The organism is Aquimarina sp. Aq78 (assembly GCF_900299525.1).
Classification (GTDB): Bacteria; Bacteroidota; Bacteroidia; order Flavobacteriales; family Flavobacteriaceae; genus Aquimarina.
In genome coordinates, this window is record NZ_OMKA01000007.1 from 57,672 (window position 1) to 172,197 (window position 114,526).

120 protein-coding genes and 2 pseudogenes (1 of these 122 running past the window's edge) are annotated in these 114,526 nt (G+C 32.3%); 91 read left to right on the forward strand and 31 right to left on the reverse strand.

Going from position 1 to position 114,526, the window contains the following annotated elements; genetic code table 11:
* Positions 1-1,455: the 3' portion of an AAA family ATPase gene (locus tag DG435_RS08485; RefSeq protein WP_106794311.1), read on the forward strand. The gene continues 528 nt to the left of window position 1, outside the view; 1,455 of the gene's 1,983 nt are visible here — the last part of the coding sequence; the start codon falls outside the window, past its left edge; it ends in the stop codon at positions 1,453-1,455.
* A 221-nt stretch (positions 1,456-1,676) separates the two neighbouring features.
* On the opposite strand, the gene DG435_RS08490 is transcribed toward DG435_RS08485, so the two are convergent.
* Entirely contained in the window at positions 1,677-1,892 is a 216-nt protein-coding gene (locus tag DG435_RS08490) for a helix-turn-helix domain-containing protein (protein ID WP_101450329.1), read from the reverse strand.
* 122 nt (positions 1,893-2,014) lie between these two features.
* On the opposite strand from DG435_RS08490, the gene DG435_RS08495 reads away from it, so the two are divergent.
* A complete protein-coding gene (locus DG435_RS08495) occupies positions 2,015-2,320 on the forward strand; it encodes a hypothetical protein (protein WP_106794310.1) in 306 nt (101 codons plus the stop codon).
* Positions 2,321-2,486: 166 nt separating this feature from the next.
* On the opposite strand, the gene DG435_RS08500 is transcribed toward DG435_RS08495, so the two are convergent.
* The gene (locus tag DG435_RS08500; RefSeq protein WP_106794309.1) at positions 2,487-2,774 is read right to left on the reverse strand and encodes a GIY-YIG nuclease family protein; all 288 of its coding nucleotides are present in this window, start codon (positions 2,772-2,774) and stop codon (positions 2,487-2,489) included.
* Between the two features lie 627 nt (positions 2,775-3,401).
* On the opposite strand from DG435_RS08500, the gene DG435_RS08505 reads away from it, so the two are divergent.
* The 44 genes from DG435_RS08505 to DG435_RS08715 all read left to right on the forward strand — a co-directional run bounded on the left by DG435_RS08505 (position 3,402) and on the right by DG435_RS08715 (position 44,080).
* The gene (locus DG435_RS08505) at positions 3,402-3,887 is read left to right on the forward strand and encodes a hypothetical protein (protein ID WP_024771871.1); all 486 of its coding nucleotides are present in this window, start codon (positions 3,402-3,404) and stop codon (positions 3,885-3,887) included.
* A gap of 472 nt (positions 3,888-4,359) precedes the next feature.
* Complete coding sequence (locus DG435_RS08515) at positions 4,360-4,842, forward strand: DUF4440 domain-containing protein (RefSeq protein WP_106794307.1); 483 nt, start codon at positions 4,360-4,362, stop codon at positions 4,840-4,842.
* 87 nt (positions 4,843-4,929) lie between these two features.
* Positions 4,930-5,802, forward strand: coding sequence for an RNA polymerase sigma factor (locus DG435_RS08520; RefSeq protein ID WP_106794306.1), 873 nt, complete (start codon positions 4,930-4,932; stop codon positions 5,800-5,802).
* 222 nt (positions 5,803-6,024) lie between these two features.
* Positions 6,025-7,380, forward strand: a complete 1,356-nt coding sequence (locus DG435_RS08525) for a serine hydrolase (protein ID WP_106794305.1) — start codon at positions 6,025-6,027, stop codon at positions 7,378-7,380.
* 226 nt (positions 7,381-7,606) lie between these two features.
* Positions 7,607-8,866: a hypothetical protein gene (locus tag DG435_RS08530; RefSeq protein WP_106794304.1), complete on the forward strand. Its 1,260-nt coding sequence runs from the start codon at positions 7,607-7,609 to the stop codon at positions 8,864-8,866.
* Positions 8,867-9,136: 270 nt separating this feature from the next.
* Positions 9,137-9,832, forward strand: coding sequence for a YafY family protein (locus tag DG435_RS08535; RefSeq protein ID WP_106794303.1), 696 nt, complete (start codon positions 9,137-9,139; stop codon positions 9,830-9,832).
* A gap of 75 nt (positions 9,833-9,907) precedes the next feature.
* Positions 9,908-10,291, forward strand: coding sequence for a DUF4345 family protein (locus DG435_RS08540; RefSeq protein WP_106794302.1), 384 nt, complete (start codon positions 9,908-9,910; stop codon positions 10,289-10,291).
* A gap of 251 nt (positions 10,292-10,542) precedes the next feature.
* Positions 10,543-10,896, forward strand: coding sequence for a hypothetical protein (locus DG435_RS08545; RefSeq protein WP_106794301.1), 354 nt, complete (start codon positions 10,543-10,545; stop codon positions 10,894-10,896).
* A 385-nt stretch (positions 10,897-11,281) separates the two neighbouring features.
* On the forward strand, positions 11,282-11,446 hold the full coding sequence (locus DG435_RS25495; protein ID WP_159025724.1) for a hypothetical protein: 165 nt from the start codon (positions 11,282-11,284) through the stop codon (positions 11,444-11,446).
* Positions 11,447-11,806: 360 nt separating this feature from the next.
* Complete coding sequence (locus tag DG435_RS08550; RefSeq protein WP_106794300.1) at positions 11,807-12,349, forward strand: DUF4287 domain-containing protein; 543 nt, start codon at positions 11,807-11,809, stop codon at positions 12,347-12,349.
* A 196-nt stretch (positions 12,350-12,545) separates the two neighbouring features.
* Positions 12,546-13,244, forward strand: a complete 699-nt coding sequence (locus DG435_RS08555) for a VOC family protein (protein ID WP_159025723.1) — start codon at positions 12,546-12,548, stop codon at positions 13,242-13,244.
* Between the two features lie 193 nt (positions 13,245-13,437).
* The gene (locus tag DG435_RS08560) at positions 13,438-14,196 is read left to right on the forward strand and encodes an NERD domain-containing protein (protein ID WP_106794298.1); all 759 of its coding nucleotides are present in this window, start codon (positions 13,438-13,440) and stop codon (positions 14,194-14,196) included.
* A 43-nt stretch (positions 14,197-14,239) separates the two neighbouring features.
* Positions 14,240-14,698 (forward strand): hypothetical protein, encoded by a 459-nt coding sequence (locus tag DG435_RS08565; RefSeq protein ID WP_106794297.1) that lies wholly within the window; start codon positions 14,240-14,242, stop codon positions 14,696-14,698.
* 211 nt (positions 14,699-14,909) lie between these two features.
* Positions 14,910-15,227, forward strand: a complete 318-nt coding sequence (locus DG435_RS08570; protein WP_106794296.1) for a hypothetical protein — start codon at positions 14,910-14,912, stop codon at positions 15,225-15,227.
* 11 nt (positions 15,228-15,238) lie between these two features.
* On the forward strand, positions 15,239-15,634 hold the full coding sequence (locus DG435_RS08575; protein WP_106794295.1) for a hypothetical protein: 396 nt from the start codon (positions 15,239-15,241) through the stop codon (positions 15,632-15,634).
* A 181-nt stretch (positions 15,635-15,815) separates the two neighbouring features.
* Positions 15,816-16,175: a hypothetical protein gene (locus DG435_RS08580; RefSeq protein WP_024771868.1), complete on the forward strand. Its 360-nt coding sequence runs from the start codon at positions 15,816-15,818 to the stop codon at positions 16,173-16,175.
* Positions 16,176-16,365: 190 nt separating this feature from the next.
* Positions 16,366-17,007 (forward strand): hypothetical protein, encoded by a 642-nt coding sequence (locus DG435_RS08585; RefSeq protein ID WP_106794294.1) that lies wholly within the window; start codon positions 16,366-16,368, stop codon positions 17,005-17,007.
* Positions 17,008-17,107: 100 nt separating this feature from the next.
* A complete protein-coding gene (locus DG435_RS08590; protein ID WP_159025722.1) occupies positions 17,108-17,596 on the forward strand; it encodes an OmpH family outer membrane protein in 489 nt (162 codons plus the stop codon).
* A gap of 113 nt (positions 17,597-17,709) precedes the next feature.
* Positions 17,710-18,153, forward strand: a complete 444-nt coding sequence (locus tag DG435_RS08595; RefSeq protein WP_106794292.1) for a hypothetical protein — start codon at positions 17,710-17,712, stop codon at positions 18,151-18,153.
* A 465-nt stretch (positions 18,154-18,618) separates the two neighbouring features.
* The gene (locus tag DG435_RS08600) at positions 18,619-20,172 is read left to right on the forward strand and encodes a prolyl oligopeptidase family serine peptidase (RefSeq protein ID WP_106794291.1); all 1,554 of its coding nucleotides are present in this window, start codon (positions 18,619-18,621) and stop codon (positions 20,170-20,172) included.
* A gap of 343 nt (positions 20,173-20,515) precedes the next feature.
* A complete protein-coding gene (locus DG435_RS08605; protein ID WP_106794290.1) occupies positions 20,516-23,014 on the forward strand; it encodes a zinc-dependent metalloprotease in 2,499 nt (832 codons plus the stop codon).
* A gap of 429 nt (positions 23,015-23,443) precedes the next feature.
* On the forward strand, positions 23,444-24,130 hold the full coding sequence (aqpZ, locus tag DG435_RS08610) for an aquaporin Z (protein ID WP_106794289.1): 687 nt from the start codon (positions 23,444-23,446) through the stop codon (positions 24,128-24,130).
* A gap of 270 nt (positions 24,131-24,400) precedes the next feature.
* Complete coding sequence (locus DG435_RS08615; protein ID WP_106794288.1) at positions 24,401-24,847, forward strand: hypothetical protein; 447 nt, start codon at positions 24,401-24,403, stop codon at positions 24,845-24,847.
* A gap of 90 nt (positions 24,848-24,937) precedes the next feature.
* The gene (locus tag DG435_RS08620; protein ID WP_106794287.1) at positions 24,938-26,365 is read left to right on the forward strand and encodes an SDR family oxidoreductase; all 1,428 of its coding nucleotides are present in this window, start codon (positions 24,938-24,940) and stop codon (positions 26,363-26,365) included.
* 244 nt (positions 26,366-26,609) lie between these two features.
* Positions 26,610-27,071 carry a hypothetical protein gene (locus DG435_RS08625; protein WP_106794286.1) on the forward strand — a complete coding sequence of 154 codons (462 nt, stop codon included), beginning with the start codon at positions 26,610-26,612 and terminating at the stop codon, positions 27,069-27,071.
* Between the two features lie 66 nt (positions 27,072-27,137).
* Positions 27,138-27,782, forward strand: coding sequence for a DinB family protein (locus DG435_RS08630; RefSeq protein ID WP_106794285.1), 645 nt, complete (start codon positions 27,138-27,140; stop codon positions 27,780-27,782).
* A gap of 6 nt (positions 27,783-27,788) precedes the next feature.
* A complete protein-coding gene (locus tag DG435_RS08635) occupies positions 27,789-28,226 on the forward strand; it encodes an SRPBCC family protein (protein ID WP_106794284.1) in 438 nt (145 codons plus the stop codon).
* A gap of 68 nt (positions 28,227-28,294) precedes the next feature.
* On the forward strand, positions 28,295-29,179 hold the full coding sequence (locus DG435_RS08640; protein ID WP_106794283.1) for an RNA polymerase sigma factor: 885 nt from the start codon (positions 28,295-28,297) through the stop codon (positions 29,177-29,179).
* Between the two features lie 429 nt (positions 29,180-29,608).
* Complete coding sequence (locus DG435_RS08645; RefSeq protein WP_106794282.1) at positions 29,609-30,736, forward strand: AraC family transcriptional regulator; 1,128 nt, start codon at positions 29,609-29,611, stop codon at positions 30,734-30,736.
* A gap of 93 nt (positions 30,737-30,829) precedes the next feature.
* On the forward strand, positions 30,830-32,257 hold the full coding sequence (locus tag DG435_RS08650) for an amidohydrolase family protein (protein WP_106794281.1): 1,428 nt from the start codon (positions 30,830-30,832) through the stop codon (positions 32,255-32,257).
* Positions 32,258-32,388: 131 nt separating this feature from the next.
* Positions 32,389-33,126 carry a hypothetical protein gene (locus DG435_RS08655; protein ID WP_159025721.1) on the forward strand — a complete coding sequence of 246 codons (738 nt, stop codon included), beginning with the start codon at positions 32,389-32,391 and terminating at the stop codon, positions 33,124-33,126.
* A 202-nt stretch (positions 33,127-33,328) separates the two neighbouring features.
* Entirely contained in the window at positions 33,329-33,595 is a 267-nt protein-coding gene (locus tag DG435_RS08660) for a hypothetical protein (RefSeq protein ID WP_106794317.1), read from the forward strand.
* Between the two features lie 295 nt (positions 33,596-33,890).
* Entirely contained in the window at positions 33,891-34,943 is a 1,053-nt protein-coding gene (locus tag DG435_RS08665; protein WP_106794279.1) for a serine hydrolase, read from the forward strand.
* A gap of 286 nt (positions 34,944-35,229) precedes the next feature.
* The gene (locus DG435_RS25500) at positions 35,230-35,394 is read left to right on the forward strand and encodes a hypothetical protein (protein ID WP_159025720.1); all 165 of its coding nucleotides are present in this window, start codon (positions 35,230-35,232) and stop codon (positions 35,392-35,394) included.
* Positions 35,395-35,525: 131 nt separating this feature from the next.
* Positions 35,526-36,512: a DUF2268 domain-containing putative Zn-dependent protease gene (locus DG435_RS08670; protein WP_159098250.1), complete on the forward strand. Its 987-nt coding sequence runs from the start codon at positions 35,526-35,528 to the stop codon at positions 36,510-36,512.
* A 242-nt stretch (positions 36,513-36,754) separates the two neighbouring features.
* Positions 36,755-37,996 carry a hypothetical protein gene (locus DG435_RS08675; protein ID WP_106794277.1) on the forward strand — a complete coding sequence of 414 codons (1,242 nt, stop codon included), beginning with the start codon at positions 36,755-36,757 and terminating at the stop codon, positions 37,994-37,996.
* A 118-nt stretch (positions 37,997-38,114) separates the two neighbouring features.
* Positions 38,115-38,813, forward strand: coding sequence for a hypothetical protein (locus tag DG435_RS08680; protein ID WP_106794276.1), 699 nt, complete (start codon positions 38,115-38,117; stop codon positions 38,811-38,813).
* 228 nt (positions 38,814-39,041) lie between these two features.
* The gene (locus DG435_RS08685; protein WP_106794275.1) at positions 39,042-39,452 is read left to right on the forward strand and encodes a hypothetical protein; all 411 of its coding nucleotides are present in this window, start codon (positions 39,042-39,044) and stop codon (positions 39,450-39,452) included.
* 47 nt (positions 39,453-39,499) lie between these two features.
* Positions 39,500-40,780 carry an RNA polymerase sigma factor gene (locus DG435_RS08690; RefSeq protein WP_106794274.1) on the forward strand — a complete coding sequence of 427 codons (1,281 nt, stop codon included), beginning with the start codon at positions 39,500-39,502 and terminating at the stop codon, positions 40,778-40,780.
* 89 nt (positions 40,781-40,869) lie between these two features.
* The gene (locus tag DG435_RS08695; RefSeq protein ID WP_106794273.1) at positions 40,870-41,226 is read left to right on the forward strand and encodes a YciI family protein; all 357 of its coding nucleotides are present in this window, start codon (positions 40,870-40,872) and stop codon (positions 41,224-41,226) included.
* 11 nt (positions 41,227-41,237) lie between these two features.
* Positions 41,238-41,438 (forward strand): hypothetical protein, encoded by a 201-nt coding sequence (locus DG435_RS08700; RefSeq protein WP_106794272.1) that lies wholly within the window; start codon positions 41,238-41,240, stop codon positions 41,436-41,438.
* A 2-nt stretch (positions 41,439-41,440) separates the two neighbouring features.
* Positions 41,441-41,974: an SRPBCC family protein gene (locus DG435_RS08705; RefSeq protein WP_106794271.1), complete on the forward strand. Its 534-nt coding sequence runs from the start codon at positions 41,441-41,443 to the stop codon at positions 41,972-41,974.
* Positions 41,975-42,281: 307 nt separating this feature from the next.
* Positions 42,282-43,286 (forward strand): serine hydrolase, encoded by a 1,005-nt coding sequence (locus DG435_RS08710; RefSeq protein WP_106793228.1) that lies wholly within the window; start codon positions 42,282-42,284, stop codon positions 43,284-43,286.
* 152 nt (positions 43,287-43,438) lie between these two features.
* Positions 43,439-44,080, forward strand: a complete 642-nt coding sequence (locus DG435_RS08715; protein ID WP_106793229.1) for a hypothetical protein — start codon at positions 43,439-43,441, stop codon at positions 44,078-44,080.
* 268 nt (positions 44,081-44,348) lie between these two features.
* Here DG435_RS08715 and DG435_RS08720 read toward each other — a convergent pair whose 3' ends face one another.
* Both DG435_RS08720 and DG435_RS08725 read right to left on the reverse strand, forming a co-directional pair.
* The gene (locus DG435_RS08720; RefSeq protein WP_106793230.1) at positions 44,349-45,086 is read right to left on the reverse strand and encodes a LytTR family DNA-binding domain-containing protein; all 738 of its coding nucleotides are present in this window, start codon (positions 45,084-45,086) and stop codon (positions 44,349-44,351) included.
* Complete coding sequence (locus DG435_RS08725; RefSeq protein WP_159025629.1) at positions 45,083-46,069, reverse strand: sensor histidine kinase; 987 nt, start codon at positions 46,067-46,069, stop codon at positions 45,083-45,085. Before DG435_RS08725 ends, DG435_RS08720 begins: the two co-directional genes overlap by 4 nt.
* 188 nt (positions 46,070-46,257) lie before the next feature.
* Between DG435_RS08725 and DG435_RS08730 the strand changes: the two genes are divergently transcribed.
* The 24 genes and pseudogenes from DG435_RS08730 to DG435_RS08850 all read left to right on the forward strand — a co-directional run bounded on the left by DG435_RS08730 (position 46,258) and on the right by DG435_RS08850 (position 70,910).
* Entirely contained in the window at positions 46,258-47,490 is a 1,233-nt protein-coding gene (locus DG435_RS08730) for a S41 family peptidase (RefSeq protein WP_106793232.1), read from the forward strand.
* A complete protein-coding gene (locus DG435_RS08735; RefSeq protein WP_106793233.1) occupies positions 47,483-48,241 on the forward strand; it encodes a type 1 glutamine amidotransferase domain-containing protein in 759 nt (252 codons plus the stop codon). Before DG435_RS08730 ends, DG435_RS08735 begins: the two co-directional genes overlap by 8 nt.
* A gap of 85 nt (positions 48,242-48,326) precedes the next feature.
* Entirely contained in the window at positions 48,327-48,794 is a 468-nt protein-coding gene (locus DG435_RS08740; protein WP_106793234.1) for a hypothetical protein, read from the forward strand.
* Between the two features lie 41 nt (positions 48,795-48,835).
* Positions 48,836-49,432, forward strand: coding sequence for a glycohydrolase toxin TNT-related protein (locus DG435_RS08745; protein WP_106793235.1), 597 nt, complete (start codon positions 48,836-48,838; stop codon positions 49,430-49,432).
* A 219-nt stretch (positions 49,433-49,651) separates the two neighbouring features.
* On the forward strand, positions 49,652-50,545 hold the full coding sequence (locus DG435_RS08750; protein ID WP_106793236.1) for a DUF5694 domain-containing protein: 894 nt from the start codon (positions 49,652-49,654) through the stop codon (positions 50,543-50,545).
* 283 nt (positions 50,546-50,828) lie between these two features.
* Positions 50,829-51,923, forward strand: coding sequence for a serine hydrolase (locus DG435_RS08755; RefSeq protein ID WP_106793237.1), 1,095 nt, complete (start codon positions 50,829-50,831; stop codon positions 51,921-51,923).
* Between the two features lie 287 nt (positions 51,924-52,210).
* Positions 52,211-52,465 (forward strand): VF530 family DNA-binding protein, encoded by a 255-nt coding sequence (locus DG435_RS08760; RefSeq protein ID WP_106793238.1) that lies wholly within the window; start codon positions 52,211-52,213, stop codon positions 52,463-52,465.
* A complete protein-coding gene (locus tag DG435_RS08765; RefSeq protein ID WP_106793239.1) occupies positions 52,455-53,372 on the forward strand; it encodes a pyridoxal-phosphate dependent enzyme in 918 nt (305 codons plus the stop codon). Before DG435_RS08760 ends, DG435_RS08765 begins: the two co-directional genes overlap by 11 nt.
* A gap of 183 nt (positions 53,373-53,555) precedes the next feature.
* Complete coding sequence (locus tag DG435_RS08770; RefSeq protein ID WP_106793240.1) at positions 53,556-54,347, forward strand: leucine-rich repeat domain-containing protein; 792 nt, start codon at positions 53,556-53,558, stop codon at positions 54,345-54,347.
* 180 nt (positions 54,348-54,527) lie between these two features.
* Entirely contained in the window at positions 54,528-55,040 is a 513-nt protein-coding gene (locus DG435_RS08775) for a GNAT family N-acetyltransferase (RefSeq protein WP_106793241.1), read from the forward strand.
* A gap of 110 nt (positions 55,041-55,150) precedes the next feature.
* Positions 55,151-56,053: pseudogene (locus DG435_RS25935) on the forward strand (DUF1963 domain-containing protein).
* 166 nt (positions 56,054-56,219) lie between these two features.
* A pseudogene (locus DG435_RS08790) lies at positions 56,220-56,598 on the forward strand (nuclear transport factor 2 family protein).
* A 305-nt stretch (positions 56,599-56,903) separates the two neighbouring features.
* Positions 56,904-57,410, forward strand: coding sequence for a flavodoxin family protein (locus DG435_RS08795; RefSeq protein WP_106793244.1), 507 nt, complete (start codon positions 56,904-56,906; stop codon positions 57,408-57,410).
* Positions 57,410-58,186 carry an arylamine N-acetyltransferase gene (locus tag DG435_RS08800; RefSeq protein WP_106793245.1) on the forward strand — a complete coding sequence of 259 codons (777 nt, stop codon included), beginning with the start codon at positions 57,410-57,412 and terminating at the stop codon, positions 58,184-58,186. The genes DG435_RS08795 and DG435_RS08800 overlap by 1 nt, the downstream gene beginning before the upstream one ends.
* A gap of 17 nt (positions 58,187-58,203) precedes the next feature.
* Positions 58,204-58,752: a GNAT family N-acetyltransferase gene (locus tag DG435_RS08805; RefSeq protein WP_106793246.1), complete on the forward strand. Its 549-nt coding sequence runs from the start codon at positions 58,204-58,206 to the stop codon at positions 58,750-58,752.
* Between the two features lie 90 nt (positions 58,753-58,842).
* Entirely contained in the window at positions 58,843-60,342 is a 1,500-nt protein-coding gene (mqo, locus tag DG435_RS08810; protein WP_106793247.1) for a malate dehydrogenase (quinone), read from the forward strand.
* Between the two features lie 121 nt (positions 60,343-60,463).
* The gene (locus tag DG435_RS08815; protein WP_106793248.1) at positions 60,464-61,591 is read left to right on the forward strand and encodes an AraC family transcriptional regulator; all 1,128 of its coding nucleotides are present in this window, start codon (positions 60,464-60,466) and stop codon (positions 61,589-61,591) included.
* 96 nt (positions 61,592-61,687) lie between these two features.
* Positions 61,688-62,095 carry a lipocalin family protein gene (locus tag DG435_RS08820; protein ID WP_106793249.1) on the forward strand — a complete coding sequence of 136 codons (408 nt, stop codon included), beginning with the start codon at positions 61,688-61,690 and terminating at the stop codon, positions 62,093-62,095.
* Between the two features lie 196 nt (positions 62,096-62,291).
* Entirely contained in the window at positions 62,292-62,852 is a 561-nt protein-coding gene (locus DG435_RS08825; protein WP_106793250.1) for a TIR domain-containing protein, read from the forward strand.
* A gap of 625 nt (positions 62,853-63,477) precedes the next feature.
* The gene (locus tag DG435_RS08830) at positions 63,478-66,705 is read left to right on the forward strand and encodes a SusC/RagA family TonB-linked outer membrane protein (RefSeq protein WP_106793251.1); all 3,228 of its coding nucleotides are present in this window, start codon (positions 63,478-63,480) and stop codon (positions 66,703-66,705) included.
* 11 nt (positions 66,706-66,716) lie between these two features.
* Positions 66,717-68,132, forward strand: a complete 1,416-nt coding sequence (locus DG435_RS08835; RefSeq protein ID WP_106793252.1) for a SusD/RagB family nutrient-binding outer membrane lipoprotein — start codon at positions 66,717-66,719, stop codon at positions 68,130-68,132.
* 282 nt (positions 68,133-68,414) lie between these two features.
* Positions 68,415-68,795 (forward strand): hypothetical protein, encoded by a 381-nt coding sequence (locus DG435_RS08840; RefSeq protein ID WP_106793253.1) that lies wholly within the window; start codon positions 68,415-68,417, stop codon positions 68,793-68,795.
* Between the two features lie 48 nt (positions 68,796-68,843).
* Entirely contained in the window at positions 68,844-69,428 is a 585-nt protein-coding gene (locus DG435_RS08845; RefSeq protein ID WP_106793254.1) for a penicillin-binding protein activator LpoB, read from the forward strand.
* 66 nt (positions 69,429-69,494) lie between these two features.
* Positions 69,495-70,910 carry a COG3014 family protein gene (locus DG435_RS08850; RefSeq protein ID WP_234387125.1) on the forward strand — a complete coding sequence of 472 codons (1,416 nt, stop codon included), beginning with the start codon at positions 69,495-69,497 and terminating at the stop codon, positions 70,908-70,910.
* A gap of 17 nt (positions 70,911-70,927) precedes the next feature.
* On the opposite strand, the gene hemL is transcribed toward DG435_RS08850, so the two are convergent.
* Genes hemL through DG435_RS08870 form a run of 4 tightly spaced genes read right to left on the reverse strand, consistent with a single transcriptional unit; the run spans position 70,928 to position 74,365 of the window.
* Positions 70,928-72,214 (reverse strand): glutamate-1-semialdehyde 2,1-aminomutase, encoded by a 1,287-nt coding sequence (hemL, locus tag DG435_RS08855; protein WP_106793256.1) that lies wholly within the window; start codon positions 72,212-72,214, stop codon positions 70,928-70,930.
* A gap of 2 nt (positions 72,215-72,216) precedes the next feature.
* A complete protein-coding gene (locus DG435_RS08860) occupies positions 72,217-73,089 on the reverse strand; it encodes a glucosaminidase domain-containing protein (protein WP_106793257.1) in 873 nt (290 codons plus the stop codon).
* Between the two features lies 1 nt (position 73,090).
* Entirely contained in the window at positions 73,091-74,038 is a 948-nt protein-coding gene (locus DG435_RS08865; protein ID WP_106793258.1) for a 1-aminocyclopropane-1-carboxylate deaminase/D-cysteine desulfhydrase, read from the reverse strand.
* Positions 74,039-74,365 (reverse strand): hypothetical protein, encoded by a 327-nt coding sequence (locus tag DG435_RS08870; RefSeq protein WP_106793259.1) that lies wholly within the window; start codon positions 74,363-74,365, stop codon positions 74,039-74,041.
* 28 nt (positions 74,366-74,393) lie between these two features.
* Between DG435_RS08870 and DG435_RS25505 the strand changes: the two genes are divergently transcribed.
* From DG435_RS25505 to DG435_RS08885, 3 genes are all read left to right on the forward strand, one after another.
* Positions 74,394-74,570 (forward strand): DUF5522 domain-containing protein, encoded by a 177-nt coding sequence (locus DG435_RS25505; protein WP_159025630.1) that lies wholly within the window; start codon positions 74,394-74,396, stop codon positions 74,568-74,570.
* Between the two features lie 155 nt (positions 74,571-74,725).
* Entirely contained in the window at positions 74,726-75,256 is a 531-nt protein-coding gene (locus DG435_RS08880; protein ID WP_024771828.1) for a DUF4136 domain-containing protein, read from the forward strand.
* Between the two features lie 94 nt (positions 75,257-75,350).
* The gene (locus DG435_RS08885) at positions 75,351-75,962 is read left to right on the forward strand and encodes a DUF4230 domain-containing protein (RefSeq protein ID WP_106793260.1); all 612 of its coding nucleotides are present in this window, start codon (positions 75,351-75,353) and stop codon (positions 75,960-75,962) included.
* 263 nt (positions 75,963-76,225) lie between these two features.
* Here the strand turns inward: DG435_RS08885 and DG435_RS08890 are convergent, their stop codons facing one another.
* Positions 76,226-76,696: a GNAT family N-acetyltransferase gene (locus tag DG435_RS08890; protein ID WP_159025631.1), complete on the reverse strand. Its 471-nt coding sequence runs from the start codon at positions 76,694-76,696 to the stop codon at positions 76,226-76,228.
* Positions 76,697-76,916: 220 nt separating this feature from the next.
* On the opposite strand from DG435_RS08890, the gene DG435_RS08895 reads away from it, so the two are divergent.
* Genes DG435_RS08895 through DG435_RS08915 form a run of 5 tightly spaced genes read left to right on the forward strand, consistent with a single transcriptional unit; the run spans position 76,917 to position 79,388 of the window.
* Positions 76,917-77,288 carry a hypothetical protein gene (locus DG435_RS08895; protein ID WP_106793262.1) on the forward strand — a complete coding sequence of 124 codons (372 nt, stop codon included), beginning with the start codon at positions 76,917-76,919 and terminating at the stop codon, positions 77,286-77,288.
* A 5-nt stretch (positions 77,289-77,293) separates the two neighbouring features.
* A complete protein-coding gene (locus DG435_RS08900) occupies positions 77,294-77,839 on the forward strand; it encodes a YceI family protein (protein WP_106793295.1) in 546 nt (181 codons plus the stop codon).
* Positions 77,836-78,228, forward strand: a complete 393-nt coding sequence (locus DG435_RS08905; RefSeq protein WP_106793263.1) for a hypothetical protein — start codon at positions 77,836-77,838, stop codon at positions 78,226-78,228. Before DG435_RS08900 ends, DG435_RS08905 begins: the two co-directional genes overlap by 4 nt.
* 10 nt (positions 78,229-78,238) lie before the next feature.
* The gene (locus DG435_RS08910) at positions 78,239-79,084 is read left to right on the forward strand and encodes a DUF5777 family beta-barrel protein (RefSeq protein WP_106793264.1); all 846 of its coding nucleotides are present in this window, start codon (positions 78,239-78,241) and stop codon (positions 79,082-79,084) included.
* Between the two features lie 10 nt (positions 79,085-79,094).
* On the forward strand, positions 79,095-79,388 hold the full coding sequence (locus DG435_RS08915; protein WP_159025632.1) for a hypothetical protein: 294 nt from the start codon (positions 79,095-79,097) through the stop codon (positions 79,386-79,388).
* A 77-nt stretch (positions 79,389-79,465) separates the two neighbouring features.
* Here the strand turns inward: DG435_RS08915 and DG435_RS08920 are convergent, their stop codons facing one another.
* From DG435_RS08920 to DG435_RS08985, 14 genes are all read right to left on the reverse strand, one after another.
* Complete coding sequence (locus DG435_RS08920) at positions 79,466-80,158, reverse strand: nitroreductase family protein (RefSeq protein ID WP_106793266.1); 693 nt, start codon at positions 80,156-80,158, stop codon at positions 79,466-79,468.
* Between the two features lie 71 nt (positions 80,159-80,229).
* Positions 80,230-81,372: an FAD-dependent monooxygenase gene (locus DG435_RS08925; RefSeq protein ID WP_106793267.1), complete on the reverse strand. Its 1,143-nt coding sequence runs from the start codon at positions 81,370-81,372 to the stop codon at positions 80,230-80,232.
* 302 nt (positions 81,373-81,674) lie between these two features.
* Entirely contained in the window at positions 81,675-83,663 is a 1,989-nt protein-coding gene (locus tag DG435_RS08930; RefSeq protein WP_106793268.1) for a glycoside hydrolase family 20 protein, read from the reverse strand.
* 118 nt (positions 83,664-83,781) lie between these two features.
* Positions 83,782-84,225, reverse strand: coding sequence for a GNAT family N-acetyltransferase (locus DG435_RS08935; protein WP_106793269.1), 444 nt, complete (start codon positions 84,223-84,225; stop codon positions 83,782-83,784).
* Positions 84,222-84,437, reverse strand: a complete 216-nt coding sequence (locus DG435_RS08940) for a hypothetical protein (RefSeq protein ID WP_106793270.1) — start codon at positions 84,435-84,437, stop codon at positions 84,222-84,224. Before DG435_RS08940 ends, DG435_RS08935 begins: the two co-directional genes overlap by 4 nt.
* A 68-nt stretch (positions 84,438-84,505) precedes the next feature.
* The gene (locus tag DG435_RS08945) at positions 84,506-85,930 is read right to left on the reverse strand and encodes a GyrI-like domain-containing protein (RefSeq protein WP_159025633.1); all 1,425 of its coding nucleotides are present in this window, start codon (positions 85,928-85,930) and stop codon (positions 84,506-84,508) included.
* 124 nt (positions 85,931-86,054) lie between these two features.
* Positions 86,055-87,521, reverse strand: a complete 1,467-nt coding sequence (locus tag DG435_RS08950) for a serine hydrolase domain-containing protein (RefSeq protein WP_106793272.1) — start codon at positions 87,519-87,521, stop codon at positions 86,055-86,057.
* Positions 87,522-87,610: 89 nt separating this feature from the next.
* Positions 87,611-88,729: a serine hydrolase gene (locus tag DG435_RS08955; RefSeq protein ID WP_106793273.1), complete on the reverse strand. Its 1,119-nt coding sequence runs from the start codon at positions 88,727-88,729 to the stop codon at positions 87,611-87,613.
* Positions 88,730-88,959: 230 nt separating this feature from the next.
* Positions 88,960-90,177: a serine hydrolase gene (locus DG435_RS08960; protein WP_106793274.1), complete on the reverse strand. Its 1,218-nt coding sequence runs from the start codon at positions 90,175-90,177 to the stop codon at positions 88,960-88,962.
* Positions 90,178-90,414: 237 nt separating this feature from the next.
* Positions 90,415-90,948, reverse strand: coding sequence for a hypothetical protein (locus DG435_RS08965; protein ID WP_106793275.1), 534 nt, complete (start codon positions 90,946-90,948; stop codon positions 90,415-90,417).
* Positions 90,949-91,097: 149 nt separating this feature from the next.
* Entirely contained in the window at positions 91,098-91,556 is a 459-nt protein-coding gene (locus DG435_RS08970; RefSeq protein ID WP_106793276.1) for a hypothetical protein, read from the reverse strand.
* Positions 91,557-91,726: 170 nt separating this feature from the next.
* Positions 91,727-92,341, reverse strand: coding sequence for a hypothetical protein (locus DG435_RS08975; RefSeq protein WP_159025634.1), 615 nt, complete (start codon positions 92,339-92,341; stop codon positions 91,727-91,729).
* Positions 92,342-92,468: 127 nt separating this feature from the next.
* Positions 92,469-93,803, reverse strand: a complete 1,335-nt coding sequence (locus DG435_RS08980) for a hypothetical protein (protein WP_106793278.1) — start codon at positions 93,801-93,803, stop codon at positions 92,469-92,471.
* Between the two features lie 184 nt (positions 93,804-93,987).
* A complete protein-coding gene (locus DG435_RS08985; protein WP_106793279.1) occupies positions 93,988-94,401 on the reverse strand; it encodes a hypothetical protein in 414 nt (137 codons plus the stop codon).
* A 349-nt stretch (positions 94,402-94,750) separates the two neighbouring features.
* On the opposite strand from DG435_RS08985, the gene DG435_RS08990 reads away from it, so the two are divergent.
* Positions 94,751-95,086 (forward strand): single-stranded DNA-binding protein, encoded by a 336-nt coding sequence (locus tag DG435_RS08990; RefSeq protein WP_106793280.1) that lies wholly within the window; start codon positions 94,751-94,753, stop codon positions 95,084-95,086.
* Positions 95,087-95,178: 92 nt separating this feature from the next.
* Here DG435_RS08990 and DG435_RS08995 read toward each other — a convergent pair whose 3' ends face one another.
* On the reverse strand, positions 95,179-95,832 hold the full coding sequence (locus DG435_RS08995) for an OmpW family protein (protein ID WP_106793281.1): 654 nt from the start codon (positions 95,830-95,832) through the stop codon (positions 95,179-95,181).
* A gap of 296 nt (positions 95,833-96,128) precedes the next feature.
* Here DG435_RS08995 and DG435_RS09000 point away from each other — a divergent pair, with 296 nt between their 5' ends.
* Both DG435_RS09000 and DG435_RS09005 read left to right on the forward strand, forming a co-directional pair.
* A complete protein-coding gene (locus DG435_RS09000) occupies positions 96,129-97,370 on the forward strand; it encodes a peptidase U32 family protein (protein ID WP_106793282.1) in 1,242 nt (413 codons plus the stop codon).
* Entirely contained in the window at positions 97,370-97,600 is a 231-nt protein-coding gene (locus tag DG435_RS09005) for a ferredoxin (RefSeq protein ID WP_024771809.1), read from the forward strand. Before DG435_RS09000 ends, DG435_RS09005 begins: the two co-directional genes overlap by 1 nt.
* A 64-nt stretch (positions 97,601-97,664) precedes the next feature.
* On the opposite strand, the gene hppD is transcribed toward DG435_RS09005, so the two are convergent.
* Together hppD and DG435_RS09015 are read right to left on the reverse strand one after the other, a co-directional pair.
* A complete protein-coding gene (hppD, locus tag DG435_RS09010) occupies positions 97,665-98,822 on the reverse strand; it encodes a 4-hydroxyphenylpyruvate dioxygenase (protein ID WP_106793283.1) in 1,158 nt (385 codons plus the stop codon).
* Between the two features lie 25 nt (positions 98,823-98,847).
* On the reverse strand, positions 98,848-100,008 hold the full coding sequence (locus DG435_RS09015; protein ID WP_024771807.1) for a homogentisate 1,2-dioxygenase: 1,161 nt from the start codon (positions 100,006-100,008) through the stop codon (positions 98,848-98,850).
* 400 nt (positions 100,009-100,408) lie between these two features.
* Between DG435_RS09015 and DG435_RS09020 the strand changes: the two genes are divergently transcribed.
* Positions 100,409-100,987: an XRE family transcriptional regulator gene (locus DG435_RS09020; RefSeq protein WP_106793284.1), complete on the forward strand. Its 579-nt coding sequence runs from the start codon at positions 100,409-100,411 to the stop codon at positions 100,985-100,987.
* A 48-nt stretch (positions 100,988-101,035) separates the two neighbouring features.
* Here DG435_RS09020 and DG435_RS09025 read toward each other — a convergent pair whose 3' ends face one another.
* Genes DG435_RS09025 through DG435_RS09035 form a run of 3 tightly spaced genes read right to left on the reverse strand, consistent with a single transcriptional unit; the run spans position 101,036 to position 104,158 of the window.
* The gene (locus tag DG435_RS09025) at positions 101,036-101,722 is read right to left on the reverse strand and encodes an HAD hydrolase-like protein (RefSeq protein ID WP_106793285.1); all 687 of its coding nucleotides are present in this window, start codon (positions 101,720-101,722) and stop codon (positions 101,036-101,038) included.
* Positions 101,723-101,724: 2 nt separating this feature from the next.
* A complete protein-coding gene (locus DG435_RS09030) occupies positions 101,725-102,882 on the reverse strand; it encodes a TIGR03364 family FAD-dependent oxidoreductase (RefSeq protein WP_106793286.1) in 1,158 nt (385 codons plus the stop codon).
* Positions 102,866-104,158: a DUF5690 family protein gene (locus DG435_RS09035; RefSeq protein WP_369871836.1), complete on the reverse strand. Its 1,293-nt coding sequence runs from the start codon at positions 104,156-104,158 to the stop codon at positions 102,866-102,868. The genes DG435_RS09030 and DG435_RS09035 overlap by 17 nt, the downstream gene beginning before the upstream one ends.
* 655 nt (positions 104,159-104,813) lie before the next feature.
* On the opposite strand from DG435_RS09035, the gene DG435_RS09040 reads away from it, so the two are divergent.
* From DG435_RS09040 to DG435_RS09080, 9 genes are all read left to right on the forward strand, one after another.
* Entirely contained in the window at positions 104,814-106,424 is a 1,611-nt protein-coding gene (locus DG435_RS09040) for a glutamate synthase-related protein (protein ID WP_106793287.1), read from the forward strand.
* A 122-nt stretch (positions 106,425-106,546) separates the two neighbouring features.
* A complete protein-coding gene (locus DG435_RS09045) occupies positions 106,547-107,293 on the forward strand; it encodes a hypothetical protein (RefSeq protein WP_106793288.1) in 747 nt (248 codons plus the stop codon).
* Between the two features lie 5 nt (positions 107,294-107,298).
* The gene (locus DG435_RS09050; RefSeq protein WP_101450393.1) at positions 107,299-107,682 is read left to right on the forward strand and encodes a DUF2721 domain-containing protein; all 384 of its coding nucleotides are present in this window, start codon (positions 107,299-107,301) and stop codon (positions 107,680-107,682) included.
* A 20-nt stretch (positions 107,683-107,702) separates the two neighbouring features.
* Positions 107,703-109,658 carry a thiamine pyrophosphate-binding protein gene (locus DG435_RS09055; RefSeq protein ID WP_106793289.1) on the forward strand — a complete coding sequence of 652 codons (1,956 nt, stop codon included), beginning with the start codon at positions 107,703-107,705 and terminating at the stop codon, positions 109,656-109,658.
* A gap of 2 nt (positions 109,659-109,660) precedes the next feature.
* Positions 109,661-109,879 (forward strand): hypothetical protein, encoded by a 219-nt coding sequence (locus DG435_RS09060; RefSeq protein WP_106793290.1) that lies wholly within the window; start codon positions 109,661-109,663, stop codon positions 109,877-109,879.
* Positions 109,876-110,283, forward strand: a complete 408-nt coding sequence (locus tag DG435_RS09065) for a hypothetical protein (RefSeq protein ID WP_106793291.1) — start codon at positions 109,876-109,878, stop codon at positions 110,281-110,283. The genes DG435_RS09060 and DG435_RS09065 overlap by 4 nt, the downstream gene beginning before the upstream one ends.
* Entirely contained in the window at positions 110,283-111,314 is a 1,032-nt protein-coding gene (locus DG435_RS09070; protein ID WP_106793292.1) for a Rieske 2Fe-2S domain-containing protein, read from the forward strand. The genes DG435_RS09065 and DG435_RS09070 overlap by 1 nt, the downstream gene beginning before the upstream one ends.
* Positions 111,315-111,325: 11 nt before the next feature.
* The gene (locus tag DG435_RS09075; RefSeq protein ID WP_106793293.1) at positions 111,326-112,123 is read left to right on the forward strand and encodes a hypothetical protein; all 798 of its coding nucleotides are present in this window, start codon (positions 111,326-111,328) and stop codon (positions 112,121-112,123) included.
* A gap of 18 nt (positions 112,124-112,141) precedes the next feature.
* The gene (locus tag DG435_RS09080) at positions 112,142-113,383 is read left to right on the forward strand and encodes a sodium:proton antiporter (RefSeq protein WP_106793294.1); all 1,242 of its coding nucleotides are present in this window, start codon (positions 112,142-112,144) and stop codon (positions 113,381-113,383) included.
* Between the two features lie 18 nt (positions 113,384-113,401).
* Here the strand turns inward: DG435_RS09080 and DG435_RS09085 are convergent, their stop codons facing one another.
* Together DG435_RS09085 and DG435_RS26080 are read right to left on the reverse strand one after the other, a co-directional pair.
* Positions 113,402-114,100 carry a Crp/Fnr family transcriptional regulator gene (locus DG435_RS09085; RefSeq protein ID WP_082994838.1) on the reverse strand — a complete coding sequence of 233 codons (699 nt, stop codon included), beginning with the start codon at positions 114,098-114,100 and terminating at the stop codon, positions 113,402-113,404.
* A 250-nt stretch (positions 114,101-114,350) separates the two neighbouring features.
* Positions 114,351-114,526 (reverse strand): carbonic anhydrase family protein (locus DG435_RS26080; RefSeq protein WP_199916869.1); only part of this gene is annotated, 176 nt, incomplete at its 5' end.

The following is a 114,526-nucleotide window of genomic DNA, read 5'->3' on the forward strand; positions in this document are numbered from 1 at the left end:
TTTATTAATGAACTTTGTAAATTAAAAAATAAAGCTGAAACAGAATTAACTGAAGCAGATTTCTATAGCTCTCCAATTCAAGAAAATCTTATTGATTCAGGTGATTTGTTTTCATCTCAAGTAGAGTTAATTTTTTATAATTACGCTAAAAGAAGAGATATTAACAGAAAAGACTTTTTTTATAAAAAAGAAGAGGGAGAAGATAATAATTCAATTTCAGATGTAGATTTCATAACTAAATTTACTCCTCCATGGGATTTGATTAATGAAATTTTTGCAAAGCATAATATTAATTTTCACTTTAAAGGAATAGACAAAAGGGACTTCACATTGGAAGCTCCTATTGATTTTAAACTTTATAAAAAAAGTACAGATACTTCTATACCATTTATAGATCTGTCTTCAGGAGAAAAAATAATAATTGGATTAATAATAAAATTATTTACAACTGAATATTATGGAAATTTGATGAAGTTTCCTGATTTATTAATTTTAGATGAACCAGATGCCCACTTACATCCCGAAATGTCAAAATTACTTTTAGATGTTTTGAAAGATACATTTGTAGAAAAATTTAATATAAATATTATATTAACAACACATTCACCATCAACTATAGCACTTTCCGAGGAGAGTAATATTTTTCAATTAAGGAATGAAAGTAATAGTGGATTAAAAAAAATCTCAAAAAACCAAGCACTCAAAATCCTTACAAACTTCATTCCCACATTAACTATTGATTATAAAAATCATAGACAAATTTTTGTTGAAAGTCCAACTGATGTTAATTATTTTCAAGGTCTTCAAGATAAACATTTACAATTTCAAAATTTACCATATAAGTTATATTTCATATCTAATTCAGCAGGTAAAAGTAACTGCTCCCAAGTTTATAAAATAGTAAAGGAAATTAGAGATTCCGGAAATCTAACTTCATTCGGGATTGTTGATTGGGATTTAAAAAACAAACCTACAGACTTTGTATTTGTTCATGGCTTAGGACAGAGATATAGCGTTGAAAATTTTATTCTTGACCCAATTTATATAATTAGTTTATTGATTGAAATGAAAAATGCACATAATATTTGCGATATAATTGGAGTAGATAATACTTATAATCAATATCTTATTGGTGATGAATCTTCTGAAAAGTTACAAGAATATTCTAATTGTTTTTTTGAAGAATTTGAAAAAAAATTTCCTGCTTATAAAGCCGATTCAGAAAAAACATCTATTGAATATTTAAATAAGCGAGAAATAAATATTCCAAATTGGTTTCTAAAAATGCAAGGTCATGAAATTGTAGAAAAAGTTAAATTAATATTTCCTGCTTTAAATAAATATTCAAATGAAGGAGATATACAAAATACTCTTTCATTTATCATGACAAAATGTTATCCATTTGTACCCAAAGATACGATTACTACTTTTGAAAATATAAATAACTGTGGCTAACACCGTGTATAATTCATTGCTAGTTATAGCTTACTTACGAAAGTCCTTGCGGACTTTCTATCTGTGATTCATTTGCTAACTTTAGTGATGAAACACGCAACTACTCATAGCCGAGATCGTTACCAACAATAATTAAATATAGAAAACTATCTATTCTTATCTAATATCAAAATAAAGGCGGATTTACAATCAGTGAATATCTAACAAGCTAGAAAAAACCCTTAAAAAGTAACCAGCTCCGGCAACGAAACTTCCAAAGCTTTTGAAATCTCCAAAAGTGAATAAATGGTAGGATTTACTTTTCCGTTTTCTAATTTCTCCAACGCTTGTCTGTCTTTATCGCAAGCTCTGGCCAAATCAGATTGACTCCAACCTTTTTGAGTTCTTAACTCAACGATTCTGTTTCCTATATTTTTCTTTAGCTCGTCTTTGGTCACATAACAAATGTCAATTAATCATATGACATTCTTGTCATATTAAAGTTTGACACTTTAAATTAATTCATTAAGTTTGTCGTATAATAATATGACAACTTAACCAAGATTAAATAGATACTACCATGCACCAAAACAATGAGCAGCTTATCATCGATTTGATACAACAAGATCTTAAACATTGCCAATTGGTATACGGCTTAGCGCAATTGGGATTAGAGGGATCAAATACACACCATCTAGAGATACTGGAGATCATATACCAGCTTATGCATATCCCCAATGATAAAAAAAACGACTACCTGGCCGAGACCTATGCTGCTTTTATGAGTATGGCTACCGAGTATAAGATCACCCCTCTGGTAGAATCCCTGCGCCCCCTTGCAAAAGAGTGTTACCATCGGTTAAAATACCTTATAGAATTGGTGTAGGAGGTTCTAAGTACTCTTCGAGAGCCCATCATATTATCGTTTTCAAATGCATCTCGATACACGCTCGTTCCTCACGCACTCGATGTGACGTAGCGTGTTAGCCCGTCTGTTCGAGTGGTTTTTCGTAATGTAATGGAGAAAAATTGTATCGAGAACCTTTTTAATATCAAAAACTCTTTTTAGCAAGGTTAGGAAGAGCATCATAATCATTGTTTATTAAAGCTTCTTTCTTAGCTCTTGACCATTTTTTAATCTGTTTTTCTGTATCTATTGCTATAGTGATATTTGTAAACTCACATTTAAAAACTAACTCAACGGGTCTTCTTTTATATGTATAACAATCTTTATAAAAACCTGACGAGTGTTGAAACAGTCGTTGATTTAAATTTGATGTAACTCCTGTATAATAGGAATCATCAGAGCATTTTAAGATATAGACATAAGATAATTTCATCGTCATAAATATATGGTTTTTCGTATAGCGTAGCATCTCGATAGCTCTGCTGAGCTTGCCGAAGTACATTTTTTATACGCTATGCTTCAAAAAAACACTCGATGTGACGTAGCGTTTGTGTTGTGACGTAGCGTGTTAGTCCGTCTGTTCGAGTGGTTTTTCGTAATGTAATGGAGAAAAATTGTATCGAGAACTCATCATATTATCGTTTTCAAATGCATCTCGATACACGCTCGTTCCTCACGCACTCGATCCCGAGGAAAATTCGGGACAAGTTATGACGTAGCGTGTTAGCTCGTCTGTTCGAGTGGTTTTTCGTAATGTAATGGAGAAAAATTGTATCGAGAACTCATCATATTATCGTTTTCAAATGCATCTCGATACACGCTCGTTCCTCACGCACTCGACGTGACGTAGGTAGCGTTTGTGTTATACGTACCCTGAGCACTTCGACAAGCTCAGTGTGACAAATTATGGTGTACCCTGAGCGTAGCCGAAGGGCACAATCCTAACAAAATCAAAAAGTTAGCTAAACCTTTCTTAAAAAAATCCCAGTTCCGAAAAATGAAACTGGCATCCTATATTCTTGTGTCATAAAAATTTATTAACTAAAAAAATATAGTAAGAATGGCATTAGAAAATCTAATTAGTGTAACGTTTACAGAAGACGAATTAAACAAATTAACCCAGGGGATAGACACGATAAAAGAGGTACTCTTGGGTAAAACGGTAAATCTTACTCCCGAGCAACGCACTCAGTACGGTCGAATTGCTAATCAAAACAAGCTTATTGTAGACAAAGCCAAAAACTACATGGAGCAACATCCCACCTGGATTCCTAATTTTTTGGACAAAGAAGAGTTTGATCGAGACTATACCACCCGTAAGCAAATAGAATCTCATGTGCAGAAGTTAGAATACCTGGCGCAACAATTAATAGACACCAAAACTTTACTAGATCATGATAACTACTCTAATGCATTAAGCTTTTATCGTATGATGCGGTATTTGGCTGGTGAAAATGAGCCGGGTGCCAAGCCTGTATACGAGGATATGAAAGTGCTTTTTAAGAGAAACGGAGTGACTCCTAAAGAAACTGATACAGAAGCATAATTCGAAGCGTTATCGAGGTGCTTGTAAGGATCACCAAGATACATCAACGTATTAAAATCATAGCTCGAACTACCATACAGGGTGACTCGAAGAGGTGCCGAGGTACTTCGAAGCATTAAAAAGGTAGTTCGAGCTACCTTTTTTTGGATCACCACCTATCGATGTATCGAAAAAAAGCCTTATCCTATCGCTTTTAGCCTGTAATCTATCGCTTCGAAGGATCAATGTACGGCTTCGAAGCGCTATTGTATCAACTCGAAGCATTAAAATATCAGCTCGAACTACCTTTTGATACATTCGACCCCATGTCGACAAGGGGATACCCCCTTGTTGACATGGGTTGTGTACCCTTTGGTTCGAGTGGGTTCTCATGATATCATAAAATAAAAAAGCATCTACTGTAACGGTCACCTTTCTAATGTGTCCAAATGATAAAGCAGATACTATTATTAACAAATAAAGAAACTTTATCATGTACAAAACACATTCAAAATTACTAATGATCATACTATTATGTATGACCTCGATGACTATTAACGCTCAAACAAAAAAGGAAAAAAAGATGACAACAGAACAGAAAAATGTATTAAGAACTATCGAAAAAATGACAGAAGCTTTTCAGAACAAAGATATCCAAGCTGTTATGACCAGTTATGAGCCAAATGCAGTCGTGGTATTTGAACCCGAGGCGCCCATATCTGATGCAAGGGTTTTACAAGAAATGTTTACCAAAATGTCTATGGTAAATCCCGTTTTTACGTATAGTGGACACGAGGTCTTTATCACAGGAAATATAGCAACACATATTGCACCATGGAAAATGACTGCAAAAGCACCAGACGGAACAGAAATCAAACAGAGTGGATTATCTGTTGCCGTTTTAAGAAAACAAAAAGATGGAAAATGGTTAATGATATTAGATAACCCGCACGGTCAATATCTAATGGAAAAATAGTATATTTCTAATAAAATGCTGTCCTTGTTAATCCAAGGACAGCATTTTATATTGGAAGTGGTGTAAACTTTTTTCAAAAAACACAAAATGACAAAAAAATCATATACTATAAAAACTTCGGATTCTGATTTAATAGCACAATCACTTGCTGGTCATAAGGCCGCACTCGAAAATCTAATTAAAAAACATCAGGATTGGATTTATAATGTTGCCTTATCATTTGTTGGAGATAAAGATGAAGCAGCAGATTTGACACAAGAAGTTTTAATAAAAATTGTGACAAAATTAGATTCATTTAAACAAAAGAGCCTTTTTAGAACATGGGTATATCGTATTGTAAAAAATCACTTCTTAAATATGAAAAGAGGAAAATACGAAATCAATTCCCCCACATTGGAAGAATTTGGGCAAGGACTTGATCAATTACCAAATGAGTCTCTTTCTGACTATTCGTTTGAGGTCGAAAACAAACTTTTGGTAAAAGAAGCAAAAATAAGTTGCATGAAAGGAATGCTATTATGTCTTGATCGCGAACAACGAATGATTTACATCATTGGAGAATTGTTTGAATTTACAGACACTATAGGTAGTGAAATAATGGAAATCTCTAAAGAAAATTTTAGAGTTAAACTACATAGAGCAAAAAAGAATCTATATAATTTTATGGATAACAAATGTGGGCTTATAAAAAAAAGTAATCCATGTCGTTGTGCGAAAAAAACGGCAGGGTTTATAAAAATGGGATTTGTTGATCCCGTACATTTACATTTTCAGAAAAACACCATTACTACTATCAATACTGTAATTGATAAAAAACTAGAAACTTATAATGAAGAAGTAATAACAGAATACAAGCAACTATTTCAAGAACATCCATTTTTACAAAGCCCCGACAAGCTAAAATCTATAAAGAATTTACTTTCTTCAAAAACCATAAAAGAAACCTTTAATCTCGAATAAGAACGTTTTACAGTATCAGAGAAGGTAGCACCCTTCGAGAACCCATCATAATTATCGTTTTCAAATGCATCTCGATAGCTCTGCTGAGCCTTTCGATAAACCTGTCCTGAGTGTATCGAAGGGCTCAGGGTACTGGTATGCATATATCATTGTTGGCAATTCATTATTTTCTAAGTAACCTCCACATTAGTTCTACCGTCTAAATCTAAAATTAGAAATCTTATGTACTATAACAAAATAAAAACGATATTACTTTTCAGTGTTTTCACAATTACCTTTTCATACTCTCAAAACCTTGAAAGCAAAATCAATGATATACTAAATAACGAATATTCGAATGGAAGCACTGGCTGTGTTGCTTTGGTATCAAAAGGAGGAAATATCATTTATCATAATGCTCTCGGTTTGGCAGATTTGGAGCTGAACACTCCAATGACAAAAGATATGGTGTTTGAAATTGGGTCATTAACCAAGCAGTTTACAGCAGTAGCCATATTGATGCTAAACGAGCAAGGAAAATTAAATTTGAACGATGATATAAAGAAATACATACCCGATTACCCTACACAAGAAAATATAATAACTATTCACCATCTCTTGAATCATACATCAGGCATAAAAAATTATGTTACTTTAAAGGATTGGTTTCCACAAATAAGAAAAGACTTTACTCCGGAAGCTTTTATTGAATTATTTAAAAATGAGCCTTTAAATTTTTCACCAGGTGAAAAATGGGAATATAATAATTCTGGCTATTATTTATTAGGGTACATTATCGAGAAAGTTTCAAAACAATATTACAAAGATTTCATAGAGTCAGAAATTTTCAAACCTTTAAAAATGAATAATTCATCCTACGGAATTCGCTCAGAGATAATTAAGAATAGGCCCTCAGGTTATTCAAAACGAAACAATGCATTTATTAATGCACCTTATTTAAGTTTTACCCATCTATATTCTGCAGGAGCACTAATGTCAACCGCAGAAGACTTATTCAAGTGGAATCAAGCTTTGGTAACTAATAAGCTAATAACAAATGAATCAAAAAAACTGATTTTCACAAATACAACCCTAAACAATAATAGTAAAACAAATTATAGCTACGGTTGGGCAATAAATAAAATCAATAATAGCAATACCATAGAACATTCTGGGGGTACTTTGGGTTATGCAACTTATGCCACTTATCTACAAGAAGAAGATATATTCGTAACTGTTTTATCAAACTGCGATTGTAAAGAACCGAGAGTCGTAACCACGAAAATAGCTGCCATTTGTATTGATAAACCAATGCCAAGTAACGAATCGGCTATTACATTGAACCCATCAGATTTAAACAAGCTAGTGGGAACATATACATTTGAAGATAATTCTACTAGAATAATTACCCTCAAAGGCAATCAGCTTTTTTTCAATTTTCCAGATGGAAATAAATCGAAATTATTTAGTTTGGATGGAATGACATTTTGGATTGACGGGACAACTGAAAACCTGAATTTTATGGAGTCGGCCAAAGGAATGGACTGTTTATTTAAGAATCGCATATATGAATCTAAAGGAAGTAGGCAGGATAAGTAAACAACTTTTTTTGAGTAACGAAATGTCAACAATGTGTATAGTGCATAGCACCCTACGGGATGCTACGACACCATATACGGAACGTTGGCAATAATTAAAGATTACGGTAATTAAAGGTTAATCATCTCTTTTTTAGCGTAGAAAAAGACAATGCATTAAATCTTAATTTTTTAAGTAAACTGTAACATTTGTCATATTATCCCATCTTGATAAAAACTACTATACTATGAAAAATATTAGAAAATTTTTATTTTTTGTTATTGTGTTGCTTGTTTGTTTTGCTTCAAGAAAGTCGTCTGCACAAAATGAGTATTCTATTGACTCGATTATTCAGTTAAATACATATACTTTCAAAATTGTAAACAATGAAATTATTGGAAATGGAAAAGATTTTCTTAAAAGAGAAGCTGAAAATTCTCAATTTTTTATGATTGGTGAGTTACACGGAAATAAAGAGACCCCCGAATTTACTTCTGCTATTCTTAACTTACTAAAGCCTAAGGGATACAACAACTTTGCTGTTGAGATTGGTCCTTTTAGTAAAAAAAAATTACTATCTATTATTAAGCAAAAAAATGGCATTGATTCTTTATCCAATTTTTATAAAAAGTATAATCCAGATGATTTAACAAATCCAATTCCCTTTTTTGATGGGGTTGATGAAGTTAGAATGCTAGAAATTGCTATAACTAATGGGTATAATATCTGGGGAATCGATCAAGAGTTTGTATATGCAGCTCCCTTTTTATTTGATGATATTTTTAATAAGACAAAAAAATTAAAAAACAATTCAAAAAGCTATGAAAAAATCTATAAAGAAGCTCGCGCATCTTTATTAAAGCATCTTACTACGAAATCAAAATCTAAATTTAATCTTTTATTGAAAGATAAACATATTCTTGAGTTTATTGCTGAATCAAAAGGAGTAGATAACGAGATTACTACGCTATTGACAGAGTTAGAAAAAAGTTGGAAAATATATGCTTACGGAAATGGTCCAACAAAACAATACTTCGAAAGTAATAACTCCAGAGCGATTATGATGAAACATTACTTTTTTGACTATTATAAAAAAGCTTTATTAAAGGAGCCTAATCCAAAAATGATCTTAAAAATGGGGAGTATGCATACTGTTTATGGAAAAAATCCTTTAGCTATTTATGATATTGGAAATACTTTATATGAATTATCAATATTAAATAATTCCAAAAGTTTTAATCTTGCCCTTGCTGGCAGATATTATATTAGAAGTAGTGGAGAAAAGATTGATCGCTTAAAATATGTTCCAGAATATAAGAAATTATTTGAGCATCAGGAAGAAAATCTTTGGACTCTCTTGGATTTAAGGCCTCTTAAAAAGGCTATTTACAATGGAAAAATTAAGGTAGACGATAAGAAATTCAAAAAGCTACTTTATAGATATGATTCTGTTCTCATGAAAACTCTTACAGCTGCTACAGAGGACATTAGAGATTATAAAAACTAAATTGAAACTTTTGGAATGGGTTATACAATTCAAACCCGACAGCATGGATTTATAATTCGATAACGATACTCAAATAAAAAAGTTTTTCCCTGCCATATACATTACTATTGCCATATCAAAAAGATAATAGTAGCTTTGGGTAATTAAAAGATTAAAAACCTTGACAGGATGAGGTTTATGATATATACAAACGCTTGTCAATACATATAAATAGATATATGTGTACTGGTACGTATATATCATTGTTGGCCACAAGCAGAACAGACGAAAATGGGAGAAACAGAAAAACCAAGACTTTCGAGGTTAACGGCTATTTTAACTCAACTACAATCTAAAAGAATTGTTACTGCAAAATACCTTTCTGAAAAACATAATGTAAGTGTAAGGACTATTTATCGAGATATTCGAACATTAGAAAATTCAGGAATACCAATCGTAACTGAAGAAGGTAAAGGGTATTCTATTATGGAAGGATACCACCTCCCGCCAGTTCTGTTTACAGAGGATGAAGCCAATGCCTTAATTACAGTAGAACAATTAGTCATAAATAATAAAGACCAATCATTAATCGATAATGTTTCAAGTGCATTAGAAAAAATTAAATCCATTTTAAAATATTCTCAAAAAGGAAATGCAGATTTATTAGCTGATAGAATTTACTTTGGAGGCAATCAGAATGAAGAGAAATCCAGTAATAACCTAATGCAAATTCAATCAGCAATTATACATTTTCAGGTAATAAAAATTGAATACCATTCTTCCAAAAACAAACAAACTTCTCGAACTATTGAACCATTTGCCATCTATAGCATCAACGGGAACTTTCTTCTCATTGCCTTTTGCAGATTAAGAAATGATTTTAGGAACTTTAGAATTGATTTCATCAACTCACTCATTCCACAAAATGAAACATTTACTCCGCACAATATGACAATGCAAAAGTATTTTGACGATTATATACAATAACAGAATCACCCCTGACACAAGGCTGTCATAACAACATTATACTTTTGTTTTATTATAAACAAAAAACAATTAAAAATGGAAACATTCAAAATCATTACTCTTTCTTTATCAAGTATTTTGCTACTCTTTGTTGGTTCTATGAGATTAAGCGCTCCTATAAAAACGTATTTAAAAAATTCAGGAATTAAACTTGAAAAAGAAATTAACTTGTTAAATGAAATAAGAGGCGTGAGTTCTGTTCAACTATTTGGTGGAATTATTATTCTATTGGGAATTTTTATACCTAAATTGACTTTCGCTTCATTTACTGTTGCAATTTTAATATTCATCGGTTTTGCAATAGGAAGAACTATAAGTATGAGTATTGATGGAAAGCCAAATAAGCTGTTAATTCAAGGGTTAATTTTTGAATTTGTATTAGGTTTTGCAAATATCTTGTGCCTTTTCAATATTCTATAGCATAGAAAAATAAAGCCAGTGGCTAACAATGTATAAAAAACATAGGGCCTTAGAGCTTAATCGAAATATCTGTGTTTATTAACAAAGTCCGCCAAATTTAAAATTTTGATTGAGGTAATAGATATTATTTAAAACCGTATACACATTAAAAGTCGACGTTTGATATTTAAAATTGGACACTTACTAATTTAGAATTTGAGACTACATAAGTAACCAATAGATTTGAGAAATAATCTAATCTAATTGAACATATGAAAACCAAAAAAATCCTTTCAACACTACTAACCTGGTTGCCTTCATTAATAATAGTATTATTTTTTATCCCGAACGCTTTAGATAAAATTCTTAATTCGAATCAAACAGGAAAAATTGTTTCGAATACTGCTGTAATGATAATTGCAGGAGTATATCTACTAATTGCGGTAGTCCTGTTTTTATATAATAAAACCGTTCTTATCGGCACTACCCTTTTAGCATTTTATATGACATTAATAGTATGTATTCATATGTATAAAGGGAAACCGTATGAAGTTACCATCCTAATTGTTATGGCGACAATATTTGCATCGTATATTAGAAAACCACAACTATTTCATCAAAAATAAAATAATGTAATAGATAAAAGCGAATGCTTTTAAAGTGCAGAATTGATAATTAAAAGCTAGCAAATCAGATACATAAAAAAAGCGTAGCACAATAACGTATTCTCATTGCTTTAATTTTCCTCACAGAAAATCATAGTGAGTGCATTATAGCTCTGTGAGTTTTTGCAAGTTTATTATCAAGTGGCAAAACCATATACAAATACCTTAGCCATAATTACCCAATTCAAGCCTGAAAGGCAAAAAACAAGAGTCCTTGATTTTCAGATAATTAAATCAAAACAAGCGTTAATTAAATCACAAAATTGCTTATTTTCTCTAAATACCAAGTAACACATCTAAAATTAATGACATCAATTATTAGTATTAATAATTTAAATCAAAAATTATGTTAAAAAACATTTCAAATTTAGGTGTAGTCCTAAAAAAGTCAGAACAACGATCTATCAGTGGTGGATTTGGAGGACCAGTATCTTGTAGTGCCACTCCAACTTTTTATGATGGACAATGCTGGCTATGTGGTATACGAACTAATCCCCGTGAATGTAATTAAACTTAATTTAAAAGCGGGCTTTGTTCCGCTTTTTATTTTTTATTACTCATCTAAAACTACAGCTAACAAGACGTAAAAATTATAAGAGCTACCCAACAACGTAGATTTGTAATCTGCATGAGGCAATACTCAGCCTCTAAATAAAAACCTTAAAACTTCACCAATTGCGGTAATGATATCACAAAAAAGTTCTTCCCCTGCCATATACATTACCATTGCTATATTAAAAAGATAATAGTAGCTTTGGGTAATTAAACAAATAAAGTGCTTGTAAACAATTGATAAACAAACACAAACGAGTATACATGTACTGGTATACACATACTATTTGTTGTAACTCATGTAACTAATAGATTAAAAATGGATAAAGCATTACAAACTATGATTGACAACATGCCTGAAAAAACAGGTAAGTCATTAGATGAATGGAAAGCAATTCTTAAAGAAAAATCCTTTACTAAACATTCTGAAGGAGTTAAGTTTTTAAAGACAGAATATAATGTGACGCATGGGTTTGCTAATACTATTGTAACTTTATCTAAAGAAGAAAATAACTCTCCTGATGATTTAGTGGGCGCCCAATATAAAGGGAAAGAAAATCTGATTCCGATTTATAAGAAACTAATTGACTATGTTACATCATTAGGTTCTGATATAACCATTACCCCGAAAAAAGGAAGTGTTAGTATTATTAGAAAAAGACAATTCGTTTTAATTAAGCCGGCTACCAAAACAAGAATTGACTTAGGGTTTAAACTAAAAGACAAACCAACTACAGATAGACTTGAAAACTCTGGGCCATTCGGAACAATGTGCACGCATAGGGTTCGGCTATCCGAAGAATCAGAAATTGACAAAGAATTAAAGGGTTGGATCTCTGAGGCTTATGAAAAATCAATATAAAACCAGATATAACTATTAAGCATAGACCTAACCCGACTGCGTAGATTTGCAATCTGTGCAATACAATAACACATCGTCTAGATAAAAATCTTGGGATGTGAATTTTATGATATACACAAACACTTAAAAACATCAACAAACCGATATATGTACGGGTGTTATACATATGTCATTGTTGTATATAATTATGATCAAAATGAAAAGAAAACATCCATATTTTGCTTTTTGCATTGTAGTATTGATAGTAGTAGGATGTGCAAGAAAAGAAGTAAACAATATGCAAATAGACCATATCATACTGGCCATAAACGACCTTGATTTGGGCATTAAGCAATTTGAGGAATTAACTGGGGTAAAAGCCATATATGGAGGAGGGCATCCAAACAGTTATACTCATAATGCTATAATACCTATGGACGATATGATTTATATTGAAATCCTGGCACCAAAGAATGAATTGGACACAATTCCTGAATTTTTTAAAAACATGAATGTTTTAAAACCTATTGGTTTTGCAATAGCTACCGATACCATAGAATTTCTGGAGAAAACAATCGTAGACTCTCAATTTGAAACCAAAGGAATTGAAAATTGGTCAAGAAATAAACCCAACGGAGAGGAATTGAAATGGAAGTTATTACGGATAACTAATCCAGGGCTAAACATTAATCCTTTCTTTATAAGTTGGTCTGATAAAACAACTCATCCTTCGGTTCAAAAGAACACGCTTTGTTCTTTGAAAGAATTTCAGATTAAAACTCCGCATAAGAAAGATATAACAGACATTTTATTGAAGAACAAATCAACGATTCAATTCATGAAGGTGGAAGATAGTGATACAATACAACTTAAATTCACCATTAAAACCCCAAAAGGAGAGGTAATATTTAAATAACTATACATAACAATACCCCACTGCGCGATTTACAATCTGTGCAATATAATAACACATCGTCTAGATAAAAACCTTGACAAGCGTGATTTTTATGATATACAAACGCTTGTAAACAGGTATATGCGTACTGGTATGCATATACTATTATTGGTAGCTATTGGTAAACAAAAACTCTTAACAACAATACATCAAAATGGAATTCTTAATTATCTTAATTATTTTAGTTTTTTATGGAATTTCTTACTACATAAAGAAACGAGTTGTTCCGAAAATTAAAGGAGCTCTTGGAGAGTATAAAGTATCTACTAAGCTAAAACGTCTCAAAAAAAAAGAATATCTAATTTTAAATAATGTCTTATTCAAAATCGGTAATTCGACTACTCAAATAGATCACATTGTAATTTGTAAAAGTGGAATTTTTGTTATTGAAACAAAAAATTATAAAGGTTGGATTCATGGACATGAAAACTCTGAATATTGGACACAAACGATATATAAATACAAAAAGAAACTTAGAAACCCAATAAAACAAAATTGGGTTCATGTATACGCGATAAAAAAAATACTTTCAGAATATAACTATGTTAAATATTTTCCAATAGTTGTTTTTGCCGGAAGCGGGAAATTAAAAAATATAACAACTACCCTACCTGTTATTTATACGAATAAACTTCTTAAAACAATAAAGAAATTAAATGAACAAGAAAATTTATCATACAATCAAATGAAATTGATTTCAGATAAGTTACATCAATTCAACATAATTGATAGAAAAGAAAATAGAAATCACGTTAAACAGGTAAGAAAACAGATTCGTGAGCGAAAGAAAAAGGAAAAACTAAAAATTTGTCCAAGGTGCGGAAATGGCCTAATCAAAAAAAAAGGAAAATATGGTAGATTTTATGGTTGTCAAAATTTTCCAAAATGTAGATATACATTAAGTATAAATTAATTCCCAAAATAAAATTAACTTTATCGACATCAATCAACATGTTATGAGAAACCAAATTATACTAGTAGCTTGTTCGTTTATTTTTATAACCTGCAACAAAAACGAAACCGCCCCAACCCTATCAAAACCTAAAGAGATCAAAAAAATAGAAGGAGCATGGAAAATGGTGTATGGAGAGATTAGAGAAGGAGATTCTGTAAAAATTAAAGATATGACCTCATCAGATTTTATAAAAATCATCGGTAAGGATCATTTTGCATTTTTTAATCAAGATCATACCAACCCAGATGGTTTTTATGGAGGCGGAGGAACATATACTCTAGAAGGGAATACGTATACAGAAACATTACAATATTGTGCGGTAGAAGCTGTAAGAGGTCACAAATTTCCATTTACAGTAGAAATAAAAGGAGATACTCTTATTCAATATGGGCTAGAGGAAGTAAAAGAAGCGAACATAAAAAGGTATGTTGTAGAAAAATATATTAGAAAGAATAAATAGTATATTTTTTTAGACCTGACAACGCGGATTTGAAATCCGTTAATGATACTCAAACAAAAAAGTTCTTCCGCGACCCTATACATTACCATTGCTATATCAAAAAGATAATGGTAGTTTTGGGTAGTTAAAAAACAAAACACTTGCAAACACCTATAAACTGATATATGTGTACTGGTACATATGTATTATTGTTACCTGCAAGCACAAAAAAATGAATGCTGAAGAATTTGTAAAAGCATTTTATAAAGAAAAACAAGAACTCTTAAAAGAGTATTTAAGTGACAATTCAAAGACTGAGGTTAGGACGTTGATCCAAACTCTTAGACTGACGGACGAGCAGAATGAAATAATGAAAAAAGTGTTGGATTCGTCATTTACGAATATATTTTATACAATTTTACTCGGATTAGATGGCTCTGCTTCAATTGGCGGAATTCAAAAAATGTACGATTTGAAAGATAAAAACGGAAATCAATTAAGTGGAGAAATAGAAGATTATGCTTATGAATATTTTCACGAATCGGATTAAAAAAATAAAACGTGAAATTATATAAACCACTTTTTTCTATAATTATAATCATTGTCCAACTGATATTATCTCTGGAAGACTATTATCAACTACAAGAATGGAAAAAAGAAAACCCCGAACTTGATTCATTGATAAATTTAGTTATACATTACGACACTTTATTTTTATTTGTTTTGATAATTGGAATCTATGAAATGCGAACCAAACCAAGTCTAATAAAAAAACTTATTCGGATACTTTTAGTTTGTATTGTTTTTGGATATTGCTTTTCTGGGATTATTCCAATCGAAGATTTTAAATTTGGTATTTACAACACCGCTTGGTTTTCAGCCGTAGTTGCAATTGTTCTGATTTTAATTCAAATGGGGAAATATGGAACTAAGAAAATAAATAAAGCCTGCAGGTAACAACATATATGTGATCATAGCAGCTAAGTGATCAATCGAATGGTTGTTGTATTTTTGGTAAAGCGCAATAATTGCAGAAAGGAAAAGTTAGCAACTAATGCGCAGAAAAATCGAAAAGCAAGGTAACATTTTACCCTGCTACGACACATATATTAAACGTTAGCAATAATTAAAAAAAATAATGAAAAGGATATTTATCTTACTATTCATTTTCTCCTCTTTAACATCTTGTAATCTTAAAGAGAAAATTCAGAAAATAAGTAAAATCAATGATGAATTAGAAACTGAATTCAAGCATGATCAAATCTTTAGCGCTTTCAACTTTGGAACAGATGAAGAAAGTAACTATTTCTTAATAAGCTTTTATGAATATGACTTAACAAACAAAACGCATTCTGAATTAGAAACAATTGCTAAAAAGGTTAAGACTTTTTTTAAGAAAAATAATCCGGAATATAATAATCTTGATTTTATTGAAATTAGATTTACGAAATCAGATCAGGAAACTGCAAACTCTTTTGTGAATTTTAGATTTGAATGAACTATTACTAACAATGCCTATGAGTTTATTGCGGCGAAATTCCTTGGCAGAATTTCATGCGGATTTGCAATCCGTGTAACACAATACTCATCGCCTACATAAAAATCTTGACAGGTGTGAGTTTTATGATATACATAAACGGATCAATTTTTGATAATAATTGCCAGTATAATTTGGCACTACTCGAGATATGAATAGAAATTTGATATTATTAATCATTTTTATCCCAATTATATCATTTTCACAATCAATTAAAAATTGGAATGAGAGAACTTATGATGCTTTAAATACAATTAAACCCGATTTAACAAAAGAGCAGTTTAACTATTTTAAATCTATAATTCTAAACAGACAAAAGTATCAAACACAAAAAAGAATAGATTCAACAAAAGGAGTTATCAAAATAGTAGAAGGCTATGATTTTGTAGATAATAAGTTTGGAATTATTGAAGAATATCGTTTTTCAAATGGAAGAATATTCACTTATTTGAATAATTTAAAAGAATGGGGAGTCAGTTTCGATGACTACAACAATTTTGTTGAAGCAAGTATTAGAAAGCACAAAATTGATACAATTCTTCCACGAAAATACACTGCTGTATTAGGTTGTATAGCAAATAAGCGCGCAATTAGAAAATCAAAAAGAATTGAGAAGATGGCTAAAAACCAAGGTGTCGTAATTGAAAATTATTTAAAAATAGAAACGTTAATTGACTCGGTAATTGATAAAATTTATATTTCATTTTTAATTCCAAAAAGTGGAGCTAGAGAAGTTGAAATATCTTATGGCCCATTTTATCTTGATGTTGAATTGGAATATTGGTTGAATTAACAACTGGTTACAACAAGGCATATGTGCTCATAGCTGCTAAATGACAAACAGATACTTCAACATAAAAACAGGAAATAACACTATGATACCTGATATGCTTATGAGATTAATAATTTCAATACTCCTTTTATTTATTTCAAGTTTTGGCTTTGGGCAAAATATCGGAGGGTATTTTAACTATGAAAAAGTCAAAAAATCTGTACCAGAATATGAAACTAATAAAGATTTAATAAAGGAACTGGAGACCAAATATAACGACTCACTTTTAGTAATTGTCAGCCCTTTTCAAAAAAGAATCTCAGATGCTCCTCATATTGACTATTCTCCTGAGGAATTAGAAAAAATTCAAGATTCAATTCAAAAATTAGAACAGAAAATAGAATCATTTCGTAAATCGGCTCTTGAGATTATTGAATCAAAAAGGAAAAAACTTGACAGGTCAATTAATAAAATAATTTTGGTATCAATCAATGATTTTTGCAAATCGAAAAATATTAGCTATTTAACCAAAAAAAATGATTTACTATTTTGTGTAGAATGTTTAGACTACACTAATGAATTGATTGAGTTTATGAAATTAAAAAAATGATGTATCACAACAACCCGTATAACTCATAGCTGTTAAATCCCTCAAAAGTAATTCATTACGATTTTATTACCTTAGTGATTCACTGTAGCTAATTTCAAACTTAATCTTAAATCATGAAGATAAACAGATTACAATTTTCAATTGATATTAAGGCAGAGAAAACCAAGATATGGAACGCACTATGGAGCGATAATCTCTATCGTGACTGGGCTAGCGTATTTTTTGAAGGTTCTTATGCCGTTACCGATAATTGGAAAGAAGGTAGTACAGTAGTATTCCTTTCTCCTGATCAAAGTGGTATCTATAGCATCATCGAAACACACATTCCTAATAAAATCATGAAGTTTAAACATATCGGAAATGTGGTAAAGGGAAAGGAACAACCTATTGATGATGAAACAAAAGCATGGTCGGGCGCCACAGAAATTTACACACTTACTGGTGAAACAGATAATAATACACTTCATGTTGAAATAGATGTCCTTGACGAGCACCTGGACTTTATGACAATCACATTTCCAAAAGCACTGGAAAAAGTAAAGAATAACTGCAGTTAACAACATGTATAATTCATCGCTTCTAATTTTCCTCTCAGAAAATCATAGTGAGTGAATTATGGTTCTACGAGCTTTTGCACGTTTATTTCCAAACAAAGAAACCATATACAACTCCGAAAGCACGGACTTGCAATCCGTGTAACACAATACTCAGCGCCTACATAAAAACTTTGACAAGTATGAGTTTTATGATATACATAAGTGGATCAATTTTTGATAATAATTGCCAATACAATTTGGCACTACTCGAGATATGAATAGAATTTTGTTCTTTCTGATTAATGCTTAAATATATTGAGAATCAAATTTAAGACATGTATAATCAATACTACTTCTCTACTCCAATACTGATTGCTACACTAGAGAATCCTATGAATTTTAAGTCGTATAAATCTTACATGAATACGTTAATGACAAGCTAAAAAGAAAACTGTAACAATCATTAAATTATTGCATCTTTTTAAGATGAAAACTAATTCAAAAATAATGCGATTAACAATTTTAGTAGCCTGCATAATTTTTCAAGTAAGTTTAATCTATGCACAGACTTCATTAAAGGAGATAAACCTGGAAAACGGAAAATACAATGTAGGTTTTCAGCACTACACAAGTATTGATAGCACAAGGACATATCAAATCAAAAATGAGTTCAATAATCAACTTATTTACAGACCCATCCCAATTAGCATATGGTATCCAGCCAAAATTGATACTAAAAATTCAAAGCAACTAATTGTTTTAAATTATTTAGAAATTTTAAAAGAAGAAGAAGAATGGAAAAACTTACCAAATGATTTTTTATTGGATTGGTTTCCCTACTTATGGAATACACCACAAAATAAGGCACATCTTAGTGAAAAAGCTAACGCATTTTCTAATGCGGCTATTTTAGAGGGAAAATATCCTGTAATTGTTTATGCTCCCAGTTATCAAGCGTCTTCGATCGAAAATTTTGCATTATTCGAATATTTAGCAAGTAATGGTTTTATTGTGATATCCAGTCCTTCTAGAGGGACAGATACAAGATGGTTAGAGGGAGGAACTGCTAAGGATATGGAAACACAATCTAGAGATATAGAATTCCTTTTGAAAGAAATTCTTAACTATAAAAATATTGATTCAAATAAAATAGCTCTTATGGGGTTTAGTTTTGGAGGAGTTTCAACTACTATTACTGCGATGAAAAAGCAAAATATAAAAGCTTTGGTAAGTTTAGATGGGACTGAAAGATATAACTATGCTGTTTTAGAAAAATCACCTTATTTTGATTTAGAAAAATTTGACATTCCGTATATTCATTTTGCCCAAAAAGATATTCCTAAAGAAGTTTTAATTGCAGAAAAAATCCCTGCTGAATTGAATTATAAATTTCAACTATACGATTCTTTAAAATATAGTAATGCTAATAGTTATAAATTCAATGACTTAACACATTCATATTTTAGTTCTTTTGGAGTTTTATTCGCAAATAGAGATAAGAGGCAAGATAAAAGTGATGATAAAATCATGAAATCTTATAACCTACTTTCTACACACACCTTACAGTTTTTAAAAGCCTTTTTAAAAGATGATGAAAAAGCAAAAGAGTTTATAGAAAAGAATCCTAAAGAAAATGGATTTTCGGAAAATCTGATTTCAAAAAAAATGAAAATGGCTCTTGAAAAAGAATTTGACTATAAAGACTTTAATGATGTAGCCCTCAATCAAACCTATCAAGATTTAATTTCTTTATACCAAAAACTAAAGGAAAAACATCCAAAACTTCATCTCGAAGAAGGAATGTTAAATACATTAGGTTTACGATTATCATTTAATCCCAAAAAAGCAGAACATGGTATTAATGTATTTTTATTAGCGTTACATATATATCCAAAATCAGCAAATCTATTTGATAGCCTGGCTGAAGCTTATTTATATAATAAAGATTATAAGAATGCCATATTTAATTTTAAAAAATCGTTAGAATTAAACCCTGGAAATCAAAACGCTATTGACAAAATAAAACAACTTAAAGAATAAAGCTAGTTACTAACAGCCTATATAATGAATTGCAGGTAGTGTTTAAAATACATTTGGATACAACGCTCGATGTAACGCACTCGATCCCTAGGAACACACCCTTCGACTACGCTCGGGGTCCGTGAAGGATACATTTGATTACCCATGTCGTACTCCGAGCCCTTCGATAAACTCAGGGCAGGTACGCCGAAGGGTACACATTTCTAAAAGCCTGAACGGCAACAAATTCATAATAAATTCACAATTAACAGCCGTTACGGTCTTTATCAATCTACCTTTAACCTTACTTTCACATATGTCGGTTTCTTATTTTATTACCTTCCGCCGATTAAAAATTCTTCACATGCTCAAAAATACATTTAGATTACTTCTATGCTTAGTAGTAATCACCACTAGTGGTTGTTCTGTTCTTCAACCTAAAAAAGAAAAAATCGCTACCGCCGAAGGCAAAAAACCAGGTAAAGACAAAGACACCATTAAACCTTATGACAAGGTCATTACCGAAAAGGCCAAAACCGACAAAGGTTTATTTACCGTTCATAATATAGGCGATAAATACTATTATGAGATTCCGGATTCATTGTTTAACCGGGAAATGCTTATGGTTACGCGTATTGCCAAAACCGCTACGGGGATTGGTTTTGGAGGAGGAAAACAAAACACCCAGGTATTACGCTGGCAACGAAAAAACAAACAGATATTACTTCGCGTCGTATCACATCAGATCTTCGCTTCGGATTCTTTACCGATTCATGAAGCTGTAGAGAATTCTAATTTCGAACCGGTGTTATATGCATTTCCGATTAAGGCATTTTATAAAGATTCTACCACTGCGGTAAAAAATGCAACAGTGATCGAGGTTACCGATCTGTTCAAAAAAGATGTAAAACCTTTAGGATTTCCTGATAGCAGACGAAAGCAATATAAGATTTCAAAATTAGATGTTGCCCGATCGTATATCGATACGATTAGAAGCTACCCATTAAATATAGAAACTCGCCATGTAAAAACGTATAGTGCTGCCGAGCCACCTTCTAATGCTAGTACAGGATCTATCTCATTAGAAATGAGCAATTCTATGATCCTGCTTCCTAAAACCCCTATGAGACGTCGATATTTTGACCAGCGAGTAGGATGGTTTGCCCGCGGACAAACGGATTATGGATTAGAAGCGCAAGAAAGTAAAACGGTACGTTACCTGGATCGCTGGAGATTAGAGGTAAAAGATGAAGATCTTGCAAAGTTTAAACGAGGAGAACTGGTAGTTCCCAAAAAGCAAATCGTATACTATATCGACCGTGCGACACCCAAAAAATGGAGAACATATATTAAGCAAGGGATCGAAGACTGGCAGGTTGCCTTCGAACAGGCTGGGTTTAAAGAGGCTATTATCGCCAAAGACCCTCCAACAGTAGAAGAAGATCCCGATTGGAGTCCAGAGGATGTGCGCTACTCTGTAGTGCGCTACCTGGCCTCTCCAATCCCTAATGCCAACGGACCACATGTAAGTGATCCCAGATCGGGAGAGATCCTGGAGAGTGATATCAACTGGTATCATAATGTAATGACCTTATTACGCAATTGGTTTTTTGTACAAACCGCAGCAATCAATCCACAGGCGCAGAGTGTTGCTTTTAAGGATGAAGTGATGGGAAGATTGATTCGATTTGTATCTGCTCACGAGGTAGGTCACACCTTGGGACTACCGCATAATATGGGAAGTAGTGTTGCCTACCCGGTAGAATCTCTAAGAGATCCTGTGTTTACCAAAAAATATGGTACAGCACCATCGATAATGGACTATGCAAGATTTAACTATGTTGCCCAACCGGGAGATGGTGATGTTGCCTTAATGCCTAATATTGGTATCTATGATAAGCATGCAATACAATGGGGATATCGACCGATACTTACACCAACTGCAGAAGAAGAGAAAAAGACATTGGATAGCTGGATACTGGAGCATCAAAATGATCCTATGTATAGATTTGGGAAACAACAGTTTGGAGTTATTGATCCAAGCTCGCAAACCGAAGATCTTGGTGATGATGCCGTACTGGCCAGTACCTACGGAATCAAAAACTTGAAGAGAATTGTACCCAACCTCATCACATGGACTGCCGAAGATGGTAAAAACTATGATGATCTGGGCACGATGTACAGACAGGTATTGGGGCAGTTTAATCGATATATGGGCCATGTATCTTCTAATATTGGTGGAGTATATGAATACTATAAAACCTATGATCAAAAAGGTGCTGTATACTCTCATGTGACCAAAGCAAATCAGAAACGTGCCATGAAATTTTTACACGAGCAATTGTTTAGCACTCCGGATTGGTTACTCGACAATACTATTTTTGATAAAATAGAATCTGCAGGAAATGTAGAACGCATTCGTAATTTCCAGGTGAGAACCTTAAACAACCTGTTAGATCATGGTCGTATGGCACGATTAATTGAGAATGAGGCCTTAAACAATAAAGAGGCCTATACCCTACTCGATATGATGACCGAACTACGATCGGGACTATGGAGCGAATTGCGAAGCGGTCGTACCATCGATGTATATCGTCGTAATTTACAGAGAGCTTATATCGATCGACTGGAGTTTTTAATGACCAAAGAGCAACCTAAGATCCCGGAGAATATAAGACGCTTTGTAGTACGAACTAATGTAAATGCTTCGCAAAGTGATATCAGAGCGGTAGTACGTGCAGAACTAAATACGCTACGTCGAGCAGTTAGAAATGCTACCGGCAGAACATCAGATAGGATGACGCAATATCACCTGCAAGATATCGCAGAACGTATCACCGCCATCCTCGATCCTAAAAAATAAGATAATACATCTGTACTATAACACCCCCCTGTTTGAATCATCAAGCAGGGGGTTTCTTTTAATAGGTACTTATCTGATCAAGTGGTTTGTTGTAATGCTAAAGGAAACTATAGTGCTTCGGCAGGCCTGTCCTGAGTGTATCGAAAAAGTCATCAGGACTATCGAGAATCAATAGTTGTTATCGTTTTCAAAAGCATCTCGATACATTTTTTCTACGCTATGCTCCAAAAAAACACTCGATGTGACGTAGTGTTTTCAATTATTAATATGCCCCCTCTGAGTGAGTGATCATACTATAGTTATCCTATTATTCTGCACTTAATCCGAAGTTAAAAGAAAAGATCATACGAGAATATAACCTATAATAGAAATATAAGTACCTTAGTAATTCATACCCTCATTATTAACATCAACACTAGAATAAACAACATGAAAAAATTAATTTCAGAATTTATTGGAACCTTATGGTTAGTATTAGGTGGGTGTGGAAGTGCTGTATTAGCAGCAGCATACCCAGAGTTAGGAATTGGATTTGCAGGAGTTGCCCTTGCATTTGGTTTAACCGTTGTAACGATGGCCTATGCCATTGGGCATATTTCGGGTTGCCATCTTAATCCTGCAGTATCTATCGGTTTATGGATAGGTGGTCGTTTTGATAAAAAAGAACTGCTACCTTACATTGTTGCCCAGGTATTGGGTGGTATTGCCGGTGCAGGAATTTTATACCTTATTGCTACAGGAAAATCTGGGTTCGAAATTGGTGGCTTTGCTGCTAATGGATATGAAGAGCATTCCCCAGGTGGCTATTCTATGCTTGCAGCTTTAATAACCGAAATAGTAATGACATTTATGTTTTTGATCATTATTCTGGGAGCTACTCATTCTAAAGCCCCTAAAGGTTTTGCAGGCCTTGCCATAGGATTAGGGTTAACTCTGATTCACCTTATAAGTATACCAGTAACCAACACTTCGGTAAATCCTGCCAGAAGTACGAGCCAGGCATTATTTGCAGGAGGTTGGGCAATAGAGCAATTATGGTTATTTTGGGTAGCTCCAATCATAGGAGCGATTTTAGCCGGATTGGTGTACAAATTTATTTCTCCAGAAGAAGCATAAAAAGCACAATAAACCTATAATACTAAACCCTTGCATGATGATTTATGCAAGGGTTTAGTATTCATGCTCATCAGTTCAAGTGATTTTTCGTAATGTAATGGAGAAAAATTGTATCGAGAACCAATCATCCCCTTACCATGAGGTTTCCCGTAACTTTATTAAAAAAGGTCGTCGTACTTTTATATAAGAGAGATAGATATTACCCAGGTAACATTATCTGGTCGTATTTAGAATATCATTATTTGGATCATTGTTAATACTAAATTTAAAATGGGCTACGAAAATAAAACAATAGAACGATTTGCTGGATATGATGCCGAAATCAATACTAAAGGGGTGTTTATTTTAATCCTTAATATATTGATTATCGTTAGCATCACAATAATCATAGGAGAGTTAACAACACTCGTTTCTCCCTTACACCTTTCTCCGTTTAAGGTGATCACCAGTTTAATAATCCTTTTTTCGTTTTTTTCGATACTGATTACCGTGTATACAATAACCCCCTATTTAAATTCGTATAAAAAATTCTTTTGGTTTTTTAATAGTATTGCGAATAGCAATAAAAAAGAGGAAGAAAAAAAAGATATCGATAGTCAAATTTATGATTTAGAAAAAGGATTAAAAAGAAAACATAAGGGCGTTAAAATGGCATTACTTATTAATTTTATTCAGCTACTTTTTCTAACCTATATCGCATATATTATTGTATTTTAGATAAAACTCTCTAGTTATTATTTTGATAGACATAAGTACAAACAAGTATAAAGGATATATATGCCCTATATATAAGTCATGTTTACACGAATGAAAATACTCCTAACAGGTGCTACAGGCTATATCGGCAAACGAATTCTCCCTTTATTAGTAAATAAGGGGCATCATGTGGTATGTTGCGTTAGGGATACCTCTAGATTTCATCCTCCCCAATCGTTAAGCGCAAGTATTTCTGTACTAGAAATTGATTTATTAGATGCTTCTTCTCTTTCAAAAATCCCAGATGATATTGATGTGGCGTACTATCTGGTACACTCTATGTCGACATCTGACGATTATAAATCATTAGAACAAAAATCTGCTATCAATTTTCGGAATACATTATCTAATACAACTGTTAAACAAGTGATATACTTAAGTGGTATAGTTAATGAATCTAACTTATCTAAACATCTGCTATCAAGAAAAACGGTTGAAGAAGAGCTAGGTAAAGGCAGCTACAACCTCACTTGCTTTAGGGCAGGAATCATTGTTGGATCGGGCAGTGCATCCTTTGAAATCATGCGCGACTTGGTAGAAAAGCTTCCTGTTATGATTACCCCAAAATGGCTTCTTACCAAATGTCAACCCATAGGGATAGCAGATGTGCAAAGCTTTTTAACCGAATGCATCCTTAAAGAGGAAACATACAACAGGAATTTTGATATTGGTTGTGATGATATTCTATCGTATAAAGAAATGCTACTTGATTTTGCTAAAGTTAGAAATTTAAAAAGGAGAATCTGGACCGTACCTGTAATGACCCCGAAGCTTTCTTCTTATTGGCTATATTTTGTAACCTCTACTTCTTACAAGTTGGCCAGATCCTTAGTCGATAGTATGAAGGTTGAAGTTGTATGTAGAAATAATGAAATCAATACCCTACTAAAAATCCAACCCATATCCTACAAGGAAGCCTTATTAAGAGCATTTGATAATATTAAAAACAATGAGATTGCTTCAAGCTGGAAAGATTCTTATTCTAGTAGTGAGATAACCAGCAACATATCAGAATTTATAGCGGTTCCAGAATTTGGATGTTTTAAAGACATGCGTGTTCGACAAACTGAAAACTATGCATCATCAATAGAGAAGATCTGGAGTATTGGAGGTGAGAACGGATGGTATTATGGGGATTGGTTATGGAAAATCCGTGGTTTTTTTGATAAGCTATTTGGTGGAGTCGGATTGCGAAGAGGTCGCACGAATCAATCCACTATATCTGTTGGAGACTCATTAGATTTCTGGCGGGTGCTCTATGCAAATAAACAAGAAGGAAGATTATTACTTTTTGCAGAAATGAAACTACCGGGAGAAGCCTGGCTTGAATTTAAAATAGTGGATAACGATGTGATCCAAACTGCCACATTTAGACCCTTAGGTTTGGCTGGCAGATTATACTGGTATGCTGTATACCCGTTTCATGGCTTTATTTTTAAAGGATTAATCAACCAAATAAGTACACATAACAAGGCCTAATTAATTCTGGTAAAGACATTTCTAAAACCCTTCACAATTCCCTACTCCTGCATCTCTTTTGTAGCCAAACAAAAAACTTTCTCTCCCTTGCTAAAATTATAGAGCATATTCTGAATCTTTTCTATCCTTCTTACAAAAAAAGTTTTCCTACTAAGACAACATATCATAATAGCTATAAATTTTATCTAAAAACCTGTCACACCCGACAGGTTTTGTTGTATAACTACTATACAAAAGAATAAAAATGAATAAAAAACAAACAAGAAAACTCATCAAAGCTGCTCTTGGTATTGCCGTAGGGTATACAGTTATAAGCTTTTTTATTAATGAAACAAACCTATTAGCTAATCAACAACAAATCATGAATGAAGTCATTAAGAAATCAAACATAGATCCATTTTTAAAAACTCCAACCAACTATTCTTTTTCCTGTACAGCTACAAGTAAGGGAAAAGTATTGGATGCTAAACTTTTACAAGATGGAACTTTAATTATCCATTATGAATCCTTTTGGGAAGGGGATGGAGATCATTCTGGTGTGTTAACTGGTAAATACAATGCCAGCAAAAACCGTTTTGATGGTTTTTATAAAACGAACGATAATCGGTTTTATGGAGAGCAGAATTTAATATTTAAAAATAATGGAGAAGCCCAAGGTACCTGGGATAATGGCTATGGCACAACCCATATCCGATTAAAAAAATAATAGCTAACTGTCACATATGGCATTTATGATTGTACAAACAGTATATATTAATTAAAATAAATAAAAATGAAGAATGTAACGGCAAAATTAAGGTTTTCAACTGCCCTAATACTACTTATCGGTTTGAGTATTGTGATGTACTCTTTTACTACCGTAAAAGAAAAAAATAATTCTTGCACTAAAGAAAATTGCTATTTCACCAAAGTAAATGAAAAAAAATCATCAGAAAGAAAAGAAAATTTTCTTGCTACATGGGAAGTTTCCAAAACCTACACCTTGCAAGTAATTGATGCTATGCCTGCTAGCAAATTTAACTACAAGTCTATAAAGGTAGACAGTGTAAGAACATTTGCACAACAGTTTAAACATCTAGGTGGTATTCTTCAAGGCATGAACAGTATTTTTTTAAATGATCAGCCACCGGTAGCACCACCATCTGATTTTGAAAAAACAGGATTGACTAAATCGGAGATAAAGGAGTTTGTTAGCGCATCTTTTGATGCCGTAACAAAAACTGTAAAAGGTATGTCTGATAATGATTTGAAAGAAAAGAGAACCATGATATTTATGCCAAACAAGCCCGATTATTCTAAATATGCATATTTGGATTTTATGAGAGAACATACAGCACATCATCGTGCTCAAGCATTAGTATATCTACGTCTAAATCATATTACACCCCCTGTTCAACAATATTTTCCGATAAAGTAAATAAAAATGAATTGTACAATAGAAATTAAACATAGATATAATACGTCAAGCAACAATATTTGGGACATTCTAAAAACTGGAAATAATGTGGACAAATGGTTTCCATTTATTGCTAGCTGTGACTTAATGGGAGAAGGTGTTGGTGCTAAAAGAATCTGTAAAACTCAAGAAGGACATACCATAGCAGAATCTATCATTACCATCGACGAAGATGATAAAATCTTTACATACATCATAGACCATCACAACTTAGAAACACCCACAAAAAATATATGGGGAAGAATGCAGGTTTTAAACGAAAACGATGAAACTTATGTGCATTGGAAACTAAATTTTGATCTTACACAAAAATTGGATGACCAACTCTATATAGAATTAGAAGATGGAATGAAAAGTCTGTTACAATCTGGATTAATACAACTAGAAATGGTTGCTGCATCATAAAATAACAGGTAAAAGGAGTGAGTTATTCTTGCTCCTTTTACCTATTTTTATACTCACACATACTACTTATGGAAAATCCTCTAAAACTTGCCAATTATGACGATTCGATTGATGAAAAATTAATAACTAACTCAAAAAAAGGAGACAAGAAAAGCTTAAATAAACTTTTAAACAGGCATCAAAATTATATTTTCAATATTGCATTAAAAATGTTGAACAATGTTACAGATGCCGAAGATGCCACCCAAGAAGTATTGATTAAATTGATTACAAATTTAGCAAAATACGATAGTTCAAAATCTCGTTTTAGAACATGGCTCTATAGAATTACATTTAACCACATTTTAAATTTAAAGAAAAGCGCTTCAGAAAAAAAAGAGCTAACCTTCACTAAGTTTTTTGGGTTTATGGATTCTGTCCCGGATATCTTTATTACAGAGGGAGAGAATACGAATGAAATTATGGGGCAATCCATTCAAGAAGCAAGAATTGCTTGTACTGCTGGTATGCTTATGTGCTTGGATAGAAGTCAACGATTAATATATATAGTAGGAGAAATTTTTAAAATAGACCATAATCTAGCTTCTGAAATTTTTGATATTACACCAGTTAATTTTAGAAAAAAACTTTCTAGAACACGTAAAGATTTACACCAATGGATGCATAAAAAATGTGGTTTAGTAAACGAAAATAATCCTTGTAGATGCAGAAATAAAACCAAAAAGTTTATTGAGTTAGGTATCGTTAACCCTGAAAATCCAAAATGGTTATCAAATTATAAAAATAAAATTTTTGAGCATGTCGAAAGTAAATTGGACGAAACCGCCATTAATACTGACGAAATATATTCAAAAATATATCAACAAGACCCATTTAAAACCAATATGAAAGCAAAGCAAGTATATGAAGAGATTCTAAATAATAAAAACTTTGCCAGATTCATGGATTTGTAGCTATTGTTACTAAAAAATAACCACCTCCAACAATATTTCCTATAAAAAATAGCGAATAAGGGCAAAAGACTAATCGTGTATTCTATCGATAAAAACCCTTAACACTTTACCAATCCTGGTAATAGCACTTTAAAACCCTCATACCTCACACCCAACTCCTTCTTCTATACAAAAAACGTTCTCCCCTACCATGTGGTTTCCTGTAACCCTATTAAAAAAGGTAATGGATGTTTTATAGGGGTTAAAAAACAAAAAGCATTGATAGGTGTGAGATTTTATGATTAAACAAATGTTTGTAAACGATTACAAATAATTATAAATTCGTCCAAACGCATATATGTGTAATGGTGCATATATTATTGTTAGGCACAATTTTCAGCAGGTCAACAAAATTCATATATTTTATAATCTAAAAACTTATTTATAATATTGGAACTATTTATTGATTTTATCTTAATTGTAGGTATTGTTTTAAATATAATTATTCTTTTAAAATTATTTAAAACAAATAACACTCAATTACCAAAGAAAATACTTATTGTATTTTGGTTTTTTATTCTCTTTACCATAATTCATTTTTATGGCTTACTTCACAATTTGAATTTTCTATTAATACCAACTTTTATATTAGAAAATGGCTCAAGATTTTTATTAGCTGTACTGATATACCTATACGTAAAATCACTTTTTGAAAACGAAAAGAATTTCATAATAAGACATTCTGCACATTTCATACCTTTTATCCTTTACCTACTTTTTTATATTATACCTTCTTCTATAAACTATGTAACTGATAAAAATATCTTTCCATATATACAAACAATAAATAAACATATAAATCTAGCTTTAATAAAAGACAGTTACGGTATTATTTACTTATTAATGTCATTAAATATTTTCTATAAATATAAGCCAAGGTTGAAACAATTTTTCTCAACTTTTAAGGAGCAAGATTTTGTATGGATTAAGAAATTTGTGATGTTATTCTTAATAGCCTTGAGTACTGATCTAATAATGACATTTTCTGAAATATATTTCGGATATAATGTTGAATGGGATGCTTATATTACAGTATTTTTGGTCATAACAGCTATGGGATATTTAGGATATTTTGGTTTATCTCAAACAACCATTTTTTTGACTGAAATTACTTCTGAGGATATTTTACTATTTAAAAATAGCAAAACCAAAAAAATAATTAAACAAGAAGAAGAAAATGAGTTAAAATCTAAATTGAACAAACTTTTCAATGAAGAAAAAATTCATCTCGAAAAAGACTTAAACTTGAATGATTTGTCTCAAAAAATGCAAATTAGCAGTAGAAAATTGTCAGCATTTTTGAATGATGTTTTAAAAACAAACTTTTATGATAAAGTGAACTACCATCGTGTTGAAGAGGCAAAAACTATGTTAGTAACAGATAAAGTAATTCAATATACTGTTACTGCCATAGGTGAACTATCAGGGTTCAACTCAAAAAGTAGTTTTTACCGTATTTTTAAAAAAACAACAGGCTATTCACCTTCAGAGTACAAAAATAGTTTTAATAACAAATAGTCTCATTGCGTGCATTGAGACTTATCCAATTAAGAATTAATGTAACGTTAGATTGATATTTGTGTCTAGTTAGAACAATCAAAAAATATAATTATGACAAAATTTCATCTATTAGTACTAATTATTATTTTCATTTCTTGCAGTGAAAATAAACCTACAGAAAAGGTTCAGCAATCATCATCTCATCAAGAAATGATTTATGCAATCAAAAATGTGAATATCATTCCAATGACCACAAAAAATACAGTCATTAAAAATGCAACTGTTGTTATAAAAAAACATAAAATTTATTCAATTAATAAGTCAATACCAAAAAATGCCACTATTATTGAAGGAAAAAATAAATGGTTAATTCCTGGACTTATTGATATGCACGTTCATACATTATCAGATGGAACTCCTTTTGTAATGTACCCAACAAAAGGCCCTTTAGTTAGTTTCAACACTCAATACAATATGACACCATATATTGCAAATGGAGTTACAACGGTTTTTGAATTGGCTGCAAGACCTGAACATATAGGACAACGTAATGAAATTATTAGAGGAGATATTATTGGACCACGAATAGCTTTGGCCAAAGTAATTGGCGGAAATAAATCTAACTTTACAGCAAAAAACCCTTCTGATGGAAGAAATGCAGTGCGTTTTGCTAAAGAAGAAGGCTATGAGTTTATAAAAGTTTATACTTGGCTAAATGAAGAAACCTTCAAAGCAGTTGTAGATGAAGCTGAAAAACAAAATATGAAAGTTGTTGGTCATATACCAGTAGCATTTAAAGGAAAACAAGCTAAAGATTTTTTTATCCCTAATTTCGGTTTAATTGCTCACGCCGAAGAATTATCAAAACAAACAGATGATTACAGCTACGAAAAAGCACAAGAATTCGCACGTTTAGCCAAAGAAAATGGCACTTGGTTAATACCCAACTTGTCCAATATGGTTGCTATTGAAAAACAAGCCAAATCACTACAAAATATTGAAAACTTACAAGGTTTTAAATATGTACATCCATTGATGCAGGATAAATGGCTAACATCTAATAGTTATTATGGAGCTTCAGATGACTTAATAACATATTATAAAGAATTGATTGACTTTCACATCCTTATTGTAAAAGCTTTTAAAGAAGCTAAAGTACCTATGGTTTCAGGAACCGATGCTGGAATTTCTGGTATTGTTTTGGGATTTTCACTTCACGATGAACTCAAATTGTTAGTAGAAGCTGGCTTTACTAATGAAGAAGCTTTAACTTCTGCAACAAGATTAGGTGCTGAATGGCTTGAAATTGATGATAAAATAGGAACTATTGAAACTGGTAAGTTTGCAGATTTAGTTTTACTTAATGAAAATCCTTTAGAAAAAATCAGTAATACAATCAAAATTTCAGGGGTATTCGTAAATGGTAAATGGATTGATAGAAATAAAATTGACATTATGTTATCTGATGTTGAGAATTGGAATAATGCTAATAAAGAAAAGTATGACTGGAAAGAGCTCTTGAATAGTTTAAAAAAATAAAAAAATTGTGCATAACAACGTATATGTCATAGCAGTTAGAGATTTTAATCCGATGGTTATTGTATTTTTGGTAAAGCGCAATGCTTTCTACGACACATATATTAAACGTTATCATCAATAAAAAAAGAAAAATGAAGCAACAAATTTACATCTTACTTATTCTAACCTTAGGAATAATTTCCTGTCAAGATGTAGATTCACTGGTAAATTCAATTGCACAAGAAAATAGAGTTGAATGTGAAGCAATAGGTTTTGGTGGAAGTTCAAGTAGTCTGTATAAGAAATTTAAAAAACTAAAAAGAAATGCATCAAAAGATGAACTAATAAAATTGACAAATCACGATAGTCTCGCTGTAATTGGATATTCATCTTATGCATTAATTGATAGAAAACTAATCCAGCCAAATAAACTGTTGCAACGATTTATTGATAATAAAGACGCTGTTTCAACTTTTTGTGGGTGCATTATGAGTAGCGAAACATTATCCTCACTAATTTATCATAGATATTGGAATAGTAGAGTTGAATATCCCGATAATGAAGATTATGAAAAATTTGTAATTAACGATTCAAGAGATTTACAAAAAATGGATAGTCTCATTTTATACTCGAAAAAGCCAGATTGGATTTTATTATCAAGAGCTTTTGAGAATAGAATTTACTCTAATAATTACAAAAGTAAAATTGAATATTGGGCATTCAAAAAAAATGATTTCTATGCTTTGGAATACGTTTTCAAAAACTTAAGAACTGGGAATGAAGAGAAAATAATTGAAAGTTTCGATGAATACGTAGCTAATGATGAGAATCACCAAGCACAAAAAGAAAAAATACTTCAAATGAAGAATGAAATGAACAATGAATACTGATGATAACACCAAGTATGATGTCATAGCAGTTAAAGGATAAACCAAGGGTTCTTGTATATTTGCTATGGCACAGAGATTTTATGATGAAAAAGTTATAAAATCTACGCAGAAAATGTCAATGGTTAGGTAACATTTTGCTCTGCTACGACACATGCTTATAACGTTGGCTTTAATGCCAAACCGTTATAAAAAAACACGAATAATGAAAAAAAAGAATCTATCTGAGTTAACTGATGAGCAACTATTAATTGAAAAAAAGGAACTAAAAAAATCCAAAATAATAAATGCCATATTGATTGGATTTCTTGCAGGTATTGTTATTGTGGGAATTGTTTCTTCGATTTTTGCCAAAAAATTCGTGGTACTTATACCCTTACTTTTTCCTATCTATTTTATTTACAAGTTGGTTAGTAATTCAAAAAAAAATAACGAACTAGAGGTGCTCTTGAATGAACGGAATCTGAATTGACTAAAATGAGTGAATTTCTATTCCAGAATATGACTGTAAATTGAACTGTATTTTAATAAATCTTATAAACAAAACTTAAATAAATAAATAAATGGAATAAAAAACGAATGCCCAACAATGTATAAGAAAACATAAGACTCCTGTACTTAATCTAGAGGTTTGGGTTTGTTTGCGAAGTTTCCAAATACAAAATATGGTGTTTAAAGAAAGATATTTATATTTGGCTTAGTACCAATCTGAAACGTATTGCTTATTAACCACCTTACGTTTCTTATACGAAACATTATCTGCAATTATGAAAACACAATATACCCTCATCATTTTATTATTACTCTTGAGTTTAAGTTGTATAGGTCAACAATCAACGAAAGATAAAACGACCGAACTTAAAGAGCTTATCGATTCTGATAAATATCCCAACATTGATGGAATTGTGGTTGCCAAAAATAACAAAATACTTATCGAAGAATATTTTAATGGTTTTGATAGGGACAGTTTACACGATACCCGTTCTTCATTTAAATCAGTAACCAGCCTGCTTACTGGAATAGCTATTGATCAAGGACTATTCACATTAGATGATAAAGTGCATACGTTTTTCACTGAATGGAAAAATGACCCAAGAGGAAAAATTACTGTTAAGAACCTGTTAGAGATGAAATCAGGATTAGCGTGCGAAGGCTTCTTTGGTATCGGACCTGACTGTGAGTCAGAGATGTGGGAAACAGATGACTGGTTAGGCTACATTCTCGATATTCCTCTTAGACATGACCCTGGGCTAAATTGGGCATATACGTCTATGGAACCTGAACTTGTTGGTATAATTATTTCACGAACAAGTAATATGACTATTATGGAATTTGCCAAAAAGCACTTATTTGAACCACTTGGTATTGAAAGCTACGAATGGTTTGTAACACCAAATGGTGGAGGCTATGCAGCTGGTTCCTTTTATATGAGACCCCTAGATATGCTGAAAATTGCGCAATTGGTTTTGAATGAGGGGAACTGGAAAGGTCGACAAATCGTCAGCAAAGAATGGATAAGCGAGTCAACTAACTGCCTGAATGATGTAGAGATGTCATTTGTACGCTTTGCTAGAACAAAGAACGCAAAATATACCACAGCTAATTACGGTTACTTGTGGTATCGTGAATTATTGCAATATAAAAACCTTAAAACGGAAGCAATATTCGCATCTGGAAATGGAGGACAATACATGATGGTGCTAAAAGATTACGATGCCGCGATTGCCTTTACTGGAAGTAACTTTGGAAACTGGAGAGGAAAGCTCCCTTTTGATATTCTATTAAAGTATTTAATTCCCATATTAGAAGGTGAAAAATAAAAGCGGATAGCACTTAACAAGTCACTATCCATACCATTATGAAATTCAAAATATCAAATAACAGAAAGGCTGGACTATTCCGGTTGACACAGTGGGAGACTTATGATAAATTAATAGAAGGTATTCCTACCTAAAGTTATAATGAACGAGAAATAGAAAGGATAAAAACAGATTTAAATAAAAAATGGAAAGAAATACCTGTTCATGTTATACCACCTAAACAGGAAATCAAATCAGAATGGGTAAGTAAAAAAAGAGAAAAACATCAAGAACTACCCAAAATCGTATGTATTGGCTGTTTCGATATGAAGAGATTGATGATTTAGAAAATAGTTCTACACTAGTGATTGTTTGGTTTCAGGATAATTATGCTTTACCTATTGACAAAGAAAACCTCCATGCAATTGCAAATCTCGATTGGGATAATTTATCTGTACCCTATTCATATTGATGATAACAACAAACTCAAAGACTAACCCACTCAAAAAACATATCCTCCTGAACTCTTCGATAAACTCAGGACAAGGCTATCAAACCCTAATATCACAACAAAAGGGTTAGAAGCGTAAAATATTTCTTATTTTGGTCACACACAAAATGGTTATGGTTAAATATATCCAAACAGTAGTTGTCCTTTTTTTGATAGTTTCCTGTAAACAAACAAAAGAAGAATCATTTGAAAAGCAATCTGACTCCTCAGAGTTTGCAGAGTATCCAAGTGATATAAAGTTAATCACAAGTGATATTGACCTTTTTTGGAAATCCTATGACAATCTACTCAAAGACACACTAAATAATGGTTTCGAGACATATTTAGAAAACGGAAGTATTGGACTTAAAGATTTTGTTCCCGACAGAATTGAGAGTGCCGAAAAATTAAAAGATCTTGTTTTATCAGAAAAACAATACTATAGCAATATCAGGCCATCATCTTACAAAATTCTTGATTTTAAAAAACAAATAATTGCTTCGTGCTATGCATTAGAATATTTGTACCCTGAGGCTGTGTTTCCTCCTGTATATTTTTTAATAGGCAGAACAACATCTGGTGGTACAGACAGTGAAAATGGTTTGATGATCGCTTTAGAAGTATATTCAGATGGTGACTTCACAACAGATTACGGAAGACCTTCATTGGACATAGAAATAATGCCAAACGTTGTTATTCATGAACTTATTCATTTTCTTCAAAAAGACGATATCGAAGATGAAACATTACTCAAATATTGTATCAGGGAAGGAAGCGCAGATTTCATTGCAGAACTTGTTTCAGGTGAAAAAACAAAGTTAGCCAATGGTGCTGATGTATATCCATATGGAGAAAAAAATGAACGTGAATTATGGATCGAATTCAATAATTCTCTTAATTCTAAAGACCTATCTCCTTGGCTATATAGTCAGACACCCGATGGAAGACCTCAGAATTTGGGATATTGGATGGGATATAAAATAGTAGAAGCATACTATCAAAAATCGAATGATAAGAAAAAAGCCTTACGAGATATATTGAATATTGATAATTATAGGCAATTTCTCGAACAATCAGAATATTCTAAAAAATTCGAATAAAACAACACGCTACAACATCTATAAAAAAACGTAACACTGCATCAATTCTGGTAACAATCTGACTCATAATTACATGCCTTAAAACGGATAGCAACCTCAATATTACAACAAAAGGGTTAGAAGCGTAAAATATTCCTTATTTTAGTTACGCATATAAAAGAAACATAGTTACTGTGGTAATTATATTTAATTGTAGGCAATACATATACACACACATTAATCAACTTAAAAATTATGTACTCATGAAAAAAATTCTACTCTTATTATTAATATTTTCGACAAAGGTATTTTGCCAAAATATCCCATGTGACTTTTCGTGGGCAAATGCTCCGACTACAAATGGTAGTCAAAATTTTGTAACAAGTCCAAGAGCTCAACCTTATCAAGGGCCGTGCTTAGCCTTTGCTTTTAACGCAGCTATTGAAACAACCTATGCTATTGAGAACAATGTATACGGTTCTAATTTATTTTCTCTTTCTGACGCATATCTTGATTATAAGGTATGGAATGCTCCTTATTACCTTCCTGATTTAAATTCGAATTTCAAAATCCCTTTGATAGCTGGTGGACAAATTAATTCGTTTGCACCTGCAACATGCCCTGTAAATAATCCTGATAGTAATGGATGTAGTATTAAAAGATCAGATGTATTAGATTACATAGAGCATCCAAATGGCCAAAGGTCATACAGGATTTTTTTAAACACTAACTTTTCTCCACCTATTTGGGATATTGAGGATGGAGGTTCTTTAGGTAATTATGTTACAGTAGGTAATGCTGCTCAACTAAGTCAGAATGATATTAACTCTGTTGATGATATCAAAATGAAGATCTTAAATAGCGGTCCTATAGTTGTAAAAGTATCAGGCAATCAAAATGGAGTTCATAATGCTAAAAAGTTTAGAAACTATAATATCCCTACCGCTGGGTTATCTTACCATGCTTTTTCAATTATAGGTTGGACAAATGATTCTCGTTGGGTTATTAAAGATAGTTGGCCTGGAATGTCTGGAATTGTGAATACAAAACAAAATGTTGATATAGTGAACTTAATGAATAACGGAAACGTAGAGTTTTATCAAGTATCAGGTATATCATACAATGGAAATAATGCATCTACAAATCCAACAAGTTTATCTGTTACTGTATGTAATCCAACAGTAAATTTAGAATTATCATCTATAAGCATTGATATTGATTATGCACATATTGGTGGTTATTTGTATCATAAATTTTGGGTTTCAAGTAATATACCTGTAGATAGATGGGTTTGGGGAATTGGATATCCTAATGGTTCATTAAAACGATCTCAAGTAAATAATTCTAATTCTAGCTCTGTATTATTGACTCCAACCACTAGTGGGTTAGTAACAATTTATGTTAGAGCGTACAAAAACGGTCAAACTGTTACTAAAGAAAGAAGGATACACTTGTCTAATGGTCAATCTACAGGAGGCGGAGGCGGATCTGGTAACGCATGGTAATATTACTATTGCCAATAATGTATCTAAAAAATAGCGGAGTAAATGCTAAAACAAAAAGTTAATGCATGAAAATCCGCTACTTTTTATATACGAGATCATTGTAGATAATTAGCGAAATATGGAAGATATATTACAAATTTTAGGAGCATCTGTCTTAAGTCTTGGGGGAGCGAGTGCAATAATTTTAGCGTTGTCTAAATGGTTTGGAAATTTATTTGCAAAAAAACTCTTAGCAAAAGACAGTGCAAGATATTCCCAAGAGCTAGAAACTCTTAAAAACAATTTTCAAACCGAATTAGAAACTCAAAAAGCCTTTCAGCATGAGAAATTAGAAATTTTAAGGCAGAAATATCAATCAGAGCTCGAATCCACAAAAATTGAATTAGAAAAATCTAAAGTCTTGTTTCTAAAGTATCGAGAAAACCAGTTTCAAATCTATAATGACCTATGGCAAAGCTTATGTGATTTAAAACTTAACGGGGTTGACTTATGGGAAGTAGCCTCTAAAGAAAGACTAAAAAACTTCTCGATTCAACTCAAATCTACAAGAGAATCGTTAGAAAAGAATGCGTTGCTAATTGAAGAAGGTCACTACAAAAATCTAATGAGTAGTCTTGATGATTTTGAGAATTTTGAAATTGGTAAACAAAGATTAATTGAACTTCGCAATACAGACTTCGATCATCTAAATGAAATTGGAGGAGGTGAAGATGAAATTAGATATAGGATTGGCCAGAACAGAGAAGTAAAAAATCGGTTTGAGAAAGAAATGAGTAAGATGGCAAAATATCTTAGAAAACAAATAAAAGGAGAGTAAACAACATACTACAACAAGGTCTATTGTGTACTAAAATATACCGTATACGAACCCAATAGTACCTAAATCAAAAGGTGAAAATTTATAAAACTCCACCAATTCTAGTAACCATACAACCAGAATTACATATCCAAAATGGATTGCAATCCCCTATCGCAATAAAAGGTGAAAAACATAGAATATTTTATTTATTATTTTAGAGTACTCATATAAAAGAAATATTAAAAAATGAAAATTGATAGTACGACTATTCCCAAATGTCAAATTGAAGAGAAAAGATTTTCCTGGGGAGAGCCTTACACTGAAATTACACCAATATTTGAAATGTCGATAGCACAAGAATTAAGTGACATTGAATTCTGTATTGAATTGTATATTAAAAATAACTTCAGAAATCAATTGCTTGAATTTTATAACGTTTTAACAAACTATGAAGAAAACGATAGAATTGAGAATTTTGATGGAACGATACCAGAACAACTCCGTGAGATTCTTTTGAAAAAAATTAAATTATTTCTTGATTCAACTCAAAAACTGACTCCTTGGGAAAAGTATAATGAACTTCTAAAAGAATTGGATTACCTATATTTATTTGAAGAGAAATTTGATAGAAAAATACTTTTTATAAAAATAAATTAAAACTGTATTAAAACGCGTTTTACATTTAAAATTGTAGTCACTATAAAATGACCAGAAGCAAAACAAATATAAAGAACAAAATAGATCATTTATTCAGACATGAATATGGTAAATTAGTTGCTGTACTCACTAAAACATTTGGAACTTCAAATATAGAACTTGCCGAAGACGTGGTACAGGAAGCTATGCTCGAAGCATTAAATAAATGGTCATATGAAGGAATCCCTGATAATCCTACAGGATGGATTTATAAAGTTGCTAAGTACAAGGCTGTAAATATTGTTAACAGAGAAAAATACAAGAGAGAACATGCATCTGAAGTTGCACATTATTTACAATCAGAATGGACTGTAGAGCCAGCTCTAAAACATATATTTACTGATAAAGAAATTGCAGACGACCAATTACGGATGATATTTACCTGCTGTCACCCTTCTATCTCGACCGATTCACAAATAGCACTGACTTTAAAAACGCTATGCGGGTTTAGTATACCCGAAATAGCAAAAGCATTTCTGACAACTAATGAAAATATCAACAAAAGATTAGTTAGAGCAAGAAAAACTATTAAGGAAACTAATATTCCTTTTGAAGTACCCATTGGAAAAAAATTAGAACACAGATTATCAAGTGTTTTGGAAACTATTTATCTTTTGTTTAACGAAGGCTACAATGCTACTTCTGGAGATACTCTAATTCGTTTTGAATTATGCGAAGAAGCCATAAGACTTGCAGAGATTATCGCCTCTAATTCTAATATAAATTCATCCCAAACATATGCTTTATTAGCCTTAATGTCTCTAAACACATCTCGTTTCGATTCTAGAATAGACGAATTTAACAATCTTCTAAATTTAGAACATCAAGATAGAAACAAATGGGATAAAGCTTTAATCAAAAAAGGGCTTTATTATTTAGAATTTTCGGCAAAACAAAACGAAATTTCCATTTATCATATACTTGCTACTATATCTGCTCATCATTGTACAGCCAAAACCTACTCATCTACAGACTGGAAAAGTATTTTGGCTCTTTATGATCTGCTTGTTGATATTGATAATTCGCCACTTGTTTTACTCAATAGGGTTATTGTTATTTCTAAATTAACCAATAGTCAGAAAGCGCTTGAGCAACTCGATAAAATAAAGGACGACTCTATCTTTCATTCTTATTTTCCGTATTACACTACAAAAGCAGAGCTTCATTTTAAAAATAATGAACCAAAAATTGCTATCGAATTATTAAATAATGCTTTAAAACTACCGCTCAACAAAAATACAAAAGCACTAATAAACAGTAAGTTAAAAGAATATTCTAAAAAAAATTAATTTTTTTTAGATTTCAATGTCCCTTTTACTTCTTGTCGTTTGACTTAAGGGTATAAGACACTATTATTAATTAGTCAAAAAATTAAACTATGCAAGAATTTATGATTTTTATCAAAACCAAAGGAGACCATTTAGAAGGGCTTTCGCCAGAACAACAACAAGCTCATGTGCAAAAAATAGGAGTGTACATTGGAGGACTAATGGAAGCTGGAAAATTAAAAGGAGCACAACCTTTAGACATGAAAGGTGCGATTATTCATGGAAACAAAGGTGCTTTTAAAGACGGTCCTTTTAATGAATCTAAGGAAGTAATTGTAGGGTATTTCCATATTGTAGCAAAAAATCTAAAAGAAGCTATCGAAATTGCAAAAGCAAATCCAATGTTTGAAGATGCAGAAGGTACTATTGAGGTAAGGGCTATTAAACAAATGGAAGGTATAAATTAAAATGTAAAGCAATGAAAAACCTAGAATATAACGGAAACTGTGCATTTGCTGTAAGCACAGGAAAAATAGCTACCAAGGCAAGTGGTAAATATGTTTTAACTAAAAATGGAAAACACTATGCTTTTTCAAATAGTATAGCTAAATTTTTATTCAAACTATTACCAAATCGAATCGAAAAGGCAAATACCGCCTGGAATTCTAAAGACGTATAGCAATGAAAATATTAAAAAAAATAGGCTTAGGAATAGTAATACTACTTCTTTTGATAGGTATTGTATCCTTATTCTTTTCTACACAAAAAGAAGTAAGTAGGTCTACTGTAATTCATGCGCCAATCGAAAATGTTTTTAAGAATGTAAATGCTATGGGGAACTGGAAAAAATGGGGCGGACCATGGCAAGAAGAAGGAATGGACTATTCTAAAGTAATCCAAAAAACACTAGGAACAACTACTGGTGTTGGTTCAAAATTGATTTATAATCAAGGAAAAGGAGATGGAAGTGTTGAAATAATTGAAAGCGATTTGAATAAGCGAATTAAAACACTAATTTCTTTTGAAGATGGTGGTTTTGCTAATGGCACCTGGTTGTTTAATGAAGATAATAACAAAACCATGGTTACGTGGACAGTCAAAGTAAATTTAGGATACAATCCTTTAAAAAGAATTATGGGCAACTTAATGATGGAAAGTAAAGTAGGCTCTGTTTTTGAAAAAGGTTTAGTAAATCTTAAAAAAATCTCTGAATAATACCGATTACAAAAATGTATATAAAAATAGCGGTTTGGGTTAGCGCCTATTCCGCTTTTGTTTTTAATTAAGGTCTTGTTTTGTAAAAAGTTAATGTTTATAAATCCATTACTTTTCATATACCAAACCGAACGATACAAAACATTACGAAACCAGAAAAAGGAATTATGATTTCAAAATCATAGAAGGTTTAATATTTTAATTGTTGTGTGTAAGTATAATAACCAAAATCTTAGAAACTTCTCTTTTGAAAGTGTAACAATTTCAAACTTTTCAAATCTCTATTAAAACCAAAAATAAGTTTTTAATGATGAAAAGGGTTTTATGTTTTTACATCATCTTTAGCACACTATTTTCATTTGGACAAAGCAATACCAATTGGGATAAAGAAAAGATTAAAGCTCTAGTTGATTACGCTAATGAAATTGGGACTTTTGCTTTAATTATTCAAACAGATGGAGAAATTATAGCTTCAGCAGGCAATATCGATAAAGTTAGTAGGGTTCATTCTGTGAGAAAAGCTATAATCAGTGCTTTAGTATTCCAAAACCTTGATAAAATTAGTCTGGATACTACTCTTGAAGATTTAAATATACAAGACTTTCCAATTCCGTTAACAAAATTACAAAGAAAGACAAAGGTTATTCATTTACTGAAAAGCACATCAGGAGTTAATCACCCAACCGGGTCTCAAATTGGATTGATGCAAGCTAACAGAGATACTTTACTTGGATATGAGCCAAATATTCCAGGAGAAAAGTGGGCTTATAATAATTGGGATTATAATGTACTTACAACAATATTGGAGCAAGAAACTGGTAAAAGTACTTCAGAACTATTTAAAGAAGGTATTGCAAAACCTTTAGGTATTAATGAATTTGAAGTAATTTATCGAAGAGATACAACATTATCAAAGCATGCTAAAGCAGGTTTTAGGCTATCCACTAGAGGTATGGCTAAGTTTGGTCAACTGTTTCTAAACAAAGGGATTTGGGAAGGACAACAATTAATTCCAGAAAAATTGATTCGGGGTATAACTACTGACTTTACCCTTACCATTAACCAGAGTAATGAACGATATGGACATGGATACCTATGGTGGATACAAGAGAAAAACTATGCAGAAGGATTACTTCCTAACGGGAGTTTTGTTGCCACTGGGGCTTGGGGACAAAGAATATTGGTAATTCCAGAATGGAACACTGTTATCGCTCATAAAACAATGACAGAAATTCCATCTAGTCAAAGAACACGAGTAACTAGAAAAGAATTCGAACAATTTGTTATTTTATTAGCGAATGCAAAAATTTAACTACACACAACAACAGGTATAATTAACAGCATAATTCTCTGTGCAATTAGAAAATCAGTTGGATTTCTCTCTGATTTATTTTCTTTTACTAATTTAGTTATTACCAATGTAACTAACCATACACAAACACGTTGTAGTACATCTAAATCAAAATGCGGAAATCACTAATCATTATTATACTTCTGATATTAAATCTGTCATTCGGGCAAGAAAAAGCTGATCCAACAGAATCACTAATTGCAGAATTTAAATCGGAGATGCAAAAAGATAATATTTCTGACTTTTTCATTCTCAAACAGATTAGGTATGGTACTATTCGAATAATTGATTTAAAAGACCCAAACATTTGTAATAAAAATGGACATTATTTTACGATGTACGGGTTTTGGAAAAGTGGAAATAATACATGGATAAAAAAGTATGATAATTGTGGCGGGTTCAATTCCATAAAACTATCAGAATCAAAAATTATGGATTTCTATAAATCTAATTTCACCAAATTAAAAAACCAAGAAGTTCAGGAATTTAAGATAAAACCTGATAGTATTGCAAACGGAAAAACATATTTGTTTTATTCTACAAAAAGCCACTCACCATTGAGATACTATTGGTTTTATCAAGGCCCAATTGAATTTGATAAAAACTTTGACAAATACAACTTAAAAACAAAACCTTATAGTAAAAACATGAATCATGAATCGAATAATAATCTTGTAATTGTTAAACTCAATGTAATGTGCGAAGAAATTATTGATAATTTTTACGAGAAAAAATTGTTTAATCGATCAAAATAAAAACCATACTACAACAATGTATAACAAATCCGATAACGAGGGTTTGTAACCCGCGTAATACAATACGTAACATCTAGAAAAACCTTAAAACCTTACCAATTTAGTTACGACACATCCCATAATCGCATACCGTAAAAATGGATAGCATATACATGTCGCAATAAAAAGGTTAAAATACTTATTAGTTTAGTTACTCATATAAAAGAAATATTGCTACAATCAATTAAGGGAACATAATTAATTAACTGAACTTAGAATATCATTGAGTTTATTCCCTAATAAACTTTTCCTTAAAATAACGAGAATAACTACTTCCTAATGGTAAGGTAATATCATTTATTTGTATTCTATTTGCATCGATTTTGCTAACGTGTTTTAGGTTTACCAAGTAACTTTTATGGATTCGACAAAATTCAAACATGGATAATTCTTTATCAATTTTAGAGATCGTATTTCTAATAATTTTTATTTCTCCATCAGTAAGGAATAGTTTTAAATAGTTGCCGTAAGATTGTATATATAGTAAAGATTCATACGTTATCTTATGAATAATTTTTCCCTCTTTTATACAAAAATAGGTGGAATTAGTACTAGAAGTATTAGTCTCAAAACTTTGAGAAGTTTCATTTTTTTCAAGTGTAATAACTTTTTTTACCCGCTCTAAAGCTTTGACAAAGCGTACGAATTTTATAGGTTTCAATAAATAATCTACCACTAAGTCGTAATTATAAGTTTCGATAGCAGAATCAGAATAAGCAGTAATCATAATCACTTTTATATCTTCTTTTTGAATAGTATCTAACAACTCTATTCCAGAGATTTCTGGCATTTGTATGTCCAAGAGAATAATATCTACCGGCTGCTTATTGAGTTCGTTGAGTGCTTCTAAGCCATTGTAGCAGTTTCCAATTATTTTTACGTAATCCAATTTATTACAATAGCTTTCCAACAAATTATGTGCATAAGGCTCGTCGTCAACGATAAGTATGTTATAGATAGCATTCATAAGTTAATATTTAGATGAACAAGATGCGTTTCGTCCTTTTCTTCAATCACTAGTTGATGTCTATCTGGATAAATAAGTTGCAAACGCTTTATGGTATTTTTTTGTCCAATGTTATTTTTAGAAACTTTTTGATTTTTAAACATACTATTCTCAATAATTAATTCAAGTCCAAATTGGTTATAAGACAACTTAATATTTATAAAACTAGGAAGTGAGGTGTGTGTCCCATGTTTAAATGCATTTTCGACAAAAGGTAAAAGAAGTAGCGGTGCTATAGAAGTTTCGATGTCGGCTTTTGGTCGTTCGAATTTTACAGAACAATTATTACGTAATCTTATCTTTTCTAATTCTATAAAAGCCTCTATCAATTGAATTTCTTTACGAACTGAAATTTTATGAACCGCTGAAAATTCTAAATGGTATCTAAGCAATTCAGCTAAGTTAATAAGCATCTCAGTACTTTTCTCTGAATCCACCTGATTAACACCACATATATTATTGATAGTATTAAAAAGAAAATGTGGGTTGAGTTGAGCTTTCAATAAATGAATTTCCATTTTCAACTTTTCTACCTGAAGTTTTTGGAGTTCTAATTGACTTATAATACCTCTCTTTGCTATTCGAGACACCACAACAATAAAAGAAATGATAAACATATTTTGGACCCATTGTCTAATATCTACTTCGGCTCCTTCACCATATAAATAAGCGCCAAAATATGGAGCACAGTATCCTATAATTGCAGTAATTGTAATGGCAACAATACCAAAATAGATATACTGTTTTTTAGGAAAAAAATAATCTTGAAAAAAGAACAAAAGATACGTTAGGATAATAGAAGGAATAATAATTGTAACCGTATCAATGATCTTTTCTGTTATGTTAGCATTTTCTGAAGACCAAAAAGCAAGAATCACTAGTATAGCGAATACCCAAATTAAACTGTGATAATACCACCGTTTTTTTAATATTTTTTCTACCATTTTCATCCAAATGTAAAAATAAGAATTCCTTTAATTACTAGCCATTTTTTGTGACCAACACGATTCATCCCACTTTTAGCAAATAATATCATTTATTGACTCAAGCCTATCACAATTATTTTAGTCTACCTTTTTTTGTATCCAATTTTGAGGTATGATAATATGTTTATCAATCAAAAATTAAAGATATGTTACATAAAAAAAAACATGCATTCCTCATTTTGAATTTGTTCATTGGCTTTATAGGATTAGGACAAACACAATTTAAACAACTATCAAAAGCTGAAAAAGTAGCCGATTTTAATTATTTATATCAGGAACTGGAACAGTCATATCCATACTTCGGGATAAATAAAAGAGCACATAATACCGATTGGCTTTCAAATAAAAGAAAATATATTAAACAGGTAAAAGAAACAAAGGACGACAAAGAGTTTTTTAAAATCTTTAGTGGAATCATGAATGATTTAAATAATGATCATACAGATTCTTATCCAACCATAATTTACAACTACTTTTATGAAGGATGTAAGCAAGCCGTAGTTCAACATCCCATTTTTCAGAATTATGTAACAGAGTTGGAAAAAACAGATTCTATTCGTTCTAAATACTGGAAAGAAATTAATCGTGAACTTTTTTTTCCTGAACTTAAAAATGAAAAGACTAATGCTGGTGAAACTAAAACAGAAGTACCTGAAAATGTTGAAACCAATTTTGCAGACTCATTATCAACCGCAATAATTCATGTAAAATCATTTGGATATGAATATGTAGAGAAAGATGCAGATACACTAAAACACTTTTTTAACAAAGCACAGAATTACAAAAATCTAATCATCGATATACAAGGCAATGACGGTGGTAGTACAGAGTATTGGATGTTAAACATGGTTCCGCACTTAATTAAAGACACCATTAGTACTCCCGTATTTTATGGATTTAAAAATTCTGACAGGCTCAAAAAATTTAAACCTTTCTATTTTAAAGACACTATTGCTTATAAAGAAATAGAATTACCTAATATGCCTAAAGAATTAAAAGATGGCAGTTATTTATTTAGAAAGGATGACATGGTAATAGCTCCAATTTCGGACAAAAGAAAATATACAGGAAATATTTACCTTTTAGTAGATCATGAAGTATTTTCTAGTTCGGAGGCATTAGCTTATTTTTGTAAAGCAACAAACTTTGCAACGGTTGTAGGAGAAAAAACAAATGGCGATGGTGTAGGTACAGATCCTTTATTATTAACACTTCCAAATAGCGGTATCGTTATTAGATTTACCGGAGAAATGGGATTAAACCCAGATGGAAGCGCAAATGATGAAACAAAAACAGTCCCAGATTTAATAATAAAAGCTTCTAATAAAAAAGAAAGACGTCAAAGACTTCTTAATCACATTAAACAGAAATATGAATAAACTTTTTGCATTAGTAGTAGTATTTTTAGTTATTTCCTGTAATAAGAAAAACGAAAAAACAAAAATCCTTTTTGTAACTACCAATATTAACGAAATGAAAAGTGAACCAAACGGAACTTATCTAATTGAATTAGCTGTTCCGTTTAATCAATTTTTAAAAAAGGGTTTTGAGATTGATATTGTATCACCAAAAGGTAAAGAAATTCCAATCTATCATAGTGGAGATACTACGATTGTAGTAAAATCTATTATCCAAAATGAAGTATTTAAAAACAAAACGGAAAATAGCTTAAAACCATCAGAAATCAATCCAAAAGAATATTTGGCCGTAATCATTCCTGGCGGATATGGACAATTTTGGGATACACATAAGAACAAAGACATTCTTCAGGTTATATCAGAAATATATGATTCTGGGGGTGTTATCGGAACAATTGGTCACGGAACTGCAACTCTTATAAATGTAAAATTAAAATCAGGAGAATACCTGGTAAAGGATAAAACAATGACAAGTTTCCCTACTTGGAATGAAAAAAACATAATGAAACAATCCAACTTTGGGAAATTATTACCTTATGATATGGAAACAGAATTGCAAAAAAGAGGTGCTAATTTGAAAGTATATAATCACGAAAAGAAAATAAATTACGAAATAGTAGATTCTAAAAACAGGTTAATAACCGCTTCTTTTTCAAATAGTGGAGAATTTGTAGCGGATGAAGTACTAAAATTGATTAACAAAAAAGAATAAAAAGACGACTCTGTGTGTATTCAAAAATGTAGTTTTTTAACGTTATGTTTCACACAAAAATCGTTTGCAAACACCATTCTAAACTATGAAATTATCTGATTTAATTGACAAAAAAATCTCAAAAATTCGATTCAACTACAAATTCGAAAATGAACATGGTATTCAAGAATTTCAATCTCAGATTAGATTGTCAAATGGCCAAATTGTATTGTTACCTAAACATTTGGATGATAATTATGATTTGATTGAACATTATTCAAACCATAGAAGTACACCATTTGAGAAAGCCCAAAGATGCGGATTAACATCGAGATTAATGTTCAGAAATAAACAGATAATAGACATACATTTTAAGTTTTTGGATAACAAGTATTTAATGAATTCGTGCGCAATACTCGAATTAGATAACGGAAAGTTTGTAACTGAAAGCAATTATGGTTCAAAAGGCATAACGAATATAGATTTAAAAATTATGAACAAAGCTCAATTCCAAAAGCTTGCCGATGATGAAATCCAAATACGATCGCTTCGAAAAGATATTTTGAATCGTTAACAGTAAACGTATCCTAACAACATCTATAATTAAAATAAAAAATGTTTAAAAAATTCTTTGGAAAAAAAACTAAAAGCATAAAAGAGGATAAATTAAACAGTCCTAAAATTGATTGGCACATTAACGAATCAATATTGACCTTTAATAATGGAGATGCTTATATGCATTACTACAATAAAGAAGCTGTAAAAAACTCTCAAGATCCAGCCTGGCAAAATCAAGGAGTATACTTTTGGAATAACGATGAAATATTTGAGAAGAAGTCTTTACCAGATGAATTTTTAGAATTTGAAAAGAAAATTTTCTTAATAAACGAAATTCCTGAATATATTACCATTGCTGGTGGTAAAGCAATGCCTTGGTTTGGAAAACCTGGAGGAGGGGATAAATACTTCTTTCGATATGAGAACAATCCAATTAGCATAGAGGAAGCCGAAAAATTAAAGATTCTTATTTATTTTGAATATGTTGAGATAACAGAAAATAATACTTCAATATTAAATGATAGAGATAATTATATATTTCAACTTGATAAATCAGTAGATTTCAAAGAAAAAGAGTTTTACCACGAAAATTTAAAAGTCTCCTTATCAGAACTATACCACAAAGGATTATTGAAAGTATTGAAAATAAAATAACGACACCCAATACGGTGTATAAAACGCTTATTTAAATAGAATTAGCTAAGTTCAACTCCAAAAGTTCAATTCTCTGAATTCCTGTACTAACCATCGTCGAGATGTTATAGTACTATAAGTCTATCCAAGAAAATAGATTCAGGCAACTATCTCAACAAAATTCGCGTCTATACTAATAGAGCCATTTAGCCTGATAAAAACAATGAATCTAAAAAACCAATGAAATATTTCTTCAAAGTATTATTAATTGTTCTTCTAACCTCATGTACTTCAAAAAACAAAGATAAAGCCCAGCAACATCATATGACCGATTTTCAGAAAGCACTCGCTGCATATCCGTCAATTGATAGTATCCCGAAACATCAGGTTTTAACCTTAGGAGTGTTTCATTTTGACAGATCAAGAGATGGTAGCGATGTGGTTGCCAATGAGCATATTGATATCTCAACAGATAGCAATCAAAAGGAGTTGGATAGCCTGATCAATTTATTAGAGCAATTTAACCCCGGAAAAATAGCTGTAGAATGGCGTACATCTAATCAAGAATGGATGGATTCACTGTATACCGAATATCAAAAAGGAAATTATAAACTAGGTAAACATGAAACATTTCAACTAGGTTTTAAGTTAGCCAATGCTCTTGGTCATAGTAGAGTGTATTGTATAGATAATAACCCTCCATTCCCTGAATATATAAACGCTATTGATGACTGGGGAGTATATGCGGATAGTCTTGGACATCTTAAATTATGGGAAGCTTATGATGATGAAAATAAAAGGTACAATACATTTATGGACACCATACAGAGGCATCTCAATGTATACGATTATATAAAATTGATCAACTCGAAGCAGCATTCAAAAAGGTCAAAACAACTTTGGACAACTGGACTTGTAAATGTTGATCATGGAGGCAACTACTTAGGAGCAGACGCTGTTGGTAGATGGTACAGAAGAAACGTACGGCTATTCGCTAATTCAAAAAACTTAGTATCAAAAGATGAAAATTTACTCATCATCTATGGAGGGGCTCATAAGTGGATTCTGGATGAACTATTTGAATCAGCGCCTGATTTTCAAGCAGTAACACTTAACGATTTGACAAAGCATTAACATTTACGTGACGAGTTACTAGGTTTGATTCCTAAAATAGCATTAAACTGTTTGACTTCGCGTTTATGAAATTGAAAGAATTTACGTAGAAAAAAAACGAATCTCTGGTTGGGTTGTTTCATGTGTATATAATTTTGGATATACCTTATTAGTAGTGCTACATATCAAAATATCACACTTTTTAGAAGAAATTTTTGAGATGCATACTTGTATGGATTAAGTTTTTAAAATAAATACAAGCAGGCATATACATACTGGTACATATATTGTGGTTATTTTTAATATGAAAAATATAGCAACCCTAACACTTTTTGTTCTCTTAATAAATACATTTTGCTACGGACAAAACCCATATAAGTATTCTAAGCCAAAAGATCTTAATGACGGATGGAAAACAGCCCATCTAAGTTTACAGAATGTCGACACCACAAAAATCTATCAGTTATTCAAACAAATACATAATGGCAAAAATAAGTTACACAGTGTTTTGTTAGTGAAAAATGATAAAATCATTATCGAAGAATATTTTAACGACCATTCTTCAAATAAGCAACACGACCTTCGTTCTGCAACAAAAAGCATAAGATCAATTTTATTGGGAATTGCAATTGATCAAGGATTTATTAATAGCATCGACGACCCCATATCAAAGTATCTCAAAAACCCTGTGCCAACCAAAAATCTAGACAAGAGAAAAGATAAAATAACAATCAGGCATCTATTAACAATGTCACCCGGATTTGATTGCAATGATTGGGATAAGAAATCAAAAGGGCAAGAGGATAAAGTTTATAAAAAAAGGGATTGGCTTCAATATACGCTTAATTTACCAATGGTTAATGAACCAGGAACTGTCTCAAATTATTGCTCGATGGGTGTAGTGTTACTAGCCGAAATAATAAGTCAAGCTTCGAAAATGACAATCGATAAATTTACTAAGCAATACCTATTCAATCCATTAGGTATTACTAATATAGGTTGGGAGCATACTTCAAATAAAAAGGTGATCCCTTCGGGAAAAAGGTTGTATATGACCTCACGTGACATGGCTAAAATCGGGCAATTGATACTCAATAATGGTAAGTGGAATGATAGACAAATTGTTTCTAAAAAATGGATTGAGGAAGCAACAACACCAAAAACAAAAATTACAGGAATTGATTACGGATATTTGTGGTGGAACATTCCGTTTAAAATAAACGAAAAAGTGATAATTTCTAAAACAGCAACTGGAAACGGAGGGCAATATATCATGATTTTCCCTAAATTGGATATGGTTGCGGTATTTACTGGAGGTGCATACAACTCGCAAGAAGACAAATTACCTTTTGCTATAATGAAAAACATCTTCCTGCCAACATTCATAAACGAAAAATAACAACGAGTACAATCCCAAAGATCATTTCAAAAACTGAAAGACACGACAAATCAATATCTTTGAAATCTAAAAAAACACATATAATAGCCAATAAATTTTTTCAAAATTTTAATACTGATGGGAAAAATTGGTCTACGAATAAATAAGCCTAAAGCTTACCGTATATTTGCTATAGTACAAAGATTTAGAGAGGAAAAATTATAAAACATACGAGGCCTACTCGTAACAAAGAGATTCTATAAATACCAATTAAATAAGGATTAATATTTTAATTAATCATCATAGTAATGGACGATAAAAGTAATTCTAACCAACAACAGCCCAACAATCCTTTGCATGGGGTAAAATTAATAAACATATTAGAGATATTAGTAGTGCATTATGGCTGGGAGCGATTAGCTATGAAAATTAATATCAATTGTTTTAAAAAGGACCCTTCGATTAAATCTAGTCTCAAGTTTTTAAGAAAAACACAATGGGCAAGAGATAAGGTTGAACAACTTTATCTTGAGTTACATAAAAAAATAACAGATGAATCATAAACTTCATATAGAAACACCAATTTATAGATCACACAAATTAAAAAGAGAACAACATAAAAATATATTTTATAAGTTAGAATGCTATCAACCTACCGGATCCTTCAAAATTAGAGGAATGGAAGAATTATGTCGCTTTCATTTCGAAAAAGGCAAAAAAAATTTTATTGCTTCTTCAGGCGGAAATGCTGGATATTCTTTAGCATACGTTGGGAAACACATAGGTGTAAAAGTTAAAGTGATCGTTCCTAAAACGACTTCTGAGTTTATGATTAACAAAATAGTAAACTTAGGGTCAGAAGTTGAAGTATATGGTAATGTTTGGGATGAAGCTCATCGATACGCCCAGAAAATTTCGAAAGAAACAGGTGCAGTCTATGTTTCCCCGTTTGACGACCCTCTACTTTGGAAAGGCCATTCGACTATTATTGATGAATGTGCAAGACAAATAAAGCAACCCGATAAGATTATAGTATCTGTTGGTGGCGGTGGCTTACTTTGCGGAATATTCGAAGGAATGAAAAAAAATGGATGGAAAAACACTCAAGTGATTACAACCGAAACTACGGGTGCAGCATCATTTTATAAAAGCTGGCAAGCAAAAAAAATTATAGAATTAGAAGAAATATCTTCTGTTGCAACCAGTTTAGGGGCCAAAAAAATTGCCGAAAAATCATTAGAATTAGCATCTCATTTCAATGTTAAACCAATCACAGTTAGTGATAAAGAAGCTATTGATGCTTCGTTTAATTTTTTAGATGAATATAATGTGAACGTTGAACCGGCATGTGGAGCAGCACTTTCTGTTCCCTATTTTCATCCTGAATTGATAAAAGAAAATGAAACGGTTTTAGTAATTGTATGTGGCGGGGTGAATACACAAATAAAAACATTACTCAACAAAAAATAAACCGATACACCGGTAATACTAAAATACTACAAATACCTATCAAAAACATCATATCCTATTTTGTAAAACCTTATTTTTGATATACGCTCATGTGTTTACCCGATGAGAGTTTAAAAATAAATACAAACGAGTACATGTCTACTCATATAGATCCCGTGATTACAAGTATCAAATCGAACCCCTATGAAAACAATGATAACTCTTCTTTTTACATTGATTGTTGGCTCCTCTATCCATGCCCAAAAATCTTCATATGTTCTGGTAAATGATAGAACAGAAAATCAAAGTGTTATTAAATTTTTAGAAGGATTAATCGATAAAAAAGAAAGTATTGAAGAACTGGATTTATCTCACGGAAAACTAGATAGTATTCCAAAAATTATCGGAAAATTTAAAAACTTAAAAGTATTAAGATTATATGGTAATAATTTATCCTATATAACAAAAGAAATATGTCAGCTCACCAATTTAGAGCGTCTGGATTTAAGACTAAATATGCTTGAAAAATTACCCAAATCCATAGAATGTCTAAAACAATTAAAAGACTTAGACTTACAAGAGAATTTATTAACCGAATTACCCGAGTCGCTTGGAAATTTATCCAGCTTAACCGATTTGTCTCTACAAAACAATCCGATAAGAAAATTACCAAATTCAATAGGAAATCTTAAACGATTAAAAAATATATTTTTAAGAAATAACGCAATCAAAGAGCTTCCTGATTCTTTTATCGACTTAGAAAATTTAGAAATTCTTTTTATCGTAAATAATCCTTTAGAACGACTTCCTGATTCAATAGGAAATATTAAAACATTACAAAGTATTTCTATCTATGACAACAAAATTTCGAGTTTACCTGGATCCATGGAGAATTTAACCAGATTAAGATATTTAGATATTCACGGAAATAAAATTAATCCTTCGGACATAGAGAACCTAAGGAAAAAATTAAAATATTGTGAGATTGAAAAGTAATGATCTGCTAATACTATGAAAATCAACTACCCTAGTTGATGGCAATGTTTTGCTTCAAAAAACAAAAATCACATAACAGAATAGTATCTAATCAAATTCACAAAACATTAGCAATTTTTGGGTTGTAGCACTCTAAAAATAGTTAGACATTTGAATACACATTTCCTAAATGAAAAGAGTATGAAAATTGAAAATTGTACAATAGATGATATCGATGAAATATACAGATTGTACCGAATAGCTTCGGCATATCAGAAATCAAAAGAAGGAGTTATTGTTTGGCCAGAATTTGAGCGAAAACTTGTAGAAGATAGTATTTCAGAAAACAGACAATTGAAACTCTCCATTGATAACAAAATTGCTTGTGTATGGACCATTACGTTTAGTGATGAGCAAATTTGGGAAGAAAAAAATGGCGATGCCGCTATCTATATTCATCGTATCGCAACGAATCCCGATTTTAGAGGTCAAAATTTTGTAGCAACTATTGTAAAATGGTCAAAAGAATATGCCAAAAAAAGTAATAAGGATTATATACGATTAGACACACTTGGTAATAATGTAAAACTTATCGAACATTATAAAAAGGCTGGGTTTGACTTTTTAGGGTTCTTTGATTTAAAAAATACCGAAGGATTACCTGATCATTATGGTAAGGCTCCTGCCAGTTTATTCGAAATAAAGCTTAAATAGTAACCTAAAGAAGAAAAAAAGCAACTCATCAATTTCACTGAAAACAGGGAACTAAAAAAGAGAAATGTAATCTATATTTGAGACAAAATAATAGTAATTCTACCTGGCACATGAGTGACTTAAAAAATTTAATTATAGAAGAGATTAAAGAGTATGAATGGGACAAAATCGATGGTGTTATAAAATCAATTATCCCTAATATTATTTTCTCGGTCGATGAGAACAAATCTACTCAAAATTTGTTAAATTCAAGATTTGGAGGGAAACCTGCAGCTCCTTCTGGTTTTACGTGGCCTGTACAATCTTTAGGGCAAAAGGCTCCGCTTGCTTTCTTTTTTCAGCTTAATTTTGAAGAAATAAAACCATTTGACGTAGAGAATATATTCCCCAAAAAAGGAATTCTTTTATGTTTTGCTTCTGTAACAGATGATATCATGTGAGAAGACGATTTGGAAGATGCTTTTAAAATCTATTTCTTTCCAGATACAGAAAATCTTGAGTTTGTTGATATTCCAAACAACATTCCAGATGATCAAAAACTAGCTACAAGAACGATAACTTTTAAAAATAGTTTTCAACTTCCTCGTTACCCTTTTAATTTTGCTTTACTAGAAGATGGTCATATTTCTGAAGATGATGCTGACGGAATTGATCAGGTTTCAGACGATATGATGAGTGAAGCTATCAATATCCAAATGCGAACAAAAATGGCTCTTGAGTCTGGTTTAAAACCACCAACTCCAAAAAATGATTTACACACGCTTTTTAGTCACAATATATTGTTAGGTGTTCCTTTTTCTGTTCAACATTATATTGCTGAAGAATGGGCCGAAAGACATCATGAAGATGATGATATGAGTCAAAATTACGTTAACCTAATTTCCTTTGAAATGAAAGGTCCTGAAGGATATGGATTTAGTTCAAACGGTGCTCATCTTTACCTTTGCATAGATAAAGAAGATCTAAAAAATAACGACTTTAGTAATGTTATTGCCTTAGTTCAGAACACATAAATCCTTGTCTTTATTTCCTATTATGCATAGTCTAAAATTGCTAATAAACACAAGAGGTTTTAGCATGTAAACAGGGATTAAACAATCACTACATCATAATATATCGAAGAAATAAAATTATCTTAGTAACGCTATATACAATTAGGGTAACATAAGACTAAAAATGATGAACTTAGAAGAAAATAAAAAGAATGCAATAGCATTCTACAAAACTGCCTATACCGGAAAGCCAAAAAAAAGCGGTAGAACTCTATGTTGGTGATCAATATATTCAACACAATCCAGATGTTGAAGATGGTACTCAGGGGTTTATTGATTACTTCGAAAAAATGCAAGTCGAGTATCCTGAGAAATCAATTGAATTTGTACGTTGTATTGCCGAAGATAATCTGGTAGCACTGCATACGCATCAAATCTGGCCCGGAAATGACGAATATATAACCATGGATTTTTTTAGATTTGATGAAAAAGGAAAAATTGTGGAACATTGGGACGCTATCCAGCAAATCCCTGAAAAACGAGCAAATAAGAATACCATGTATTAATTAAAAACTACTGTAGGTACCACACTAAAACCTAATTAAAGAATAGTGTATTCAGTACAATCAGAATGTAAAAATGATATACAAGGATTTATCAATTACTTCGAAAAAATGCAAATGGAGTATCTCGAGAAATTAATTGAGTTAACCAATACACAGAAAAACACGGATTACAAACTACGTACAGTTATCTACCAATACTGATCACGTTAGAATTTTCTATCTTAGTCTCAATATAACATATCGTCTCAGATAACTATATAAAAAATATAACCAAATCAACAGTATAAAAAAGAACATAATACCCGATGAAAAAAGGAATTATAATTCTCGGTAGTTCAAATAGTAATGGAGATACATATAAAGCAGCTTCATTCGTTAGTCAACAAATGAACTATTCTATAATAGATTTAAAAACAAAAAATATAGCTGAATTTGATTACGAATTCAAAAATAGAAATGATGATTTTCATCCTTTAATTAATGAGGTCGTAAGTCAATATGACCTTATCGTTTTTGCAACTCCCGTGTATTGGTATACCATGAGTGGAATTCTGAAAACTTTTTTAGATAGAATTTCTGATTGTTTAAAAATAGAAAAAGATGTAGGTAGAAAACTAAGAGGAATGGAAATGGCAGTACTAAGTTGTGGTTCGGATAAACAACTAAAAGATGGATTTCATATGCCATTTGTAGAAACATCAAAATATCTGGGCATGAACTACATTGGAGATGTACACTGCTGGATTGAAAACAATAACCTTCCTCACTTGGTAGAAACAAAATTAGGCGATTTTATAAATCAAATACAGTAATGGATATTCAACCCTATCTAGAACGAATAAAGTATAAGAAAGACATAAGTGTTAATGAAAAAGTTCTTTTCGAACTTCAGCAATCTCATTTAAAAAGTGTTCCTTTTGAGAATTTAGACATGCATTATAATAGAGAAATCACTCTCGACATTGATGCTATTTACAATAAAATAGTAGTTCAAAAAAGAGGAGGGTTTTGCTATGAACTAAATGGGTTATTCTATCATTTACTAAAAGAAATTGGGTTTGATGTCAAAATGATTTCAGGTAGAGTTTATAGCAAATCAGAGGATTATGGAAAAGAGTATGATCATTTAGCAATAATAGCCTCTATCCATAACAATGATTATCTGGTAGATGTAGGGTTTGGTAAGTTTTCATACACTCCGTTACCGATTAAAACCGGGGTTAAATTATCAGATGATTTTGGTTATTTTAAGTTCGATACATTTGATGATGATTATTTAAGGGTAAATGAATTGGTAGGTGAAGTATCGACTCCACAGTATATTTTTAAAACTATAGGTCGAAATTTTAATGAATTTCAAGAGATGTGTACTTTTCATCAAACAAGTAAGGATTCTCATTTTACACAAAAAAAAGTAATTTCTATGGTAACCGATACCGGAAGAATTACTCTAAATGACAAGCAATGTAAAATTACCAAAGGAACAGATACTGAAATAATAGAGTTTACAGAAGAAATAAAATTTAACGAGCTTCTAAAAGAGTATTTTGATATCGAAATAAAGAAGCATACATATATCAAACCATAATATCATAATAAAAATAAATGACAACTACATTTCCCATAATAGAAACAGAACGATTATTGCTAAGACAGTTTACAAATGATGATTTAGAGAATGTATATCTTGGCCTTTCAAATCCTGATGTAATCAAATACTATGGTGTTAGTTTTAATAGTCTTGAAGCTACCAAAGAGCAAATGACATGGTTTGCAGAATTAGAAAAAAATGAAACCGGGATATGGTGGGCCGTTTGCTCAAAAGATGGTGACACTTTCTATGGCGCAGGAGGGCTTAATGCTATAGAAAAAGAAAACAAAAAAGCAGAAATCGGATTCTGGCTTCTTCCTGAGTATTGGGGAAAAGGAATCATGAAAGAAGTAATGCCACTCATTTGTAAATTTGGATTCGAAAACCTAGGATTGCATAGAATTGAAGGATTTGTAGATGCAGAGAATACGAACTGCAAAAATGGATTGGCTAAATTCGATTTTAAATATGAAGGGACTATGGTCGACAGTGAAATCAAAGACGGAAAACATATTAGTGTAGCTATTTATGCTATGTTAAATAAGAATTCATCTTCTAAATAAGAAAAGTATTCCATTTACAGTTTAAATTTATTGTAAATAATATTAGATTGACTCTGGTTCTATTTCTCACTATATTAACTAATAAATATTATGCCTAATATAAATAACTTTACTCTTATCGGTGCCGGAATTATGAGTGCCACTTTAGGTGTACTCATAAAAGAATTAATTCCTGGTGCCCAGATAAACATCTACGAACGATTAGACAAAGTAGGTGCCGAAAGTTCTGATGCATGGAATAATGCAGGTACCGGGCATTCTGCCTTTTGTGAATTGAACTATACTCCCGAGCGAGAGAATGGAGCAATCGATATTTCTAAAGCACTAAGGATTAGTGCTAATTTTGAAGTTTCAAAACAGTTATGGGCATATTTACTAGAAAAAGGTTCTATACAAACAGAAAGTCCGTTTATTAATGATATCGACCATATGAGCTTTTTGTGGGGTGATCAAAACATTGCATTTCTAAAAAAGAGATATGAAGCATTGATTCAATACGACATGTTTAAGAACATGAAATATGCAGAAGATCATAAAGAAATCACCGAATGGATTCCCTTGATTATGACTGGTCGTGATCCTAAACAGAAGGTTGCTGCTACAAGAATGCCTATTGGCACAGATGTAAACTTTGGTGCTATTACACGTGGAATGATAAAATATCTCGAAACCTGTGATGGCGTAAACCTGCATCTTGGTCATGAAGTAGAAGATCTTAAAATGCAGGACAATGGTAATTGGCAAATTGATGTAACAGATTTACAAAGCTCTGAAGAAAAAACAGTTACTACTCAATTTGTTTTTGTTGGTGCTGGTGGCGGATCACTATTACTTCTTGAAAAATCAGATATCCCAGAAGAACGTGGATATGGTGGTTTCCCTGTGAGTGGTCAGTTCTTGCGTTGCAAGAATCCCGATGTTATCGTTAAACACGAAGCTAAAGTCTATGGCAAAGCCGAAACTGGATCCCCACCAATGTCTGTACCTCATCTCGACACCAGAATGTTAGATGGAGAACGTTCATTATTATTTGGGCCTTATGCTGGTTTCTCTACCAAGTTTTTAAAGAATGGCACATATATGGATCTCCCACTATCTATAGAGGCACATAACATTTGGCCCATGTTAGCTGCAGGAATTCACAATTTGTCATTAACAAAATATCTAATCGAACAAGTATATCAGTCTCCTGAAGAACGATTTGCTACATTACAAAAATACTACCCCGAAGCTAAGTTTGAAGATTGGGAGTTAATCACTGCCGGACAAAGAGTACAGATTATTAAAAAAGACAAAGAAGAGGGTGGAGTCCTCAAATTTGGAACCGAAATTGTTACCAACCAGAAAAAGACAATGGCAGTATTACTAGGTGCCTCACCTGGAGCCTCTACCTCTGTTTCTATAATGTTAGATGTTCTGTCAGAATGTTTCCCAGAAGAAATGAAATCAAAACCATGGAGTGATACCTTAAAACAAATGATTCCTAGTTTTGGTAAATCTTTAATTGAAGATGGTAAATTATGCCTTCAAACCAGAAATAGAACAACAGAAATATTAAAGTTACAATCGTCTAGACAGACTCCAACCTAGATCGCTAAACTTTAAAAACACATACATTATATCAATCCTATTGTAATCTAATTTGTTTCTTAAAGTATAAAAATGTTCTACCCGAGGTACACAATTAAGATAAAATAAACTTTTATTAAGTATGAATTTTGAAATATTAGACTTTTTGATTTTAATAGGAGTAACTCAGGGATTCATCTTTGCGATCATAATTCTATTTTCCAAATTCTTTAAAAACAAAGCAAATTTATATCTGGGGATAAGTCTTTTACTTGGAGTTTTTATCAATATTCAATATTGGGCTTTACATTATGACTGGTATAAGGAACATCAAAACTTTAGAATACTAGAGGATATTGAATTAGTATTAGTTTTTCCGGTAACCTTATATTTTTATTACTTAAAATTATTAAATCCATCATTAAAACTTAGAAATAAACAATGGGTATTATTTGTTCCCTTTATTATATCAATAGGGCTAAACTTATATATTGGCGGGCAGTTTTATTTTGATTTATACCCTATTCATAATAAAGCATGGATACCCTATTTTTATACGATAGAATATTATTTTTCAATCCTATTTAATTTAGCATTACTTGTAGTAGAATTTCGTTTGTTATTTAAAAATACAATCAAATATCAACCAGGTATCGGCTATGATCTAAAATGGATACGTTTATTTTATACTTTTCATGTTTTACTTATCTTTTTTTGGATTATAACAAGTGTAGTAGATTACTATTATAACAATGATTATTCTATTATCATATGGCTATTGCTTAATATTCTTTTTTATTGGATTGGTTATCAAGGCATATACAAGTTTACTTTGGCCAAAAACAGATTCGAAATAAGAGAAATTAACAAAAAGAAAGCAAATGAAAAACAGAAAGATGTTGTAAAATTTAAAGAAGGAGAAGACAACCCATATTTTAAAAAATTTATACAACTTTTAGAAACTGAAAAATTATATAGAAATCAACAATTGAGTAGAGATGATATTGCAGTCAGGTTAAATATAAGTATTGGTTACCTTTCTCAAATAATTAATAGTGTCACTCAAAAGAATTTTTCTGATTATCTAAACTTATATAGAGTGAAAGAAGCTAAAATCATGATTTTGGACTCTGAATTTGATAACTATGATATGGTAGCAATAGGACTTGAAGCTGGTTTTAATTCTAAATCTGCATTTTATAAATATTTCAAGAAAGAAACCGGTCATACACCAACTACATTTAAAAAAATATACAAAGAACAGCTATAATCATAAAAAGAGTCCATAATTGTTCAATTCTAACTTTTGGAGACTTCTAACTTTTAAAACCAAGCTAATTTTGCTCAAAACAAAAAAAGAAAAATTATGAGCAAAAAATTAATTGTATTCGTTTTAATAGGATTAAGTATTACTTTTTCATGCAGTACCGATGATGATATCGTCGGCACAATTAATGAAACATTTATTATCGGTCAATGGCAATTATCCAGTTCTACTAAAAATGGAACTAATGTTGATTTAGATGCCTGTGACCTTATGGAGACTTATGTATTTAACAATTCAAATAAAGTAAGTATTACTCTTCATACTTCTAATACAGAAAATATATGTGAAGAAGATTCTAAAACAACTTATGATTATACTGTTACTGGTGCTAATCTTACAATTAGTAATAATAGTATTTTTGTAGTTTCGACCCCAGAAAACGCCACACTTATTCTCACATCCAAAAGTTCATCAGATACTTTTATAAATACATATAAGAGGAAATAATCAAAAATATACTGTATAAAAAATGTTCAGATTTGATATGATATTAAATCTGGACATTTCTATATAATATTCTCTGAACATATAGCAAAGAAACCTTTTATTACATTTGGCATAATGAAGATTTAACAACATTCACAACAACAAAACCTAGGGTCAGTACGTTAAGATATTCACACACGACCATGTTAAAGAACTCATGAATATATTACCTAAGTACGGGTTACTGCAGTTTAGAAATGCAGCGAGAATATATAGTAAGTCTATTACTGAAAGTCTGCAACTCTTTAGAGAAGAAACAAAATTCCTTAAAACCTCTCTGTTTTTTTCTTATAAACACGATGAGCTTGAAGAACTTGACAGTGCAATTAATTTTTTAAAAGGGTTTGGTGTACTTATCTATGCGGATTACTTATTGTTAGATCAGAGTACTCCAGAAAAACCAAGTAAAATAACCGACAAACAAATCCAACAAAGGACAGAAGAAAAAATAAAGGATAATAAGAAATTTATTTTTCTGGCAACAGAAAATGCCATTAGTTCTAAACGCTGTAAGTGGGAATTACGATATGCCAATACACAAAAAACCAAAGATCATATTGCTATTTTTCCTATACGAGAGGATTATACAGACTATGGAGGATCCGAATACCTGCAAAAATTCCATTACATTCAAAAAAGTGAAACGAATCCAGAAGGATATGATGTTAAATCTCCTAATGGAAAAGTCATAGAACTAGGTGCCTGGCTAGCATCGTAATTAGTTATCTATAACCTTATACAGTAGCATATCGCAGTTAAGTATTTGTTATCCATAATTTTGTATTTCTCATCAAATTTACAAACGCCCGATGAGTCAGACCATTTTTTTTCTTCTTCAAATATTTTTTTAATTTTTTTTTCAATATCTTCATAGTAAATCATAAAAAACTAACAATTTACTGATTATCTGCATTTTTCATTAAAAAAAACGAACTCCAATTGGGGGGTAATGCCCAATAACACGTCTTATATAATAGGCACCATAGTCAATACAAGTAACAATTAATATAGTGCCCACGCTTAACCAATTTCTATTAGTTGTAGGTATACTTACCTATTTATAGTATATCTCTTTGGTATAAACCTTAGTAAAAACACAAAAATGCTTCTAAACAAACCATTTAGTTTACATATACTACATGTTTCATTAACTTCTATGTTAATAAGATACCTTCATATTTTGTATGTTCGATTACTCTTTATATCAAAGATGGTTTTCCTTTTTATTTCAGAATTTCATAAGATTTCACCTACTCTATATACTCCCCAGAATATTCAAAATTATAATTCACTAACTAAAATGTAGTATCATTTTAATTCATGTCTAATCAAATCACAATTATATGAGAAAACAACTCTTAATTTTAATGTGTGCAGTACTGCTATCTAGTATTGGCTATAGCCAAACTACAATAACAGGTACTGTACGGGACATAACAGGTCCCTTACCCGGGGCAACAATTCTAGTACAGGGAACTAGGACTGGAACGACGACAGATTTTGATGGTAAGTATACTATCGAAGCAAGTACTGATCAAACATTAGTCTTTTCGTATTTGGGATATGTCACGCGAGAAATACCGATTGCTAATCAAACCACAATCGATGTTATCTTACAGGAAGATGCAGAAGCCTTAGGCGAGGTTATTGTGACCTCTTTAGGGTTTGTAGAAAAAAGAGATAAACTATCTTCTACTTATTCTAAAATCGATGCAGATAAACTAGTGCAGCCTGTAGAAAATAAGATTATTGATGGTATAGCTGGTAAAGCTGCTGGTGTAAGTATCAATGCCACCTCTGGAGATCCCGGAGCTGGTTCTAATATTCAAATCAGGGGAACAAGTTCTCTGGGAGGCTCTAGTCAACCTCTAATTATTGTAGATGGAGTACCATTAAACAATGATACAATAGAAGGTTCTGGTAGTGGAGATACTTCTGCAGGAGTATCACAGCAATCCAGACTTAATGACCTTAATCCCGATGATATTGAATCTTTTCAGGTATTTAAAGGAGCTTCTGCCGGAGCATTGTATGGTACAAGAGCGCTTAACGGAGTAATTGTAATCACCACAAAAAAAGGTAAAAAAGGTAAAATGAGAATTACCTTTTCTTCTGGTGTTTCTATTGATGAAGTCTCTTACAAACATCCATTACAACAATCTTTTGGGCAAGGTACCAATGGTAATTATAGTCCAACATCTGCTTTCTCCTGGGGAGATAGAATCTCAGACAGAAGTGGAGCTCCAGACGGTGTAGATACTACCGGAGAGTTTTTTGAATCTTTGGTATCCAATAATACTATTTATCCAATTACTCAAAAAAACAGAAGAGAACAATATGTCGATAGTAATTTTGATAAAGTATTTGGTACCGGGGTCACACTCGATAATCGTTTCACCTTAAGTACAGGAAATGAAAAAGGAACCTATTTCTTAAGTGGAGGCCACGTAGATCAAGACGGAACGATTAAAAATAGTTTTTATAAGAAAACTAATTTTACCTTATCTACTTCTCAAAATTTTACAGATAGGCTTACTGCTAATATCAAAGGAAATTACATACATACTAGTTCTAACAGAATCCAACAAGGTTCTAATACTGCGGGGTTATATCTGGGATTACTACGTACCTCACCGGATTTTGATATCACAGACTATAAAGGAGATTACAATAATGGCTCCGGGACTATTGTACAATCACGTCATCGTTCCTACCGAAGATATCTTGGAAATAGTGACAACGCAATTTATAATAATCCCCTTTGGACCATCAATGAGCAAGGAAGTACTGCCAAAGTAAATCGTTTTATTGGTACAGCAGAATTAAAATATCAATGGAACGATAATATCAATTCTATCCTTAGAGGAGGTGCAGATTTTTATTCTGATAACAGGGTGTATTTCTTCCCATACTATACAGCAAGTTCTGCACGAAGGTTTGGTTTACTTAATGACGAAACCATAAATAATGAAGAATATACGATGGATATACTAACATCTTTTAGATATGCATTAACAGAACAACTAAACACCAATGTAATAGTAGGATATGGTATTAATGACAGGAGAAGGAAACGACATTTTATTGAGGCAGATAATTTTATTGCCAATTTCAGAAAACCGTTAGATCCTGTAGAAATCTCGGCAAAAGAAAATATCTCCTCAGAGATTACCAGAACCTCGAGAAGAAATATCCGCTTCTATGGCACTGTTAATTTTGATTATGCCGATCAATTGTTTTTAACCCTTGGTGGGGCTTATGAAAAACATTCTGTACTCCCTAAAAGTGATAATGCATTCTTTTACCCGAGTGCAGAATTAGGATGGACTTTTAGTCGTTTAATCAATGGTTTTGATCCTCTATCATTTGGTAAACTCAGGCTTGCTTTTGGTCAGGTAGGTAATGTCCCTCTGGCGCATAGAGAGGAGACTGTTTTTGAAGTAGGAACTTTTTCTACTTTTTCTGATGCGATAGCACTGGAAGATTTTGGAGGAGGATTTCAATTCGATGAACGCCTTGGGAATCCAAATCTAAAACCAGAAATCAAAACAGAATACGAGGTTGGATTAGACCTTCGTTTCTTTACCAATAGGCTTTCACTATCGACTACCTATTACAAAAACGAAACTAAAGATGTATTACTCAATATAGCAATACCTCCAACATTAGGGTTTTCTGAGATCTATGGAAATGGAGCTACGATAGAAAATGAAGGATTTGAAGCCGAATTGAAATATGATTTTATAAAAAACAGAGATTGGAAAGCTAGTGCTGCAATAAATTTTAGCACCAATAAAAATCTGGTTTCTAAGATTGAAGGAGGAGGAGTTGTTAGCTTTACCCCTGGTAGTTCTATCCAATCTGTAGCCATAGAAGGAGAACCATTAGGAGTTTTGTATACACAAGGCGCTCAACGTAATGCTGATGGAAGCCTGGTATTAGACGCCAATGGTTTTCCAATAGTAGATACCAGTGGTAACAAAGTGGTAGGAGACCCTAATCCAGATTGGTTAGGAGGTTTACAATTAAGTGTATCTTATAAAGATATATCGATATCGGCCTTGTTTGATACCAGCCAAGGTAATGATATGGCTCAAAGAACCCGTTTTATCACTTCATACTTCGGAACCCACGGAGATGTAGGAAATACCATCACTCTAAATGAAGATTTAGTAAATTTTAACGGTGATGTTGTCCCTTCTGGTACAAGCGTAAGAGCTAATATAGGTAACTTCGGAAATGGAAATGTATTACTAGATGAGAGTTATTATAGAAACCTATATGGTTTTGGAGATGGTAAATTAAATGAATTTGCTGTTGGGGATGCTAGCTGGACAAGGTTTAGAGAACTTTCATTATCCTATCAACTTAATTCTCAAGGGTTACAAAAAACAACAGGATTAAGCTCAATTGAATTTACAGCCTCTGGAAGAAACCTGGTTATCTGGACCGATGTAGTTGGTATAGATCCCGACATAAACCAATTTGGAGTTGGTAGAGGAAAAGGGCTGGATTATTTCTCGAATCCAGGAGTGAGAACCTATGCTTTTAGTATTAAGTTTAATTATTAAAAAACGAAATCATGAAGACTATATATAAAATAATAGTATCCTGTATCGTAATCACGATGTTCTCCTGCGAAGATTATCTGGATGTTAATGAAAATCCAAACCAGTTGGTTGAAGTTCCATCTGGAGACCTTCTATTAAAAGGAACACTCTTGGCCAATGCACAGGTACAACAAGGACAACTAGCCAGAACCTCTATGTATTATTCTGGTGGGCTTATTGGATTAAATCTGGTACAGCAAACGCTCTATAATTATGATTATACCCCGGGTGATTCTAATGCCGTATGGGAATTAATCTATAACGGAATATTAGTTCAAAATAATGAAATTAGAAGAATCTCTCCTAACCTCGATTTACTACAAGGGATCATCGATGTTAATGAGGCATTAGCTATTGGTACAGGAACATCTCTTTTTGGAGATATCCCCTATTCTAATGCAGTACCTGATAATGCCAGTTTAGAATCTCCTGATCCTACAATAGACTTGCAAACAGACATCTATAACAATTTGCAAACTTTACTGGACGGAGCAATATCCAAAATAAATAATGCCACTACTAATGTTGGTAGTGAAGATATTTATTTTTCTGGCAATGGTACTTCCTGGGTTGCCGCTGCATACACTCTAAAAGCCCGATATTATTTACAAACCAAACAGTACGATTTGGCATTAAACAATGTAGTAAATGGTATTAACAGTGCATCTGGAACCATGGCTTATAAACCTATTGGTACTGTCGACTCCAACAGTAATATTCTTTTTAATTTTGTAAACAGTAGTCGGGCAGGTGATATGACAGGCGATAATGCCTTTTACCGGGACCTTATAGATCCTGCTAATGCTTCTGGCAGAAATAATGCCAAGACAGATGAAACTGCACGCAGAAACTATTCTTACGTTAGCGGAGATGGAAATCAGGATGATGGTATCGATGGACCATCTACTCCTATGAAATTAGTAAGCTACGAAGAAAATCTATTGATTTGGGCAGAATGTATCTTACGTGTTAATAATGACAATCAAGGAGCTATTGATAAACTTAATGAATTAAGAACTTATCTGGATTCTGGAAATGCATTTAACCTTATCGATGCAGCTGATACATTTAATTATGACCCCTATGTTCTAGCAGATTTTCAAGCAGGAGGAATGGAAAATACTGATAATATAGTGGTAGACAGAGCAATTTTAAGAGAAATTATCGAAGAACGTTATGTAACAGGGTTTAGCACCTATATGCCATTTAACGATACTCGAAGGCTACTAAAATCCGATAGTGATGTTATTGTTCCTTTTCCATTAAACAATGCCACTACCACGATTAATCCTCAACGATTTTTATATCCGCAGGATGAATTAGATAGTAATGCTAACATACCAAACCCAATCCCCGATTTATTCGCTCCTACGCCAGTAAATCAATAGCCTAGTTATTCCATTTTCGGAAACAATTAAAAACCAACGAAGTTAGCTTCGTTGGTTTTTTTATGTAAAATTAGAAATACTATCGAATCTGTTTCCAATCAAATATGATTAGACAAATTTTAACATTTTTAGAATAGGGTAACATCAATACTAAATGTTGTGTATATAAATTGAAAAGTCAAAATAGCTTCATAAATATTAAGATTATTTTCTCACATGATGCAACCCTTTGATTTTTAAATTGTCATTTACTTTTAGTATGGAAACTAATCTATAAACATTATGAGAAACATATTTTCAGTATTCGTTTTTGTTATAATAGGATGTATTGGGTATGCACAAGAGGCACAACTCGAAGAAGATCAAAATCCTAATTATAAAATGGCTATGAATAGATTCTTAAAAAATAGTCAGGAATATACATTACAACAAGGCACTACAGCACAAGAAACCTATAAAGCTATTGATCCTCTCGAAGAAAAAAGAGAACTACGCTCATTACGAAGACAATACAGATCACAAAGAGCATACTGGAGGCATGAACGAAGGTTAGCACGCATCGAAAACACCAGATATTATGACTATGGATCTTATTATGGCCATAGATCGTATGGGTATAACTGGTTAACATTAGGAGTTTTAGGAGCATGCTTCCTTTGGTAATATTATTAAAAAAACACTAATTAAAGTACATTAAATAAAAATCACAAAATGAGAAAATTAATCGCTGCTATAGCAGTATTACTGGTAATATCTTTAACTTCTTCATGCGCAAGAAAAATTACACGTGTAGCTCCGGATACACAAATTGATATTAGCGGACGATGGAATGATACTGATTCACGCTTTGCAGCAGAAGAACTAACACAAGAAGTACTTACAGCAAACTGGATAACCGATCATGTTCAGGAAAAAGGAAAAAAACCGGTGGTTATAGTTGGTTTAATACGTAATAAATCACATGAGCATATAGAAAGTGAAACCTTTATTAAAGATATAGAGAAGGCATTTATTCAACGACAAAAAGTTAGAGTAGTACAAGGTGGCAAAATGCGTGAAGAACTAAGAGCAGAACGTGCTGATCAACAAGACAATTCCTCTATATCTACAGTCAAAAAATTTGGATTAGAAACCGGAGCAGATTATATGCTTCAAGGTAATATTAACTCTATAGTTGATGCACATAAAAGGGACAAAGTAGTATACTATCAAATCGACCTGGAGCTAACAAATATTCAGACTAATGAAAAAGTATGGATCGGAGATAAAAAAATAAAAAAGTTTGTTAAAAACTAATTCTTGATACTCTAAATTCAAACAAAACACCAAGCTTTCTCAGGAAAGCTTTTTTGATAATTGAATATGATCCATATAAAAATGATCTTTCGTGCTGCACTATTGTGTTGCCTTTCAATATTGCTTAGCAATTGTGGTAGTTATCATACCAAGAGTGCACTTTTTCAAGGAAAGGTACAACAAGGTGATGTAGAAGGTGCTATGGAGGTAATTGAGAAAAATAAATTTTTAGGAAAACCCAGAAATCATCTTCTATACTTATTAGAAAAAGGGAAATTAGCATACCTGGCAGGTAATTATACCTTAAGTAATAAACTTTTAAACGAAGCAGATCTGTTTATAGAATCTAATAAAAGAGCTATAGGAAATCAAGTTCTGGGAATTCTTTTAAATCCCGAAAAAGAAACATATAAAGGTGAAGATTTTGAAAAAGTTGCAATACACTATTACAAAGCACTTAATTATATTTTTTTAAACAAATACGACGAAGCCATCGTTGAAGCTAAACGCATTTCATTACAACTACAAAGAATAAATGAAAATTATCCTCCTGAGAAAAAGAATAGATATAATGATGATGCATTTGCTCATATATTGCAAGGTCTATTATACGAAGCTTCAGGAGATATAAACAATGCATTTATTGCGTATCGCAATGCTGTAGACTTATATATAGAAAACCAAGGTAATTATATTGGAGTTAATATACCCGAGCAACTATGCCAGGATATGTTTTATACAGCAAGTGTCATGGGATTTACCGATGAAATAGAACGTTATGAAAATCTATTAAACACTACCTATATTCCTAAAAAAACCACTGAAGGCGGAGAAGCAATTATTTTTTGGGAAAACGGACTGGCTCCTTATAAAGATGAAACCTTTTATACGTTTACCATCTTACCAGGTAACGAAATCGGGTTTCTAACCATCATCAATGAAGATCTCTCTTTAAATTTACCATTACCGATACCAACTGGAGGAGATAATAATTCTGATTTTTCTGATCTGGATATTTTTAATGTTGCATTCCCTAAATATGTGAGCCAGCAATCTCTATACAATAATGCAGAGATACAAGTAGATAGTTTATCATATTCCTTTGAACTAACACAAGATTATGAAGAAATTGCTTTTAAAACTTTAAAAGACAGAACATTTAGAGAAATCGGAAAAATAGCTTTGCGCCTAGGAACAAAGAAAGTTTCAGAATATATAGTAAAAAACCAAAATAACGACTTAGGAGCTTTATTGGGTGTTTTTAATGCATTAACCGAAGGTGCCGATACACGTAATTGGCAGAGTTTACCTAAAAAAATATTTTATACTCGAGTCCCATTAAAGAAAGGAGAAAATACTTTAACCGTTAAACTACGTACAAATCAAGAAGTGCTAACTTCTAAAAATATCCTCATACAGGGAACCGGAGGAATTCAATTTGAAAAAATCACAACCCCAAGAGTTTCTCATCCCAGTCAATAATCAATCTTGTTTATCTTCTAAAGTGTTTTAGCTACTTTTTGTACTACAGCAATAGTTTCATCCAGGTCTTCATAAGTAAGTGCCTCGGTTATAAACCAGGTCTCAAAAGCACTTGGTGCTATATAAACACCGTTGTCTAGCATCCCATGAAAAAACTTTTTAAAAGTGTCGTTATTGCCTTTTGCAGCAGTATCAAAATCCACCACCGCATCCTCTGCAAAATGAACCGAAATCATAGAACCAATTCTATTGATCGTATACGTGATATTATGCTCATCCAAAGCATTAGCAATTCCATGATGTAAGTATTCGGTCTTATCGGTCAGGCTTTTAAAAATCTCCGGGGTACTATTCAACTCGGTAAGCATTGCTAATCCTGCCGCCATAGCTAATGGATTACCACTCAAGGTTCCTGCCTGATACACTGGCCCAAGAGGTGCCAAGTGATTCATAATTTCAGAACGTGCTGCAAAAGCTCCAACAGGTAACCCTCCTCCAATTACTTTACCAAAAGTAACAATATCGGCATCTACACCTGTAAGTTCTTGTGCTCCTCCTTTTGCTAATCTAAAACCGGTCATTACCTCATCAAAAATTAACAATATATCATGAGCATCACATAAAGACCTTAATCCTTCTAAAAATCCTTTTACTGGTGGAATACATCCCATGTTTCCGGCAATAGGTTCTATAATAATACAAGAAATCTCTCCTTTATTAGACATGATAATACGTTCTACATGATCCAAATCATTATACCTTGCTAATAAAGTATCTTGTGCTGTTCCTTTAGTTACACCCGGACTGTTAGGGCTTCCAAAGGTAACTGCACCACTTCCTGCCTGGATCAGGAAAGAATCGCTATGCCCGTGATAACACCCTGAAAATTTAATAATCTTATCCTTTCCGGTATATCCACGTGCTAATCGTACAGCACTCATACAGGCTTCGGTACCCGAGTTTACAAATCGTATTTTATCGATATTAGGTACCATGGCAACAGCAAGTTCTGCAATCTGAGTTTCAATTTCTGTTGGCATTCCAAAACTAGTTCCTTTTTTGGCCTTATCAATAACGGCATCCACTACAGGAGGATGCGCATGTCCCAAAATCATAGGCCCCCATGAATTGATATAATCTATCAATCGATTACCATCTTCATCATATAAATATGCTCCTTTGGCCTCTGTAACAAATATAGGATCTCCTCCTACAGCTTTGAAGGCTCGTACTGGTGAGTTAACCCCTCCCGGGATCACTTTTTGCGCTGCTGTAAATAATGCGCTACTTCTTTTATAGATCATGCTTAATTAAAATCTTCTTCCTCTTCGTCGGCAACTGCTACTTTAAGAACTTGCCCGACCGAGATATTATTATTGACCAGATTATTAAATGCTTTGAGTTCCTCTACAGAGATCTTATATCTCCTGGAAATCGAATATAGAGTGTCCCCTTTTTTTACTGTATAGCCATCCTTATTAGAAATGGAAGTTATAACCGCAACAGCTTCGCTTTTTTTACTTTTCCTTAAAGGTTTTGTACCAAGCACCTCATCGTCAAATTTATCTAAATCATAACGTTCTATAATGGCAATAAGTTTTTGTGGATATTTCTTATCGGTAGCATAGCCTGCTTCACGTAGACCACGTGCCCAAGATTTATAATCCTTTTGTTTAAATGTAAACAGTCTGGAATATCGTTTTCTATCTTTTAAGAATAAAGAATGATCTCTAAATGATTCGCTTGCCTTATTGTATTTTCTAAAACATTCCTGAGAACGATCATCATCATGATATACCCGATCTCCTTCCCAATCATGGCATTTAATCCCAAAATGGTTTCTTGCTTTTTGTGTTAGATCTCCATATCCGGCTCCAGACTCCAATATTCCTTGTGCTAAGGTGATACTGGCCGGGATCCCGTAAGTTTTCATTTCACTTTTAGCAATACCCGAGAACTCATGAATATAGCGTTGCACTTTATCGGTATACGATAATACAGGAAGTGGTTTTCTGGTAGTATGTTCTTCTACTATAACTTTTTTAGGACTTTGCTCAGTCTTGGTTATAACCGTCTGTTTAGGTTTAGGTTTATGCGTTCTCGAAGATGTTACCTTTTTGCTTCCTCCGCAAGAAATCATAACCATAGCAATACATAACAATACAATAAATTTCCTCATTTTAATAATCAAATGTAATAAGGGGTAGTTTCTTTTTCTTTAATTTTTTGTTCATTCCGGCTATCCCTTGCAAACCACCGGTATGAATGGCTAAAATACGAGTATTTTTCTTAAAAACACCTTTTTGTGCCAGGTCAAAAATACCAAAAACCATCTTAACTGTATAGACTGGATCTAATGCAATATGTTGCTGATCGCTAAACACATTCATAAACTCAACTCCTTCCTGGTTTATTTTACCATATCCTCCAAAATGATATTCATGAATGAGTCTCCAATTGGTTTTTGATGTATATTTTTTAATCTCTTTGTCGAGAAAATCACCTTTTAAAGCAGGAAATCCCATAACGGTCTGATGAGGCCCTGTACTATTAATGATTCCTGCGATTGTGCCTCCCGTTCCTACTGCACAACAAATAACATCATAGGTATTATCTTGCGTAGTTAATATTTCCCCACAACCCCTAACAGCCAGATCATTAGTTCCTCCTTCGGGGATAATATAACATGAACCGAACTCATCCTTTAGTTGTTCTAAAAAAGCTGAAGATGTTTTATCTCGATATGCTGTTCTGCTAATAAACTTAAGACGCATTCCTGAAGCACTAGCAAATCGAAGGGTATCATTTTCTGATAGCGTTTTCTCAAGATTGCCAGCCAGTTCTTCTCCTCTAATAATTCCTATGGTTTGTAATCCCATCATTTCTCCTGCAGCAGCAGTTGCAGCAATATGATTGCTATATGCTCCTCCAAAGGTAAGTACAGTAGTGCAACCAGACCTCTTAGCTTCAATAAGGTTATATTTTAATTTTCTGAATTTATTCCCCGAAACGTCTTTATGAATTTGATCTTCTCTTTTGATATCAAGAAACACTCCGGCTTTGTCCAAAATAGAATGTGTAATCGATTGATTTTTTGAAAGTGGTGTTTCCGAAGAAAAAATGTGCATTTATCGATATTTAATAAAACTCCAGAGTTTTCTGGTTTTGAGATAATCGAGGTTATCTTCATTAAGATATGCTTCTCTCTCAAAAGAAATATTACGATAGGCTTGCTGTAAATTTCTATATTGAATAACTCTAAACAAATATTCTGTAAAGTAAAAAATATAAAAAGGCACAACTAACAGTTCTGCCTGCTGTCTTAAATGGATTTTTTCGTGATTAATAAAGACTTCATCCTCTTTGAGGAAAGAATTATTAATCACAATAAAAGGCCAAAGAGCGATCCCAACAAAATGGCGACCTATCAAATATTTGTTAACAACAATGGGCATATAACTGCAAGATACTATTTTTGTAACTATGGACAATCCTAAAAAAGTATTAACTCCAAAAGAAGGAGATTATTATATTACTCCAGAAGGGTATCGTTGTTTTACAGAACAATATCACCTAAGAAGAGGCTATTGTTGTGAGAGTGGTTGCAGGCATTGCCCATATGGCTATGACAAAAAAACAAATAGTTATTCTAAAAAATAGATTTGCTATCTGTCTCATGGTACGATTATTGTGGTTAAATTTGTATATAATAGCTATTGTTAAACCAATATCAAGTGCTTATAAAATGATTGATGAAAACGTATTTTTATTTTCTGATCATCACGACATATTTGATATTATAAAAAACTAGGATTATGAAATTTTTTTCACTTTTATCATTAATCCTTATCATAACTCTTAGTTCTTGCTCCACAGTGCGTGTTGCTTCGGATTATGATAAGCAGGCTGATTTTAATACTTATAAAAGCTTTGCGTTTTACAAGCCTGGAATCGACAAAGCAGAAATTAGCGATCTTGACAAAAAACGTATCCTGCGTGCTATCGAAGCAGATATGACCTCAAAAGGTTTTGCAAAATCAGCAAATCCAGATGTACTGGTAAGTATTTTTACAAAAACTAAGGAAAATGTAAACATCTATCAAAATAATTACGGATGGGGTTATGGATGGGGATGGAATCCATGGTTCTGGGGAGCTGGATACAATACTGTTTCTACGACTACAGAAGGCACTCTCTATATAGACCTTATAGATGCCTCTAAAAAGGAATTGGTCTGGCAAGGAATGGGTTCTGCAGCATTAACCAAGGATGTGAACAAAAAGCAAGAAAAAATGAATGAGATTGTTACCGCTATCTTAGAAAAATATCCACCACAGGAACGTTAAAAAAATACTCTTTTATTTATATTACAAATAGCCTTTCTTTATAAGAAGGCTATTTTTTTGTGTACATTTATACTCAACTTGATACTATAGATGTATGCGTAATTTTCTACTCGGTGCACTTTTAACAGCACTCTTGGTATTTGGAATCAAATATATTATTGATCAATCTAATACCCAAAAAACAGAAGTGGCATCTTCTGGTCTTATTCTGGATCAAATCAAAAACGTTGGTAAGCTCGTGGTTACAGAAGGACACTTTTCTGATATAATTACTTATAAAAATGACAAAACCTATTTTAAAGTAATCTCATCAAAGAAAAAAATAATTGTAATGGTCAATGCCAATGTACAAGTCTCTTATGACTTAAGAAAGATTGAGCATGTTATTGATCAAGAAACAAAAACACTTACTATAACAAAAATCCCTGCTGCAGAGGTTAATATTAATCCGGAAATAAAATATCATGATATTGAAGAGGGGATTATTAATAAATTTAACCCCGAAGATCATAACGCTATACGTAAAATAGTGATGGAACAATTAGATAAAAAAGTAAAAAAATCTACACTTGTTACCAATTCACAAAATCGACTCATTAGTGAATTGCAGAAAATATATATCCTTACTAATTCTCTGGGTTGGACGTTAAAATATAAGGATGCAACGATAGACAGTCAAATAGGTGTAAAAGAATTAATATTTTAAATCTTAAACTATACATCAAAAAAAATGGGAAGAAATAATTCTTCCCATCTATAAATTTAAAAAAATCTGAATTACAGAATTCATTTTGTCCCTTAAACTCTAGTGTTATTACAGATTTACAAATTTGTTACTTCTTTATAACGTTTTACTTTCTAGATACCCTACCCCCCTTTGTCAAAAAAAAAATAAAAATTTTAATATCTCTAAAAAGGTATTCAACTTCTTTAATATGATATCTTAATTCATCGGTATCATCAGGTGTTCTATTTTCTTAATCTATATTTTCGTTCTATACTATTTTCTTTTTCTGCATAAAATTCTTCAACATAATTCATTTCTTTTTCAAGAATACGTATAGAACCTATATTATCTTTACTTGCGTATGCAGTTAACTCATCTAATTTAATTTGATCAAAACAGTATCCAAACAATCCTTTTGCTATTTCTCTACCAAATCCATTTCCCCAGAAACACTCTCTTAACCGATAAGCTATTTCAAATTCTGATCTATCATTTTCATATACTCCACATATACCTACCAATTGATCACTATTACGTTCTATTACTGCCCAGATTTTAAAAAAAATATCAGTATCCTTATAATATCCAATAAAACGATTCAATTCTTGCTTACTCTCCTCAAAATTCATCGTTTTTTTGATATATCTCATTACATTGGGGTTGCCTTGCATATCATAAAAAGACTCTAGGTCACTATCCTCTAGATGTCTCACAAACAGTTTTTTTGTTTCAAATAGTATCATTTTCACTTTACAGATTACACATTATCATACATGACCATTTCTTTTTAAAGTTATCCCAAACCTCTTTTTTCCTTTAGAGGTTCTACTCATAAAAAAGGTACAAGATTTTGTAACCTTTTCTCAAAAAAATTATCAAAAGACAAAAGCATGAGACAAAATTTAAAATAAATATAAACCAAACACACAAATTATGAAATCAATATCAAACATTAACAAGGTTCTAGTTGTGGTTATCTTAATAATTGGATATAGTTGTTCTAGTGATAGCGAAGATGATATTGCACCGCCCCCACCGCCTCCTATGGGTGAAAAACTTACTTATACTGCAAATATCAAAAGTATAATTGATTCTAATTGTATTGGGTGTCATGCAAACCCTCCTGTAAATGGGGCTCCTTTTCCTTTGATAACTTTTCAAAATGTGAGCAACAACGCTTCTGCTATACTTAATGCTGTTTCAAAACAAACAGGTGAATCAGCAGCTATGCCACCCTCGGGAAGATTACCACAGGGAACAATAGATAATATTGATCAATGGATCAGAGATGGATCATTAGAGTAATCAAAATGAAAGTATTCACAATCATATTTTGCCTGTTCATCACTAGTGTTTCTCTTTCTCAAGAAAAATATATAGAAAAAAAAGGAACTATTGTTTTTGAGGCTTCTGAAAAAACATTTGAACCTGTTAAGGCCAAAAACACATCTGTTACTACAATTCTCAATATCAATACCGGTGAAATAGCTTCATTGGCTTTGATGAAAGAATTTAGATTCAGAAATGCTTTAATGGAGGAACATTTTAATGAAAACTATATCGAATCAGACACCTATTCTAAAACCATTTTTAGAGGAAAAATTATAAGATTTAATTTTTTTGAATTATCCGAACAAGAAAAAGAATTTAAAGTTAACGGACAGCTTAAACTACACGGTAAAGAACAAAACATCGAATCGATACTATATATATCAAAAAAAGATGAACACATCTTTATACATGGAAACTTTGCTGTTGCCCCACAGGATTTTGATATCTCTATTCCAAAAATAGTAAGAAATAAAATAGCAAAACAAGTAAAGGTGTCCGTTGATTTTAAATTAAAACAACAATGAAAACCAAAAACTTTATCATTCTTGCTCTGGTATTTTTAGGAGCTATAGGCTTTGTCTTATTCAGTTATGCACAAAAAGAGCATAGAATTATACATACTGAAAAAGCAGGTATCAGTACTACAGCCATTACATTCTATTCAGCATATACCAGAGACAAAGAAGCATTTAATGCCTCTCATCTTGACAAAGCGGTAGAATTAAAAGGTCGGATTACTGCAATAGAATCTAATAGTATTGTTCTAGATCAAAAAATAGCAGTGACTTTAGAAAGAGGTCTTATAGCTTTAAAAATCAACAAAAAAATAACTATCAAAGGAAGATATGTTGGATTTGATGATCTCTTAGAGCAGCTTAAAATAGACCAGGCTGAAGTTACAAGCACCCAATAAATTTAATGTTATGAAAAAAATATTTCTATTGTTTTTGATTCCTCTACTATCGTTCTCACAAGATGATTTACTTCAGGAAATTGATACTAAAAAAGATAACAATCAATATGTCAGCGCTGTTTTTAAGGGATTAAAAATTGTTAATTTTGAATCTACTAAACTAGCTGATAAAGGGTTATTTTATTTAGTTGTTTCTCATAGATTTGGTTCTGTTGAATCAGGGATTGAAGATTTTTTTGGATTAGACCAAGCCGTTACAAGGCTAAATTTTATTTATGGCATTAGTGATAAGATACAAGTTGGTATATCCCGTAGTTCATTTCAGAAAACATACGAAGTTTCTCTAAAATACAGATTGTTAAGACAAAAAAAGAGTGGTTTTCCTTTTACTGTAGTGGGTTATAATAGTGTAACGGTAAATACTGATCTGGATAAAGATAATTTACCCGGCCTTGAGTTTGAGCATCGGTTATCTTATGTATCGCAATTGTTAATCGCCAGAAAATTTAATAAAAACTTCTCACTACAACTGATGCCAACACTTTTATATGAGAACCTCGTAAAAATTAATGATCAGGATAATACACAATATGCCATAGGAATCGGCGGTCGACATAAGCTCACCAAGAGGTGGTCTGTCAATATCGATTATGGACTTCATCTTAATAGAGCTAATAACTCACCATTTAAAAACCCTCTTTCTATAGGATTTGATTTAGAAACCGGTGGACATGTATTTCAGTTACATTTTACCAATGCACAACCTATGAACACAAGTGGATTCCTGAGTCAGGGAACAGGTGACTGGAGTGACGGAGATTTTTTCTTTGGATTTAATTTATCAAGAGTATTTTAATACAATTGTTATGGTGTTTAGAAATACAATCCCTATTCAAAATCTAAAATGTAATAATTGCGCTATAGCCCTAAAAAAGGAAATATTGCAGATTCAAAATATTTCGAATGTGTATATCCATAGTGATTATTCTCATATTTCTTTTAATCATACTTCGGTCAATGATTTATCGAATATTGAAAATATGTTGACTCTTTTAGGGTTTCCGCCTGTAGGCGAAAAAATCAAAAAAAAGAATAATGCAGGATATTATTGTAATGATCAATCCAGAAATTATTGCGTCTTCGAAAAAATTAGTGCATAAATCTCTAACCCAGGTTATGAAATAACTCGATTTTTCTCCATTACTACAAAGAGTAGTTCTACTTCAGGTTTTTAATTTTATTCATAAAAAACGGTCATCTCATCCAATCCTTTTCTTTTTAGATCCGGCACATAGGTAGGAAACTTGGGATAGCCAACTGGGAGTAATAAAAAAGCTCTTTCATTAGCTGGTCTTTTAAGGATATTTGTCAAAAAATTCATAGGGCTTGGGGTATGGGTCAATGTCACCAATCCAGCATTATGAATTGCAGAGATTAACATTCCGCACGCAATCCCTATAGATTCATTCACATAATAGTTATTATGCTTATCACCATTTTCTTCGAATTCATATGCTTTTTTGAATGCAATGATCAACCAGGGAGCTACTTCTAAAAAAGGTTTATTCATATCGGTAGCTAATGGTTCGAGATCTTTTTTCCAACGCTCACTCATCCTGTTCTCATAGTTCGTTTTTTCTTCGATTTCTGCTTCTTTACGGATTTGAGTTTTTAATGCAGGGTTAGAAATGGCACAAAATGTCCAAGGTTGTTTATGAGCCCCAGATGGAGCAGTAGAAGCACTTTTGATAAGATTCTCAATAACCTCTTTTGGAACGTGTTTGTCAGAAAAATCTCTAACAGATCTCCTTTTATCCAACCAATCATAAAATGATTTACTTTTTAAAACTAACTCTTCTTCAGAGAAAACATCAGATTGGTAAGAAACATGGTTATATCCATTGATGGTAATACTACTTGGTGATTCCATTTTTATAGTTTTGTATTATCGTTAATTATTACTTCAATATTCTTATCCTGCATTTATATTGCTATATAAAGTTAACATACTTTTTCTAATTGATACATTTCATTCATTTTTTTCTGAATCAGGTTTTTTGGAATACTTTTTAGTATAAAATTCCTCATTCCTTTTCCGTATTTCCAATGTGCCATTTTTCCTGTAGCCCAGGATTGTTTTACTATTGTATTTACTTTTTGTTTTCGTTTTTCCTGAAATAGCTTGAAAACATTGGCATTGTTTTCATTTTTAATGAGGTTACTCAAATAATAAGCATCTTCGATAGCTTGTGCTCCTCCCTGCCCCATATTTGGAGTTGTGGCATGACCTGCATCTCCAATTAGACAAATATTGTTTTTATACCAATGATTAAGTGGTATTAAATCACTGATATCATTTCTTACTATTTTATCTTGAGATGTAGCTGCGATGAGTTCTTTGACTAATGGATGAAAATTAGCGTATGTTTTCAACAGTTTATCTTTTATCAATGTATCATCGTCTTTTTGATTTGGCTTGCTTAATGAGACAGCAAACCAATACACTTTATCTTTGGCTACTTTTGAGACTCCAAATCGAATTTGATTCCCCCATAGTTCTATTCCTCTGTGCTCAAAATCAGCACTCATCGTATAATCGGCGATACCTCTCCAACAGGTCTGGCCAGAATATCTTGTTTTGCTTGATGGAAAAAGCTGATTTCGTATTTTAGAATTAATCCCATCGGCACCAATTAAAAAATCAGTTTCGACTTTAGAATTATCATTAAAAGTAACCTGGATTCGCCCCTGCTCTGCTTCTTTAAATTCTTTAAACGATTTTCCTAGATGGATTTTTTCTTTTGGAACTTGTTGAAGCAGTAATTTTTGAAGTTCTGCTCTATGAATAGCGATGGTAGAATACCCAAATTTGTCTTTTACATCATGTTGAAAACTATCTGATAAAGGCGACAGATCAGATGTACCTACGGTTACTCTATCGATAGAATTTCCTTTTGCCACAACATCTTCTAGTATCCCAAGCCATTCGAACACCTGCAAAGCGTTTGGAGCGAGCCAAATCCCTGCCCCTACTTCATTTAACTCAGGAGCTTTTTCGAATATCTGATACTCTATCCCACATTTTTCAAAAGCTAAAGCTGTGGTTAATCCTCCGATTCCTGCTCCTACTATTGTATATAACATATCTCGTTTTTATATTAAAAATTTAAAGACTTTACTACATACAGAATAGAAAACTATGCCCTATATCTTAATCAAGAATAGGTTGTACCAAAATCTTTATTTATGGATTCTAAATTTACTCATTTTACAGCAGTTAAATCAAAGAATTCACAATGTTTTGTTTAGTGATTATACCGTTATTTTGTTGACAGGGATATAAAAAAGTTCTCTTCATTAAAGGGAGACAAAGTATCCTAAATACATGACCTATCTCTGCACAATCTACTTTGTGCAAGCACCCTCTTGTACAGATGTAAGTAGACTCAGTTCATTACCGAATTTTGAATAAGTGTTATATTTTTAATTTTTCCACAAAAGGTTTTTCCGTTTGGAGCACCTATGTAATCAACTGGACATAGCATTTGTATATTTTCGCTGCCGATAAATTGATTCTCCACATACAAACTTGTCTTTCCTTGTTCTCCTACTATTTTTATTTTGACCATTTGGTTCATAGGGATTTGATAGTCAAAAATAATAACTTGTGGTCTATGAGAAGTCAAAGGGGTTTTTCCTGCAGTTTGGTTAGCTCTTACTATAGCCAACCCACGTTTCGTAGTTGTTTTTTTATCTTTTTTAAATTCAAATTCCAAATCTGAATAAATAGTCGCTAATTCGGAAGAAAAAAGCACATCTTCTTTTGTGCCTTCTTTCGTTTTTTCAACAGTTAACTCCAATGTCCAAGGATACTCAACATTTTTAATTTCTTTTCCAATAGAGGTATTTTCTTTTTCTGTTAAATTGATACTTTCTTTATTGAGGTAAATTTCTTTTTTATTGGTAAAATTACGCTCCAATACTTTTGTCATTGGAATGCTTGTTAACTTTTCAAGTTGTTGATTATATTCATTAAAAGGAAGCTGGGATTTTGTGCCCCACATTTTTTCAGAGAAAATAAGAATAGAAGGTGTACATAATCTTGCAATTTCAGAAATTGAAAAGCCTGTTGGTCCAAAATCATTCCAAATATGCATTTTACTCCCTAATAGTCCTTGGCTTTGCTTAGCCAGATTTTGTTCTGTTTTGTCACTAAAAATCTCGGGAGTCCATTTTTTATATACAAATTCATTATCCACGCCATAATAAGGTGCGCCAGGCACTATATACGTATAATAATGAGTAGAATTAATGAATTGATAACCACGTTTTGATTTATCTTTCGCATCACTTGTTTCCCACATATCAATAATAATATCTTTATCAATTTTTGTATCTCCTGGCATATGTTCAAAACCTGACCAGATACGCGCGACTTTATCATTTTTCTTAACAATCTTATTGAAATGGTTGACGTATTTTCTAAAGGTATTCCCAATATGAATTTTTAAAGAATCATCTTTGATACTATTAATACGATACTCGTCTGTACCCAAATGAAAATCAGGGGCATCAAAGTAAGGGATTACTTCCTCCAAAATCTCTTCCATAAAAACATAAGTGTCTGGATTGGTAATATCTAGATAGTTAGGACTTAACCATTTGCTTTTAAGATCAGGTCTAATATTAGTGAAGGCTAATGAATGTCCTGGAGAGTCAATTTCTGGAGTAATCGTAATCCCATAGGAATGTGCAAAATCTTGAAGATCTCTTATTTGCTCCCAAGAATAATATCCATCTTTAGCTGTAAGTTCTGGATAGTGTTTGCTTTCTAAACGATAAGCACTATATCCTCCCCATGAGTTGTCACTTAGGTGCAAATGCAGTTCGTTCATCTTTACCCATGCCATTATTCTAATAAAATCTTTTAATTCTTCAATTGTAAAAAACTTTCGGGCAACATCAATTAATAACATCCTCTTCTCGTATACAGGGAAATCTTCAATAATTCCTCTTGGTACAGTGTTTTTGTATTGATCCTGAGAAAGTAATTGCAATACGGTTCTAGAAGCATACACTAGAGCACTATAAGATGAAGCTTTTACTATGGTTTGTTGTCCAAGAGTAATTTTATAAGCATCTTTATGTTCATTAATAGGCACATAATTAGTATCAAAGAAAATAGAAAGAGGTTCCTTATTACCAGATGTACCGAATTTTGTAGTAAGACTTTTAAGCTCTTCCTTAAATCGGTTCAGAAAAATTTGTTCTTTCGTTAGCGTTCCTTCACTCCAGTTTACCGTTATTGAATTAAATCTTATCTCTTCTGCTAAATATTCCCATTTTTGGACAGCTGGCACAACATTTAATCGTTGTTGGGCAGAAATTGGAAATAGAATAATTATTAAGAGTATAGTTAGTATCGTTTTTATCATTTCGTTGGTACTTTTTAGATATCACCAAGTGCAAAAATGGGGATAACATCCTCACTTACATTATTTTGCGTTGTGACAGGGAAGATAGGTTATGTAATCTAACAAATGTTGTGCTGTTTTATTTTAATTCCATTAGTACTCGTTGTGAATTACCTCCGTAATAGTTTGAATCATTTTTAATAATCTCGAACCCTATTTTTTTATAAAAATCAACTGCAGGACTATCTGGTTCGGTGGTCAAAACAATACTGTTAATATCCAACTCATTAATTTTTTTAATAACGGTCGAAATTAATTTTAAACCTATTCCTTGTTTTCTAAATTTCTTTTCAGTTGCCAGAGCGAGTATCCAGCCAACTTTCTCTTTAGGATTAATTCCTCCAAGAACATATCCTGCTATTTCCTTTTCTTCATTTTCGGCAACAAGAAAATAATCTGAAAATAAATCATAATACTGTCTAATTACAAATAAAGGATAGTTCATTGGGGAAAATACATTTTCCTCAATTTTGTAAATTCTCTCCAGTTCACTTAATGTTACCGGTCTTATCGATATTTTCATTTTGCTTTTCTTTCTGAGTTTTTTCTTTTGAGGTTCTCTTTTTGCATCAATCCTAATGCCCAAATCGCAAGTCCAAAATATAAAATGATTTCTCTAAATTCTAGTATTGGATCTAAGAATTCTAAATTCAAGAAGTTGTCGATTAGAAATAAAACTCCTCCGATTGCTAAAACTATAAATCCTATTATCTCTAATATATTTTGATTTTTCATTTAGTTGTGTTGTTCTCAATGTTGTTTTTTGTGTATTTGCTAACCTTCTGCGTATAGTGTCGTTTTTATCATTCGAGAATATCTCTAATCTCATTTATGAATTTTAATGATTCGGTTTCAATTTGCTTTGTTAAGACACTTGTATTATCAAAATTAAGCTTTTCTACTATTATATGGTCTATAATAGAAAGACTGCTATCAATTGATTCTGCCAAATGGTATTTATCCCAACTGCTGTCTTTAAATAACTCCCAATATTTCTTCCTAATATTTTTATTTTGACCCGATAAACAAATTTCAAATCGCATCATCTTATGATTGAATATTATGACAAATTTTAATTTTTGTTTTTTCAATTCCTGAGTAGTCAAAGAAAAATAGGAAAAATCCATATTCCCTTGATAAATGTTTCCTATTATAAAATCTGAAGCATATTCATTACGGAAATAAGTTCTTAATTCTTTGATGTAATTTATCAATTGACCATAATCCTTTTGTATCTGTCCTTCACTGATTTGCTTTCTATAATTGGATAAGTTTCCCTTATTTAATGTCGTATCATTTTTATCAAATTTAATTTTATTACTTTTTTCAAGAGGGATACATATGTCTACTATAAATTTTTGTTCAGGATGGGTTTTATGATCATTATGGTACACTTCAAAATAATCTCCATCTCTAAAGTTATATTCATTCTCTATCACCCATATACAAATACTTTCCCATGCTTTTGAAAAGTCTTTTGCTTTAATTTCATAATGTCCAATAGCATAAATACCTTTTTGGATCACAAGTGGTCTGATTTCTCCTTCTGCTTCAATATCCTTATTAATGGTAACGCATGCACTATATCTTACTTTTGAAGTCTGGGTCACATTAGGGTTATCGTGATACACGGTAATTGCTTTAAAATCAGACACACTCAATACTTCTTTTTTAGTTCCCCATTCCATTAATCTTTGATACATATTACCAATTTTATCAAATTCTCCAATATGCATTATACCAGCAAGTTTTATCTCATGCAATTCTTTTACCATTATTTGAGCATTCATATCAATCCATTTTTTAATGTTATCAATGCTGCAAATGTATTTTTCCATTGTTAGAGGTTCTATACCAATCTTGCTAAGTACACTTATTCCTTCCGATTTAAACGCAGTAGGGCTAATACCATAATATTTTTTAAATGACCTTGAAAATGAGCTTTCACTATTAAAACCATAGCCGTAAGCAAGTTCCTTTATAGATTTACTACTATCCACTAACAAGATAGATGCAATACGTTCTATTCGCTTTCTATTGACGAATTCGTTTAAATTTTCACCTACAATAGCTGAAAATACTCTATGAAAATGATACGATGAATAATTGGCTTTTTCGGATAGCCGTTCAAGTGATAAATCTGCATCAAGATTCTCTTCAACGAAATCCAATACGTAGTTTATTCGTTTGATATATTCTCTACTTGTCTTGCTTATTTCAGATTGCATTTCTTCACTTGATTTTAATACAATTAAACACAATGGTTTGTGTATGAAACATAGCATAAATAAGCACGAACCTTTCGACTCAGCACTCATCAGCTATCTTTTACATACTATGTCAGGTTTAGTTTTATTCCGAAAGTTCATTAATCATTTTTTGGGAATACTCTGATGCCCATTTTTCATTTTCGGTACAATGTTCAATTGTTTTTTCAAAATATTCTATTGCTTTTTCTATCTTCTTTTCTTGTTGATAGATTACAGCCGTTCCATAATATCCGCCAAAATAGTCCGGATAATCACTTTCTAAAACTGAAAACAGTTGTAATGCGTCATTTTTTTTATTAGCATTAATGTAGCTAATTCCGAAATTAAATAGTGCCCCTTTCGATACATTATAATTTAGAGTATCTGTTTTTATTTTGTTGTACAAATCAATTCCGTCAGTAATTCCATTCTGGTCTATTTCCTTTTCTAAAACTATCTCAAATGGCATTCTAAATTTACTATCTGTAAAATGACTTATTAAAGCTTTTGCTCTATTTGGTAATTCTTGTCCTCTTTTATTTCTATTGGTAAATATTGCTACAGAAATATTCTCACTAGGTATTCTAATGACATGACTTCCGAAACCAGTTGATGAACCACCGTGTTGCAAAATCTTAACTCCTTTGTCGTAATTGACTATCCAACCATATCCGTAGCCATTTTCATTAGATTTTCCGTTTTCATCGTAATTGTAAAAAGCATTATCTAATTCAGTTTGTGAAATCAGTTTATCCGAATACAATACTTTATCCCATTTATAATAGTCTAAAACAGATGAATAAACGCCGCCATCTCCTTGAATAGCACTTGTCATACTTTGGTCTTTGGCAATTATCGTAGTGTCTTTAACCACATAACCGTAAGCTCGATTTTTAATTTCTTTATCTATTTCAAGAACTCTGGAATTAGTCATATTTAATGGTTGAAATATTTCCTTTTCCATAAACTTTGCAAATGACATTCCAGATATTTTTTCAATGACTTGAGCCAAAACAGCATAACCAGTATTACTATATGCATATTTTGTGTTGGGATAGAAATACGTGCTATCGGTTTTCAAAAGTCCGTTTAATACGTCTTTGTCCAACATTTGTTCTGTTCTGTTTTTCTCGATAAAACGATTGTATTTTACTAAACCAGAACGGTGTGTCAAAATATGTTTTATGGTAATATTTTTTCCATATTTAGGGAATTCAGGAAATATATCGGTAAGTTTTGTTTCGTAAGATAGTTTGTTTTGATTTATCAAAATCATTATTGCCAATGCTGTAAATTGTTTTGTGACTGAAGCAATTCGATAATTTGTTTTTGGTGTTGCGAGTATTTTACTTTCTAAATCTGCGTATCCATAACTTTTTGCAAATTCAATTTCTCCATTTTTTATTACAATAATACTTGCGCTTGGTTTACTTCCGCTATAATCTTTAAATAAGTAATCGATAAACTTAATGTCGAAATTTGAATTTATTTTATTCTCACTAACATTTTTTGATGAATTACATCCTAAAAATAAGATTGAAAAGATTGATATTAATTGAATGTACTTCATTTTTTCTAATTATGCTTAACATCTCTTGTATTGTAAGTTTACTTCCCAAAGAGAGCATATACATTATCCAAATTGTTATGCTCGGTTATTTATAGGCTTTTCAGCTTTTGTAATAAAATCTTTGATTGCAAACCTAAGTTTGTTAATCCTCTATTATAATTTCTCATTAGGATCACTCCGTATTGACTTTCTTTTTCAAAAAGAAGGGAGCAATTGTATCCTGCAACTGCTCCAGGATGTCCAACCGTTGAAATTGTGCTATCCTGATAGAGAAAAAAGCCCAGGCCGTATTTTCCATCTGGCGTTTGCTTGCTTTGCATTGTGGCTAAACTTTCCTGTTTTAATATTGCCTTATATCCCATAGTACAGGCAATGAATTTTGCCAAATCATTTGGCGTAGAATAAATACCGCCATTTGGCACTTTATATCCTCGACCCATATGTTCCAGTTCAGATTTGGTGTTAATTTCACCGATTGATTCATGTTTCATCCCTTTTGCAAGATCAACCATCCTATTTTCTGGCACTACAAAAAAACTATTGGTCATATTTAATGGCTTAAATATTCTCTCTTTAACCAATTCGATGAATGACTTATTTGCCGCTCGAGAAAGAGCAAATCCCAAAATCCCAAATCCGATATTAGAATAATTAAATTCTTGTCCTGGCTTAGATATGAACGATGTTTTAGGAATTGATTGTAAAATCTTACTTTCCCAACCTTCAATTGGACCAGATGCGGCATCTTTTAATTTAGGCTCTTTAATTAATCCAGAGGTATTACTTGCAAGTTCTTGAAATGTAATTTTAGTCGCATTTGAATATCCTTTTAACTCTTTAATTTCTGGCAGATACTTCTCTATGGGGTCATTTAATTTAATCGTTCCTTCTTCAACCAATTGCATCATTAAAAATGCAGTAAAGGATTTAGAGATTGAACCTGTACGATAAATAGTGGTAGAATCGGCCTTTGTTTTATTATCAATATCTGATAATCCATAAGCACCTGACCAAATGATTTGATCTCCTTTTACTATAACAGCAGAGATACTCCCTTTGACATTATCATCCTCTACATCTTTTTTAATCTTGTTCCCAAATTCACTAATTATAGTTTGAAGATCATTTCCTTCTCGGTACTGTGCATTTGAAGGGATATGATATCCAGCTAATACAATTATCAAAATTGTAAATAAAGTCTTACTCATAGCTTGTATTAACTGGTTTAAATTGAATATAACGTCTCGGCTACGGCAAGTAGTACAGGCAAGAAAACTTTTCGTTTCCGTCTGCGCTGATAGCCAAAGCTTTTTGTTTTGTTTTTATCTTTTTCATTTTAAAAGCCAAATCCAAAAGATTTGACGGACTTGGCAAATACGTCGAAACCATTAAATTAAGCACTTTTTGCCCTATTTGCTATAACCATCAACTGACTTTTTCACTTGAGCTTGGTTTCATATTCGCCTAAAACGTTATAAATTTTATCTAAGGTCAGTCGAACTTCTTCATCAAAATCCGTGTCGGTGTTTATTAAAACTATTTTACCAATCAAGCTTTCAGGATTAAAATACATATACGCCATAACACCTGGGTCATAACCATTATAACCAATTCCCCTTTTCGAGTAATCCATAAAAATACCCGTGTTTGCGTCAACTCCTTCTGGGAGTTGACTTTTAATCAATTGCTTTTTAAATATCTCATTATAACTTTCTTTTGATAATAAACTTCCGTTTCCTGAATAGCCTTTTATTAACTCAGACAAATATTTTCCCAAATCGGTGCTTGATGTAATTAGTCCACTTGCGGGAAATCCTACCGTTGTATAATCCGCCATAATTTGTTTGTTAGTTGCATATAATGTCGAACGGTTCTTTGATTCGATATATTTAGCAGTCCAGCTTGACGAGTTCATTTGTAAAGGTTCAAGAATGTATTTTGTGGTAAATGTTTGATAGGGAATTCCAGTTGCCGATTCAATTACAAGTGCACATAGGTTTGACCCAACATTTGAATAATCAAATTTTGCAGACGGTTTATTTGCGGAATAACTTTCGCCATTGTTCAGGTCGCCTTTTTCGGTCAATAAACTTTTTAAAAAATCGGCAAGTGATATTTTGGTTTTAGGTTCATTGAAATAATCTGGTATTCCTGTGCCTTTTTTATGGTCTTTATCAATAAGTATGTAATCGCTTTCCCAAAAACTATCTGAATCGGTTATTGAGGACGTGTGGATGGCCAATTGTCTTATCGTAATAGGTGTCTCTGGAAAGTTTGGGTTTGATACTTTAAATGGAAGATATTTATTTATGGGTTCATCAAGATTAAGTTTGCCCATTTCTTGGGCTTTAAACAATGAAAGCCCAATCAAGGTCTTTGAAATTGAGGCAATGGGTTGAACGGTTTGGGTCGAATATGGTTTTTGGGTTGTGGAGTCTGCCAAACCAAATCCTTCATTATAGAGAATCCCAGTAGAATCTACCATTGCGACAGAAAATCCAACTATTTTTCCTTTCTCGTTGATTTTGCTAATATTAGCAGTCAATGAATCTTTAATTTCCGAATAGTCCTTTGTGTTCTTTTTCTTAGAGTTATTTTTTTGTCCGCAAGCAATTACCAAAATGAAAATTGAGAGGACTAGGATTGTTTTATTCATTAAACTTTGTTTTTTTAGCTTGTTGGGTAACCTTCAGTGTATGAAACGTAGTATAAAAAATACACTATATTTTGGTTTAGCACTGAGCCAAATTTTTATATTTTGTTTTCAATTTTTCTCATTTTAAAAGCCAAATTAAAAATTTGGTGACTTTGCAAATAAACATAGATCTTTTGATTAAGCCCTAAAGCTCTATGTTTTTTTATACATTGTTAGCTGTAGTATTTTTTTCAATCGTTAATGTATAATTATCAAATCCGATTCTTTTCTACAAAAGTTTTTTATCTTTCCTTTTGCGTCTATTAATAAATAATATGTGATATTTTTTCTTTTATAGTTTTCCGAGATAATTATATAGAAATTCTCAAAGTCAGTTTTTTTATGATAAGGTTGAGAAATTTTCAAATTAGGATAACCATTACTGTTTGATTTTTTAATTCTGAACTGTTTTTTATCCACGTTTTCATAATTCATAACATGAGTTGGCGAATCAAAATCCATTTGTTCCAGAGCATAGGTTCCATAAATTTCCAATTCTTTTCCATCCACTAATAACACCCCTGTTAGACATTCGTTTACTTGAAATTTATATGAACCGGAGTGGAAGTTTAAAGTATATTTGGGAACTTTTATTTGCTTTTTTACTGGGAATTTTGTCAATAGACTGTCCTTGTAAAAGTCAAACGCTATTTGTTCAAAAAAGAGGATTTCAACTTGTCCAAATGCAAAGCTGTAACTTAATGTCAATAAAATTATGATGAATTTTTTCATATTACAGCTAACGTCTCGGTTATGGTTTGTTGTGGAATGGCACTCGATTACGATTCAGGATAAAAAGTCTAAGATAGCAAATGTGCGTAAAATTCCGCTAAGGGATTTTGCCACAATAAACTCATAGGTATTGTTACCACATGTTTTTGTTATTCTTTTTTAAAATTATAATTCAACCAGTCATTTGCCATTGGCAGCATTTCCTTCGTAAACATATTTTTCAGTTCGACTTTTTGAAAATAAGTACAACCAGAACAAACAGAAACTAATTTAGTTGACTTTTTTATTTCCGCAATCAAATTCAATTCCGTTTCACTGAGTTTATATTTTCTGAGTTCAGTCAATTTTTCAAGAGTAATAACTGACATATATTGTTCCGCTTTGTTTTCAGATTCAAGTTGTTTTGAAATCCATTTATAATTTTTACTATTCAGTTTCTGAGTGTACTTTTCCACAGTTTTTGATGGTTTTCCTCCAAAAAAACAGGCAAATCCAACTATTTCATTTTTGTCCACGTTGTCTTGAGCATTCACAACGCTCAAAATTCCGATTAAAAAAACAATGTTTAATAATTTAGTTCGCAATTTTTTTCTAATATGTGGTAACATTTAATGTATGTGTCGTAGCTGTGCAAAATGTTATCTAACTATCGACCTTTTCTGCGCATTGATTACTATTTTTTTTTGCAAGCATTACGCCATTATAAATATACAAGAACCAATCGATTAATGACCAATCAACTATGACTACATGTATCGTGTTGTAGCCAGTTATTTTATCAGAATCCACCATAAATACGATACCAGTTTTTGTCAAGTTTCCAATTGTTTTTCGGATTCTCTTTTACTTTTTGTTCAAGGTCAGCAATTCTTTCTTTATCATCTGAATAAACAAAAAGAGTAGAAGATGAATCGATAAAATTTCTAAAAACCCAGAATTGAATTGTAACTGAATCATTTTCTTTGTTCTTAAATACCCAAACATCATTTCCTCCATTTGAAACTATTGGGAACTCAAATGGTAATTCAAAAAGTCCATTTCCGCTTGTTCCTTTTCCTTTTATTTCATTCCGCTTAATTTGTACAACAATTTCAGTTCGTTTATTTTTCAAAATTGTCCAATCCGTTTTTTCAATTATTCCGTTCGGGATTTTTCGTTGGAAAGTCAGAACGAAGAGTAGAGCAAAAACGATTACTTTTAAAACTCGAAATATTGTCAAGTTTTTACGTTCTCTAATCAGTTTTGTAATTTGAATTATTGTTACAAATCCAAAAATCAAACTCATTCCGAGCCAAATGAAAGCAAGTATGAAAAAATTTGTGTAATAGTAATTAATCAGCGTAATTAAAATCCAAATTACAATTATCCAAATCAGAGTTTTCTTTTTTATCAATGTGGTTCGTTTTAATTGGCTACAACGTTCCGGCTATGAGTAGTTGCGTGGTTTAGCACTCAACTTTGCAAGTACACACCAAGCTGAAAATCCGAGAGGATTTTCAGAAGTAGGCGAGAACAAGCAATTAATTATAGCCATTGTTGGGCATAGTTATTTTTCTCGGTTCAACTTCTTTGCATATATATCCTTGGTTTTCGACAAAACTTTCGGGTAAATTCATTAAGTAATTCCCTCTCAACTGCCATAAAATCAAAGTTCCATCTTTTAGGAAAATCCATCTTGAAAAGCTCCTTTTAGAATTTCGGTACTCTGTTAGTTCGTAGAAAACTGCATTTCCATACTTACCATTGTATTTATTCTTGTCAATTCCGTTATCAGTCAAATCTTCCTTAAAATTCTTTTCCGCTTCTTTACTCAAAGATTGGGATTTAACCCAATGTATTTCTCCTAAACAACTGTCACAATCCAATGTGTATTTATAAATAGGATTTTCTTTTAATAATGCTATTAATTTATCTTTTTTGTCAATAATGTTTTTGGGTGAATTTAATAGTTTATTTGTTCCAAAAATTGTGTAAAATTCTATGTTCTTTGAAATAGTAGGATCTTTTAAAGACATTTCAAGGCAAGTTCTACCAAAATTTCTTCCCCATTCAATAGAAGACATATCAGTAATCTCTGCCTTTTTAATTTCAAATTCCTTTTCCAATAGCTTAAATGTACTTGAATATTTATTTCTGGCTTGAATGTAGTTTTCTTTGTCCTCAATGTAAGCTCTGTAAATTTTATTTATCAAATGGTAATTAAAGTTATTTCCGCTTAATCTTTCTTTATTACTATGTTGGCTGTCAGGTAATAAATTGGCAATTAATTCTGAAATTCTATGATTATAAATTTTTTGCCTTTTAAAATGCCAAGGAAGCATATAGGGATATTGTCCATTTGTTGACAATGATAATGTGTCATTTTCCTTGATTAAATGAACATAAACTATGGGATAGTCATCAGTCCAATGTGAACCTTGAATTGTCCAAGCTACTCTATTAGCTTTTTTAATGTCTTTTATTGTATTGATTGCAATTGAATCTATCTCTTTTGTGGTCTTTCTATTATTTTTATATTTAGCCCAAAGTTGTTCTGCATTCTGGTTAAGCCACAATGAATCCTTACCGAAGAAATTCAAAGGGTTATTTCTTGAATCTGAAGGATTGTTAAGCAAATAGATAAGTTCAGGGATTAATTTAGAATCAACTTTCTTAAGTATCGAGTAAGGTTTATCTATAACTGTAATCAATAAATCTTCTTTTTTGATTTGATATTTATTGTCAAAATGTGACCAACCACCATATGCATCTCCTATCACTATTTTGTCCCAATCAGTAAATTCATTCTTTCCCTGTCCAATTGCTATTTGGATTCCGAAAAGAAAGATTAATATGATTGAAATTGGTTTGTTCATAATTATGCCCAACGTTTAATATATGTGTCGTAGCAGGGCAAAATGTTACCCTGTTTTCGACAAAAACTGCGCATTGGTTGCTAACTTATCCCTTTTGCAAGCATTGCGCCTTACCAAAAATACACGAACCATTCGATTCATCCCTTAGCTGCTATGATCACATATATGTTGTTGGCAACAGTAATTATTTTATATTCCATATCTGGCTAGAGTTCAAAGTGTACGTCCCAGTAAACCAGTTTATTGTTATTCTATTCACTTTAATACTTTTGCACTCTACACAATCATTTAATTTCATTCTAAATTCTTTTGGAATTTTATTATTCCAAGATTTCATAGAGAATAAAGTTTTATCATTTTTATCAATTCCAGAAATCTTAAATGCCAATATTTTAAACTTAATATTCTTTCTTTTTAGAAAGTTCGAATTTAGTTGAATAGAGTCAAGTTTGTTCGTAGCTAACTTAATATTAAAGAGTTCGATTTTTATATCGTCTGATTTTTCGAATTCAGAAGTAATTTTTTCTCTTTCCTCAAGACTTTGTGAAAAGCTAGAAAATTGGATAAAAACAAAAAGTATTAGAAAATGTACTTTCATTATTTTTTATTGTTGCCAACAAGTAAATAAACACACCTATTGTGCTTATTTTTATAATTAGTTTTAAAAATACACTTTTTAGAATAAAAAATTCAGTTTTCAAAAAATATCACAAATAACTGATAATCAATATTTTTATTTACTTTCAAACGACTACAAACGGTTACAAGCGAAAATAAACACTTCCTAACCGAATCCAGACGAGGCCTCACTTTATGTTTGCAGTATTGAATTAAAACAAGCTTTTCTTATACAATACAAGGAGTTTATAAAATTCGATACTCATTAAAAAATTCCTGAAACGCATTCAGGGCAAGGTATTAACTGTTTAACACGTAAAATTAAAATTATGAACACGCTAAAAAACAAAGTACAGTTGATTGGAAACTTAGGACAAGAACCAGAAATCGTAAGTCTTGAATCTGGTAAAAAACTCGTTAAATTCTCTATTGCAACAAACGATCATTATTATAACAAAGAAGGCGATAAAATCACAGATACCCAATGGCACAATATCATTGCCTGGGGTAAAATTGCAGATATCGTAGATAAATATGTAAACAAAGGACAAGAGATCGCTATCCAGGGAAAATTAACCTCTCGTAGCTATGAAGATCAAGAAGGTCAAAAACGATATATCACAGAAGTAGTTTGTAATGAACTATTGATGTTAGGAAATAAATAGCCCCCAATTTATTTGAGTATATATTATAGCTAATCAAAAAACCGCTTAACAGAAATGTTAAGCGGTTTTTACACGATATAACTTGTATTTATTTATAATTTAATACCTATACCAGCTCCAAATATCCATGGATTAATATCTACATCTGCTCCTACAGTTGCTCCTAATGCTGTTGTAGCATTAATCGTAGCATCGGTACTTAAAAATACTTTTTTAACATCAACATTTATAAACCATTTGTCATTAAGCATAAAATCAAAACCACCCTGAAAAGCAAAACCTACAGCAGTATCATAATCTACATCATCTGCCACAGGTCCTTCATCGACTCCATAAAAAAGAGTTAGATTAAGCCCAGCACCAAGGTAAGGAACAAAATTACCGCCAGTAAAATGATATTGCCCAAGTAAAGTAGGAGGCAATAACCACACATCTCCTAAATCTATGTTTCCTGCAGCAGTACCCACAGCTTTCACATCATGTTTTGTCGTTGCTAAAATTAATTCTGCAGACCAGTTTTCGGTAAAGAAATAAGTAATATCTAATTCTGGTACAACAGCTGTAGAAATATCTACGTCACCTCCTATGGCTTCTATTGCAGCACTTTCATCTGGTGATACAACGATTCCTCTTAGTCTGATTTGCCATTTGCTAAAATCAGCATTATCATTTGATTCTTCTTGCGCATACGCAAAATTAGTCACTCCTAATAGTACAACCAATACAGTAATTATTACATTTTTCATCTTGAAAGAATTTTGAATTATGTAACAAAAATATCGACAAGAAAAAGGGCTAAATATGACTTTTATCATTCCTTGGATTAGACCTCTCATACCTTAAAAAAAGTTGTTTTTATACACTTAAAAATCAACATATTACCACTAACAAAAAGAATAAAAAAGAATGATTTTAAATATCATTTTTACTCAGTAAATAACATACATTTGCGTTTTAAAAATAATTACTCTTAGTGCACAAGTTTTCACTTCAAAAAAAGATGAAAATAATGTATTTTTGCACTTGAATTAATGAAGAAAATATGACCCCTACAGGAACAATGGAATTAATGGCACCGGCAGGTAATTTTGAATCTTTACAAGCTGCTATTGATAATGGAGCAGATTCTGTTTATTTTGGAGTAGATCAACTAAATATGCGAGCCAGAGCCAGCATAAATTTTACGATTGCTGATTTACCTGAAATAGCTCGTCGCTGTACCGAAAAAAATGTACGTACCTATCTCACACTCAATACCATAATTTATGATCATGATTTATCGATTATAAAAACGTTATTAGATGCTGCCAAGTCGGCAAATCTAACTGCTGTGATTGCCATGGATCAAGCTGTTATAGCCTATGCCCGGCAGATCGATATGGAAGTTCATATTTCTACTCAAATCAATATTACCAATATTGAAACGGTAAAGTTCTATTCCCTCTTTGCAGATACTATGGTAATGAGTCGGGAATTGAGTTTACGACAGGTAAAGAAAATTTGTGATCAGATAGAGAAAGAACAAATTAAAGGCCCTTCGGGAAGGTTAGTTGAAGTTGAAATTTTTGGACATGGAGCACTTTGCATGGCCGTGTCTGGTAAATGCTATCTGAGTTTACACTCACACAACTCTTCTGCCAACCGTGGTGCCTGCAAACAAAATTGCAGAAAGAAATACAGTGTTGTAGATCAGGAAACCGGTTTTGAAATGGAATTGGATAATGAGTATATCATGTCTCCTAAAGATTTATGCACATTAGATTTCTTAGATCAGGTTATAGATACAGGAGCCAAAGTATTAAAGATTGAAGGTAGAGGGCGAGCTCCAGAATATGTGGCAAAAGTAATTAAAACCTATCGCGAAGCTATAGATTCCTGTGCCGATGGAGTTTTTACCAAAACGAAGGTCGATCATTGGATGAAGGAGTTAGAAAAAGTATATAACAGAGGTTTTTGGAGTGGGTATTATTTAGGACAAAAATTAGGAGAATGGAGTGATGTTTCCGGATCCAAAGCCACACAAAAGAAAGTGTATATCGGTAAAGGTGTTCACTTTTTTCCTAAGCCCAGCATCGCAGAGTTTAAAATTGAAGCTTATGATATTAAACTAGGAGATACCATTTTAATTACAGGCCCAACAACAGGAGTAGAAGAATTTGAACTCAAAGAGATGATGGTAAACGATGAGCGATTAGATACTGCACAAAAAGGAGATTCGTGTACTATCCCCACTAATTTTAGAATACGCCCGTCTGATAAACTTTATAAAATCGTTCAAGAATAATGGTAGTAGTTACCCTACAGCGCGAAAAATGCATTGGTTGTAATTATTGTGTAGAAATGGCACCTACCCAGTTTCAGATGTCTAAAAAAGATGGAAAAACGGTATTACTGCACGCTACAGATAAAAAAGGGTTTCATACCTTAAAATCTCCTGATAATACCATTTATGATGATTGTGTGCAGGCTCAAAAAGCCTGCCCCGTAAAGATTATTACGACAAAGATGGTATAACCCCTCCTATCTTTAATAATGTAACTTTTTTCTTTAAAGGGCAGCCTATTCTATACATGCATTTCTATAGTGTTCCTCGCCTTGCTTGTTCTGCTTCTATAGATTCAAACAAAGCTTTAAAATTTCCTTTTCCAAAAGATTGCGCTCCTTTGCGTTGAATGATTTCAAAAAACAATGTAGGTCTATCGGTCAATGGTTTGGTGAAAATCTGAAGTAAATACCCTTCATCATCTCTATCTACCATAATTCCATGTTTTTTAAGGAGTTTCATATCTTCTGCAATTTCACCTACACGATCACTAACAGTATCATAATATGTTCCTGGTACATATAAAAACTCTACTCCTCTTTTTTTCATTTCGCTAACTGTAAAAACAATATCATCGGTAGCTACTGCGATATGTTGACATCCGGCACCTCCATAAAAATCGATATATTCTTCAATCTGAGATTTCTTTTTGCCTTCGGCAGGTTCGTTTATCGGAAACTTAATTCTTCCATTTCCATTGGTCATTACTTTACTCATTAAAGCAGTATACTCTGTAGAAATATCATTATCATCAAAGGTGATCAGGTTTGCAAATCCCATCACTTCGTTATAGAATTTTGCCCAAACATTCATTTGTCCCCAATCTACATTACCTACCATATGGTCAATATATTTTAAACCACAACTTGTTGGATTGTAATGAGATTCCCATTTTTCAAACTTTGGAAGAAATGTTCCATTATAGTTTTTACGTTCTACAAAAATATGCACTGTATCTCCGTAGGTATGTATTCCCGATCGTACTACTTCTCCATCTTCATCTTTTTCGACTCTTGGTTCAAAATAAGATTTTGCACCTCTTTTTGTAGTTTCTTCCCAGGATTTACGTGCATCTTCGACCCATAATGCAATAACTTTGACCCCATCTCCATGTTTTTGAATATGATCGTATATTTCTTTACTCTCACCACCTGGCATCGGTGTTGTAAAGACCAAACGTATTTTATCTTGTACCACAACATAGGATGTTCTGTCTTTTAGACCGGTCTCTAATCCAGCATAGGCCAAAGATTGAAATCCAAGTGCTGTTTTATAAAAATGAGCTGCTTGTTTTGCGTTTCCCACATAATACTCTACGTAATCTGTTCCCAAAAGTGGTAAAAAATCTTCGGCTTCAGGAAATATTTTCTCTAAGCTATACTTATAATTTTCTATATTTTTTAAATCTGGCATGTCTTTAAGTTTTTAAATGAAAACCCTATTCGGTTTTCCAGGATTTATAATAATCATCTACTTGTAAATTCATTGCTTCTTCTGTGATCATAACAGGATTAAAAGGATCTATCATAACTGCGAGTTCTTCTGTCGATTTTTTACCAACACTTCGTTCTATTGCTCCCGGATGAGGCCCGTGAGGAATACCTCCTGGATGTAGCGTAATCTGACCTTTTTGGATATTATTTCTGCTCATAAAATCACCATCTACATAATACAGCAACTCTTCAGAATCAATATTACTATGATGGTAAGGCGCAGGAACTGCTTTAGGGTGATAATCATATAATCGTGGTACAAAAGAGCAGACTACAAATCCTGCTGCTTCCCATTGCTGATGTATTGGTGGTGGAAGATGTATACGCCCCGTTATAGGTTCGAAATCAAAAATTGAAAAAGCAAATGGGTAATTAAATCCGTCCCAACCAACTACATCAAAAGGATGATTGGCATAGGTATATTCCCATAATACATCTTGTTTTTTAGAAATAATCTTAAACTCCCCTTTTTCATCATGAGTTTCTAAATTTTGTGGTAATCTAAAATCACGTTCACAAAACGGAGAATGTTCTAAAAACTGCCCGTAATTATTTCGGTAACGTTTAGGTGATTCTATTGCACTTGATGATTCGATGAATAATATTCTATTGGTTTCGGTATCAAAATCTATTTGATAGGTCGTTCCTCTTGGTATGATCAAATAATCTCCATATTTAAAAGAAATATTGCCATACATTGTTTTTAATGTCCCCGAACCCACATGGATAAATAACATTTCGTCTGCATCACTATTTCTATATAAATAATCTTGTGAAAATGCTATGGGAGCAGCCAGACCTATCTTTAAATCGTTATTTGTAAATAGTATTTTTCTGCTTTCCAGAAATTCTTCTCCTTTAGGAAGCGAAAAACCCTGAAAACTCATTGCTTTCATGTTTTTATCAATAGCTATTTTTGGAGTGACGTCTTTACCTCTTTTAATTTCTGAAACTACTGTGGGAGGGTATAGATGATAGATAAGTGATGACATCCCGGCAAAACCAGCTGTTCCAAATAATTCTTCTTGATACAACCCTCCTTTAGGGTTATCAAAAGTGATATGTCTTTTATGAGGGATCTCTCCCAATGAATGATATCTAGGCATAAAATATTGCGTTAAAATGATTAATATGAAATAAATAGGCGTAAGGTTAGGTAAACCTTATTCTGGGTTTCTCTTGATGAGAAAGTGCAAATAGATGAGTATGTATATCCATTGAGAATTCACAACGCTAATAAAAGTATTGTGTCTTAGAAAAAACATGACGAATATCATGTTACAACACATTTATTCTTCTGATAAAGAACATAGCAAATCAGAAAAAAACTATATGTAGTATATCAAAGAGGATAGAGCTGCTATTACCATTTCAATTCTTAAATCAGAAGCAACAATAAATTTGTTAAATAATACTAGTTATTTCCCTGATATTACGATCAGAAACATTTTCTTTGTCTTTCCTTTTAAGAATATTGTTCTACTATTATTTACTATTTACAAACAAATGGAAGATTATTTAATAGGTATCGGTAAACGTTTAAAAGAAATTCGCAAAAGCGATAAAAAAACCATTAATGAAATTGCCACAAAAGCAGGGGTTAGTAATGGTCTTATTTCTCGAATTGAAAATGGAAGAACCATACCTTCTTTACCTGTTTTGTTAAATATCATCAATGCACTCGACATAGAGATTCCTGCTTTTTTTAATGGGATGCCTAGTCAGACTAATTTTACGTTTTTAGTCACCAGAGCTTCTGAATATAGTGTCATTGAAAAAGAGGACGATGCTATTGGGTTTAGCTACAAATATATTTTTGGAAAACAACTGTCTTCTATTGGTTTTGAAGCTGTCTTTTTGGAAATCCAACCAGGTTCTAAACGTAATAAAGTAGAGACCGATGCTTATGAATTTAAATATATCCTAACTGGAGAATGCCATTATATTATTGGGGATGAAGAAGTTCTTTTGAAAGAAGGAGATTCAATTTTCTTTGATGGACGGATTCCTCACGTGCCTGTTAATCGTGGAAAAACACCTTCTAAAATGATTGTTTTGTATTTCTTTTTAGACAAGGAAAACTAAAAAACCGCCATAAGGCGGTTTTTATAAACAAACAATTAAAACGTTAATCTAATAAAATATAATATTGATCAACTCTATTAACTCATTTACAATATAATCTGGTTTAGCTTTTTCTAGTTGTTCTCTATTTTGCGCTCCGGTTAAAACACCAACTGTAATTCCGCAATCAGCATTTTTACCTTCTTCAATATCAATAGCAGAATCTCCAGCTTTTAATACTTTAGAAGCATCGGTAACATCAAACATTCTCATTGCTTTACAAATCATTTCTTTATGGGGCCTACCATTGGTTACATCATCTGCTGTGAGTAATGCATCAAAATGCTCTCCTTTTTTCCAACCCAATTTCGTAATAAGTTGATTTGCCGTCTTTGAATCATATCCTGTATTAAGAACTACTTTTATTTCATTATTCTTTAATATATCGAATAACTCTTCAACCCTTTCAAAAGCTACAACATCTAACTCTTTATATAGTTTTTTTAAAATAGGCTTAAAATTAGAAAATGCTCTTTTTGCAGTACTTTTTACTTCTTCACAAGAAGTCACACTAGTCAAAATATCAACTATTGCCTGGTATTTTTCTTTACCCGCACCATATTCAAGCACGTTATCCAGACTTATATCATATCCTTCGTCATTAATAACTTGTTGTACTGTTTTATAAACTATATTATCTTCATTTACTGTAGTTCCTGCCATATCAAAAACAGCCAGCTCTATTTTTTTATTCATATTTATAAATTAAAAATCCTAATACTATTTTCTTTTGCAAAACCAGCACTTCCTGTCATTCCTTTACCTCCTATTCCTGTGATAATATGGATATTGTTACCTATGGTTTTCTGAAATATATCTTTTGTTTTACATTGAGAATACATTCCATACCATCGATGTTGGATATCATAAGTAGGTAAATCAATGATTTTTTGCGCTTCGGTAATCATAAAATCATCTATATCCATATCTAAATCATACCCCAAATCTTCTATATGTTTTGCATCGGCATATGTATGAGAATCTCCAATAATTACTGATCCATCTGGTGCCTGTTTAAACAACATATGTATTCCCCATTTTTTCTGAAGAGAATCTGGATCTTCTTGAGATTTAACTTCTGTAAAAGAGGCACATTCGGTAAATGCTTCATATCGTCTAATAGACCAACCTGTTAAAATATTTCCTGGTAATTGATATCTCGATTGAGGTTTAGTTTGAAGCATTTGTAATTTTGTTACTTCGAGATCACTTTCATTAAAAAGTTTTGGGTACAGGTTTTTAAACTCGTTTCCATTACAGATGATCACTTTTTCTGCTTCAAAAATTTCTTTTGAAGAAGAGGTAACTCGTACTCCAGTATTTGTTTCATCGCAAGAGATCACATTTTGATTCGTGAAATAGGCCAGATTCATATGTTTCACCATAAAATCCTGCAATCGATGGATCATTTCTCGAGCTTCTACGGTAACTTCCTCTGGGAAAAATAATCCTGCCAGTACGTAATCTGATCGCAATCCTGGGTATTTTTTCAGGCATTCTTCCTTGGTTAATACTACTGAGGTATATTGGTTGTTCTTGTTAATTTGATGCAGTTCTTCTATAAGTTGTACTTCTTCTGGATTTGAAGCGAGATATACAGATCCATTTTCCCGAAGTGTAATATCGAATCGTTGCTGAATCTCTTTGTAGATTTTTAAACTTTCTCTACCATAGACCTGCCATTTGGTATTCATCCCAGATGGAACCACTTGTCCGAAATTTTGAGTCGTAGCTCCTTGCGGTATTTTATTTTTCTCAAGCAAAGCTACCTGTAATCCATTTTGTAGTGCATGATATGCATGAAACGTACCCAGCACTCCACCTCCTATAACAATGAGGTCATATTTTTTCATAATGTAATTCTGTTTGTATAGTTCCTAATCGAGTTTGATATGCATTTTTAAAATAAAGCAATGACCCCAGTATGCAGAATATCCCTAGTACTGTTACGCTATATGCCCCATAAATAAAAAAGTCTAACCATGTTAAATTTGCTTGTCCAAAATTTTTATATAATAAAGCAGATATGCTGCCTAAATACCCAAAAGAATCTGCGATATAAATCAAAAACCCAGCATTTCCTCTTACCTTGAATGCTGCAATAAATCGATCAAAAAACAAGCAATTAAAGGGGACGTAACAAATGTAGAGTCCAAACCCGCAAATCACCATCCATATAAAAGGGTTCAATATCTCTAACTGAAATAGAAGTGTAGAAACTCCAATGCACAGGATACCTGTTAAAATCAAAAGATGATAGATATACAATGCTCTTGCATTATTTTTGATATAAAATGTACTTCCTAAGATTAATAAGACTACTATAGCAATGATAGTTTCTGAAGCGGTATACACCGATATGTCTCCCTGATAACCGATACTATCCCAGAGTTCTCGGGCAAAATTGTCTCTAAAATCCCTAAATGCGGTTAAGATCGTATAAAATACTACGATTCCTATAATTGGTATGAAAAAAGAAAACAATAGATGTTTACGGTCTTTGGATGACATTGGTACACGTACAGAACGCATTTTCTTATCCTCTTCAGTTGTATCAGGTAGTTTTTCTAATAACCATGCGAAAAATAACAATGGGACTATAAATAATGCTCCGGTCGCTGCGGGCATCCAAAACTGAGAAATCTCCCAGGCATTCATAAGATATAAGCCAATAGACTTTACAATTCCACTAGATACAATAAAACTGGAACATAGTGCAACCCCAAGTATTTCTGTGAATTTTCGCCCCTCTAAATAAGAAAACACAATACCCCATATCATTCCCAATGGTAATCCATTAAAAAATATAGAAATTGCATTGTATGGTCTTGGAAGTATTGCAAAAAGTAGTAATGCTACTTCTGCCAAAAGAATTAGTCCTATTAAATAAAATACACGTTTCCCTGTTTTTAATTCTGAAATTATTTTAATCCCAAAAAACTTTGATAACGTATATCCTAAAACCTGAGCAATAATCAATATGATTTTGTAGTCTATATTGAAAACAGAAAGGTTCTCAAAAGTAGCAACACTAAATGGTTTTCTAAAGGCATACATACAAAAGTATGCTCCAAAAGAAGCGATACAGGCATGTAAAATAAATTTAAGGTTAGAGAACTTAATTTTTTTCAATTTTTTACAATTAGTAAATTTTACGATTCAAAATTGAATAATATTTTACTATTTGTAAAATTATAAGGTTTAAGAAATATTTACCATAGCTTTGATTAATTGTAAAACTATGGTTAAGGATGTTTTAGAAACAAAGAGAGCTGATAACGAATTCTTAATCTTGAGAAAGCAATAATAACTATTATAATTTGATTAGGATACTACGCAAAAATCTCACTCTCTCACCTTTTACTTTACTGATAGTCAATGAAATTATAAGATTCTATCCAAAATAATTTTCAAAAACAATTATACGGTAGTATTCTTAAAATTGAGTATTTTTAACAATACTAACTAATAATTCGCCCTCTTGAATATATATCCAAATATTAGTTTTCTAAAGGCACTAACCTCTTTAATACATCCAGAAGAGTAATCTATTGCATTGCCGATACAGATTATTAATAGCTTATATAAAGGTCCATTTGCCTTTATAATGAAGTTTATTTTTTAATTGACAATACCATATAACAAGGTGATTATTAGTCAGTTTTATCTGAAGCATAAAAACAAATATTACAAACAGATGAAAGTCTTGCTAAAGTTTTGAGACCAAATACAATATTTATTCTGATCAAGATCAAAATAAATTCTACCTAACCTAATAAGAAAATAGATGAAACAACCTGTTTTAATAGCACAACTTAGTGATTTAGAAAATAAAGAACCCGCTCATGCCTTGGTAAATGGATTGGATTTGGTCATTATAAAGTATGATAATGACATTTCTGTATTATACGGGAGATGTTTACACAGAGGAGCGCTTATGGCAGATGGACATATTGATGGCCATAACCTCATCTGCGGAGTACACGGTTGGGATTATCGATACGATTCTGGTGTTTCTGAATATAACAACAGTGAAGTTTTACATAAATTTAGTACTAAAGTTGAAGGAGATAACCTCTATGTAGACGAAATTGAAATCAATTCCTATATTGAAGATCACCCGCAACCATTTAATCGTGAAGAATATCTTGGTGCTTATGCAGATACTCATCCTGAAGATACAGAACCATACACTGGGTACATCAAAGAATTAGCTAAAAATGGTTTAAAAAACCTTGGACATCATGGATTCTCTGCATCAATGGGAGTCGATCGAAATACACTACCAAAATGGAATGACATTCAATTTTTACCTGCTCAATTAGCCAATAGACCTTTATTAGACCATGAAGAAGTAGCCACCAAAGTAATAATCGGTTCTAAGGCCAAAAAGCCTTTAACCATTAATATGCCCCTATTTGTAAGTGATATGAGTTTTGGAGCGCTTTCTCGAGAGGCAAAAATAGCATTATCCAGAGGAGCAGAAATGGCAGGGACCGGTATCTGTTCGGGAGAAGGTGGAATGCTACCACAAGAACAGGAAAATAACACCAAATATTTTTATGAATTAGCCTCGGCGCAATTTGGATTTTCATGGGATAAATTAGATAAAGTACAGGCTTTTCATTTTAAAGGAGGGCAAGGTGCTAAAACAGGAACAGGAGGACATCTCCCAGGAAGCAAAGTAAGTAAGGAGATTGCAGAAGTTAGAGGGTTACAGGAAGGACAGACCGCAATCTCTCCTGCAACCTTTCCGGATTTTCATGGTGTACAAGATTTTAAAGCTTTTGCAGATCAGGTACGTGAACGCACTGGTGGTATCCCAATCGGTTTTAAGATTGCTGCCAGTCATATCGAAAAAGATATTCAATTTGCATTAGATGTAGGTGTAGATTACATTATTCTTGATGGTCGTGGTGGAGGAACAGGTTCTGCTCCTACTATTTTGCGTGATAATATCAATGTTCCTACCATACCTGCACTCGCAAGAGCACGAAAATATCTGGATAAAGTAGGTGCAAACGACGTATCATTAATCATTACCGGAGGGCTTCGTATTGCCGAAGATTTTGCAAAAGCAATGATGCTGGGAGCAGATGCTATTGCCGTATCCAATTCTGCACTGCAAGCGATTGGATGCCTGGGGATGCGTGCTTGCGGAAGTAATAATTGCCCAGTAGGGATTGCAACACAAAAAGAATCTTTAAGAAGCAGAATGATTATAGAATCTTCTGCTAAACAATTACATAATTATTTTGACGCGACCAATGACCTTATAAAGGTAATTGCAAGAGCTTGTGGATATGATGATGTTTCCAAATTTAATCATGATGACCTCTCTACTTATGATTATGACATGTACCGATTAGCAGGTATTAATTATGCTGGTATTGTCTAAAATTGAAACATTACGGATTAAAACACCAGTATAAAATGGTAGACATAAGTCTTGCTTCAAAAATGAAAATTTCTGAAGTATTGAAAACAAATTGACCTTATAAACTAATAAACCAACAAAATATGACTACTCAAATGCATTTAGCAGCGCAATATCTGGCAGCTGCAGGGATTAGCTTTCTAGAAAAGAAAAACGATGATAGCCATACTAACCTGGGGTTTTCTATAGAGAAAGGAACTTTATATACCAGACCTCTTAATTCATCCAGAGATTTACTTTCTCTTAATTATAATCTTTTCACTTTAGAGTGGAACAGTCATAATTTAACAAAGACATTTCAATTAGATGGTACTTCGCATGCAGAAGTTTTACAATGGATAAGACGTATGGCAAAAGATAGTGATATCAATACGCCTTATAACTATGCTCTGCATTATGAGTTGCCTTATACGATAACAGATGACTACATCTACACACTGAAAGATCTAAGTAGATTACGAGAACTGGTAGCATTTAGAAAATTATCCAAATCTGCAATCCAAGAATTTTTACAAAACAATCTACTAAATTCTGAGATTAGAATATGGCCTCATCACTTTGATACAGGTGCCTTTGCCTCATTAGAAGACGAATCTGGCCTTGCTATAGGTTTAGGCCTTGCCATTCCTGATACAATGTGCAATGATTATTATTTCTATATCAGTGGGTATCAAGGTCATGATAGTCTAGGTACTTCTGATTTCAAACCATTAACAACAGGAAAATGGTATAATGAGGGGTTTAAAGGCGCTGTTTTACCTATTTCTGGAGTAAATAAAGCTACAATTATTACCTTTTTTGAAGAAGCATTTACGGCCTATAAAAATTAAATACTATGGAACATTGGTATATCCCGGCTACTATAATACCAGGTATTGGGCTTTTGATATTATCTACTTCTAATCTATTAGTCAATCTCAGTACAGAGATTAAAACTTTAATTGTAGAAGTAACACTCAAAGAAGCCCTCATAAAACGCAAGCTTAAGCAACTTAAATTACTAAACAGTGCTATGGTTTTCTTATATGTCGCTGTGGCCAGTTTTGTGGTCTCTGCACTAATTTCTGGAGTATATAAAAGCGTAGAAACCAGTTTTGATTCTGCAATATATATTACCATAGCAGGTATTATTAGTGCTTTATTAGGTTTGATCGCTCTAATTGTATATTCATTTAGAGCGGTAAAAATCAGGCAAGACCAATTTAATAACAAATGTTAACACCAAAAAAATAATCGATCATGACTTCAGAAAAAGAAATAGTATGGTATAAAGTACTTAGTAATAAAGATAAACTTCCTGAAGGAAGGGTTCAAACCGTTACTGCTGGTCACCAAGGTGTATGCCTAACCCATTTTGAAGGAAAATTCTCTGCATTAGATAACCGATGTCCTCATCAGGGAGGACCATTGGGGGAAGGGTCTATAGAAAACGGCTTGCTTCGTTGCCCTTGGCATGGCTGGGATTTTGATCCTTGTACAGGACTTCCTCCCGGAGGTTATGATGACGGTGTAACTACTTTTGATGTTAAAGAAGAAGGTGATGCTATTTATGTAGGTATTCCTGAAGAACCTGCTCACGAAGAGACCGTTTCTGATGTTATGATTCAAACCATGGTTAACTGGGGAATAGATACTGTTTTTGGAATGGTAGGCCACAGTAATCTTGGTGTTGCAGATGCTATGCGAAGGCAGGAAAAGGAAGGTAAATTACGCTTCTTTGGTATTCGCCATGAGGGTGCAGCAGCATTTGCTGCTTCTGGTTATGCCAAACTAACTGGTAAACCTGCTGCTTGTTTTGGAATCGCAGGCCCTGGAGCAACCAATATGTTCACCGGTATGTGGGATGCTAAAGTAGATCGCGCACCACTATTAGCACTATCAGGGCAAGTAAATACTCAAGTAGTTGGCACCGGAGCTTTTCAGGAAGTAGATCTTACCAAAGCATTTGATTCTGTAGCAGAATTTAATCATGCTGTTCATCAAAATTCTAACCATAGCGAATTGATGGCTTTAGCAGTTAAAACTGCACTTATCAAAAGAGACGTTTCGCATTTAACTTTTCCTGATGAAGTTGCTTTCAGTAAAAAACCTGATAACGCAAAGCCACAAACTCCAGAAAATAGAATTACCACTTTTGGTATTTCTCCACCAAAAGAAATGGTCAATAGAGCGAGTGATATGATCCTTTTGGCAAAGAGACCTGTTATCATTGTTGGCCATGGAGCCCGCTTTAATATGACTAGTATTGTTGATTATGCCAAGACTCTTAATTGTCCTGTGATTACTACATTTAAAGGAAAAGGACTTATTGCAGATGATCACGAATTAGGGTGTGGTGTTTTAGGTAGAAGTGGTACTCCTATTGCTTCCTGGTTTATGAATGAAAGTGATCTGCTTATCGTCTTTGGAGCTTCTTTTTCTAATCATACCGGTATCACCCCAAAAAAACCTATTATCCAGGTAGATTTTGACCCAATGGCATTAAGTAAATTTCATAAAGTTGATGCCGCCTTATGGGGAGAAATTTCAGAAACACTAGATATTCTTACCGAAAAGACAAAAGGTAAAACAAATACAATAGATCAAAAACCTGAAATAGAAGAACGCTGGAAACTTTGGAAAGAAGAAAAACAAAGTCGTCTCGAAGATTCTAGTAGTAAAGGATTAAGCTCTATTGCTGTTTTTGATGCAATGAATAAGATAACCCCTGCAAATGCAGTGATTGCCGTAGATGTTGGAAACAATACGTACTCATTTGGAAGATATTTTGAACCTCAAAACCAATCCATCTTAATGTCTGGGTATCTAGGATCCATAGGATTTGCATTACCCGCCGCTATGGGTGCATGGGCAGCACAAGGGCATGAGAGACCCATATGGTCTGTATCAGGAGATGGAGGTTTGGGACAATATCTGGCAGAGATTTCGACATTAGTAAAATACAATATGAATATTAAACATATCGTATTAAACAATTCTGAACTTGGTAAAATCTCTAAAGAACAACGTGCTGCAGAATTAGATGTCTGGCAAACTTCACTCCACAATCCAAGTTTTGCCGCCTATGCAGAGAATTGTGGCGCTTTAGGAATACGAATAGAAAAATTAGAAGATCTAACTACTGCTATGGAAAAATTAAGAGACCATAATGGCCCTGCTCTTCTGGAAATAATAACAGATGTAAACCTTATATAGTTATGACAATAGTAATTCAGATTATAGTAAGCTTTTTAGGGCTGTATTTTGGAATAGGTTTTTTATTCGGAATCTATTTTTTCATCAAAGGTGCTTCTCAATTAGATGAATTGATTACCGAAAGTAAATGGACAGTTCGTTTATTACTGGTTCCAGGAGCAATAGGTCTTTGGCCTATACTCCTTTTGAAAATAATTAATAAATCAAGAATCAACTCATGACTTCAGGATTAAGAAAAATGCATAAAATTGTATGGATATTACTGATCATTGTCATGCCAGTATTAATCTTCTTATCTATTAAGAGTATTAAGGAACCATTACTTACAGATGGTGATGTATCATTAACTCCTATACGATCAGGGCAACGGATAGTTTTAGATGACGATAGTTTTTTTATCGGTATAAAAGAACAAAATTCCTTAAACGCGCTTCAAATTATTCTGAAGAGACCTTTACAAAGTGCTTCATCACTTATATATGGTATTTCTAATCATAAAAAAGACACCTACTTAGGAACCTTAGATAAGAAGGGAGTATACACTTTTGAAATCGATAAGAAGATTAGAAGTATAAGAATTTATGATGAAATAAAGAAAAATGACATTATTAATATAGAATTATAATGGGAGTAAATTATCAACCAGTACTTTGGAATCGAAACAAAAAGATCTATGATAAATGGATTGTAATCAGTATACTTATCTATCTTTTATGTTTCATAGGAGTCACTATAATCACTAATAACGAAACAAGTGTAGAAACATTAATTATACGAGCTTTTGGGACATTGGCAATCGCTTTATTGCATATCATACTAGCTATTGGACCTCTTGCCAGGTTAAATTCTAGATTTTTGCCTTTATTATATAACCGTAGACATTTGGGGGTAAGTATGTTTTTAGCCGCAATGGTTCATGGCGGGTTTTCAATTTTTCAATTTCATTCTTTAGGGAATGTAAATCCCATCTATGCCATTTTTACATCTAATATGGATTATGGTTCCCTCACAAATTTTCCTTTTCAGGTATTAGGCTTTTTTGCATTGGTTATTCTATTTCTAATGGCAGCAACAAGTCATGATTTCTGGCTAAAAAACCTTTCTCCTAAAACGTGGAAACGCCTGCATATGATGATATATCTAGCTTATGGATTGATAATTCTACATGTTTTCTTAGGTGCTTTACAACAGCAACCATCAATAGGATCTATTGTTATCATGAGTTTAGGGTTTATAACTATTGCTACATTACATTTGGCAACCGGTATAAAGGAAACAAAAGCAGATAAAATTAAAACTCAACATATCGAAAACGGGTGGGAATATGTATGTGATATTGATGAAATACCAGAAGACAGAGCCAAAATATTTATTGTAGACAAAGAACGAATAGCAGTTTTTAAATACGATAATAAATTATCTGCTATCTCTAACGTATGCAAGCACCAAGGCGGCCCTCTTGGTGAAGGAAAAATTGTAGATGGGTGCGTTACTTGCCCCTGGCATGGATATCAATATCTACCTCACAACGGGCAATCACCTCCTCCTTTTACCGAAAAAATAGCCACCTATCGACTTAAAAATGACAATAATAAAATATACGTTCTACCAGAAGCCCTTGCAGAAGGAACCGAGGTCGAGCCTATCACCTTTTAAACATTAGATTTATGGAAAATAAAGAGGATGATTTTTACATCGGATACGTTGATAATGTTTCTACAAAAACAAAAAAAACAATAAAGAGCTTTGTACTCTTTGGTATACTAGCTCTTATAACTATAGCAGTTATTTTTGCTTTTACACAAAATACTTTTAAGAACAGCTCATTCGAACTTACAACCAATACCAAAATCATGGGGGTTTATCATGAGATGCCATATCCTATGCTAAAAGTTAAAACAGCAGAAAATACTTTTAAAAATATACTGCTACTTGGTTTTGGAAAATCCAGTGCTAATCCATTCCTAAAAAAAATAAGAAATGAAGTATCTCAATTATCCGGGAGTATGCTAAGTATTGAAGGTAATCTCATCTACTATAATGGAAAGACATTATTGCAAATCACAAACGATGAGAAAATAACATTGGTAGAAAAAGCAAATTCAAAAAGATTACCTGAAATAAAATCATTGGTTAAAGACATGGAACTCAAAGGAGAAATCATTGATCCCAAATGTTATTTTGGTGTGATGAAACCTGGAAAAGGAAAAATTCATAGAAGCTGTGCCGTACTATGTATTTCTGGCGGGATTCCGCCTGTGTTGGCTACTACAGATGAAAATAATATATCAGAATATTATCTGATTACAGATCTCAAGGGAAATCCTATCAACAAAAAGATATTACCCTACATCGGAAAGCCATCATTGCTTACCGGTAGTGTCGTACAATTAGAAGATTGGTATCAATTACAAATAAATGTTAATACCATTAAGGATTTACAGAGGCCTTCAAAAATATATTAATATAAAATCTTAGAAAACATGTTACAATCTTTCAGCATCATTTTTGCTATCGCTGCTTTCTTCAACTTTGTGAACTATAAGTGGCTCAAACTACCTACTACTATTGGGTTGATGCTGATGAGTTTGGCTACAATCTTAATCATAACCATTAGCAAAAGTATTATCCCAGAATTCTATCAGTTTTTTTGTGACATTGTTACCAACTCAGATTTTAGATCTTTACTTTTGGATGGAATTTTAAGTTTTCTCCTTTTTGCAGGAGCGTTACATGTAAATATTGATGAATTAGCAAAAGAAAAATGGCCCATTCTTCTATTTGCAACTCTCGGTGTACTAATCTCAACCTTTATTGTAGGTGGACTAACCTTTGGAACTGCACAATTAATTGGTCTTGAACTTCCTTTTTTACATGCTTTACTATTTGGTGCTTTGATTTCTCCTACAGATCCAATAGCAGTAATGGCTATTCTTAAAAAGGCTAATATTGCTAAAAGCCTGGGAATTAAAATTGAAGGAGAATCGCTTTTTAATGATGGTATTGGAGTTGTAGTTTTCTCTGCAATATTGATTCTTGCGGGGATGGGAGAGCATCCTATAGAAGGTTCTATAACCTCTGAAATAGGCAAGCTTTTTCTTGAAGAAGCTATTGGGGGAATATTATATGGAGGACTTCTTGGTTTTATTGGATATCAATCTATCAAATCTGTAAAAGACAATCCTCAATTGGCGGTAATGATTAGCCTGGCAATTGTAATGGGTGGTTATGCATTTGCATCCCTTATCCATGTTTCTGGCCCATTAGCTATGGTAGTTGCAGGAATGATCATTGGAAATAAATTAAATATTGCTACAAATAAAGGTCCGACCAGAAAAATGCTCAATGATATTTGGGAAGTACTTGATGATGTATTTAATGGCATTTTATTTGTGCTTATTGGATTAGCCATTCATTTATTAAAATTTGATCTGGATCATTTAATCCTGGGAAGTATAGCTATCCTGATTGTATTGATTTCACGATTCATTTCTGTATTTATTCCTTATTCTTTGTTGAAACATTCAGAAAATAACCCAATAAAAACAGTAACTATATTAACCTGGGGAGGCTTAAGAGGTGGGATTTCTATCGCATTGGCATTAAGTTTAGCCGATAATCCTTCTTCAGAAATCATATTATATATTACTTATGTAGTAGTCCTATTTTCTATTATTATACAAGGGCTTAGCATAGGGAAATTAGTAAAGAAACTATACGATTAACCAACCATAAAATCACCGTTACACGAGGTTAGTTATACTTATTAGTTTTTCCATGTCTTTAACCATAATTACATTTTCTCGAATCTCAATAATTCTCTCCTCCTTAAAATCATGCAATACTCGAACTAAAGACTCAATCGATGTTCCCACTATATTACTGTGGTCTTTCCTTGATAATTTAACTCCCACATTCATAATTGATTCTTCATTAAAGAATTCTTCCAGTTTTATGATAGACAAAGCAGTTCGTTCTCTAACACTATGCTGAGCTAGAATCTTAGAATTATTTAAAAACACCCCAAACTCATGACTAATATTTTGTAATAAACGATTCAACATATCTCGATTATTTTCTATGATCGAAAAGAAAATATGTTTAGGGATTAAATAAAATATACATTCTGTTAAACAAGCTGCAGAATGAGAATAGGTTTCATTACATAATATATTATGATGGCCAAGAATTCTATTTTCTCCTACCAAATGAAAAATATGTTCTTTACCATTTAACCCAGTAGCATATTTTTTTACTTTTCCTTGCTTTAGTATATATACCACAGTCGGGATTGATCCTTCATGAAACAATACCTGACCTTTTTTAAGCTTAAGAACAGTTTTTTTTTCTTCAATTATTTCTAATACATCATCTGGAATACACTGTAAAAACGATTCATGTATAAATGAATATTGCTTATTGGGGAAAAGAGCACTAATCATAGGGTATAATTATTTAGTGAATCTTATTTAAAAACGACATTTGATTCAAAAATTAACATCTTTTATGTTAATTTAACGTAAAAATCATGAATTTATTGCGAAGACAAGGCTACTTTATATTGTGTCTTAATAGCAAAAAAAGAGATAAATGTAATGGTATACATTATCTTAACCATAAAGAAAAGGCTCCCCTTATTTCTAAAGACAACCTCTTCTCTCAATTTAGGTTAGTGATGGGGAAACTTAACCTTTAATCATCGTTAGAACGAACTATTCTTCCATTCAATGCTTGAACTGGTCTGAAATTTTCATGCATGATATGCTCAAATTGCTCTAACTGTGCATGTGATGCCTGGATAGGTTGTTTAACAACATACCAGGTAACAATTTCTGAACAGGCAGGGGTCGTTAAAGAACCACTATAGG

Bases quoted from the DNA above. Each gene is read 5' to 3' on its own strand.
- DG435_RS08925 (WP_106793267.1), bottom strand. From the start codon at position 81,372: ATGTTATATACAATAGTAGGAGCAGGAATCGGAGGATTAACCACAGCT.
- DG435_RS08825 (WP_106793250.1), top strand. From the start codon at position 62,292: ATGAATATATTACCTAAGTACGGGTTACTGCAGTTTAGAAATGCAGCG.
- DG435_RS08985 (WP_106793279.1), bottom strand. From the start codon at position 94,401: ATGAAAGTACATTTTCTAATACTTTTTGTTTTTATCCAATTTTCTAGC.
- DG435_RS08635 (WP_106794284.1), top strand. From the start codon at position 27,789: ATGAATTGTACAATAGAAATTAAACATAGATATAATACGTCAAGCAAC.
- DG435_RS08505 (WP_024771871.1), top strand. From the start codon at position 3,402: ATGGCATTAGAAAATCTAATTAGTGTAACGTTTACAGAAGACGAATTA.
- DG435_RS08980 (WP_106793278.1), bottom strand. From the start codon at position 93,803: ATGAACAAACCAATTTCAATCATATTAATCTTTCTTTTCGGAATCCAA.
- DG435_RS08935 (WP_106793269.1), bottom strand. From the start codon at position 84,225: ATGAAAATATCGATAAGACCGGTAACATTAAGTGAACTGGAGAGAATT.
- DG435_RS09020 (WP_106793284.1), top strand. From the start codon at position 100,409: ATGGAAGATTATTTAATAGGTATCGGTAAACGTTTAAAAGAAATTCGC.
- DG435_RS08760 (WP_106793238.1), top strand. From the start codon at position 52,211: ATGGACGATAAAAGTAATTCTAACCAACAACAGCCCAACAATCCTTTG.
- DG435_RS08970 (WP_106793276.1), bottom strand. From the start codon at position 91,556: ATGTTACCACATATTAGAAAAAAATTGCGAACTAAATTATTAAACATT.
- DG435_RS09000 (WP_106793282.1), top strand. From the start codon at position 96,129: ATGACCCCTACAGGAACAATGGAATTAATGGCACCGGCAGGTAATTTT.
- DG435_RS08705 (WP_106794271.1), top strand. From the start codon at position 41,441: ATGAAAATATTAAAAAAAATAGGCTTAGGAATAGTAATACTACTTCTT.
- aqpZ (WP_106794289.1), top strand. From the start codon at position 23,444: ATGAAAAAATTAATTTCAGAATTTATTGGAACCTTATGGTTAGTATTA.
- DG435_RS08835 (WP_106793252.1), top strand. From the start codon at position 66,717: ATGAAGACTATATATAAAATAATAGTATCCTGTATCGTAATCACGATG.
- DG435_RS08695 (WP_106794273.1), top strand. From the start codon at position 40,870: ATGCAAGAATTTATGATTTTTATCAAAACCAAAGGAGACCATTTAGAA.
- DG435_RS08720 (WP_106793230.1), bottom strand. From the start codon at position 45,086: ATGAATGCTATCTATAACATACTTATCGTTGACGACGAGCCTTATGCA.
- DG435_RS08580 (WP_024771868.1), top strand. From the start codon at position 15,816: ATGAAAAGGATATTTATCTTACTATTCATTTTCTCCTCTTTAACATCT.
- DG435_RS08910 (WP_106793264.1), top strand. From the start codon at position 78,239: ATGAAAAAAATATTTCTATTGTTTTTGATTCCTCTACTATCGTTCTCA.
- DG435_RS08650 (WP_106794281.1), top strand. From the start codon at position 30,830: ATGACAAAATTTCATCTATTAGTACTAATTATTATTTTCATTTCTTGC.
- DG435_RS08740 (WP_106793234.1), top strand. From the start codon at position 48,327: ATGAAATTATCTGATTTAATTGACAAAAAAATCTCAAAAATTCGATTC.
- DG435_RS25500 (WP_159025720.1), top strand. From the start codon at position 35,230: ATGTATTGGCTGTTTCGATATGAAGAGATTGATGATTTAGAAAATAGT.
- DG435_RS08865 (WP_106793258.1), bottom strand. From the start codon at position 74,038: ATGCACATTTTTTCTTCGGAAACACCACTTTCAAAAAATCAATCGATT.
- DG435_RS08550 (WP_106794300.1), top strand. From the start codon at position 11,807: ATGGATAAAGCATTACAAACTATGATTGACAACATGCCTGAAAAAACA.
- DG435_RS08945 (WP_159025633.1), bottom strand. From the start codon at position 85,930: ATGCAATCTGAAATAAGCAAGACAAGTAGAGAATATATCAAACGAATA.
- DG435_RS08700 (WP_106794272.1), top strand. From the start codon at position 41,238: ATGAAAAACCTAGAATATAACGGAAACTGTGCATTTGCTGTAAGCACA.
- DG435_RS09050 (WP_101450393.1), top strand. From the start codon at position 107,299: ATGGAACATTGGTATATCCCGGCTACTATAATACCAGGTATTGGGCTT.
- DG435_RS09015 (WP_024771807.1), bottom strand. From the start codon at position 100,008: ATGCCTAGATATCATTCATTGGGAGAGATCCCTCATAAAAGACATATC.
- DG435_RS25505 (WP_159025630.1), top strand. From the start codon at position 74,394: ATGGACAATCCTAAAAAAGTATTAACTCCAAAAGAAGGAGATTATTAT.
- DG435_RS08745 (WP_106793235.1), top strand. From the start codon at position 48,836: ATGTTTAAAAAATTCTTTGGAAAAAAAACTAAAAGCATAAAAGAGGAT.
- hemL (WP_106793256.1), bottom strand. From the start codon at position 72,214: ATGATCTATAAAAGAAGTAGCGCATTATTTACAGCAGCGCAAAAAGTG.
- DG435_RS08805 (WP_106793246.1), top strand. From the start codon at position 58,204: ATGACAACTACATTTCCCATAATAGAAACAGAACGATTATTGCTAAGA.
- DG435_RS08960 (WP_106793274.1), bottom strand. From the start codon at position 90,177: ATGAATAAAACAATCCTAGTCCTCTCAATTTTCATTTTGGTAATTGCT.
- DG435_RS09080 (WP_106793294.1), top strand. From the start codon at position 112,142: ATGTTACAATCTTTCAGCATCATTTTTGCTATCGCTGCTTTCTTCAAC.
- DG435_RS08830 (WP_106793251.1), top strand. From the start codon at position 63,478: ATGAGAAAACAACTCTTAATTTTAATGTGTGCAGTACTGCTATCTAGT.
- DG435_RS09075 (WP_106793293.1), top strand. From the start codon at position 111,326: ATGGAAAATAAAGAGGATGATTTTTACATCGGATACGTTGATAATGTT.
- DG435_RS08570 (WP_106794296.1), top strand. From the start codon at position 14,910: ATGAATGCTGAAGAATTTGTAAAAGCATTTTATAAAGAAAAACAAGAA.
- DG435_RS08795 (WP_106793244.1), top strand. From the start codon at position 56,904: ATGAAAAAAGGAATTATAATTCTCGGTAGTTCAAATAGTAATGGAGAT.
- hppD (WP_106793283.1), bottom strand. From the start codon at position 98,822: ATGCCAGATTTAAAAAATATAGAAAATTATAAGTATAGCTTAGAGAAA.
- DG435_RS08595 (WP_106794292.1), top strand. From the start codon at position 17,710: ATGAAGATAAACAGATTACAATTTTCAATTGATATTAAGGCAGAGAAA.
- DG435_RS08655 (WP_159025721.1), top strand. From the start codon at position 32,389: ATGAAGCAACAAATTTACATCTTACTTATTCTAACCTTAGGAATAATT.
- DG435_RS08630 (WP_106794285.1), top strand. From the start codon at position 27,138: ATGAAGAATGTAACGGCAAAATTAAGGTTTTCAACTGCCCTAATACTA.
- DG435_RS08530 (WP_106794304.1), top strand. From the start codon at position 7,607: ATGAAAAATATTAGAAAATTTTTATTTTTTGTTATTGTGTTGCTTGTT.
- DG435_RS08625 (WP_106794286.1), top strand. From the start codon at position 26,610: ATGAATAAAAAACAAACAAGAAAACTCATCAAAGCTGCTCTTGGTATT.
- DG435_RS09045 (WP_106793288.1), top strand. From the start codon at position 106,547: ATGACTACTCAAATGCATTTAGCAGCGCAATATCTGGCAGCTGCAGGG.
- DG435_RS08675 (WP_106794277.1), top strand. From the start codon at position 36,755: ATGAAAAAAATTCTACTCTTATTATTAATATTTTCGACAAAGGTATTT.
- DG435_RS08845 (WP_106793254.1), top strand. From the start codon at position 68,844: ATGAGAAAATTAATCGCTGCTATAGCAGTATTACTGGTAATATCTTTA.
- DG435_RS08755 (WP_106793237.1), top strand. From the start codon at position 50,829: ATGAAAAATATAGCAACCCTAACACTTTTTGTTCTCTTAATAAATACA.
- DG435_RS08525 (WP_106794305.1), top strand. From the start codon at position 6,025: ATGTACTATAACAAAATAAAAACGATATTACTTTTCAGTGTTTTCACA.
- DG435_RS08905 (WP_106793263.1), top strand. From the start codon at position 77,836: ATGAAAACCAAAAACTTTATCATTCTTGCTCTGGTATTTTTAGGAGCT.
- DG435_RS08870 (WP_106793259.1), bottom strand. From the start codon at position 74,365: ATGCCCATTGTTGTTAACAAATATTTGATAGGTCGCCATTTTGTTGGG.
- DG435_RS08955 (WP_106793273.1), bottom strand. From the start codon at position 88,729: ATGAGTAAGACTTTATTTACAATTTTGATAATTGTATTAGCTGGATAT.
- DG435_RS08640 (WP_106794283.1), top strand. From the start codon at position 28,295: ATGGAAAATCCTCTAAAACTTGCCAATTATGACGATTCGATTGATGAA.
- DG435_RS08895 (WP_106793262.1), top strand. From the start codon at position 76,917: ATGAAATCAATATCAAACATTAACAAGGTTCTAGTTGTGGTTATCTTA.
- DG435_RS08605 (WP_106794290.1), top strand. From the start codon at position 20,516: ATGCTCAAAAATACATTTAGATTACTTCTATGCTTAGTAGTAATCACC.
- DG435_RS08520 (WP_106794306.1), top strand. From the start codon at position 4,930: ATGACAAAAAAATCATATACTATAAAAACTTCGGATTCTGATTTAATA.
- DG435_RS08555 (WP_159025723.1), top strand. From the start codon at position 12,546: ATGAAAAGAAAACATCCATATTTTGCTTTTTGCATTGTAGTATTGATA.
- DG435_RS08690 (WP_106794274.1), top strand. From the start codon at position 39,500: ATGACCAGAAGCAAAACAAATATAAAGAACAAAATAGATCATTTATTC.
- DG435_RS09040 (WP_106793287.1), top strand. From the start codon at position 104,814: ATGAAACAACCTGTTTTAATAGCACAACTTAGTGATTTAGAAAATAAA.
- DG435_RS08965 (WP_106793275.1), bottom strand. From the start codon at position 90,948: ATGAAAAAATTCATCATAATTTTATTGACATTAAGTTACAGCTTTGCA.
- DG435_RS09055 (WP_106793289.1), top strand. From the start codon at position 107,703: ATGACTTCAGAAAAAGAAATAGTATGGTATAAAGTACTTAGTAATAAA.
- DG435_RS09070 (WP_106793292.1), top strand. From the start codon at position 110,283: ATGGGAGTAAATTATCAACCAGTACTTTGGAATCGAAACAAAAAGATC.
- DG435_RS08920 (WP_106793266.1), bottom strand. From the start codon at position 80,158: ATGGAATCACCAAGTAGTATTACCATCAATGGATATAACCATGTTTCT.
- DG435_RS09065 (WP_106793291.1), top strand. From the start codon at position 109,876: ATGACTTCAGGATTAAGAAAAATGCATAAAATTGTATGGATATTACTG.
- DG435_RS08560 (WP_106794298.1), top strand. From the start codon at position 13,438: ATGGAATTCTTAATTATCTTAATTATTTTAGTTTTTTATGGAATTTCT.
- DG435_RS08515 (WP_106794307.1), top strand. From the start codon at position 4,360: ATGTACAAAACACATTCAAAATTACTAATGATCATACTATTATGTATG.
- DG435_RS08565 (WP_106794297.1), top strand. From the start codon at position 14,240: ATGAGAAACCAAATTATACTAGTAGCTTGTTCGTTTATTTTTATAACC.
- DG435_RS09025 (WP_106793285.1), bottom strand. From the start codon at position 101,722: ATGAATAAAAAAATAGAGCTGGCTGTTTTTGATATGGCAGGAACTACA.
- DG435_RS08665 (WP_106794279.1), top strand. From the start codon at position 33,891: ATGAAAACACAATATACCCTCATCATTTTATTATTACTCTTGAGTTTA.
- DG435_RS08660 (WP_106794317.1), top strand. From the start codon at position 33,329: ATGAAAAAAAAGAATCTATCTGAGTTAACTGATGAGCAACTATTAATT.
- DG435_RS08725 (WP_159025629.1), bottom strand. From the start codon at position 46,069: ATGGTAGAAAAAATATTAAAAAAACGGTGGTATTATCACAGTTTAATT.
- DG435_RS08840 (WP_106793253.1), top strand. From the start codon at position 68,415: ATGAGAAACATATTTTCAGTATTCGTTTTTGTTATAATAGGATGTATT.
- DG435_RS08930 (WP_106793268.1), bottom strand. From the start codon at position 83,663: ATGATAAAAACGATACTAACTATACTCTTAATAATTATTCTATTTCCA.
- DG435_RS08600 (WP_106794291.1), top strand. From the start codon at position 18,619: ATGAAAACTAATTCAAAAATAATGCGATTAACAATTTTAGTAGCCTGC.
- DG435_RS08770 (WP_106793240.1), top strand. From the start codon at position 53,556: ATGAAAACAATGATAACTCTTCTTTTTACATTGATTGTTGGCTCCTCT.
- DG435_RS08590 (WP_159025722.1), top strand. From the start codon at position 17,108: ATGAGATTAATAATTTCAATACTCCTTTTATTTATTTCAAGTTTTGGC.
- DG435_RS08995 (WP_106793281.1), bottom strand. From the start codon at position 95,832: ATGAAAAATGTAATAATTACTGTATTGGTTGTACTATTAGGAGTGACT.
- DG435_RS08715 (WP_106793229.1), top strand. From the start codon at position 43,439: ATGCGGAAATCACTAATCATTATTATACTTCTGATATTAAATCTGTCA.
- DG435_RS08500 (WP_106794309.1), bottom strand. From the start codon at position 2,774: ATGAAATTATCTTATGTCTATATCTTAAAATGCTCTGATGATTCCTAT.
- DG435_RS08820 (WP_106793249.1), top strand. From the start codon at position 61,688: ATGAGCAAAAAATTAATTGTATTCGTTTTAATAGGATTAAGTATTACT.
- DG435_RS08735 (WP_106793233.1), top strand. From the start codon at position 47,483: ATGAATAAACTTTTTGCATTAGTAGTAGTATTTTTAGTTATTTCCTGT.
- DG435_RS08765 (WP_106793239.1), top strand. From the start codon at position 52,455: ATGAATCATAAACTTCATATAGAAACACCAATTTATAGATCACACAAA.
- DG435_RS08990 (WP_106793280.1), top strand. From the start codon at position 94,751: ATGAACACGCTAAAAAACAAAGTACAGTTGATTGGAAACTTAGGACAA.
- DG435_RS08585 (WP_106794294.1), top strand. From the start codon at position 16,366: ATGAATAGAAATTTGATATTATTAATCATTTTTATCCCAATTATATCA.
- DG435_RS08495 (WP_106794310.1), top strand. From the start codon at position 2,015: ATGCACCAAAACAATGAGCAGCTTATCATCGATTTGATACAACAAGAT.
- DG435_RS08535 (WP_106794303.1), top strand. From the start codon at position 9,137: ATGGGAGAAACAGAAAAACCAAGACTTTCGAGGTTAACGGCTATTTTA.
- DG435_RS08860 (WP_106793257.1), bottom strand. From the start codon at position 73,089: ATGAGGAAATTTATTGTATTGTTATGTATTGCTATGGTTATGATTTCT.
- DG435_RS08710 (WP_106793228.1), top strand. From the start codon at position 42,282: ATGATGAAAAGGGTTTTATGTTTTTACATCATCTTTAGCACACTATTT.
- DG435_RS09085 (WP_082994838.1), bottom strand. From the start codon at position 114,100: ATGATTAGTGCTCTTTTCCCCAATAAGCAATATTCATTTATACATGAA.
- DG435_RS08885 (WP_106793260.1), top strand. From the start codon at position 75,351: ATGCGTAATTTTCTACTCGGTGCACTTTTAACAGCACTCTTGGTATTT.
- DG435_RS08615 (WP_106794288.1), top strand. From the start codon at position 24,401: ATGGGCTACGAAAATAAAACAATAGAACGATTTGCTGGATATGATGCC.
- mqo (WP_106793247.1), top strand. From the start codon at position 58,843: ATGCCTAATATAAATAACTTTACTCTTATCGGTGCCGGAATTATGAGT.
- DG435_RS08815 (WP_106793248.1), top strand. From the start codon at position 60,464: ATGAATTTTGAAATATTAGACTTTTTGATTTTAATAGGAGTAACTCAG.
- DG435_RS08730 (WP_106793232.1), top strand. From the start codon at position 46,258: ATGTTACATAAAAAAAAACATGCATTCCTCATTTTGAATTTGTTCATT.
- DG435_RS08850 (WP_234387125.1), top strand. From the start codon at position 69,495: ATGATCCATATAAAAATGATCTTTCGTGCTGCACTATTGTGTTGCCTT.
- DG435_RS08915 (WP_159025632.1), top strand. From the start codon at position 79,095: ATGGTGTTTAGAAATACAATCCCTATTCAAAATCTAAAATGTAATAAT.
- DG435_RS09005 (WP_024771809.1), top strand. From the start codon at position 97,370: ATGGTAGTAGTTACCCTACAGCGCGAAAAATGCATTGGTTGTAATTAT.
- DG435_RS08940 (WP_106793270.1), bottom strand. From the start codon at position 84,437: ATGAAAAATCAAAATATATTAGAGATAATAGGATTTATAGTTTTAGCA.
- DG435_RS08775 (WP_106793241.1), top strand. From the start codon at position 54,528: ATGAAAATTGAAAATTGTACAATAGATGATATCGATGAAATATACAGA.
- DG435_RS08545 (WP_106794301.1), top strand. From the start codon at position 10,543: ATGAAAACCAAAAAAATCCTTTCAACACTACTAACCTGGTTGCCTTCA.
- DG435_RS08800 (WP_106793245.1), top strand. From the start codon at position 57,410: ATGGATATTCAACCCTATCTAGAACGAATAAAGTATAAGAAAGACATA.
- DG435_RS08540 (WP_106794302.1), top strand. From the start codon at position 9,908: ATGGAAACATTCAAAATCATTACTCTTTCTTTATCAAGTATTTTGCTA.
- DG435_RS08880 (WP_024771828.1), top strand. From the start codon at position 74,726: ATGAAATTTTTTTCACTTTTATCATTAATCCTTATCATAACTCTTAGT.
- DG435_RS08750 (WP_106793236.1), top strand. From the start codon at position 49,652: ATGAAATATTTCTTCAAAGTATTATTAATTGTTCTTCTAACCTCATGT.
- DG435_RS08950 (WP_106793272.1), bottom strand. From the start codon at position 87,521: ATGAAGTACATTCAATTAATATCAATCTTTTCAATCTTATTTTTAGGA.
- DG435_RS25495 (WP_159025724.1), top strand. From the start codon at position 11,282: ATGTTAAAAAACATTTCAAATTTAGGTGTAGTCCTAAAAAAGTCAGAA.
- DG435_RS08685 (WP_106794275.1), top strand. From the start codon at position 39,042: ATGAAAATTGATAGTACGACTATTCCCAAATGTCAAATTGAAGAGAAA.
- DG435_RS08900 (WP_106793295.1), top strand. From the start codon at position 77,294: ATGAAAGTATTCACAATCATATTTTGCCTGTTCATCACTAGTGTTTCT.
- DG435_RS09060 (WP_106793290.1), top strand. From the start codon at position 109,661: ATGACAATAGTAATTCAGATTATAGTAAGCTTTTTAGGGCTGTATTTT.
- DG435_RS08680 (WP_106794276.1), top strand. From the start codon at position 38,115: ATGGAAGATATATTACAAATTTTAGGAGCATCTGTCTTAAGTCTTGGG.
- DG435_RS08620 (WP_106794287.1), top strand. From the start codon at position 24,938: ATGAAAATACTCCTAACAGGTGCTACAGGCTATATCGGCAAACGAATT.